We start from the raw sequence: 82882 nt of genomic DNA on the forward strand, positions 1-82882 counted from the left end.
TACTAATTGCCCGTGAGGCTTGACCATATAACACCCAAGCAATTTGACTACTCTAACGAGCATCAGATTGCGGTGTGTGAAGACGAAAATGAACCGAAAGTTCGACGTTCACAAAACACCGAAAGCTGTCACATACCCAATTTGCTGAAGCGAGGCCCAGGCCGCGACTCAGTACCCGAATTTCTTGACGACCATAGAGCATTGGAACCACCTGATCCCATCCCGAACTCAGTAGTGAAACGATGCATCGCCGATGGTAGTGTGGGGTTTCCCCATGTGAGAGTAGGTCATCGTCAAGATTAAATTCCAGAACCCCTGATTGCTAACGCAGTCAGGGGTTTTGTTTTGGGCGGTCGGAAAGTGCGCTGAGTGTGGCCTCCAGCGCTAAAGTCCAGCCTTTCTATGCAATGACCCTGCGCATGGCTATCATGCGTGCCTCATTGTAAGGCGATGCTTGCATGCTGACGTTGTTGAAACTTCTGAAAGATGGCCGATTCCATTCCGGAGAAGCACTGGGTGCCGCCCTCGGCGTCAGTCGCAGTGCTGTATGGAAGCAGCTGCAGCACCTGGAAGCAGAGTTGAATGTGCCAATTCATAAGGTGCGAGGCAAGGGGTATCAGCTGGCATCCCCATTGGTGTTCTTGAGTGCTGAAGAGATTTCGCGGAGTGCGCCATCGCTGAGATGGCCCGTTCATATCTCCGACTCCATTGACTCCACTAATGCTGAAGCTTTGCGGCTGGTAGACGCTGGATGCGCGGCGCCGTTCCTGGTGCTCGCGGAGCAGCAAACTGCGGGAAGAGGTAGGAGAGGGCGAAAGTGGGTCAGTCCGTTCGCGCAAAACGTTTATTACAGCCTCGTATTGCGTATTGAGGCGGGTCTGCGCCAACTGGAGGGACTAAGCCTGGTTGTGGGTTTGGCGGTCGTGCAGGCCTTGCGCGAGTCTGGTGTTCAGGGCCTGGCCTTGAAGTGGCCAAACGATGTTTTGGTAGGGCAGAAGAAAATTGCTGGAATTTTGCTGGAATTGGTAGGTGATCCCGCGGATATCTGCCACGTGGTCCTGGGAATAGGTATCAACGTGAATATGCAGAGGGCTGACGAGGTCGATCAACAATGGACCTCGGTGCAGCTTGAGACGGGGGTTCAGGTGGATCGCAACCTTCTGGTGTCGCAACTGGGGCGGCAGCTGCAAGGCTACCTTGAGCGGCATCGGGAAGGCGGTTTTGTCGCGCTTCAGGGAGAGTGGGAGCAAAATCACGCTTGGCAGGGCCGGCCGGTCTCCCTTATCGCGGGTGTCCACCAGGTCGATGGGGTTGTGCTGGGTGTAGATCGCCAAGGGGCATTGCGCTTGAGTGTTGATGGCGTTGAGAAAGTATACAGTGGTGGTGAGTTAAGCCTGAGGTTGCGTGATGATTCTTGAGCTCGACTGTGGGAATAGCTTTATCAAATGGCGTGTACTTGCTGATAGCCCCAGTGCCTCGTCGGAGGGGGTGGTTGGTTCGGACCTGGCTTTGATTGAAAGCCTGTTGGCCCTTCCTGGATTGTTGCTGACGCGCTGTCGCTTGGTGAGCGTTCGTGCGCTGGAAGAAACAAGCAAGTTGGTCGCGGCTCTGCATGAGGCGTTCGGTATTACTGTTTCGTGCGCTGCTCCCGCGCGTGAAATGGGCGGAGTGCGCAACGGTTACGAAGATTTCGAGCGTCTCGGCCTTGACCGCTGGTTGGCGATGCTAGGTGGATTCAAGCTCGCGCGAGGCGCTTGCCTGGTGCTTGATTTTGGTACGGCAGCCACAGCGGATTTCATTGCGGCCGATGGCGAGCACTTGGGCGGTTTCATTTGCCCGGGTATGCCTCTCATGCGCAACCAACTGCGCACTCACACGCGTAAAATACGCTACGACGACGCAGCTGCTGAAAGGGCGCTTGAGCGCCTCTCCCCTGGCCGTACGACCGTCGAGGCAGTGGAGCGCGGCTGCACACTGATGCTGAGAGGGTTTGTACTCACTCAGTTAGAGTTGGCGCGAAGCTACTGGGGTGATGACTTCATCGTGTTCCTGACTGGGGGGGACGCTGATTTAGTGGCTGATGCAGTGCCGCAGGCGCGGCTCGTGCCCGATCTGGTGTTTGTCGGTTTGGCGATGGCTTGTCCTTTGTCCTGAGGTGGTTATGCGTTGGTTGTTTTTGCTTTTACTTGTCCTCAACGCCTTCTATTACATTTGGCATCAGCAAGAAGCGCCGCTGCGCGCCAAGGATGTCACGCCTCTAAGCCTGTACAGGGGAGCGCAGCAGGATATTCGGCTTCTCAGCGAATCTTCTGATGCCGTGGTGCGCAGAGACCGCGTAAAAGCATCTGAAGCGCAAAATACTTGCTTGTACATCGGTGGTTTTGCGGATCAGCGTCAAGCACAGTCTGTTGAGCAGCGGCTCACAAGTCTGGATATAAAGGTCAAGCTTCTATTGCTCAATACTACAGACGCCTCCGGCTATTGGCTTCGAGTAGCCCCTGAAAGCCGACGCCTGGCTGACGATCTGCCCTTTGAAAACCTTGCTAAGGAATTCAATGAGTTAAAACATAAAATAATGTTGTGCGAAGGCGTTGCAACTCTCGAATAGTTTGCATAGAATGGCGCCCGCTTCGCAGTGAAGACCTTCTAGGCCTACAGTGTGAAGCGAAGGTCAATGCAGCTAACCTCATATTTTTAAATGAGAAAATGCTTGACAGAAGGTCGGCGTAATGTAAAATGCCGGCTCGCTTAGGAGGGGTTCCCGAGCGGCCAAAGGGATCAGACTGTAAATCTGACGTCTACGACTTCGAAGGTTCGAATCCTTCCCCCTCCACCATTTTTAGCGTGAGCTGCAAGCTCCGCGGGTATAGTTTAGTGGTAGAACCTCAGCCTTCCAAGCTGATGATGCGGGTTCGATTCCCGCTACCCGCTCCAAGTTTGCAGGTTGTGCAGGTGTTTTGCTCTTGTAGCTCAGTTGGTAGAGCACACCCTTGGTAAGGGTGAGGTCAGCGGTTCAAATCCGCTCAAGAGCTCCATATAACAAGGCAGATATGAAAATATCTGCCTTTGTTTTAACAGCCGCCTCGGCTTGAGGGTGTTGAGTCTGGCGTTATTGCCAGGTGATTTCAGGTCTAGTGGGGTTGGTTGTTGTAAAGTCTTTTTCGGGCCTGCATAATGGTCGGCCTGATTTTGTTTTAGGTCAGTAGCTCAATTGGCAGAGCGACGGTCTCCAAAACCGTAGGTTGGGGGTTCGATTCCCTCCTGACCTGCCAGATTCACGTGGTGTGTCTGGCTTTCTTTTCACAGGATCTTCATAGATGACTCCTAAGGCTGAAGCTCAAAGCTCTCGTTTCGATCTGGTCAAGTGGCTCGCTGTAGTCGCCTTGGTGGTCGTAGGCGTTGTTGGCAATCAGTACTACTCTGCTTCGCCGATCCTGTACCGCGTGCTCGCATTGCTTGCCCTAGCTGCTGTGGCTGCCTTTGTGGGCCTACAGACCGCCAAAGGCAAATCTTTCGCGATCCTGGTAAAGGAAGCTCGCACCGAAATTCGTAAAGTCGTTTGGCCGACTCGCCAAGAAACCACGCAGACCACGTTGATCGTTGTGGCTGTTGTTCTGGTTATGGCGTTGCTGTTGTGGGGTCTTGATTCCCTGCTCGGCTGGCTTGTTTCCTTGATTGTTGGCTAAGGGTGTCCCGTGGCTAAGCGTTGGTACGTTGTTCATGCTTACTCGGGTTACGAGAAGCATGTTATGCGCTCTTTGCTGGAGCGCGTAAAGCTGGCAGGCATGGAAGATGGCTTCGGCGAAATTCTGGTTCCCACTGAAGAAGTGGTTGAAATGCGGAATGGTCAGAAGCGCAAAAGCGAACGCAAGTTCTTCCCTGGCTATGTGCTGGTTCAGATGGACATGAATGAAGGTACTTGGCACTTGGTCAAGGACACTCCTCGTGTCATGGGTTTCATTGGCGGTACCGCTGATAAGCCTGCTCCTATCACCGACAAAGAGGCAGAAGCGATTCTGCGCCGCGTTGCTGATGGTAGCGACAAGCCTAAGCCGAAGACGCTTTTCGAGCCGGGTGAGGTTGTTCGTGTCACAGATGGTCCGTTTGCTGATTTCAACGGTACTGTCGAAGAAGTTAACTACGAAAAGAGCCGGATCCAAGTGGCAGTGCTCATTTTCGGTCGCTCTACTCCGGTAGAGCTGGAGTTCAGCCAGGTCGAGAAGGTCTAGCTGAGCAAGCATCCCAACCCCGCAGCCTTAGGCTGTGGGGTTTTGTCGTCACTGGGATAAACGCGCAAGTAACCGGGGAGCCTTTCGAGGCGTTTGAACCCGTAATTGGAGTGCCTCATGGCCAAGAAGATTACCGCTTACATCAAGCTGCAAGTGAAGGCCGCTCAGGCCAACCCTAGCCCACCCGTCGGTCCAGCTCTGGGTCAGCACGGCGTGAACATCATGGAATTCTGCAAGGCCTTCAACGCCCGTACTCAGGGTCTTGAGCCAGGTCTGCCGACTCCAGTGATCATCACTGTATACAGCGACCGTAGCTTCACTTTCGAAACCAAGTCGACTCCGGCTTCGGTTCTGTTGAAGAAAGCTGCTGGTCTGACTAGCGGTTCCGCTCGTCCTAACACCGTTAAGGTTGGCACCGTAACTCGTGCTCAGCTGGAAGAAATCGCGAAAACCAAAAACGCGGATCTGACTGCAGCTGATATGGATGCAGCCGTGCGTACCATCGCCGGTTCTGCTCGTAGCATGGGCCTTAACGTGGAGGGTGTGTAATGGCTAAGCTGACCAAGCGCCAAAAGGCTATCGCCGGCAAAATCGAAGCAGGCAAGGCCTACAATTTTGTAGACGCCGCTGCCCTGCTGACCGAGCTGTCGACTGTCAAGTTCAGCGAGTCTGTTGACGTTGCTGTAAACCTGGGTGTTGACCCACGTAAATCCGACCAGGTCGTTCGTAGCGCTACTGTGCTGCCACACGGTACTGGCAAGACTGTACGTGTAGCTGTCTTCACCCAAGGCCCAGCAGCTGAAGCTGCTCTGGCCGCTGGCGCTGACCGCGTTGGCATGGACGACCTGGCTGCCGAAATGAAAGGCGGCGACCTGAACTACGACGTAGTTATTGCATCCCCGGATGCAATGCGCGTTGTAGGTCAGTTGGGTCAGATCCTGGGTCCACGTGGTCTGATGCCTAACCCGAAAGTCGGTACCGTAACGCCAGACGTAGCCACCGCGGTTAAAAACGCCAAGGCTGGTCAGGTTCGTTATCGCACCGACAAAAACGGCATCATTCACACCTCCGTTGGCAAAGTCGGCTTCGATGCCGTCAAGCTGAAGGAAAACGTTGAAGCCCTGATCGCTGATCTGAAGCGTATCAAGCCAGCTTCTTCGAAAGGTATCTACGTCAAGCGCGTTACCCTGAGCACTACTATGGGCCCAGGTCTGGTCATCGACCAAGGCTCACTGGACGTATAAGACACAGATTGGTGCGAGCGATCGCGCCAATTGAAAAAAATTGGGGTCCCTGCCTGGCGGGGGCTATCCAAGACCGTAGGCGACGCAAGTCTTAAACCACAAGCCTACGCAGATGGTGCTCCCGGTTCCTTACCGAATCAGACACCAAAACGACATCCGGCTCCGGCCAGATGAAACGGTAACAAGCAGGAGTTAAACCCGTGGCAATTAATCTCGAAGACAAGAAGGCCATCGTCGCTGAAGTCAACGAGGCTGCCAAAGCTGCTCTGTCCGCTGTCGTGGCTGATGCCCGTGGTGTGACAGTAGGCGCTATGACCGGACTCCGTAAAGAGGCTCGTGAAGCTGGCGTATACGTACGTGTTGTACGTAACACCCTGCTCAAGCGCGCTGTTGCTGACACTGAATACAGTGTCCTCAACGACGTGTTCACCGGCCCGACTCTGATCGCGTTCTCCAAGGAACATCCAGGCGCTGCTGCCCGTTTGTTCAAGGAATTCGCCAAGAGTCAGGATAAGTTCGAGATCAAGGCAGCTGCGTTCGAGGGCAAGTTCCTCGCAGCTAACCAAATCGACGTACTGGCAACACTGCCGACCCGCGACGAAGCCATTTCGCAGCTGATGAGCGTGATTCAAGGCGCTACCAGCAAGCTGGCTCGTACTCTGGCCGCAGTTCGCGAGCAAAAAGAAGCTGCCGCAGCCTAAGGCTGAGCGACTTCTCTCGCGTATTTTTGTTTATTTCGATGGCCGAGTAGGCCGTCCCCCAATTCAGGAAATACAGCAATGTCTATCTCCCAAGACGATATCCTCAACGCCGTAGCTGAAATGTCGGTTCTGCAGGTTGTTGAGCTGATCAAAGCTTTCGAAGAAAAATTCGGCGTTTCCGCTGCCGCTGCTTCCGCTGGCCCAGCTGTTGCTGCTGTTGCTGCTGAAGAGCAAACCGAATTCAACGTCATGCTGGTAGAAGCTGGCGAGAAGAAAGTAAACGTGATCAAGGCAGTACGTGAACTGACCGGTCTGGGCCTGAAAGAAGCCAAGGCTGTAGTTGACGGCGCTCCTGCCCAGGTTCTGGAAGCAGTGTCGAAAGACGCCGCTGACAAAGCTAAAGCAGTGCTGGAAGAAGCAGGCGCTAAAGTCGAGCTGAAGTAAGCATCGACCTTGCGTCTCCAGCCCAAGCGTTAAGCTGAAGGCTGATGGCTGGTGGCTCTTGCCACCGGCCTTTTTCCGTTCTTGGCTGTCGACTCGGTCGCCGCCACTAACGCGCTGTAACCACCCGATGCGGTGGTGCAAACCATGGGGTTTGCAAGATTTTCTGGCTGCTCCCGTCGGAGGGGCCAAACAAGCAGGTGACCAAGCTGGGGAACGCTGATGGCTTACTCATATACTGAGAAAAAACGTATCCGCAAGGACTTTAGCAAGTTGCCGGACGTCATGGATGTCCCGTACCTTCTGGCTATCCAGCTGGATTCGTATCGTGAATTCTTGCAGGCGGGAGCGACCAAAGATCAGTTCCGCGACGTGGGCCTGCATGCGGCCTTCAAATCCGTTTTCCCGATCATCAGCTACTCCGGCAATGCTGCGCTGGAGTACGTCGGTTATCGCCTGGGCGAACCGGCATTTGATGTCAAAGAATGCGTGTTGCGCGGTGTTACGTACGCCGTACCTTTGCGGGTAAAAGTCCGTCTGATCATTTTCGACAAAGAATCGTCGAACAAAGCGATCAAGGACATCAAAGAGCAAGAAGTCTACATGGGCGAAATCCCATTGATGACTGAGAACGGTACCTTCGTAATCAATGGTACCGAGCGCGTTATCGTTTCCCAGCTGCACCGTTCTCCGGGCGTGTTCTTCGACCACGACCGCGGCAAGACGCACAGCTCCGGCAAGCTCCTGTACTCCGCGCGGATCATTCCGTACCGTGGTTCGTGGTTGGACTTCGAGTTCGACCCGAAAGACTGCGTGTTCGTGCGTATCGACCGTCGTCGCAAGCTGCCGGCCTCGGTACTGCTGCGCGCGCTCGGCTACACCACTGAGCAAGTGCTGGACGCTTTCTATACCACCAACGTGTTCAGCCTGAAGGATGAAACCCTCAAGCTGGAGCTGATCGCTTCGCGTCTGCGTGGTGAAATTGCCGTCCTGGACATCCAGGATGAAAAAGGCAAGGTCATTGTTGAAGCTGGCCGCCGTATCACTGCGCGCCACATCAACCAGATCGAAAAAGCCGGTATCAAAGAGCTGGAAGTGCCTCTGGACTACGTCCTGGGTCGTACTACCGCCAAGGTCATCGTTCACCCGGCTACAGGCGAAATCCTGGCTGAGTGCAACACCGAGCTGAACACCGAGATCCTGGCCAAAATCGCCAAGGCTCAGGTAGTTCGCATCGAGACCCTGTACACCAACGACATCGACTGCGGTCCGTTCATCTCCGACACGCTGAAGATCGACTCCACCAGCAACCAATTGGAAGCGCTGGTCGAGATCTATCGCATGATGCGTCCGGGCGAGCCACCAACCAAAGACGCTGCCGAGACCCTGTTCAACAACCTGTTCTTCAGCCCTGAGCGCTATGACCTGTCTGCGGTCGGCCGGATGAAGTTCAACCGTCGTATCGGTCGTACCGAGATCGAAGGTTCGGGCGTGCTGTGCAAGGAAGACATCGTCGCGGTACTGAAGACCCTGGTCGACATCCGTAACGGCAAAGGCATCGTCGATGACATCGACCACCTGGGTAACCGTCGTGTTCGCTGTGTAGGCGAAATGGCCGAGAACCAGTTCCGCGTTGGCCTGGTACGTGTTGAACGTGCGGTCAAAGAGCGTCTGTCGATGGCTGAAAGCGAAGGCCTGATGCCGCAAGACCTGATCAACGCCAAGCCAGTAGCTGCGGCGGTGAAAGAGTTCTTCGGTTCCAGCCAGCTGTCCCAGTTCATGGACCAGAACAACCCGCTCTCCGAGATCACCCACAAGCGCCGTGTCTCCGCACTGGGCCCGGGCGGTCTGACCCGTGAGCGTGCCGGCTTTGAAGTGCGGGACGTACACCCGACGCACTACGGCCGTGTTTGCCCGATCGAAACGCCGGAAGGTCCGAACATCGGTCTGATCAACTCCCTGGCCGCTTATGCGCGCACCAACCAATACGGCTTCCTCGAGAGCCCGTACCGTGTGGTGAAAGACGCTTTGGTCACCGACGAGATCGTTTTCCTGTCCGCCATCGAAGAAGCTGATCACGTGATCGCCCAGGCTTCGGCCACGATGAATGACAAGAAAGTCCTGGTCGACGAGCTGGTAGCTGTTCGTCACTTGAACGAGTTCACCGTCAAGGCGCCGGAAGACGTCACCTTGATGGACGTTTCGCCGAAGCAGGTAGTTTCGGTAGCAGCGTCGCTGATCCCGTTCCTGGAGCACGATGACGCCAACCGTGCGTTGATGGGTTCCAACATGCAGCGTCAAGCTGTACCGACCCTGCGCGCTGACAAGCCGCTGGTAGGTACCGGCATGGAGCGTAACGTAGCCCGTGACTCCGGCGTTTGCGTCGTGGCTCGCCGTGGCGGCGTAATCGACTCCGTTGATGCCAGCCGTATCGTGGTTCGTGTTGCCGATGACGAAGTTGAAACTGGCGAAGCCGGTGTCGACATCTACAACCTGACCAAATACACCCGCTCGAACCAGAACACCTGCATCAACCAGCGTCCGCTGGTGAGCAAGGGTGATCGCGTTCAGCGTAGCGACATCATGGCCGACGGCCCGTCCACCGACATGGGTGAACTGGCGCTTGGTCAGAACATGCGCATCGCGTTCATGGCATGGAACGGCTTCAACTTCGAAGACTCCATCTGCCTGTCCGAGCGTGTTGTTCAAGAAGACCGTTTCACCACGATCCACATTCAGGAACTGACCTGTGTGGCCCGTGACACCAAGCTTGGCCCAGAGGAAATCACTGCAGACATCCCGAACGTGGGTGAAGCTGCACTGAACAAGCTGGACGAAGCCGGTATCGTCTACGTAGGTGCTGAAGTAGGCGCAGGTGACATCCTGGTCGGTAAGGTCACTCCGAAAGGCGAGACCCAGCTGACTCCGGAAGAGAAGCTGCTGCGTGCCATCTTCGGTGAAAAAGCCAGCGACGTTAAAGACACCTCCCTGCGCGTACCTACCGGTACCAAAGGTACTGTCATCGACGTACAGGTCTTCACCCGTGACGGCGTCGAGCGTGATGCTCGTGCACTGTCCATCGAGAAGACCCAGCTCGACGAGATCCGCAAGGATCTGAACGAAGAGTTCCGTATCGTTGAAGGCGCGACTTTCGAACGTCTGCGTTCCGCCCTGGTAGGCCATAAGGCTGAAGGCGGCGCAGGTCTGAAGAAGGGGCAGGACATCACCGACGAAATCCTCGACGGTCTTGAGCACGGCCAGTGGTTCAAACTGCGTATGGCTGAAGATGCTCTGAACGAGCAGCTCGAGAAGGCCCAGGCCTACATCGTTGATCGCCGCCGTCTGCTGGACGACAAGTTCGAAGACAAGAAGCGCAAACTGCAGCAGGGCGATGACCTGGCTCCAGGCGTGCTGAAGATCGTCAAGGTTTACCTGGCAATCCGTCGCCGCATCCAGCCGGGCGACAAGATGGCCGGTCGTCACGGTAACAAAGGTGTGGTCTCCGTGATCATGCCGGTTGAAGACATGCCGCACGATGCCAATGGCACCCCGGTCGACGTCGTCCTCAACCCGTTGGGCGTACCTTCGCGTATGAACGTTGGTCAGATCCTTGAAACCCACCTGGGCCTCGCGGCCAAAGGGCTGGGCGAGAAGATCAACCGTATGATCGAGGAGCAGCGCAAGGTCGCCGACCTGCGTAAGTTCCTGCACGAGATCTACAACGAGATCGGCGGTCGCAACGAAGAGCTGGACACCTTCTCTGACCAGGAAATCCTGGATCTGGCGAAGAACCTGCGCGGCGGTGTTCCAATGGCTACCCCGGTGTTCGACGGTGCCAAGGAAAGCGAAATCAAGGCCATGCTCAAACTGGCGGATCTGCCAGAAAGCGGCCAGATGCAGCTGTTCGACGGCCGTACCGGCAACAAGTTCGAGCGTCCGGTTACTGTTGGCTACATGTACATGCTGAAGCTGAACCACTTGGTAGACGACAAGATGCACGCTCGTTCTACCGGTTCGTACAGCCTGGTTACCCAGCAGCCGCTGGGTGGTAAGGCTCAGTTCGGTGGTCAGCGTTTCGGGGAGATGGAGGTCTGGGCACTGGAAGCATACGGTGCTGCTTACACTCTGCAAGAAATGCTCACAGTGAAGTCGGACGATGTGAACGGTCGGACCAAGATGTACAAAAACATCGTGGACGGCGATCACCGTATGGAGCCGGGCATGCCCGAGTCCTTCAACGTGTTGATCAAAGAAATTCGTTCCCTCGGCATCGATATCGATCTGGAAACCGAATAACACGTGACGCGAATCGAGAGCGGGGCAGTGATGCCCGCTCTCTGCTCCGCCAGGAGGAAAGGCCTTGAAAGACCTACTGAATTTGCTGAAAAACCAGGGTCAAGTCGAAGAGTTCGACGCCATCCGTATTGGGTTGGCATCGCCTGAGATGATCCGTTCGTGGTCGTTCGGTGAAGTTAAAAAGCCGGAAACCATCAACTACCGTACGTTCAAACCTGAGCGTGACGGCCTGTTCTGCGCCAAGATCTTTGGCCCGGTAAAGGATTACGAGTGCCTGTGCGGTAAGTACAAGCGCTTGAAGCACCGTGGTGTGATCTGCGAGAAGTGCGGCGTTGAAGTTGCACTGGCCAAGGTTCGTCGTGAGCGCATGGCGCACATCGAACTGGCTTCGCCGGTTGCCCACATCTGGTTCCTGAAATCGCTGCCGTCCCGTATCGGCTTGCTGATGGACATGACCCTGCGTGATATCGAGCGCGTTCTCTACTTCGAGAGCTATGTCGTTATCGATCCAGGCATGACCACCCTTGAAAAAGGTCAGCTGCTGAACGACGAGCAGTACTTCGAAGCGCTGGAAGAATTCGGTGACGATTTCGATGCTCGCATGGGTGCCGAAGCTGTCCGCGAACTGCTGCACGCTATCGACCTGGAGCACGAGATTGGCCGTCTGCGTGAAGAAATTCCGCAAACCAACTCCGAAACCAAGATCAAGAAGCTGTCCAAGCGTCTGAAGTTGATGGAAGCCTTTCAGGGTTCCGGCAACTTGCCAGAGTGGATGGTGCTGACCGTTCTGCCGGTTCTGCCGCCTGACCTGCGTCCACTGGTACCGTTGGATGGTGGTCGTTTCGCGACTTCCGACCTCAACGACCTGTACCGTCGCGTGATCAACCGTAACAACCGCTTGAAGCGCCTGCTTGATCTGTCCGCTCCGGACATCATCGTGCGCAACGAAAAGCGTATGTTGCAAGAAGCTGTCGATGCCTTGCTCGACAACGGTCGCCGTGGCCGCGCTATCACCGGTTCCAACAAGCGTCCTCTGAAATCCCTGGCTGACATGATCAAGGGTAAGCAAGGTCGTTTCCGTCAGAACCTGCTCGGTAAGCGTGTTGACTACTCTGGTCGTTCGGTAATTACCGTAGGCCCGACCCTGCGTCTGCACCAGTGCGGTCTGCCTAAGAAGATGGCACTTGAGCTGTTCAAGCCATTCATCTTCGGCAAGCTGGAAATGCGCGGTCTCGCGACCACCATCAAAGCGGCCAAGAAAATGGTCGAGCGCGAACTGCCAGAGGTTTGGGACGTTCTCGCTGAGGTGATCCGCGAACACCCGGTTCTCCTCAACCGTGCACCGACCCTTCACCGTCTGGGTATCCAGGCGTTTGAACCGGTACTGATCGAAGGTAAGGCTATCCAGCTGCACCCGTTGGTCTGTGCTGCGTACAACGCCGACTTCGACGGCGACCAAATGGCCGTGCACGTACCGCTGACACTGGAAGCCCAGTTGGAAGCGCGTGCATTGATGATGTCGACCAACAACATTCTGTCGCCAGCCAACGGTGAGCCAATCATCGTTCCGTCGCAGGACGTTGTATTGGGTCTGTACTACATGACGCGTGAAGCGATCAACGCCAAGGGCGAAGGTCGTGTGTTCGCTGACCTGCAAGAAGTTGACCGTGTGTTCCGTGCCGGCGAAGCCGCATTGCACGCCAAGGTCAAAGTGCGGATCAACGAAACCGTCAACGACCGTGACGGCGGCAGCGTGACCAACACTCGTATCGTCGACACCACTGTCGGCCGTGCGCTGTTGTATCAAGTTGTGCCAAAAGGTCTGTCGTACGACGTCGTCAACCTGCCGATGAAGAAAAAGGCGATCTCCAAGTTGATCAACCAGTGCTACCGCGTGGTTGGTTTGAAAGAGACCGTGATCTTCGCTGACCAGTTGATGTATACCGGTTTTGCTTACTCGACCATTTCCGGCGTTTCCATCGGCGTTAACGACTTTGTTATCCCGGATGAAAAAGCCCGCATCATCGGCGCTGCCACCGAAGAAGTGAAAGAAATCGAAAGCCAGTACGCCTCCGGCCTGGTAACCCAGGGTGAGAAGTACAACAAGGTAATCGACCTTTGGTCCAAGGCGAACGATGAAGTTTCCAAGGCGATGATGGCCAACCTCTCGAAAGAGAAAGTCATCGACCGTCATGGCGACGAAGTTGACCAAGAGTCCTTCAACTCGATGTACATGATGGCCGACTCGGGCGCACGGGGTTCTGCTGCGCAGATCCGTCAGCTCGCCGGTATGCGTGGCCTGATGGCCAAGCCGGACGGTTCCATCATCGAAACGCCGATTACTGCGAACTTCCGTGAAGGTTTGAGCGTACTTCAGTACTTCATCTCGACTCACGGTGCTCGTAAGGGTCTTGCGGATACCGCGTTGAAAACCGCTAACTCCGGTTACCTGACTCGCCGTCTGGTAGACGTTGCACAAGATCTGGTTGTAACCGAGATCGATTGTGGTACCGAGCACGGCCTGCTGATGACGCCGCACATTGAAGGCGGTGACGTTGTAGAGCCGTTGGGTGAGCGCGTATTGGGTCGTGTTATTGCCCGTGACGTGTTCAAGCCAGGCACCGAGGAAGTTATCGTTCCTGCCGGCACCCTGGTAGACGAGAAGTGGGTCGAGTTCATCGAACTCAACAGCATCGACGAAGTGATCGTTCGCTCGCCGATCAGCTGCGAAACCCGCTACGGCATCTGCGCCAAGTGCTACGGCCGTGACTTGGCTCGTGGTCACCAGGTGAACATCGGTGAAGCGGTCGGCGTTATCGCTGCCCAGTCCATCGGTGAGCCGGGTACCCAGCTGACGATGCGTACGTTCCACATCGGTGGTGCGGCAAGCCGGACCTCCGCAGCCGACAGCGTTCAGGTGAAGAATGGCGGTACTGTCCGCCTGCACAACCTGAAGCACGTAGAGCGAGTGGATGGCCACCTGGTTGCCGTGTCCCGTTCCGGTGAGCTGGCAATCGCTGATGACTACGGTCGTGAGCGTGAGCGTTACAAGCTGCCGTACGGTGCTGTGATTTCGGTTAAAGAAGGTGACAAGGTCGACGCTGGCGCAATCGTGGCCAAGTGGGACCCGCACACTCACCCAATCGTTACCGAAATGAAAGGTACCGTGACCTACGTGGGCATGGAAGAAGGCATCACGATCAAGCGTCAGACTGACGAATTGACCGGTATGACCAACATTGAAGTACTCGACGCGAAAGATCGTCCAGCTGCCGGTAAAGACATCCGTCCTGCCGTGAAGATGGTCGATGACAACGGCAAGGACTTGTTGCTGCCAGGCACTGACGTAATCGCTCAGTACTTCCTGCCAGCCAACGCCCTGGTCGGTGTAGCGGATGGTGCGAAGATCGCGATCGGTGATGTTATCGCGCGTATCCCGCAAGAAACTTCGAAAACCCGTGACATCACCGGTGGTCTGCCGCGTGTTGCCGACTTGTTCGAAGCTCGTCGTCCGAAAGAAGCGTCGATTCTGGCTGAAGTCAGCGGCACCATCGCGTTCGGTAAAGAGACCAAGGGCAAGCGCCGTCTGGTCATTACTCCGAACGATGGTAGTGATCCGTATGAAGAGCTGATTCCGAAGTGGCGTCACCTGAACGTGTTCGAAGGCGAACAGGTAAACCGCGGCGAAGTTATCTCCGACGGCCCGAGCGATCCACACGACATCCTGCGTCTGCTGGGTGTGAGTGCGCTGGCCAAGTACATCGTTAACGAGATCCAGGACGTTTACCGCCTGCAAGGCGTGAAGATCAACGATAAGCACATCGAGACCATCCTGCGTCAGATGCTGCGTAAAGTTGAAATCGCTGAATCCGGCGATTCCAGTTTCATCAAGGGCGACCAGATGGAACTGACTCACGTGCTGGTGGAAAACGAGCGCTTGGCGACCGAAGACAAATTCGTGTCCAAGTTCACTCGCGTGCTACTGGGTATCACCAAGGCGTCGTTGTCGACTGAATCGTTCATCTCGGCGGCCTCCTTCCAGGAGACCACTCGCGTACTGACCGAAGCAGCGGTAACCGGCAAGCGCGATTACCTGCGCGGCCTGAAAGAAAACGTGGTTGTGGGTCGTCTGATCCCGGCCGGTACCGGTTTGGCTTACCACAGCGAGCGTAAACGCCGCCGTGATGCTGACAAGCCGTTGCGCGTAAGCGCCAGTGAAGTGGAAGCTGCACTGACCGAAGCGCTGAACTCCAGCGGTAACTGAGTTCTGCGATAAATAAGTCCGGGCCCTGGTAGCCCCCATTCGTCGGATCGAGGCAGTTTTGTCCCGGTTCGATGAGAGGGGATGTCGGGGCCTTGCCTTGACTGGGGGCAAGATCCTCTTTAGACTCTTGTACCCCTAAATTTGGCGGGAATTCGTTCCTGCCATTTTGCTTTTCTTGCAAGACAATAGCGTCGCAAGACAACAGTGGAGCTAGTAGATGGCAACTATCAACCAGCTGGTACGTCAGCCGCGTAAGCGTATCGTCGAGAAATCCGACGTGCCTGCGCTGCAGAACTGCCCGCAACGTCGTGGCGTATGCACTCGCGTGTATACCACCACGCCGAAAAAACCTAACTCGGCACTGCGTAAAGTATGCCGTGTGCGCCTGACCAACGGTTTCGAGGTTTCCTCGTACATCGGTGGTGAAGGTCACAACCTGCAAGAGCACAGCGTGGTACTGATCCGCGGCGGTCGTGTAAAAGACTTGCCAGGTGTTCGTTATCACACCGTTCGCGGCTCCTTGGATACTTCCGGCGTTAAAGGTCGTAACCAGGGTCGTTCGAAGTACGGTACCAAGAAGCCTAAGTAGTAGCGGCTTTTTGTAACACTGAATCATCTTATTTTCTGAGTCGATAAGAGTAAGGTCGGAGGCGTCCCGAAAGGGCACCGATTCCGAGCGAACCTGAAGACCGTTTGAGGGCTTATCCATGCCAAGAAGACGCGTAGCAGCCAAGCGCGAAGTGCTTGACGATCCAAAATACGGAAGCCAAATTCTGGCCAAGTTCATGAACCACGTGATGGAGAGCGGCAAGAAAGCCGTTGCCGAGCGTATCGTTTATGGCGCGCTGGAAAAGGTTAAAGAACGCAAGAACAGCGACCCCCTGGAAATCTTCGAGAAAGCTCTCGACGCCATCGCTCCGCTGGTCGAAGTGAAGTCGCGCCGTGTAGGCGGTGCTACTTACCAGGTTCCGGTTGAAGTTCGTCCGTCCCGTCGTAACGCTCTGGCAATGCGCTGGTTGGTAGACTTCGCCCGTAAGCGCGGCGAGAAGTCTATGGCTCTGCGTTTGGCCGGCGAGCTGTTGGACGCTGCTGAAGGTAAAGGTGCTGCTGTTAAGAAGCGTGAAGACGTGCACCGTATGGCTGAAGCTAACAAAGCTTTCTCGCACTACCGCTTCTAATCTTAGCTTCACTAATTTTGCGAGGGCTTTATGGCTCGTACTACTCCGATTAGCCGCTACCGTAACATCGGTATCGTTGCTCACGTGGATGCTGGTAAAACCACCACCACCGAGCGCGTACTGTTTTACACCGGCAAAAGTCACAAAATGGGCGAGGTGCATGACGGCGCCGCGACCACAGACTGGATGGTTCAGGAGCAGGAGCGTGGTATTACCATTACTTCTGCTGCTATTACCGCCTTCTGGAAAGGTTCCGAGAAGCAGTACAAAGACGAGCATCGCTTCAACGTAATCGATACCCCAGGCCACGTAGACTTCACCATTGAAGTTGAGCGTTCCCTGCGTGTACTCGACGGTGCTGTCGTTGTGTTCTGCGGTACTTCGGGTGTTGAGCCTCAGTCGGAAACCGTATGGCGTCAAGCCAACAAATACGGCGTTCCACGTCTTGTTTACGTAAACAAGATGGACCGTGCTGGCGCCAACTTCCTTCGCGTGATCGGTCAGATCAAACAGCGTCTGGGTCACACCCCGGTGCCAATCCAGTTGGCTATCGGTTCCGAAGACAACTTCCAGGGTCAGATCGATCTGATCAATATGGAAGCGGTTTACTGGAATGACTCCGACAAAGGCATGGTGCCTGTTCGCAAGCCTATCCCTGCAGAACTGCAGGAGCTGGCTGACGAGTGGCGCAACAACATGGTTGAGGCTGCGGCCGAAGCCAGCGAAGAGCTGATGAACAAGTACCTCGAGGGTGAAGAGCTCACCAACGTGGAAATCAAGGCTGCTCTGCGTCAGCGTACTATCGCTGGTGAGATCGTCTTGGCTGTTTGTGGTTCTTCCTTCAAGAACAAGGGTGTTCCCCTGGTTCTCGACGCTGTTATCGACTACCTGCCGGCTCCAACCGACATTCCTGCTATCAAGGGTACCAACCCTGATAACGAGGAAGAAGAAATGGAGCGTCATGCCGATGACAGCGAGCCGTTCTCGGCTCTGGCGTTCAAGATCGCAACCGACCCATTCGTGGGTACTTTGACCTTCGTCCGCGTTTACTCGGGCGTGTTGGCCTCCGGCGACGGCGTGATCAACTCGGTTAAAGGCAAGAAAGAGCGCGTGGGTCGTATGGTGCAAATGCACGCAAACGCCCGTGAAGAGATCAAGGAAGTACGCGCTGGTGACATCGCGGCCCTGATCGGCATGAAGGACGTCACCACGGGCGAGACTTTGTGCGACGCTGCCAAGCCAATCATCCTGGTTCGCATGGACTTCCCGGAGCCGGTTATTTCGGTTGCCGTAGAGCCTAAGACCAAGGATGACCAGGAAAAAATGGGTATCGCTCTGGGCAAGCTTGCTCAGGAAGATCCATCTTTCCGCGTCAAGACTGATGAAGAGACTGGTCAAACGATCATCTCCGGCATGGGCGAGCTGCACCTGGACATCCTGGTTGACCGGATGCGCCGTGAGTTCAACGTCGAAGCCAACATCGGTAAGCCTCAGGTTTCCTATCGTGAGCGCATCACGAAGAACTGTGAAATCGAAGGCAAGTTCGTTCGTCAGTCCGGCGGTCGTGGTCAGTTCGGTCACTGCTGGATCCGTTTTGCTCCTGCTGACGAAGGTCAGGAAGGTCTGCAATTCGTGAACGAAGTGGTAGGTGGTGTGGTTCCTAAGGAATACATCCCTGCTATCCAGAAGGGTATCGAAGAGCAGATGAAGAACGGTGTTGTTGCCGGCTATCCGCTGATCGGCCTGAAAGCAACCGTTTTTGACGGTTCTTACCACGACGTCGACTCCAACGAGATGGCGTTTAAGGTGGCTGCTTCCATGGCAACCAAGCAACTGGCCCAGAAGGGCGGTGGTGAGTTGCTTGAGCCAATCATGGCGGTAGAAGTTGTTACACCTGAAGACTATATGGGTGATGTCATGGGCGACCTTAACCGTCGTCGCGGCATGATCTTGGGTATGGAAGACACGGTTTCCGGCAAAGTGATTCGCGCCGAGGTTCCGTTGGGTGAGATGTTCGGTTACGCGACCGACGTTCGCTCCATGTCCCAGGGTCGCGCAAGCTACTCTATGGAATTCAAAAAATACAACACAGCTCCGGCGCACATCGCTGAAACTGTATCCAAAAAACAAGGCTGATTCAGTCCTTTAGGCAAGGAGTTAATTGTCGTGGCTAAAGAAAAATTTGATCGTTCCCTACCGCACGTAAACGTTGGCACCATCGGCCACGTTGACCACGGTAAAACCACTCTGACCGCTGCTCTGACTCGCGTCTGCTCCGAAGTTTTCGGTTCGGCTCGTGTTGACTTCGACAAGATCGACAGCGCACCAGAAGAAAAAGCTCGTGGTATCACCATCAACACCGCTCACGTTGAGTACAACTCGACTATTCGTCACTACGCTCACGTTGACTGCCCAGGTCACGCTGACTACGTGAAGAACATGATCACTGGTGCTGCCCAGATGGACGGCGCGATCCTGGTTTGCTCGGCCGCTGATGGTCCGATGCCACAAACCCGTGAACACATCCTGCTGTCCCGTCAGGTAGGCGTTCCGTACATCGTGGTTTTCCTGAACAAGGCTGACCTGGTAGACGACGCTGAGCTGCTGGAACTGGTTGAGATGGAAGTGCGCGATCTGCTGAGCACTTACGACTTCCCAGGTGACGACACTCCGATCATCATCGGTTCTGCTCGTATGGCTCTGGAAGGCAAAGACGACAACGAAATGGGCACCACTGCCGTTCGTAAACTGGTTGAGACTCTGGACAGCTACATCCCAGAACCAGTTCGTCTGACCGACAAGCCGTTCCTGATGCCAATCGAAGACGTATTCTCGATCTCCGGTCGCGGTACTGTTGTGACTGGTCGTATCGAGCGCGGTATCGTTCGCGTTCAAGATCCACTGGAAATCGTTGGTCTGCGTGACACTACCGTCACCACCTGCACCGGTGTTGAAATGTTCCGTAAGCTGCTCGACGAAGGTCGTGCTGGCGAGAACTGCGGCGTTCTGCTGCGTGGTACCAAGCGTGACGACGTTGAGCGTGGCCAGGTTCTGGTTAAACCAGGTTCGGTTAAGCCTCACACCAAGTTCACCGCAGAAGTTTACGTTCTGAGCAAGGAAGAAGGCGGTCGTCACACTCCGTTCTTCAAAGGCTACCGTCCACAGTTCTACTTCCGTACTACTGACGTGACCGGTAACTGCGAACTGCCAGAAGGCGTTGAAATGGTAATGCCAGGCGATAACATTCAAATGACTGTTACCCTGATCAAAACCATCGCAATGGAAGACGGTCTGCGCTTCGCTATCCGTGAAGGCGGCCGTACCGTTGGTGCTGGCGTTGTAGCTAAAATCATCGAGTAATTATCTCTTCTGAGATAGCTCGGTTTTTTTGAGAGGGCCCCCGCTTAGCGGGGGCCTTTTTTATTGGGTTGACACCCATCGGGGGCGTCTATAGAATTGCGCCTCCTTTTAACGGGCGCATTGCGCCCGGTGGGAATAGCAGCCGGAGTCTGAAATCCAATGCAAAATCAGCAAATCCGTATCAGGTTGAAGGCTTTTGACCATCGCCTGATCGACCAATCCACCCAGGAAATCGTGGAAACCGCGAAACGTACTGGTGCTCAAGTGCGTGGTCCAATTCCACTGCCTACCCGTAAAGAGCGGTTCACCGTTCTGGTCTCCCCGCACGTCAACAAAGACGCGCGTGACCAGTACGAGATCCGTACTCATAAGCGCGTACTGGACATCGTCCAGCCAACGGATAAAACCGTTGATGCACTTATGAAGCTCGATCTGGCGGCCGGTGTGGAAGTACAGATCAGCCTCGGCTAAGACTCGGGTCTTAGTCGTGTAACGCTCTGAAATGGGCGGCCATAGCGGGTGAAAGCCCCGTACACTCATGAGGTTTACAACATGACTATTGGTGTAGTCGGTCGTAAATGCGGTATGACCCGTATTTTCACCGAAGAAGGTGTCTCCATTCCGGTCACGGTCATTGAGATCGAGCCGAATCGCGTCACCCAGTTCAAAACTGAAGAAACCGATGGCTATCGTGCAGTGCAAGTCACTGTCGGCGAGCGTCGTGCTTCGCGTGTGACTGCTGCTCAAGCAGGCCACTTCGCTAAAGCAAACGTTGCAGCTGGTCGCACCGTTATGGAGTTCCGTCTTGAAGACGGCGACTACCAGGCTGGCGATCTGATCAACGCTGAAATCTTCGCTGCTGGTCAACTGGTTGATGTAACCGGTCAGTCCAAAGGTAAAGGCTTCCAGGGTACGATCAAGCGTTGGAATTTCCGTGGACAAGACAACACTCACGGTAACTCCGTTTCCCACCGCGTCCCGGGCTCTATTGGCCAGTGCCAGACTCCTGGTCGTGTATTCAAGGGCAAAAAAATGTCCGGTCATATGGGCGCTGAGCGCGTGACCGTGCAGTCCCTCGAAGTAGTGCGCGTCGACGCTGAACGCAATCTGTTGTTGGTCAAGGGTGCTGTTCCTGGCGCTACTGGCGGCAACCTGGTTGTACGTCCAGCGGCCAAGGCTCGCGGTTAAGGGGAAGCTGACATGCAATTAAATGTAAATGACGCTCAAGCGATCGAAGTTTCCGAACTGACATTTGGCGGCGAATTCAACGAGACGCTGGTTCACCAAGCAGTCGTGGCCTACATGGCCGGCGGCCGTCAAGGTAGCAAGCAGCAAAAGACCCGTTCCGACGTACGTGGTGGCGGTAAGCGCCCTTGGCGTCAGAAAGGTACTGGCCGTGCTCGTGCCGGTACTATCCGTAGCCCAATCTGGCGTGGCGGCGGTACCACTTTCGCAGCTCGTCCGCAGGATCACTCGCAGAAGCTCAACAAGAAGATGTACCGCGCAGCTCTGCGCTCCATCCTTGCTGAACTCGTGCGTACTGACCGTCTGGTCGTGGTTCAGGACTTCGCTGTTGAAAGCCCGAAAACCAAAGATCTGCTGGGCAAACTGAACAACATGAGCCTGACCGACGTTTTGATCGTGTCGGAAGCTGTTGATCAGAACCTGTACCTGGCTGCTCGCAACCTGCCACACGTTGATGTACGTGACGTGCAAGGTTCCGATCCAGTTAGTCTGATCGCATACGACAAGGTGTTGATCACCGTGTCGGCCGTGAAGAAATTCGAGGAGCTGCTGGGATGAACCAGGAACGCGTATTTAAAGTTCTGCTTGGCCCGCACGTTTCCGAAAAGGCTACGGTTCTGGCTGACAAGAAAGGCCAGTTCGTTTTCAAGGTTGCAACTGACGCAACCAAGCTGGAAATCAAGAAGGCCGTCGAAAGCCTGTTCAGCGTGAAAGTAGAGCGTGTTACTACCCTGAATGTTCTGGGTAAGAGCAAGCGCACTGCTCGCGGTCTGGGCAAGCGTAATGACTGGAAGAAGGCAGTTATCTCCCTTCAGCCAGGCCAAGATCTCGATTTCAGCAGCAGTGCTGAGTAAGGAAGGGGTGCATCATGGCAATCGTTAAATGCAAACCGACTTCCCCTGGCCGCCGTTTTGTGGTCAAGGTGGTCAACCAGGAGCTGCATAAAGGCGCTCCTCACGCACCGCTGCTCGAGAAAAAATCGAAGTCTGGTGGTCGTAACAACAATGGTCGCATTACCACTCGTCACATCGGTGGTGGCCATAAGCAGCATTATCGTCTGGTCGACTTCCGTCGCAACGACAAAGATGGCATCGCTGCCACTGTCGAGCGCATCGAATACGATCCAAACCGTACTGCTCACATCGCTCTGCTGTTGTACGCAGATGGCGAGCGTCGCTACATCATCGCCCCTAAAGGCGTGAGCGCTGGCGACCAGCTGATCGCAGGTGCCCTGGCGCCGATCAAGCCGGGCAACGCTCTGCAACTGCGCAACATTCCAGTTGGTAGCACCGTACACGGCATCGAATTGAAGCCAGGTAAAGGCGCGCAAATCGCTCGTTCCGCTGGTGCTTCGGCTCAGCTGATCGCTCGTGAAGGTGTCTACGTGACCCTGCGTCTGCGTTCTGGTGAGATGCGTAAAGTGCTGGCTGAATGCCGCGCGACCCTGGGCGAAGTCTCGAACTCCGAGCACAGCCTGCGTTCGCTGGGTAAAGCTGGTGCCAAACGCTGGCGTGGCGTTCGCCCAACCGTTCGTGGTGTTGCCATGAACCCGGTTGACCACCCACACGGTGGTGGTGAAGGTCGTACCTCTGGTGGTCGTCATCCGGTATCGCCATGGGGCTTCCCGACTAAGGGCGCGAAGACTCGTGGTAATAAGCGTACCGACAAAATGATCGTCCGTCGTCGCAAGTAAATAGAGGGATACGACAGTGCCACGTTCTCTGAAAAAAGGTCCTTTTATTGATCTTCACCTACTGAAGAAGATCGAAGTGGCGGCGGAAAAGAACGATCGCAAACCAGTTAAGACCTGGTCGCGTCGTTCGATGATCCTGCCACAAATGGTCGGTCTGACCATCGCTGTACACAACGGTCGCTTGCACGTCCCAGTTCTCGTGAACGAAGACATGGTCGGCCACAAACTAGGCGAGTTTGCCGGTACCCGCACTTATCGTGGGCACGTGGCAGACAAGAAAGCCAAGCGTTAAGGGGTAAGGAAATGGAAGTAGCCGCTAAGTTGTCGGGCGCTCGAATCTCCGCCCAGAAAGCCCGCTTGGTCGCCGACCAGATCCGCGGGAAGAAGGTGGGCGAAGCGCTCAACCTGTTGGCTTTCAGCAGTAAGAAAGCCGCCGAGATCATGAAGAAAGTGCTGGAGTCGGCCGTAGCCAACGCCGAGCATAACGAAGGCGCAGACGTTGATGACCTGAAGGTCAGCACCGTTTTCGTCAACGAAGGGCGTTCGCTGAAGCGCATCATGCCACGTGCCAAAGGCCGTGCTGATCGCATCGTCAAGCGGTCTTGCCATATCACTGTCAAGGTTGCTGACAAGTAACGGAGTCGAAGAGATGGGTCAGAAAGTACATCCCATTGGCATTCGCCTGGGAATCGTCAAGGAGCACACCTCCGTCTGGTACGCAGACGGTCGGACTTATGCGGACTACTTGTTCGCTGATCTGAAGGTGCGTGAGTATCTCCAAGACAAACTAAAAAGCGCGTCCGTAAGCCGTATCGATATCCATCGTCCGGCACAAACTGCACGTATCACCATCCACACCGCTCGTCCAGGTATCGTTATCGGGAAGAAAGGTGAAGATGTTGAGAAACTGCGTCAGGACCTGACCAAGCAAATGGGTGTGCCTGTGCACATCAATATCGAAGAGATCCGCAAGCCGGAGCTCGACGGTATGCTGGTTGCGCAGAGCGTAGCTCAGCAGCTGGAGCGTCGCGTAATGTTCCGTCGCGCTATGAAGCGCGCTGTACAGAACGCCATGCGCATTGGTGCCAAAGGCATCAAAATCCAAGTGAGCGGTCGTCTCGGCGGTGCTGAAATCGCACGTACTGAATGGTATCGCGAAGGTCGTGTGCCACTGCACACCCTGCGTGCCGACATCGACTATGCCAACTACGAAGCTCACACCACTTACGGTGTGATCGGTGTAAAGGTTTGGATCTTCAAAGGCGAAGTAATTGGTGGTCGCCAAGAAGAACTGAAACCACAAGCACCAGCGCCTCGTAAAAAAGCTGCTAAGTAAGGGGTACGCCAAATGTTGCAACCTAAGCGTACGAAGTTCCGCAAGCAGATGACAGGCCACAACCGTGGTCTGGCTCAGCGCGGTAGCAAAGTCAGCTTCGGCGAGTTCGCGCTGAAGTCTGTAGCTCGTGGTCGTCTCACCGCTCGTCAGATCGAGTCAGCGCGTCGTGCTCTGACCCGTCACGTAAAACGTGGCGGCAAGATCTGGATCCGTGTATTCCCGGACAAGCCGATCTCCAAAAAACCTCTCGAGGTTCGGATGGGTAAAGGTAAGGGTAACGTGGAGTACTGGGTAGCCCAGATTCAGCCAGGCAAAGTCCTGTATGAAATCGAGGGTGTTTCTGAAGAGCTGGCGCGTGAGGCTTTCGCCCTGGCTGCTGCAAAGCTGCCGCTCGCCACCTCCTTTGTTAAACGGACGGTGATGTGATGAAAGCGAATGAACTTCGTGAAAAATCCGCACAGCAGCTGAACGAGCAACTGCTCGGCCTGCTGCGCGACCAGTTCAATCTGCGTATGCAGAAAGCAACTGGCCAGTTGGGGCAGTCCCATCTGCTCTCGCAAGTTAAGCGTGACATCGCTCGCGTGAAGACTGTGCTCAACCAGCAGGCAGGTAAGTGATCATGGCTGAAGCCGAAAAAACTGTCCGTACGCTGACTGGCCGTGTTGTCAGCGACAAGATGGACAAAACCATCACCGTTCTGATCGAGCGTCGCGTTAAGCACCCGATCTACGGTAAATATGTTAAGCGTTCGACTAAGCTGCACGCGCACGACGAAACCAATCAGTGCCACATCGGCGACAAAGTCACTATTCGTGAAACTCGTCCGCTGGCCAAGACCAAGTCTTGGGCACTGGTTGATGTTCTCGAACGCGCTGTGGAAGTCTAAGGACTAGGGGTCGGAGAAATTATATGATTCAGACTCAATCCATGCTCGATGTGGCCGATAACAGCGGCGCTCGCCGTGTTATGTGCATCAAGGTGCTGGGTGGCTCCCATCGTCGTTACGCTGGTATCGGTGACATCATCAAAGTTACCGTGAAGGAAGCAATTCCTCGCGGTAAGGTGAAAAAAGGCCAAGTGATGACTGCTGTTGTAGTCCGCACTCGTCACGGCGTACGTCGTGCTGATGGCTCCATTATCCGCTTTGATGGCAACGCTGCTGTTCTTCTGAACAACAAGCAAGAGCCGATCGGCACCCGTATCTTTGGGCCAGTGACCCGTGAGCTTCGTACTGAGAAGTTCATGAAGATCGTCTCGCTCGCCCCAGAAGTGCTGTAAGGAGATCCGACATGCAAAAGATTCGTCGTGACGACGAGATCATCGTGATCGCCGGCAAAGACAAAGGTAAGCGCGGTAAGGTGCTTAAGGTTCTCGCTAATAACCGTCTGGTTATCGGTGGTCTGAACCTGGTCAAGCGTCATACCAAGCCTAACCCGATGTCGGGCGTGCAGGGCGGTATCGTCGAGAAAGAAGCTCCGCTGGACGCTTCTAACGTCGCCATCTTCAACGGCGAAACCAACAAGGCTGACCGCGTTGGTTTCAAAGTAGAAGACGGTAAGAAAATTCGTGTCTTCAAGTCGACCCAAAAAGCGGTTGATGCTTGAACACTGCTAGGTAGATTAGACCATGGCACGACTACAAGAGATTTACCGGAAGGAAATCGCCCCTAAGCTTAAGGAAGAACTTAAGCTTGGGAACGTGATGGAAGTTCCGCGCGTTACCAAAATCACCCTGAACATGGGTTTGGGCGAAGCGATCGGTGACAAAAAAGTCATCGAGCACGCTGTTGCTGACCTGGAAAAGATCACCGGCCAGAAAGTCGTTGTGACTTACGCTCGGAAATCCATCGCTGGCTTTAAAGTCCGTGAAGGTTGGCCGATCGGCGTCAAAGTGACCCTGCGCCGTGAGCGTATGTACGAATTCCTGGATCGTCTGCTGTCGATCTCCCTGCCTCGGGTTCGCGACTTCCGCGGCCTGAATGCCAAGTCCTTCGATGGTCGTGGTAACTACAGCATGGGCGTGAAAGAGCAGATCATCTTCCCGGAAATCGACTACGACAAGATCGATGCTCTCCGCGGTCTGGACATCACCCTGACCACCACTGCCAAGAACGATGATGAAGGTCGCGCCCTGTTGCGTGCTTTCAAATTCCCGTTCCGCAACTGATTGGAGTAGGACCATGGCCAAGATGAGCATGAAAAACCGCGAGCTGAAACGTCAGCTCACGGTTGCCAAGTACGCCAAGAAGCGTGCAGCACTGAAAGCAATCATCGTTGATCTGAACGCAAGTCCAGAAGCGCGTTGGGAAGCTACAGTTGCTCTGCAGAAGCAGCCACGTGATGCAAGCGCTTCGCGCATGCGTAACCGCTGCCGCCTGACTGGTCGTCCACACGGCGTTTACCGCAAGTTCGGCCTCGGCCGTAACAAACTGCGTGAAGCGGCAATGCGTGGTGACGTACCTGGTCTGGTTAAAGCCAGCTGGTAAGTACTTTCAACGTCCAGGTGGTCGATGTCGCAAGATACTGACCGCCGGTGACCTTGAATCTGGAACAAGCCCCTTTTGGGGCTTGTTTCATTTCTGGAGTGTGTCTAAAATACGCGGCTCGCCTGAGCCCGTGTGTTTTACCCGGAGATTCTCGGCGACATATGTAGCCGCAAGGCTAATTTTTTTGTATTAGGAGCGTCTAGCCCATGAGTATGCAGGACCCGTTAGCGGACATGCTAACTCGTATCCGTAATGCCCAGATGGCTGAAAAGTCCGTCGTAAGCATGCCATCTTCCAAGTTGAAGGTTGCTGTTGCCAAAGTCCTGAAAGACGAAGGCTACATTGCGGGTTATCAGATCAGCAGCGATGTAAAAGCACTGCTGTCCATCGAGCTGAAGTACTTCGAAGGCCGTTCGGTCATCGAGGAAGTGAAGCGCGTTAGCCGTCCAGGCCTGCGTCAGTACAAGTCCGCTGAAGATCTGCCGAAAGTTCGTGGCGGTCTGGGCGTGTCTATCGTCTCCACCAACAAAGGTGTGATGACGGATCGTGCTGCGCGCGCTGCCGGTGTCGGCGGCGAAGTTCTTTGCACTGTGTTCTAAGGGGGGATAAGCATGTCTCGCGTCGCTAAGAACCCCGTTAAGCTGCCAGCCGGTGTCGAAGTCAAATTCGCAGGCCAACAGCTTTCGGTGAAGGGTGCCAAGGGTACTCTTGAACTGAACATCCATTCGTCCGTTGAGATCGTTGAAGAAGCGGGTGAGCTGCGTTTTGCTGCTCGCAATGGCGATCAACAAACTCGCGCAATGGCCGGTACCACGCGTGCGTTGGTAAACAACATGGTCCAAGGCGTAAGCCAAGGCTTCGAGCGTAAGCTCCAGCTGGTCGGTGTTGGTTACAAAGCGCAAGCAAAAGGCACGGTTTTGAACCTGGCCCTTGGCTTCTCGCACCCTGTGGATTACGAACTGCCAGCGGGCATCACTGCTGAGACCCCTAGCCAGACCGATATCCTGATCAAGGGCATCGACAAGCAGCTGGTAGGTCAAGTGGCCGCTGAGATCCGCGACTTCCGTCCACCAGAGCCGTACAAAGGCAAAGGTGTGCGCTACGCGGACGAAGTCGTCCGTCGTAAAGAAGCCAAGAAGAAGTAGGGCATAGCAAATGACCGACAAAAAAGTTACTCGACTGCGTCGCGCTCGCAAAGCACGCCTGAAAATGCACGAACTCGAAGTCGTGCGTCTCTGCGTGTTCCGCTCGTCGCAGCACATCTACGCCCAGGTCATCTCGGCCGACGGCAACAAAGTCCTGGCAAGCGCCTCGACTTTGGATAAAGAACTGCGTGATGGTGCCACCGGCAACATCGACGCGGCCACAAAGGTTGGCCAGCTGGTCGCTACGCGTGCTAAGGCCGCTGGCGTCTCGCAAGTGGCTTTCGACCGCTCTGGCTTCAAGTACCACGGTCGCGTGAAAGCGCTGGCTGATGCTGCTCGTGAAGCTGGGCTGGAGTTCTAAGTTATGTCAAATAACGACCAAAAGCGCGACGAAGGCTACATTGAGAAGCTGGTTCAAGTTAACCGCGTAGCCAAAACCGTTAAAGGCGGCCGTATCTTCACTTTCACCGCGTTGACCGTGGTAGGTGATGGTAAAGGGCGTGTTGGCTTCGGCCGTGGCAAGTCACGTGAAGTGCCTGCTGCAATCCAGAAAGCAATGGAAGCTGCTCGTCGCAACATGATCCAAGTTGATCTGAACGGCACCACGCTGCAGTACGCAATGAAGTCCGCCCATGGCGCTTCGAAGGTGTACATGCAGCCTGCTTCTGAAGGTACCGGTATCATCGCTGGCGGCGCTATGCGTGCTGTCCTCGAAGTTGCTGGCGTTCAGAACGTTCTGGCCAAGTGCTACGGCTCGACTAACCCGGTAAACGTGGTTCACGCCACTTTCAAAGGTTTGAAAGCTATGCAATCTCCTGAGTCCATCGCTGCCAAGCGTGGTCTGACTGTCAAGGAGATCTTCTGATCATGGCTACCGTTAAAGTAACGCTGATCAAAAGCATGACCGGCCGTATCCCTAACCACAAACTGTGCGTTAAAGGTCTGGGTCTGCGTCGCATCGGTCACACTGTAGAAGTCCAGGATACTCCCGAGAATCGCGGGATGATCAACAAGGCTTACTACATGCTGCGTGTAGAGGGTTAATCGATGAAACTCAATGATCTGAGTCCAGCGCCGGGTTCCCGTCGCGAAAAGCATCGTCCGGGCCGTGGTATCGGTAGCGGTTTGGGTAAGACTGGTGGCCGTGGCCACAAAGGTCAAACCTCCCGCTCCGGTGGCACCATCGCTCCAGGCTTTGAAGGCGGTCAACAGCCGCTGCATCGTCGCCTGCCTAAGTTCGGTTTCGTATCCCTGAAAGCCATGGATCGCGCAGAAGTGCGTCTGTCCGAGCTGGCTAAAGTGGAAGGCGACATCGTTACTGTGCAGACCCTGAAAGATGCCAACGTGATCAACGTCAACGTACAGCGTGTGAAAATCATGCTGTCCGGTGAAGTGACTCGCGCTGTCACTATCGGCAAGGGAATCGGCGCCACCAAAGGTGCGCGTTCGGCTATCGAAGCAGCTGGCGGCAAGTTCGAGGAATAAATGGCTAAGCAAGGTGCTCTCTCAGCGCTCGGCAAAGGCGGTATGTCTGAACTTTGGGCTCGTCTGCGTTTTCTGTTCCTGGCGATTATCGTCTACCGAATAGGCGCACACATCCCGGTTCCAGGTATCAACCCGGACCGACTCGCAGACCTGTTTCGACAGAATGAGGGGACCATTCTTAGCTTGTTCAACATGTTTTCCGGCGGTGCGCTGGAGCGGATGAGCATCTTTGCACTGGGGATCATGCCGTACATCTCGGCATCGATCATCATGCAGCTGATGACCGCCGTCAGTCCGCAGCTGGAGCAGTTGAAGAAGGAAGGTGAAGCTGGCCGTCGCAAGATTAGCCAGTACACCCGCTACGGCACTGTCATCCTCGCCCTGGTTCAAGCTATCGGCATGTCCGTTGGCCTGGCCGGGCAGGGTGTTGCGTTCACTGGTGACTTTGGCTTCCATTTCGTCGCGGTATCCACGTTTGTGGCTGGTGCGATGTTCATGATGTGGCTGGGTGAGCAGATTACTGAGCGTGGTGTTGGCAACGGTATCTCGATGTTGATTTTCGCAGGTATCGTCGCCGGTCTTCCGAGAGCGATTGGGCAGTCTTTCGAGTCTGCACGTCAGGGTGATATCAATATCTTTGCCTTGGTTGCCATCGGTTTGCTGGCAGTAGCGATTATCGGTTTTGTGGTGTTCATTGAGCGTGGTCAGCGTCGTATTGCTGTTCACTACGCCAAGCGTCAGCAGGGCCGTAAGGTTTTTGCTGCGCAGACCAGCCACTTGCCGCTGAAAGTGAATATGGCCGGCGTTATTCCGGCAATTTTCGCGAGCAGCATTTTGCTGTTTCCGGCTTCGTTGGGTACCTGGTTTGGTCAGTCTGAAAATATGGGCTGGCTGCAGGACCTCTCTCAGTCGATCGCTCCTGGTCAGCCGTTGAATATTCTGCTGTTTAGTGCAGGGATTATTTTCTTCTGCTTCTTCTATACGGCGTTGATGTTCAATCCGAAAGACGTAGCGGAAAACCTGAAGAAGTCCGGTGCCTTTATTCCGGGCATCCGTCCAGGTGAGCAGTCTGCGCGCTACATTGATGGCGTTCTGACTCGTTTGACCCTGTTCGGTGCTCTATATATGACGGCCGTGTGCTTGTTGCCCCAGTTCCTGGTGGTTGCAGCAAACGTTCCGTTCTACCTTGGCGGGACCTCGTTGCTGATCGTGGTCGTGGTTGTGATGGACTTCATGTCCCAAGTACAATCGCACCTCGTTTCGCACCAGTACGAATCCCTGATGAAGAAAGCCAACCTGAAGGGCTACGGCAGCGGCATGTTGCGCTGAGTACCCCATAAGGTTCGAGGAGTTGGTGATGAAAGTTCGTGCATCGGTGAAAAAGCTGTGCCGTAACTGCAAGATTATTCGCCGCGAAGGTGTTGTTCGAGTAATTTGCAGCGCGGAACCGCGTCACAAACAGCGCCAAGGCTGAGTGTGATCCGCTTGAAGCCCGGCAGCTAGTGCGCTGCCGGGTTGATTATTTGTTATTACAGCGATATTATCTCGCGCCCTATTTCTTGGCTTCCGGGGCGTAGGTAGCTGTCAATTGGAGTCCCACTGAATGGCCCGTATTGCAGGCGTTAACATTCCAGATAACAAGCACACTGTTATCTCGCTGACCTACATCTATGGTGTTGGTCGCACTACTGCGCAGAAAATTTGCGCAGTCGCTGGTGTAAATCCAGCCGCTAAGATCAAGGATCTGAGCGACGAGCAGATTGAACAGCTGCGTGGCGAAGTGGCGAAGTTCACCACTGAAGGTGACCTGCGTCGCGAAATCAACATGAAAATCAAGCGTTTGATGGACCTCGGTTGCTATCGCGGTCTGCGTCATCGTCGTGGTCTTCCAGTACGCGGTCAGCGTACCAAGACTAACGCGCGTACCCGTAAAGGTCCGCGTAAGCCGATCCGCAAGTAATCGCCCCAGCGAATCGACAGGAAAATTATCATGGCAAAACCTGCTGCTCGTCCTCGTAAAAAAGTTAAAAAGACAGTGGTTGATGGCATCGCCCACATCCATGCTTCTTTTAACAACACCATCGTGACCATCACCGACCGTCAAGGTAACGCGCTTTCTTGGGCTACCTCCGGTGGTTCGGGTTTCCGCGGTTCCCGCAAGTCCACCCCGTTTGCTGCTCAAGTAGCTGCTGAACGTGCTGGTCAAGCTGCGCTGGAATACGGCCTGAAAAACCTCGACGTTAACGTCAAAGGTCCAGGTCCAGGTCGTGAGTCTGCTGTCCGTGCTTTGAACGGCTGTGGCTATAAGATCGCCAGCATCACCGACGTGACGCCAATCCCGCACAACGGGTGCCGTCCGCCGAAGAAGCGCCGCGTGTAATCCAGGAGATTGTAAAGAATGGCTCGTTACATTGGTCCAAAATGCAAACTCGCTCGTCGCGAAGGCACCGATCTCTTCCTGAAGAGCGGCGTGCGCGCGATCGAATCGAAGTGCAACATCGAAGCAGCACCTGGTATCCACGGCCAACGCCGCGGTCGCCAGTCCGACTACGGCACCCAACTGCGTGAAAAGCAGAAGGTCCGTCGTATCTACGGCGTTCTCGAGCGTCAGTTCAGCGGCTACTACAAAGAAGCTGCTGGCAAGAAAGGTGCAACCGGTGAAAACCTGCTGCAACTGCTCGAATGCCGTCTGGACAACGTTGTATACCGTATGGGCTTTGGTTCGACTCGTGCCGAATCCCGTCAGCTGGTATCGCACAAGTCGATCAGCGTTAACGGTCAGACCGTAAACGTTCCGTCCTACCAGGTTCGTGCTGGTGACGTGGTCGCAGTTCGCGAGAAAGCAAAAAACCAACTTCGCATTGTCCAAGCTCTCGATCTGTGTGCCCAACGTGGCCGCGTAGAATGGGTAGAAGTAGACACTGAGAAGAAGTCGGGCGTTTTCAAGAACGTTCCTGCTCGCAGTGATCTGTCCGCCGACATCAACGAAAGCCTGATTGTCGAGCTCTACTCCAAGTAAGGGCTAGAAAATAGGTGCATCCATGCAGATTTCGGTAAATGAGTTCCTGACACCCCGCCACATTGATGTGCAGGTTGTCAGTCCAACCCGCGCTAAGATCACTCTCGAGCCTCTCGAGCGTGGTTTTGGCCACACCCTGGGCAACGCGCTGCGCCGCATCCTGTTGTCCTCAATGCCCGGCTGTGCAGTAGTCGAGGCCGAGATTGACGGTGTGCTCCACGAGTACAGCGCCATCGAAGGTGTACAGGAAGACGTAATTGAAATCCTGTTGAACCTTAAAGGTCTGGCTATCAAGCTGCACGGCCGTGACGAAGTTACGCTGACCTTGTCGAAGAAGGGTTCGGGGGTGGTTACCGCTGCCGATATTCAGCTGGATCATGATGTCGAGATCGTTAACCCCGATCACGTAATCGCTAACCTGGCGTCTAACGGCGCTCTGAACATGAAGCTCACCGTAGCTCGTGGTCGTGGTTATGAACCGGCCGACTCGCGTCAGAGCGATGAAGACGAAAGCCGCAGCATTGGTCGCTTGCAGCTTGACTCTTCGTTCAGCCCGGTTCGCCGCATCGCATACGTGGTGGAAAACGCCCGTGTCGAGCAGCGTACTAACCTGGACAAGCTGGTTATTGATCTGGAAACCAACGGTACTCTGGATCCTGAAGAGGCTATCCGCCGCGCTGCAACCATCCTGCAACAGCAGTTGGCTGCGTTCGTCGACCTCAAGGGTGACAGCGAACCAGTGGTAATCGAGCAGGAAGACGAGATCGATCCGATCCTGCTTCGCCCGGTTGACGATCTGGAACTGACTGTACGTTCGGCTAACTGCCTTAAGGCGGAAAACATTTACTACATCGGCGACCTGATTCAGCGTACCGAAGTAGAACTGTTGAAGACTCCGAACCTGGGCAAGAAATCCTTGACTGAAATCAAGGACGTTCTGGCCTCCCGCGGTCTGTCCCTCGGCATGCGCCTCGACAACTGGCCGCCTGCAAGTCTTAAGAAGGACGACAAGGCGACTGCCTGATCGTCGTAATCACCGAACGTGAGTTTGGTAAGGAATGAACCATGCGTCATCGTAAAAGTGGTCGTCACCTGAGCCGTACCAGCTCGCACCGCAAGGCCATGTTCCAAAACATGGCGGTGTCGCTGTTCGAGCACGAGCTGATCAAAACTACACTGCCGAAAGCTAAAGAACTGCGTCGCGTTGCTGAGCCGCTGATTACTTTGGCCAAGACGGACAGCCTGGCTAACCGCCGTCTGGCTTTCGACCGTACTCGTTCGAAAGCTATCGTTGGTAAGCTCTTCAACGACCTGGGCAAGCGTTACGCTACCCGTGAGGGTGGCTACCTGCGCATCCTCAAGTGCGGTTTCCGCGCTGGCGACAACGCGCCTATGGCGTACGTCGAGTTGGTTGATCGTGCTACTGCTGGCGAAGCTGTAAGCGCCGAGTAAGACGACAAGCTGTAACGAAGAACCGGGCCTAGTGCCCGGTTTTTTGTGCGAGTAAGAAAAGCGCGATTTGTACAAGCTTCCGTCGATTGTGCTTGGCACTATGGCACGAGGGGAGTTTGGTAGTTATTTTCTATCGAAGCCTACAATTTAATGAATTTGTAGGCGTCATGTTGATGATCAATACTCCCTGCAAGCCGATTAGCCGGCAGTTCCAAGTCCGACCTGAGGGAAATTGAGCATGAGCCAGAATAAAATCCTTACGACCGCCAGCGGTGCTCCCGTTGCGGACAACCAGAATTCCCGTTCCGCAGGCCCGCGCGGCCCGTTGCTCCTCGACGATTTTCACCTGATTGAAAAGCTCGCTCACTTCAACCGTGAAAACATCCCTGAGCGCCGTGTACACGCCAAAGGCTCGGGTGCCTATGGCACTTTCACGGTCACCAAAGACATTACCCAATACACCAGTGCTAAGTTGTTCGAGTCCGTCGGCAAGCAGACGCCGACCTTCCTGCGCTTTTCTACGGTAGGTGGTGAGCGCGGTTCGGCTGATACCGAGCGCGACCCACGCGGCTTCGCCCTTAAGTTCTACACCGAAGAAGGCAACTGGGACATCGTGGGTAATAACACCCCTGTGTTCTTCATTCGCGATCCATTGAAGTTTCCTGACTTCATCCATACCCAGAAGCGCTTGCCGCAAAGCAACCTGAAAAGCGCGCAAATGATGTGGGACTTCTGGTCTCACTCCCCTGAGGCGTTGCACCAGGTCACCATTCTGTTTTCCGACCGTGGCATTCCCGATGGTTACCGCCATATGCACGGTTTTGGCAGCCACACCTATAGCCTGATCAACGCCAAGGGCGAGCGTCACTGGGTCAAGTGGCACTACAAAACCAAACAGGGCATCAAGAACCTGGCACCGGCCGAAGCTGCGCGTTTGGCCGGTACTGACCCTGATTACGCCCAGCGCGATCTCTTTGATGCGATCGAGCGCGGTGACTTCCCGAAATGGCGCGTGTGCATCCAGATCATGACCGAGGCCCAGGCCAACGCTCATTACGAGAATCCTTTCGATGTGACCAAAACCTGGTCGCAGAAGGAATTCCCTTTGATCGAAGTCGGCGAACTGGAGTTGAACCGCAACCCGCAGAACTACTTTGCTGAAGTGGAGCAAGCCGCATTCGGTCCGAGCAATATGGTTCCAGGCGTAGGCCTGTCGCCAGACCGCATGCTGCAAGGTCGTGTATTCGCCTACGCAGATGCCCACCGCTACCGCGTTGGTACCAATCACCAGCAACTGCCGGTGAACGCCCCACGTAGCCCAGTAAACAGCTACCAGCGTGATGGCTCGATGGCATTCGGCAGTAACGGTGGTGCGGCGCCTAATTACGAGCCGAACAGCTACGCCGATGCACCGAAGCAAGCGCCACAGTATGCAGAGCCTGCACTGGCACTTAATGGCGCGGCTGACCGCTACGATCACAGAGAGGACACTGATTACTACAGTCACGCAGGTGCGCTGTTCCGCCTGATGAGCGATGAGCAGAAAGCGTTGCTCACCAACAACATTGCCGGCGCAATGGGTGGCGTTTCCAGCGACGTGGTTCAGCGCCAGCTGCAACACTTCTACAAGGCTGATCCTGCTTATGGAGAAGCAATCGCAAAGGCGTTGGGTGTATCGCTTAGCTGACTCTAAACGATAAGCAGAACCGCCCTCATTTGGGCGGTTTTTGCGTTAAATCCGCTACTTTTCTCGGAAAATCTTCACTTTTCTGCCGTTGGTCCCGTGACCTTCGAGTCATCATGGTTCAAACTACAGACTTTCAAGCAGGGAGATGTAGGGCGATGCAAGGTCACCCCGACGTAATCGATTACCTCAACACGTTGCTGACGGGCGAACTGGCGGCTCGTGACCAATATTTCATCCATTCGCGCATGTACGAAGACTGGGGCTTTACCGAGCTCTACGAGCGTATCAACCACGAAATGGAAGAAGAGGCACAGCACGCCGACGCACTGATGCGCCGTATCCTCATGCTCGAAGGCACGCCGCGCATGCGTCCGGATGACCTGGATGTGGGCACCACGGTCCCTGACATGCTCGCCGCCGACCTGCGCCTCGAGTACAAGGTCCGTGCCGCGCTTTGCAAAGGCATCGAGCTCTGTGAACAGCACAGCGACTTTGTCACTCGGGAAATCCTGCGGGTGCAGTTGAATGATACCGAAGAAGATCACACCTACTGGCTGGAAAAGCAGTTGGGCCTGATCAAGTTGATTGGCCTGGAGAATTACCTGCAATCGCAGTTCTGATTCCCGGCAGCAAAAAGCCCCTGTCACTGCAAAGTGACAGGGGCTTTTCATTGGGCCCGAAAAAGTCAGGCCCGGTCGCGTTCCAACAGTGGTTTCAAGTAGTAACCGGTGTGTGACTGCGGCATTTCGGAAACCTGCTCCGGCGTACCTACGGCGATAATCTGACCGCCCTTGGAACCACCTTCCGGCCCCAGGTCTACCAGCCAGTCGGCCGTCTTGATCACATCAAGGTTGTGCTCGATCACCACCACGGTATTGCCGTGGTCGCGAAGGCGGTGCAGCACGTCCAACAGTTGCTGGATATCCGCGAAGTGCAGGCCGGTGGTCGGCTCATCAAGGATATACAAGGTCTTGCCGGTGTCGCGCTTGGACAGCTCACGAGACAACTTCACCCGTTGTGCTTCACCACCAGACAGCGTCGTAGCCGACTGCCCCAGCTTGATATATGAAAGGCCTACATCCATCAGGGTCTGTAGCTTGCGCGCCAGCGCCGGAACCGCGTCAAAGAACTCACGCGCTTCCTCGATGGTCATCTCGAGGGTTTCATGGATGCTCTTGCCTTTGTATTTGATCTCCAGCGTCTCGCGGTTATAGCGCTTGCTCTTGCACACATCGCACGGTACGTAGATGTCCGGCAGGAAGTGCATCTCCACCTTGATCAAGCCATCGCCCTGGCACGCTTCACAGCGGCCGCCCTTGACGTTGAACGAGAACCGGCCCGGTCCGTAGCCCCTTGAGCGTGATTCCGGAACGCCCGCAAACAGCTCACGAATCGGTGTGAACAGTCCGGTGTAGGTCGCCGGGTTGGAGCGCGGTGTACGGCCAATCGGGCTTTGGTCGATATCGACCACCTTATCCAGGTGTTCCAGGCCCTTGATGCTGTCATGGGCCGCCGCTTCCAGGGTGGTCGCGCCATTCAGGGCGGTGGCACTCAACGGGAACAGCGTGTTGTTGATCAGCGTCGACTTGCCCGAGCCGGAAACACCGGTCACGCAGGTCAGCAGGCCCAGTGGAATTTCCAGGTCGACATTGCGCAGGTTGTTGCCACGCGCGCCCTTGAGGTGCAGCGCCAGCTTTTTGTTGCGTGGCGTACGTTTGGCGGGTACTTCGATCTTCATGCGGCCGGACAGGTACTTGCCGGTCAGCGAGTCCGGGTGCGCCATGACTTCGGCAGGCGTGCCCTCTGCGACAATGTGCCCACCATGCACACCCGCGCCCGGGCCGATGTCGACCACGTAATCCGCCAGGCGAATCGCGTCTTCATCGTGTTCGACCACGATCACCGTGTTACCGATATCCCGCAGGTGTTTCAACGTACCCAGCAGGCGATCGTTGTCACGTTGATGCAAACCAATCGACGGCTCATCAAGGATGTACAGCACACCCACGAGGCCGGCACCAATCTGGCTGGCCAGGCGAATCCGTTGGGCTTCGCCGCCGGACAAGGTATCGGCGCTGCGATCCAGCGACAGGTAATCCAGGCCTACGTTGACCAGGAACTGCAGCCGCTCGCGAATCTCCTTGAGGATCTTGTCGGCGATCTCCCCACGGCGACCGGTCAGTTTGAGCACGCCAAAGTATTCGCAGGCATCACCGATCGGCAGGCTGGTCACCGCCGGCAAGGTCTTTTCGCCCACCCATACATGCCGCGCCTCACGACGCAGGCGCGTGCCGCGGCAATCCGGGCAAGGCTGGGTGCTGAGGAATTTCGCCAGCTCTTCGCGCACGCTGGCCGATTCAGTCTCGCGGTAGCGACGCTCAAGGTTCGGCACAATGCCTTCGAATGGGTGGGAGCGCTTGACGATATCGCCACGGTCGTTCAGGTACTTGAAGTCGACGTTCTGCGAGCCGCTACCATGCAGGATGACCTTCTGCTGGTCCGCCGGCAGTTGGTTGAAAGGCACTTCCAGGCTGAATTTATAGTGCGACGCCAACGACCCCAGCATCTGGAAGTAATAGACGTTGCGCCTATCCCAGCCGCGAATGGCCCCCTCCGCCAGCGTCAGGTCACCGTTGACCAGGCGCTTGATGTCGAAGAACTGCTTCACGCCCAGGCCATCACAAGTCGGGCAGGCGCCGGCCGGGTTGTTGAAGGAAAACAGCTTGGGTTCCAGCTCGCTGATGGCGTGGCCGCAGATCGGGCAGGCAAACCGGGCGGAGAAGATGATCTCTTCGCCTGGCTCGTCGTCCATCGGCGCCACCAGTGCAATACCGTCGGCCAGTTTCAATGCGGTTTCGAAGGATTCCGCCAGGCGCTGCTGCAGGTCGGCGCGCACCTTGAAGCGGTCGACCACGACATCGATCGAATGCTTCTTCTGCTTGTCGAGCTTCGGCGCTTCGTCCAGTTCATACAGCTTGCCGTTGATCCGCGCACGCACAAAACCTTGCGCACGCAGCTCTTCGAAAACGGAAAGATGTTCGCCCTTGCGCTCACGGATCACCGGTGCCAGCAGCATCAGCTTGGCACCTTCCGGCTGGGCCAGCACCAGGTCGACCATCTGGCTGACGGTCTGGGCTTCCAGGGGAATGTCGTGGTCCGGGCAACGCGGAATACCCACGCGTGCATACAGCAGGCGCAGGTAATCGTAGATTTCGGTAATGGTGCCCACGGTGGAACGCGGGTTATGGGAGGTCGACTTCTGCTCGATGGAAATGGCCGGCGACAGGCCTTCAATAGTGTCGACGTCGGGCTTTTCCATCATCGACAGGAACTGCCGGGCATAGGCCGACAGGGATTCCACATAGCGGCGCTGGCCTTCGGCATACAGCGTGTCGAACGCCAGCGACGATTTGCCGGACCCGGACAAGCCGGTGATGACGATCAGTTTGTCCCGGGGCAGGGTCAGGTCGATGTTCTTCAGGTTGTGGGTTCTAGCCCCACGAATCAGGATCTTGTCCAAGATGGCCTCGCACGGCGGGCGTAAATAATGCCGGAGTATACGGCTAAAGACTGGATGAATATACACTATCAAAAGGCCGCTTGCAGCCTTAGATGAAAGCTGCGCGGCAAAGCGCCGCATATACCCTCTCAATCGATGGGACTGGTAGAATCGCCGCCGGTTCACACGAGGTTTTTCCATGCACGATCCCCACAGCGAACGCATGAGTAGCGGCGAGACCCGAGCGGCAAGCGGTCTGGCCCTGGTGTTCGCCTTCCGTATGCTGGGCATGTTTATGGTGTTGCCGGTGCTGGCGACCTATGGAATGGATCTCGCAGGCGCAACCCCCGCGTTGATCGGCCTGGCGATTGGCGCCTATGGCCTGACCCAGGCGATTTTCCAGATCCCGTTCGGGATCATTTCCGACCGTATCGGTCGCCGCCCGGTGATCTACCTGGGGCTGATCGTGTTCGCCCTCGGCAGCGTGCTCGCGGCTCAATCCGATTCCATCTGGGGCGTGATCGCCGGGCGCATCCTGCAAGGCGCGGGCGCGATTTCCGCTGCGGTCATGGCGTTGCTGTCCGACCTGACCCGCGAACAACATCGCACCAAGGCCATGGCCATGATCGGCATGACCATCGGCCTGTCGTTTGCCGTGGCCATGGTGGTGGGGCCCTTGCTGACTCGCGCGTTTGGTTTGCACGGGCTGTTCCTGGCCACAGGCGGTATGGCACTGTTCGGCATCGTGATCGTGGCCTTCATGGTGCCGCGCTCCACTAGCACGTTGCAGCACCGTGAGTCAGGCGTCGCGCGCAAGGCCCTGTTGCCGACGCTCAAGCACCCGGACCTGCTGCGCCTGGATTTAGGTATCTTCGTATTACACGCCATGCTGATGTGCAGCTTTGTCGCCTTGCCTCTGGCCTTGGTAGAAAAAGCCGGCCTGCCCAAGGAGCAGCACTGGTGGGTCTACCTTACTGCGCTGCTGATTTCGTTCTTCGCCATGATCCCCTTCATCATCTACGGCGAAAAGAAACGCAAAATGAAACGAGTTTTGCTCGGCGCCGTCGCGACGCTGATGCTCACTGAGCTATTCTTCTGGCAGTTCGGCGACAGTCTGCGGGCGCTGGTAATCGGCACGGTGGTGTTCTTCACCGCGTTCAACCTGCTGGAGGCGTCGCTGCCTTCGCTGATCAGTAAAGTTTCACCGGCCGGCGGCAAAGGGACGGCGATGGGGGTGTATTCCACCAGCCAGTTCCTGGGTTCCGCACTGGGCGGCATCATGGGTGGCTGGATGTTCCAGCATGGCGGTTTGTCGGTTGTGTTCCTTGGATGCGCAGGTCTGGCTGCCCTCTGGCTGGCCTTTGCTGTTACCATGCGCGAACCTCCCTATGTGACGAGTCTGCGCTTGCCGTTATCGCCCGAAGCGATCCGCGAAGCCGGTCTGGTCGAGCGCCTTAAGGCCGTTACTGGGGTTACCGATGCCGTGGTTGTTGCTGAAGAAGCCGCCATCTACATCAAATTGGACACCGAATTATTGGATCGCGCGACGCTCGAGCAACTGGTCAACCCAGTGCCGACAGCGCGCCCAGCCTAGGAGAACGTTATGGCCCGTGGGGTTAACAAAGTCATATTGGTCGGTACGTGCGGCCAGGATCCCGAAGTTCGCTACTTGCCTAACGGTAACGCCGTGACCAACCTGAGTCTGGCGACCAGCGAACAGTGGACCGACAAGCAGACCGGCCAGAAGGTCGAGAAAACCGAATGGCACCGTGTGTCGATGTTCGGCAAGGTCGCAGAGATCGCCGGCGAGTACCTGCGCAAAGGTTCGCAGGTCTACATCGAAGGCAAGCTGCAGACCCGCGAGTGGGAAAAAGACGGCATCAAGCGTTACACCACTGAAATCGTGGTCGACATGCAAGGCACCATGCAACTGCTGGGCGGCCGTCCACAGGGCGACCAACAGGGCCAGGGCGGCATGTCCAACTCGGCTCCGCGTCCACAGCAGTCGCGCCCGCAGCCAAGCCAGCAGCCACAGCGTGAGTCGCGTCCAGCGCCACAACAGGCCGCGCCGCAACCGGCTCCGGATTTCGACAGCTTTGATGACGATATCCCGTTCTGAGGTTTAACACCCGGAACACACAGAACCCCCGCTGGCTCAGGCCTCGGGGGTTTTTTATCACCCGCGATCAGCTTCAGTCGAGGCGGCGGTGACAACCATCTCCTTGAACCGCTGCAGCATCGCCGAACCGTCATCGATCCGCGTCGCCAAATGCAACGGCGCCACCAGGCTGCGGCACTCCGTCAATTCCCGATAAACGATGCCATCCCCGCGCAAGCGCTGCATCGACGCCGGCACGATGGATACCCCAAGTCCAGCAGCCACCAGGCTTAGGGTCGCGGTCATGCGCGGAGCTTCCTGCACCACCTGCGGGCTGAACCCTGCTTCACGGCAGGCCACCAGAATTGCGTCGTACAAACCCAGCCCCACACGCCGGCGGTAGAGCACGAAGGACTCGGTCGCCAATGCCGACAAGGGCAGGGGAGATCCCGGATCGATTGCCAGAGGATGATCCGTGGGCAACGCCAGCAACATGGGCTCCACCAGGATCGGTTCGTCTTGCAGCGACTGGGTTGCGCTGAGGGGCGAGCGGATAAATGCTGCATCGAGCTTCTCATGGATCAACGCGTCCAGCAGTTCGCCGGTCCCGGCTTCCTCCAGCACCACCGTAACGCCGACAAAGGTTTCGCGAAACCGCCGTAATACACTCGGCACAAAGGGATGCAGCGCCGCCGAGCTGGTAAACCCGATCGCCAGGCGCCCACGCTCGCCCCGTGCGGCGCGGCGCACCACCTCTGCAATCCCATCTGCCTGGGCGAGAATCTCACGTGCTTCGTCCAGCAATGCGAGCCCGGCCGTCGTGGGCCGCACGCCACGGGGCAGGCGCTCCATCAAGACCACACCCAGTTCGGCCTCGAGGCTTTGCAGCATCCGCGTCAACGGCGGTTGCTGCATGCCCAGGCGTTCGGCGGCGCGGGTGATATAGCCTTCTTCGGCGATGGCCACAAAGGCCTTGAGTTGGCGAAGTTCCAGCATAGGGATACTTTTCAGGTATGGGAGTGCATCAATCCTGGCATTTGTTCTCATGACTCACAAGATTTAGGCTGTGGGCAACCTCAAGAAGAAGGAAAGCCGTGATGAACTGGTCAGCCAAGCAGTACACGATGTTCGAACAGCAGCGCACCCGCCCTGTCCGTGACCTGGTCGCGGCCATTCCGAACCTTGAAGTGCACAATGCCGTCGATTTGGGCTGCGGTCCCGGTAACTCGACTGAGGTGCTGGCCGAGCGTTTCCCGCAAGCGCACATCACCGGTATGGACAGTTCCGATGACATGCTGGTCGACGCCCGCAAACGGCTACCGACATTGAACTTCGAACTGGCGGATATCGGTGCCTGGAACCCTGTGTGCGCCTTCGATGTGATCCTGGCCAACGCGTCCCTGCAGTGGCTGCCGGACCACGCCACGCTGTACCCGCACCTGGTCCGCCAACTGACGCCCGGCGGTACGCTAGCGGTGCAAACCCCGGACAACCTCGACGAACCCGCCCACCACCTCGCCCGCGAAGTCGCGGCAGAGGGGCCATGGTCGGCAAAGATCGGTGCGGTCAAACACAACGAGCGCCACACGGCGAGCTACTACTACGAACTGCTGAGCAAACATTGCAGTACGGTCGATGTGTGGCGCACCACCTACCAGCACCCGTTGGCGAGCCACGCGGCAGTAGTGGAGTGGTTCAAGGCATCGGCGCTGAGGCCCTTCCTCGCGCCTTTGGCCGACAGCGAAAAAACCGCTTTCCTGCAGGAATACCAGGCGCGAATGACCCGTGCCTATCCGGCCCTGGCTGACGGCACTGTACTACTACCGTTTCCGCGCCTGTTCATCATCGCGACCCGCTGACGTCCAAAGGACAAGTGGCGGTCATGCCGCCGCTTGCGCCTTCAAATACTCATCCGCCGACACCATGCTCGCATACCCAAACGCCAGCGACGCCATGTAAGCCCCATGCACCTGCGCCGCCGGAATCACCTGCCCATTGAACTCCAGTTCCCGCGTGGCGCACGCGTCATGAATCACCGTGACCGTGTAGCCCAGGTCCGCCGCCGCCCGCACCACCGCGTCGATGCACATGTGGCTCATGCTGCCGACCACTACCAGGTCCGTGATGCTGCGCTGTTCCAACAGGGCTCGCAGGTTGGTCTCGCGGAACGCATTCACGAAATGCTTGAGCACCACCGGCTCGTTGCCCTCGTTCAACACTTTGCCATGCAGGTGCGCACCCTCGGAGCCGGTCGTGAAGAACGGTGCGTCATCGGAGGTGAACTCATGGCGCACATGAATCACCGCATCGCCCGCCTGGCGAAATGCTTGCAGCACCTGCGCGGCTTTGTCCGCTGCGGCGTCCACGCCGTCAAGTGGCCACTTGCCCTGGGGGAAGTAGTCGTTCTGGATATCGATTAGGATGAGCGCTTGCTTGGCCATGTGTGTTGCCTCGTGATGGGTTGATGGGGCCAGTATCTTAGCTGGCGCCCACACCTGGGATTGGCTGCACCGACAATAACAGGGGGAAAACTGACAATGGTCGTGGTTGAGCTGGGCGTGTTGATCTACCAGGGTGCGCAACTGGCCGCCGTGCACGGCTTGACTGACCTGTTTGGCGTGGCCAATCGCATCGCCGCCGAGCATCAATCCGCGCAGTTGCCATTGCTGCGGGTCAGCCATTGGCAGGTGGATAGCGCTGGCACACCGGTGCGTGTTTTCAGCAGCTATCCCGGTCCCGAGCAACCGATGATGGCGGTGCTGGTGCCGCCATCGATCGGCGAGTTTACAGAAGACCAGGCACACCCGGCGCTGCTGGAATGGATTCGCCAGCAACATGCGGCAGGCACGGTACTGGGCGGTGTGTGCATTGGCTCGATCATGTTGGCGCGCAGTGGGTTGCTCGACGGGCGCAGCGCCACCACCCATTGGTCCTCCGCCAAATCCTTCGCCAGCCGCTACCCGGCGGTGCGCCTGGAGGCCGACAAGCCGATCGTCGATGATGGCGACCTGATCACCACCGCCGGCTTGATGGCCTGGTCCGAACTCGGCCTGCGCCTGGTCGACCGTCTGATGGGCCCAAGCATCGCGGCCGATACCGCGCGTTTCCTGGTGATTGAGCACAGTGACAGCGCCAGCCAGTGCGGCAGCAACTTCGCGCCGATTCTTGGCCACGGTGACACAGCTATCCTCAAGGTTCAGCACTGGTTGCAGGCCAGCGGTGCGGTGGATGTTTCCCTGGCGGCAATGGCCCGGGAAGCCGGTTTGGAGGAGCGGACTTTCCTGCGGCGTTTTCGCAGCGCCACCGGTTTGAAACCCACCGAATACTGCCAGCACCTGCGTGTGGGCAAGGCGCGGCAGATGCTGGAATTCACCAACGGCACCATCGACCATATCGCGTGGACCGTGGGCTACCAGGACCCCAGCGCCTTTCGCGCCACCTTCAAGAAAATCACCGGCCTTGCGCCCAGCGATTACCGCAGCCGTTTTGGCGTGTGAATCGTGCAGAACGCCGCTGCGTTAACGCGGCGTCGTGCAGAATAAAACAGGCTAACTGCCATCGGTTTTTCCGTAACGGCTTGATTTGAAAAGCATCCTCCATGGAAGAGCCTTGGCCTGATCCCTGCAACCTTCTGCGTACACACATGGCGGGATGGCCAAGGGGGACGCATGACCCCGATTCAACGCAAGAAGCTGGTAGTTGCTCACTCCACGCGTGAGGGCGCGCCGCTGCATGAGGTCGAAACCAATCGTGCCTTGGCACGCTGGCTGGCGCAGATCCTCGGGCTCAAGTTCGGTGGAAGCTATGACGCTGATCTACACGCGGGGCGGGCGTTATACCTGCTGCCCACACAAACTCTGGTCGGTCCCGGCCAGGCGCGGGCACTGAATATCCAAGGTCCGGAGGATTTGTGGGGCGGTTATGTCGACCACGACTTCATCTGCACCAAGGCCATCAGTCATGGCTTGCTCAGCCCTGAAGCCAAAGCGCCCGAAGGGTGGTCGGGGTTGTTTGGCGAACGTGTGCGAAAAGTCGTGCTGGAGGGCTTGAGTGTCTTTGCGCTGGAGGACGCGCGGCCTGCCGCTGCAAGCTTGCTGTCCAGCGGCCCCATCCGCTTGAAACCCGTGCACGCCTGCGCGGGCAGAGGCCAGGAAGTTATCCACAGCCTGGATGAACTCGAAGCGGTGCTGGCGCGACCGGATGCCGCACAACTCTTCAGCCAAGGCGTGGTGCTGGAGCAAGACCTGCACAACGTGGTCACCCACAGTGTCGGCCAGAGTTTTATCGGCGATCACGTGTTCAGCTACTGCGGCGAGCAATACCTGACGAAAGATGGACAGGGCGAAGAGGTCTACGGCGGCTCCAACCTGTTGGTGGTGCCCGGTTACTACGCAGACCTGCTGCAACTCGAATTACCCGACGACGTTCGCGAGGCCATCGAGCAAGCCCAAGTCTTCGACGCGGCCGCCGATGAAGCCTATCCCGGCTTCTACGCATCACGGCGCAATTACGACATCGCCCAGGGCCTCGACAATAACGGCCAGCGTCGCAGCGGCGTGCTCGAACAATCCTGGCGCATGGGCGGGGCCAGCAGTGCCGAAGTCGCGGCCCTGCAAAGCTTTATCAACAATCCCGGCCTGCGTGCGATCCATGTGTCCTCCGTGGAAACCTACGTGGACCAGCCCTTGCCGGCTGATGCCATCGAGGTGTATCGCGGCCCGGCGGAAAACAGCGAGTTCCTTCTCAAGTACGTGACGGTTGAATCTTATGACGGCTAGAAGCGAAAGCATTGCGATCGATATCGACGACGAACAGATGAGCGGCACCTTCCTGAGCCCCAAATCCAAAGTACCTGGCGTGTTGTTTGTGCATGGTTGGGGCGGCAGCCAGGAGCGAGACCTTGAGCGCGCCAAAGGCATCGCCGGCTTGGGATGTGTATGCCTGACCTTCGACCTGCGCGGGCACGCTGGCACGGGTATTCCTTTGTCCCGCGTCACCCGCGAAGACAATCTGCGCGACCTGCTGGCGGCCTATGACCGACTGCTGGCTCACCCGGCCATCGACACCTCGGCGGTGGCGGTAGTGGGCACCAGTTACGGCGGCTACCTCGCGGCGATCCTCACCTCGCTGCGCCCGGTACGCTGGCTGGCGCTGCGCGTGCCAGCGCTGTACCGCGACCAGGAATGGCTCAAGCCCAAGCGTGACTTGGATAAGGCCGACCTGATGGATTACCGCAGCACCTTGGTCCACGCCGAAACCAATCGCGCCTTGCATGCGTGTTCGGCATTTACCGGGGATGTATTGATCGTCGAATCGGAAACCGATGACCACGTGCCCCACGCGACCATCATGAGCTACCGTGCGGCGTGCCAGCAGACCCATTCCCTGACCCATCGCATCATCGATGGCGCCGACCACTCCCTCAGCGATCCGGTGTCCCAACAGGCGTACACCTCAATCCTGGTGGATTGGATCACCGAGATGGTGGTGGGCGAACGGTTGAGCATCATCCAGTCCCAGTAAGGGTTCAGGCGGGTGTTTTCTTCACCCGCAACGCCTTGGCCTTGGCCTCCACACCGAGGTACATCACCAACGCGATCAGCAGCGGCAAGATGAAGTAAATCGCCCGATACGCGATCAATCCGGCGAGCAGACTGCCCCGCGACGCCTCATGCTGCAGCAGTGCAATAAACACCGCCTCCAGCACGCCCAGCCCGGCGGGAATATGGGTGAGCACCCCGGCAATCGCGCTGATCAGCAACACGCCCAACACCAGTGGATAGTCCAGCTTGGCCGGCAGCAGGGTGAAAATCACCGCCGCCATCAGCGACCAGTTCAACGCGCCGAGCAGCAACTGCAGGCACGCCATGCGCACTGACGGCAGGTTGATTTCCATGCCGCGAATCGTCCACGCGCGCTTCTTCGAAAACTGGCAGGCCACCAGATAGCCGAGGCTGGCCAGTACCAACAACGCGCCAATGCCCTGCAATGCCGTGGTGCTGACCTTCCACCCCGGCGGCATGGTCACCAGGCCGCTGCTGAACACCACCCCGGCAATCGCCATGTAGCCAAACCAATTGGTGGCCAGGCTCAGGCCGAGAATCTTGGCGATATTGCCGGTGCTCACGCCCAGGCGCGAATACAGGCGATAACGCATGGCGATGCCGCCCACCCACGCGCTCAGGTTGAGGTTGAAGGCGTAGCTGATGATGCCCACCGGCAGGATCTGCTTCCACACCAGGTTCTGGCGGATGTAGGTGCGGCCGATCAAGTCGAAGCTGGCGTACACCAGAAAGCTGCACAACGTCAGTGCCCCCGCGATCACCAGAGTGCGCACCTTGAAGTCACCCAGGGTCTGCAGCACTTCGCTCCAGTCGATACGCCGCGCCAGCAGAGTGAACAGCACGATCAGCACCAGGAAAAAGGCGATAGTCAGCGGTTTCTTCCAGCGTTTGAACCGGGATTCAGCGGTCATTGGCCTGGCTCTCGATGGGTTTCAATCGTGGCTTGTGCGCCGGCAGCCATCCCGTCAACGCTGGGAAGTGGCGCATCACATGAAATACCAGAAAGCCCACGGTCAATCGCCACAGCCACAAGCGCGGTTTGCGGTTTTCCGGCATGGTCTGGCAATGATTGTTGGCGAGTGTTTCCAGACGTTCGTATAAGTGTTGGTTGAAGGCTCGGTCGCGTATCAACACGTTGGCTTCCAGGTTCAGCGACAGGCTCAACGGGTCCAGGTTGCTCGACCCAACGGTGCTCCATTCGTCATCCACCAACGCGACTTTGCCGTGCAGGGGGCGCTGGCAATACTCGTGGATCACCACCCCGTCCTTGAGCAGATAGTCGTAGAGCATCCGCGCCGCCAACTTGGCCAGCAGCACATCGGGCTGGCCCTGCATGATCAATTGCACCCTCACGCCACGGCGCGCGGCGTTGCGGATTTCCCGCAGCAAGCGGTAGCCGGGGAAGAAATAGGCGTTGGCAATCACCGCACGTTTTTGCGCCTTGCTCAGTGCGTGGATGTACGCCTCTTCAATATCATCGCGATGTTGCACGTTGTCGCGGTAAATCAGCCGCACCAGGCCATCGCCCTGGTCGGTGGACCACAACGAAGGCCGCTGCTGGCGCCGCCGCCAGCCACGTCGCGCGCGGACTTGGCGACCACTTTGCGCCAGGGCAAAATGATGCAGGTCCGCCACCGCCGGGCCCACCACCCGCACTGCATAATCCTGCTTGGCTTCTGGACCGAAATCTCCTAAATGATCGGCGGAGAAATTGATCCCGCCAATAAACGCCACCTGCGCATCCACCACCACAATCTTGCGGTGCAGGCGACGAAACCAGTTGGTGCGAAAGCCCAGTGTCTTGGACGCCGGGTCAAACATCTGCACCGTCACCCCGGCGTCCGCCAGTTCACCGAGAAACGAGGGCGTCAGCTCGCCGCAACCAAAACCGTCCAGGCTTGCCACCACTTTCACTCCACGCTGCGCGGCCTCGATCAGGATGCCGTGCAGTTCATGACCCACCTTGTCTTCGAAGAGAATGAAGGTCTCCAGCAGAATCTCACGCTGCGCCGCGCGCAGGGCTTCGAACACCTTGGGAAAATACGCCTCGCCATTTTCCAGCAACTCGATCTGGTTGCCACTCTGCCAGCCATAATCCAGGTCGCGGGCCTTGGCTTCGTCCGGCGGCTGGTCGGTGGAGATATGTTCCACGGCCACGTTCATAGCTCGATCTCCACCGATAGCGGCACATGGTCGGAGAGGTGGGACCATGGCCGCGTCGTCAGCACCCTGGGGTTATGCACCTTCAGGTTGCGTACATAAATCCGGTCCAGCGGCAGCAATGGCAACCGCGCCGGGAAGGTGCGCGCGGGTTTGCCCATGGACTCGATAAACACTTCCTTCAAACCCGCCTTGCTCAGGTCGGCCTTCTGGCGCCAATCGTTGAAATCACCGGCCACCACTAACGGTGCATCGGCCGGGATTTCGCTGATGCGCTGCTCGATCAAGCGTAATTGCTGCTGGCGGTGCACTTCACGCAAACCCAGGTGGATGCAGATCGCATGGATCTCCTGGCCGGTGCCCGGCAAGCGCAGCACGCAATGCAGCAGGCCCCTGTTTTCATGGCCGCTTTGGGAGATATCGAGATTGTCGTAACGCACGATCTGGAACTTCGACAGCAACGCATTACCGTGGTCGCCATGGGGATAGACCGCGTTGCGACCGTAGGCGAATTGCGGCCAGATACTGTCGGCGAGGAACTCATACTGCGGCATGTTCGGCCAGTCACTGAAGCGCTGGGGGTGGCGCTCGTGGGTGCCGTGGATTTCCTGCAGGAACACCATGTCGGCGCCCACGCTGCGCACGGCTTCACGCAATTCGGGCAGGATGAAGCGTCGATTCAGTGCGGTGAAGCCCTTGTGGATATTGACCGTCAACACCGTGAAGCGAGTGATGGCGACGCTGGGGGTGATGGGCACCCAGTCGGGAATCGCAGCCATAGTTGCTCCTGTGAAAAAGTGGTGGGGCCTGGCCCTCGTTTATGGCTGACTGTGATTTTTGACGGAAAGTTTCCAGCGTCCTACAGACGGCATAAAGATGCCGCTGAAGGGGAACGATCAACGCGCAAACCCGTCAGTTCCTTACAGACCCTTCTGAAGGAGCTCGGTGTTTTGCTGAATCTCAAGACTGCATTACTGCTCGGCGCGCTGCTGTTTTGCGGCAGCGGTGCGCTGCAAGCGGCGGCCACCGCGCCGGAACCTGAAGCGCCGGCCAAGCCAGAGTTGCTAGTGGAAGGCGGCCTTCTCGGTGCGATCAGTTCCAGCATTGATGATGTGCAGCAAAAGCTGGACCTCAACCAGAACTTCATTGACGAATGGCGCCTGCGGGCCGACCGGGCTGCCAACGAAGTCGGTCGCCTGGTCAACCAGACCGCTGAGCGTTCGCCGTGGAGCGTGGCCGGGGACTTCCTGTTGCTGTCCGGTGTGTGGATCGGCGCCTTTACGCTGCTGACGTTACTGGGGCGCGTGATAGTGAGACGACTGGGGCAACGCACGTTTTTCGAACGGCGCAAACGCCTCCTAGCGGTGCTGGGCTATGTGGTGCCTTACACGATCCCGGCGCTGATATGCCTGCCCCTGACCTTGTATGTCAGCCATTTTCTGCCCACCTCCGTGGGGCGGGCGCTGGCGCTGTGTTTTGCCTATGCCACCAGCAGTGGCATCTTCTCCACGTCAATGCTGCTGTGTGTGATCGTCATGTTCAATGTCGGCCACAAGCGCCCGGCGGTGCAGATCATTCGCGGCTACTGCCCCAAGCCGCTGTTCCTCATCGGCTTTCTCGCCGCCCTCAGCGACGCCTTGACCAGTCCGCAGATCGCACGCCAACTGGGCGGCAATATCACCAGCAGCATTGCGGTATTCACCGGCCTGCTTGCGACAGTAATCTTTGGCGTATTAGTGGTTCGCCTGCGCCGTCCGGTCGCCCACCTGATCCGCAACCGGCCGTTGGCGCAGCGCATGAAACATCCGGCGCTCCAGCAATCTCTGCGGGTGTTTTCCGGGTTGTGGTACTGGCCGATCCTGTTGATGGTACTGGTCTCGGCAATCAACTTGATCGGTGCCGGCGACGATAATCAGAAGGCCCTGCGTTGCGCGTTGTTCACCACGATCCTGCTGATCGGCACGGTATTCCTCAGCACCGTGTTGCAACACCTGTTCAAATCCCGCAGCCAGGTGGCGATCCAGCGCAGCAGCGCCTACAAGGAACGTTTTCTCAGCCTGTTGCACGCGATCCTGCGCATCGCCATGGCCATTGCCTTTATTGAAATCCTCGGGCGGATCTGGGGCGTGTCCCTGTTCGAGTTCGCCCAGCGCAACTCGGTGGGCCGCGCGATCAGCGATTCGCTGAGCAGCATCGGCCTGATCCTGCTGATGACCTGGCTGTTCTGGGTGGTACTCGACACGGCGATCCAGGAAGCCTTGAAACCACCGGTCAACAAGCGCTCCAGTCGCCAACCGAGCACGCGGGTGAAAACCATCCTGCCGCTGCTGCGTAATGCGGTGAAGATCGTTCTGGTAGTGATCTGCGCGATCACCACCATGGCCAACCTCGGGATCAACGTCGCGCCGCTGCTGGCCGGTGCCGGGGTGGTCGGCCTGGCCATTGGTTTTGGTTCGCAACAACTGGTGCAGGATGTGATCACCGGCCTGTTCATCATTATCGAAGACACGCTGTCCATCGGCGACTGGGTGGTACTCGACTCCGGTCACGCCGGCACTGTCGAAGGCCTGACCATCCGCACCCTGCGCCTGCGCGACGGCAAGGGCTTTGTGCACTCGGTGCCGTTCGGGCAGATCAAGGCGGTCACCAACCAGTCGCGGCAATTTGCCTATGCGTTCTTCTCGGTACAGTTCACCTATGACACGGATGTGGACAAGGCGGTGGAACTGATCCGCGAGGCGGGCCAGTCGATCCGCGATGACGTGTTCCTCAAGTACAACCTGCAAGGCCCGCTGGAGGTGTTTGGCGTGGACAAGATGGACCTCAACGGCGTGGTACTCACGGCACAGTTCCGCACGGTGTCGGGTGGGCAATATGCGGTGAGCCGCGCGTTCAACCAGCGCCTGAAAAAGCTTGTGGATAACTGTGATCAGGTGCACTTCGCGCAGACTTATCCACAGCAGGTGTTGCTGCCCAAGCGTACGCCGCAGGTGGATGAGCCGGATGAAGACGTGCCCGCTTCGGTGGTGCTGACCGAGCAACCGCGAACGCAGTGACCCATATGGTAAGCAGGCTTGGCCAACGCGGGACAAGCCTGCTCACCACAACAGGTTCATCGTTTGATCAGTTTTTCTTGCAGCAGCGTGGTCTCGGGTAAACTCAGTTCCAGCAACATTTGTTGCGTGCCGCCGACCATTACCGCCGCCGGCAATCCATCCCGGTACACAATCCGATTACCGCTCACTGCCGGCACCTTGTTGCCGGGCAACAGTGTACCGACCAGGTTCAGCGGATCGGCCCCACACACTGCGATCAAACTCCCGTCATGGGGCCGCCGCCGTACTTCACGCAGCAACGGGATCGCCTCCGGCAGCGCAAACTGCTCACCTGCCAAACCACTGACAAACCGCCCGCCGCGAATTTCCCCGCGTGCTTCCAGCCGGTGAAACGTGCGCAGCAGCTCGCGCCAACTCGGCAGCCAATCTGCCTCACGCTCCAGCAAGCGCCAGAACACCACGCCATAGCGGCGCAGCAAGGTCATGGCGACATGCTCAAGTGCCTCGGCTGAATAGGGCCCGGCAGCCGTTGATGAACGTCGCACCAAGGCCCAGCGCCCGGCATCGTCCATGCCACCGACAAACGCGCCGCGCCCGCGTCGGCTGCTGCGCGCCTGGCGTTTGCTGGCGGGGGTGGTCAGGGCGCGCAGGCCGGCGAAGCTGTCGGCGTTCACCAGCCCTGCGCCGACCAACTCCTGCAACGTGGTTTCCAGCTCGCTGCGCAACAGATGGGCTTCGTGGGACAGCTCATCAAAAAACAGCGCGCCGTGATCACACAGGGCCTGATGCACTTTCTGCGCCTTGGGCGACAGGGTGGTGACATCGGTAACTTCGGTCAATCCGCTCCATAAGCCGACTTGGCTACGGGGCAGCAACACCACCGGCGTGCTGCGCAAGGCCATGGCGCTGGCCTTGTTGCTCAAGCGCAGCCACACCAGTTTGCCGCTGCGGCAGAGTTCGTCGAGCCATGTGGATGAATAATCCTTGAGGCGTGCGCTGAGCAGGTCGTTGTCCCAGGCGGACGTGGCGGCGGCATAGCCTTCAAACTGCCCGACGATTTGCGGCAGCATCGCGCTGCCCTGGCCACGGGTGCCGCCGGACAGGTGCTGCCAGTCGAACAGAAAACGCATGAAATCCTGTAATGCCACCGGTTCGATTTCCCGGCGCAGGCGCTTGACCGTGTAGCGATGAATGCGCGCCAGCAGGTGGCGTTCGCACCACTGCTCTTGTGTGGCCTCGGGGCTGAAATAGCCGCGTAACACATAGCCTTCCTGTTCCAGGCGGGCCAGTGCTTGAGTGACCTGCGTGACCGACAACGCCAGGGGCGCGGCGATCTCGATCAGGCTCACCGGGCCGAACCCACCGAGGCGCGCGCGCAACACTTCCGTCACGGCATCCTCGTAGGTCCACGACTCATCGAAGCCGGGCAGCAACGGCAAGTTGCTCGGATAGATCGCCTGCAGGCAACCCAGGCGCTCAACGGCGACCCACAGGTTGGTGTGTAAGTGAGTGTGCAACTGATAGGCGCGGCCAGCCTTGGCCAGGGCATGCAGCCATTGCGCCCATTGCGGCGTGACTTCGTTGGCGGCGATACACGCCAGGCTCATCAGCGCCTCATGCATTTCATCCGGCCCGTTGGGCGCCGGCCAGGCTTCTTCGCGCACGGCGGCGATGGCATCGGCGTCCAGCGCACCGAGGTCGTCGGTGCTTTGCGGGTCGCTCCAGCGTCGTGTGAGCACGGCCTGGGTGCGGCGTTCCTCCAGCGGCGCATCGTCGAGAAAAGTGTACGGACGGGCGCTGAGAATCTCCGCCGCCATGGGCGAGGGTGCCGGCAGGTCGCGGCTGACCAGGCGCACGTCGCCGCGCTCCATGCGCCGCAGCAGGGCCAGCCAGGCGTCGCAGTCCATGGCTTCATGCAGGCAGTCGTCGAGGGTTTGTTCCACTAACGGGTGCTCGGGCACGTCGCGCTCACCGGCGAGGTTTTCCAGGCAGGCAATCTGGTCCGGGAACACGCTGGCGATCAGGTCTTCGCTTTTCATGCGCTGGATCTGCGGCGCGACCTTGCGCCCACCGGCATAACGCGGCAACGCCAAGGCCACACCGGCATTCCAGCGCCAGCGCACGCCGAACAGCGGCGCATCCAGCACGGCCTGGATCAGGATATGTTCGGCGCTTTGGCTGTTGAGGTAGCGCCACACCTCATCCAGCTCGAAGCTGTGGCTGGTGGACAGTGACAGCACGATCGCATTTTCGCTGGCCGCCGCCTGCAACTCGAAGTTGAACGTGCGGCAAAACCGCTTGCGCAGGGCCAGGCCCCAGGCACGGTTGACGCGGCTGCCGAACGGCGTGTGGATGATCAATTGGGTGCCGCCGGACGCGTCGAAAAACCGCTCCATGATCAGCGTGTCCTGGGACGGCAATGCACTCAGGGCCAGGCGTGCGCGGGCGAGGTAGTCGAGGAGCTGTTCGGCGCTGGCGCGGTTCAGGCCGAGTTCGCCGGTCAGCCAGGCCTGTGCGGCTTGCAGGTCGCCGGGTGTGGCGCCGAGCAGCGTGTCCAGTTGACCTTGCAAACGCGCCACCGCCGCCGACAGCTCGTGACTGCGCCCAGGCGCTTCGCCTAGCCAGAAGGGGATGGTCGGCGGTTGACCATGGGCGTCCTCGACCCGCACTTTGCCGGCTTCGACCCGCAAGATCCGATAGGAGGAATTGCCAAGCTGGAAGATATCCCCGGCGATGCTTTCCACCGCAAAGTCTTCGTTGACGCTGCCGATGTTCAGGCTCTGGGGTTCGAGCAACACGCTGTAGTCGGCGTTGTCGGGGATGGTGCCGCCGCTGGTCACGGCGGTCAGCTTGGCGCCGCGCCGACCACGCAAGGTGCGGGTCAGGGCGTCGCGGTGCAGGTAGGCGCTGCGCATGCCCTGGCGACCGTTGTAGCCGTCGCAGAGCATCTGCAACAGTGCCTGGTAATGACGTTCGTCGAGTTCGGCGTAGGGCGCGGCGCGATGGATCATCTCCAGCAAGCCTTGCTCCGACCATTCACGGGCGCTGACTTCGGCGATGATTTGTTGGGCCAGCACGTCCAGTGGCGCCACCGGTATGTGCAGGGTGTCCAGTTCGCCTCGACGCACGCAGTCGAGCAGGGCGGCGCATTCGATCAGATCGTCGCGGGTGGTAGCGAACAGGCGCCCTTTGGGTGTGCCGCCAACCTGGTGACCGGAGCGGCCGACCCGTTGCAGAAAACCGTTGATGGAACCCGGCGAACCGATCTGGCACACCAGGTCCACATCGCCGATATCAATCCCCAGCTCCAGGGATGCCGTGGCGATCAGCACTTGCAGCTCGCCGCCCTTGAGGCGCTGCTCGGCATCCAGGCGCATCTCCTTGGCCAGGCTGCCGTGGTGGGCAGCCACCGCAGTTTTGCCCAGGCGCTCGCTCAAGTGCCGGGCCAGGCGTTCGGCCAGGCGTCGGGTGTTGACGAACACCAGAGTGGTGCGGTGCTCGCGCGCCAGTTCGGCGAGGCGGTCGTAGACCAGCTCCCACACGTCATTGGCCATCACCGCCGAGAGAGGCACGGGCGGCACCTCGATATCCAGATCACGTGGGCGGGCGTGGCCGATATCCACAATCGCGCAGTCCCGACCAGTGCCCACCAGGAACCGCGACACCGCGTCGATGGGCTTTTGCGTGGCCGACAAACCAATGCGCATCAGCGGCCCGGCGCACAAGCCTTGCAGGCGCTCCAGGCTCAGGGCGAGATGGCTGCCACGTTTGCCGGCGGCGATGGCGTGGATTTCATCGACGATCACCGTGCGTGTGCTGGCGAGCATCTGGCGACCGGAGTCCGAGCCCAGCAGCACGTAGAGCGATTCCGGGGTGGTCACCAGGATATGCGGCGGGCGCTTGCGCATCTGGGCGCGGTCTTTTTGTGGGGTGTCGCCCGTGCGCACGGCGGTGCGGATGATCAGCGGCGGCAGATCCAGGCGCTGCAAATGCTCGGTGATCCCGGCCAGCGGGTTTTGCAGGTTGATCTGTATATCATTGGACAGCGCCTTGAGCGGCGACACGTAGACCACCAGCGTCTCATCCGGCAGCTCACCGCCGTTGGCCAGGCCTTGGTGGACCAGGTCGTCCAGCACCGCCAGGAACGCGGTGAGGGTCTTGCCGGAGCCGGTGGGCGCGGCGATCAGGGTCGATTGGCGCTGGCGGATCAGCGGCCAGGCCTGGGCCTGGGCGCCGGTCACCGAGGGGAACGTGCTGCGCAACCAGGCGCTGACGGCGGGGTGGAAGCCGGTCAATGCGGTATCAGTGGATTCAGGAAGGCTCATGCAATGATTGATAGCCCCAGTTCCAACAAGTTGCAATGGCACAGTTAATCCGTGACGGTTGCGCGATGAACCCGCAAAATGCAACGATTCTGACCAATACCTGAATAACCTTCGTTCCAACAGACCGGGCCTGCTCAATCTATGCGAATGCGCCTTATGTTACTGGGCGGCGGGAATGCCCTCGGGCAGGCGCTGATTCGCCTCGGTGCAGAGGAAGACATCGGTTTCCTCGCACCCAAACCGCCCCAAGACGGCTGGGATGCCGCAAGCCTCACCCAATTGCTCGACGACACCCGTCCCGACGCGTTGATCAACCTCGCCTACTACTTCGACTGGTTCCAGGCCGAAGCGGTCAGCGAGCCCCGTCTGGCTGCCCAGGAGTTCGCCATCGAGCGCCTGGCCGAGCTGTGCCAGCACCACAGTATCACCCTGTTGCAGCCATCCAGCTACCGCGTGTTCGATGGCTCCCGCGCCACCGCCTACAGCGAAAAAGACGAGCCGGTGCCCCTGGGCCTGCGCGGCCAGGCGCTGTGGCGTATTGAACAGAGCGTGCGCGCCACCTGCCCGCAACATGTGTTATTGCGCTTTGGCTGGCTGCTGGATGACAGCGTCGACGGCACCCTCGGGCGCTTCCTGGCCCGGGCCGAGAAGCCGGATGAGTTGCTGATGGCGGACGACCGTCGCGGCAACCCGACACCGGTGGATGACGCGGCGCGGGTGATCATTTCGGTGCTCAAGCAACTCGATTGCGCGGCGCCGCTGTGGGGCACTTACCACTACGCCGGCCACGAGGCGACCACGCCGTTGGCGCTGGGCCAGGCGATCCTCACTGAAGCGCGCAACTACCACCCGCTGGCAATCGAATCCCCCACCGCCCAGGCCCACGCGGCCCGACCGGATGCGAGCGAAGAACCGCAACACGCGGTGCTCGCCTGCAAGAAAATCCTCCACACCTTCGGCATCAAGCCTCGGGCGTGGCGAGCGGGGTTACCGGCGTTGCTGGACCGGTTCTACCGCCATGGCTGACCCAACACAAAACCCAATGTGGGCATGAGCTAAATGTGGGAGGGGGCTTGCCCCCTCCCACATTGGTTTTTGTGTTGTTGGTCAGGTCGGTGTCAGAACTTGTAGCCGATACCCACCATGTAAACCATCGGGTCCACGTCCACATTGACCTTGGCGCGAGTGCCAGGGGCGACCGCGTTGTTTTCCACGGTGGCCTTGGTGCTGATGTCGATGTAGCGCGCCTGGGCGTTGATCATCCACTTGTCGTTGATCATGTAGTCGGCGCCGATCTGCGCGGCCCAGCCCCAGGAGTTCTCAGCCTTGAAGTTGCTGAAGCCTGCGCCTTGGGCACGGCTGCCGACGTGCTCGTCGTAGATCCAGGTGTAGTTGATACCGGCGCCCACGTACGGTTGGAAGGCCGACTTGTTGTCCAGCGGGTAGTACACGACGCTCAGGGTCGGCGGCAGGTGTTTCAGGGTGCCGAGCTTGCCGTTGGCGGCGCCGAGGGCGGTGCCCTTGATCTTCACGTCATGCTCGAACGGCGTGGCGGCCAGCAGTTCGATACCCACGTGATTGGTCAGCATGTAGGCGAAGTTCAGGCCCAACTGAGTGTCGCTGCTCATGGTCGCCTTGCCGCCCAGGTTGGCGCCGGCCAATGGGCCTTGGTCAACCTTGACGTGGCCGCTGTCGGCCTTCGGGTTCACGGTGATTGCACCAGCGCGAACCAGAATGTCGCCCGCTTCGTGAGCGTGTGCGACGGGGGCAACGAGGGCGAGCGCGAAGAGGGACGCGCCGAGCAGAGACTTGTTCATGGGAGCTCCAAAGGACGTTTAAAAGTTGTACGTCCAATGGTAAAGATCGTTCCGTTCGGTCTTTTGACTCAGCTCAATGAAAGGGCGATAAGCGTTATTCGGGCAATTCGTACATGTAAATCTTCTCGGCCTCCATCTGGTAACCGGCATCGGCCAGTTCGCTGGTGGACGGTTTGACCTGCATCGCGCCCTCGATCCAGTACGGCTGATACAGCTCATCGAGCTTCACGCCGATTTCGCTTTTGACATGCACGATCTGGTTCGACGGCGGCGGTGGCACATGGATGCACGCGCCGAAATACGGCACCAGCAAGAACTCGGTGGTGCGGCCGTTTTCGCTGACCTCCAGTGGCACGATGTAGCCGGGCAAGCGAATGTGCTGGCCATCAAGCGCTGGCACCACCGGTGCGTTGGGCAGGTCCTGCTTGGCTGCGGGTGCCGATTCCAGTGCATCCGCCATGCTGGAGAGATTGTGCAGTGGTTGCATGTTCGGCACTTCTGGCGGGGCATCCGGCGGTATCAGTTCCGACCACGTCAGTTCTTTGGGCTCGGCTGCCCAGGCGGGCAGGGCAAGCAGCAGCAACAGTGCGAACAGGACGCGACGCATCAAAGCCTTCCTCATAAACGTATGGACAGGCCATCGGCCAGGGATTGCCGATAGGCGCGCCACGCGGGCACGCTGCCCATCAACAGCGCGGCGCCCAGGATACCGGCGAGCAGCGTCCATTCATATTCGCTCGGCCACGACATCGGCAGGTCCAGGCCGTAGTTGGCCTGCAGATACCCGCGCGACGCGGCGATGCACACGTAGAGCAAACCAACGCCCGCCACCACGCCGGACAGCGCCAGGGCGAAGGCTTCGAAGATCAGCAGCGTCGCGATATGCCAGGGCCGTGCGCCCACCGAACGCAAGATCGCCATTTCGCGGCGGCGCTCGTTGAGACTGGTGAGGATCGCCGTGAGCATGCCGATCAGGCCGGTAAGCACCACGAACAGCGAGATCACGAACAGCGCTTTTTCGGCGGTGCCCATCATGCTCCACAACTCTTGCAGCGCCACGCCAGGCAGGATCGCCAGCATCGGCTCGCCACGGAATTCGTTGATCTCCCGTTGCAGGGCGAAGGTGGAAATCTTGTTGTTCAGGCCGAGCATGAACGCGGTGATGGCTTGGGGCGTGAGGTCCATATTGCGCGCCTGGTCGGCGCTGATGCGGCCTTTGCCCTGGGCCGGTACGCCGTTGTGCCAGTCGATATGGATCGCTTCCATGCCGCCGAGGCTGATGTGCAAGGTGCGGTCCACCGGGGTGCCGGTGCGCTTGAGAATGCCGACCACGGTGAAGGGCTTGTCGTCGTGCTTGACCAGGCTGACCACTGCCACGCCATGGGCCAGCACCAGTTTGTCGCCAAGTTTGTAGTGCAACGCGTCGGCGACTTCGGCGCCCAGCACCACTTCGAATGGGTCGGTGGCGAAGGCACGACCGCTGGCCAGTTCGAGGTTCTGCTTGCGCCCGTACTGGTAGTGCTCGAAGTAGGACTCGTTGGTGCCCATCACGCGGTAGCCGCGATGGGAGTCGCCGAGGGAAATCGGAATCGCCCATTTCACCTGTGGGCTGGCGGCGAAGTGTTCGAAGCTGTCCCAGCGGATGTTGTTGGTGGCGTTGCCGATGCGGAATACCGAGTACAGCAACAGGTTCACCGAACCGGAACGGGCGCCGACGATCAGGTCGGTGCCGCTGATGGTGCTGGCGAAACTGTTGCGTGCTTCGGTACGCACCCGCTCCACGGCGAGCAACAAACAGACTGACAGCGCGATGGCGAACGCGGTGAGGATCGCGGTAAAGCGGCGGTTAGCCAGGCTGGCCATGGCTAGACGGAACAGATACATCTCAAACCTCTGCGAGCGTGGCGGCGCGATTGAGTTCGGCCAGCGACAGGTTGCGGTCGAACAGCGGAGCCAGGCTCTGGTCATGGCTGACAAACAACAAGCTGGCCCCGGCCTCGCGGCATTCGGCGAACAACAACTGAATGAACGCTTCACGGGCGTCGTAATCCAGGGCCGAGGTGGGTTCGTCGGCGATCACCAGTTCCGGTTGGCCGATCAGTGCGCGGGCTGCGGCCACCCGTTGTTGTTGGCCGATGGACAGTGAATCGGCGCGACGTTCCAACAAGCCAGGATCTTTCAAGCCCAAGTGCGCCAGCAAGGTGGCGGCGGCCTGGTCGACACTGCCGTGACGCTGCTTCGCCCGTTGTGCACGCAGCTTGGAAAAGTGACAAGGCAACTCGACGTTCTCGCGCACCGACAGAAACGGCAGCAGGTTGAACTGCTGGAAGATGTAGCCCGTGTGGTCGACGCGGAAACGATCGCGGGCGCCCGCCGACAGTTCGGTCAGCTCCTGGCCGAGCAGGCGAATGCTGCCCCGGCTGGGTTTCTGCACACCGCCCAGCAACCCGAGCAGAGTGGTTTTACCGCTGCCGCTCGGGCCTTTGAGAAACAGGGTTTCCCCTGCTTCCAGGCGGAAGGCGGGGATGTCCAGCAACTGTGGGTGACCGGGCCAGTTGAAGCCCAGGTCGGACAGTTCTATTAACGCTTGGGTCATAGGAAATCAGTGGTCTGGTGTGATTTTGATGATGACGCCGATCAAGTGTGGGAGCTGGCTTGCCTGCGATGCAAACGACTCGGTCCATCAGTAACACCGTGTTGATGCTTTCGCAGGCAAGTCAGCTCCCACAGTGATTGGGTTTTCAAATCAGAATTTGAGGGTGGCTGCCTGGTTCGTCGCTTCAACACCTTGCTGGCCGCTCGGGCCGATCAGTTGTACCTGAATTTTCTGGGTGGCGGGGAAGGTCTTGAACACCTGGGTCAGGTCCAGATTGCTCAGCGCCGTCGGTGTGGCGCAGGTGAACTGATAGTGGGCGTGGATTTCGCTGTGGTCGTGATGATGTTCGTGGGCGGCCGCGCCTTTACCGTCGGTGGCGTGGTCGTCATCGTCGGCATGATCGGCTTCAGGTTTGTCGCCGAACAGCGGGCTGTTGAGTTCCTGGGTGCTGACCACGCAGCCGGCGCCCTTGGGCAGGCTGAACAGGGCCTGTGGGTTCTCCAGCTGTTTGCGTGCGGCAGCGACCTTGGCTTTGTCGGCTGGGGTAGTGGCCTGGTGTTCGAAGCCCACGAGGTTCATGGCCGGGCTGTCAAATTCCAACTCCAGTGCCTGCCCGTCGAGTACGGCGTTAAGGCGGCCAACGCCATGTTCATGGGCGCCGAGGCTGCCGTGTTCATGCTCGTGATCGTCGTGAGCGTGGGCGACAGCCAGTGGCAGCAGGGCAAACGGCAAAGCGAGCAGCAGACGACGCATGAGAGGGCTCCAGAACATGAAAGTTTTGTTATGTGATCTTATAACAATAATGCCGGGAGTTTGAACGCCCGCTTGGCGTTGCGCAAGTCGCGTGGGAGCATGCCTGTCAGAAAAATGCAGGAGTAAGGACGATGTTGCGAATTCGTGGAACGGTCGGCGATCTGCCGGTGGATTTGACCTTGGAACTCGACGAGGGCGACTGGGCTCGGTTGGGCGCACAGTTGCAGGCTGCCCCCGCGCCAACGGCGACACCCGTTGCGCCAGTCAAACAGACCGATGATCTGTGGCAGAGCGCCCAGGAACTATTGCGCAAAGCCGGGCAGCTCAGCGGGTTGGAGTTGTTGGATCAACTGGAAGGGTTGGCCGGCGATGCTGCGTCCGGCAAGCGCTTGCTGGTGCGCTTGCGGCACAGTGCCAATGTGAAAGTGGCCAGCGGCGCCGATACGCCGCTGTACAGCTGGGTCGGCGCCTAGTACAGCGCGGCGAACAATTTGCGGCGATACACGGTGACCAGTGGATGGTCATTGCCCAGCAGTTCGAACACCTGCAGCAACGTCTTGTGCGGCAAACCTTCGCTGTAGCTGCGATTGCGGATAAACAGCTTCAGCAAACCTTCCAACGCCGCGTCGTATTGCTGGCGTGCCAGTTGTTGAATCGCCAGTTGATAGGCCGCTTCATCGTCTTGCGGGTTTTGCGCCAGGCGGCTTTTCAGCTCGGCGGCGTCGGGCAGGTCGGCAGCCTGACGCAGGAAAGTGATCTGTGCCTTGGCCCCGGCGAGCGCGGCTTTGTGATCGTCGCTTTTCACGGCATCCAGCACGGTCTGAGCTTCACCCAATTCACCGCGTTCAGCCAGGCAGCGCGCGTAGAGGATCAGCGCGGCAGCGTTGGTGTTGTCCTCGCCCAACAGCGCGACCAGCAGCGCTTCGGCATCGCTGATACGCCCATCGGCAAACAGCGCTTGAGCCTGTTCCAGTGGGTCGGCCGCAGCCGGCGGTGGCATCTGCACATGCGGCTCCAGCATCGCCCGCACCGCCGATTCCGGCTGCGCCCCGGCAAACCCGTCCACCGGCTGGCCATCCTTGAACAACACCACGGTCGGCAGGCTGCGAATACCAAAGCGCGCAACGATATCCTGCTCGGCCTCGCAATCGACCTTGGCCAGCAGCAGTTCGCCCTGATAACTCTCGGCGATCTGTGCCAGCAACGGCATCAGCGCCTTGCACGGCGCACACCACTCGGCCCAGAAATCCACCAGTACGGGCTTGTGGAACGAATTCTCGATCACCGCCTGGTCGAAGGTGGCAGTGGTGACATCGAAGATATACGGCGTGGGCTCACTCATGGGGCGTCTCGAATAAAGCGGGAATGGGGGCAACTATAAGGGCTGGCGCGGTTGGCTGAAAGCGCAAGAATCTACAGTGGGCTGATTTGTCTGGGGGGCGCCGATACCCTTTGTTGTTTTGACATGGAGTCGGGCCCTCAGGATAACTGTCTGTGTTATGAAATTACGTAAAAATTTCACAATGTAGACATAGGATTTAGGTGCGTAAAAAAATTAACTATTTACCACGATGCTCGGGAATGTTTGCGGTTCTATAAGGCTTCGTCGGTTAATGAGTTAGTGTTTATGTTTACTAAATTATCTGCATTTGTTTTTGTGGGGCTCAGTTATATATCGCAGCCTGTCAACGCTGAAATTGATATTGGCAGAGGAGTCGAGAATTTTGCGCCCGGCAGAGTACTGAATAATCAAGATGGGCTCTATGACTATTGGAGCGGTGTTGGGCGAATTCAAAGTCCCACCCGATGTGTTGGGACGCTGCTGGATACTAGAGTTGATGGAGTCGCCAAAGGTCCTGCTTATGTTTTGACGAATGGGCACTGCGTCAGTTGGGACGGGGGCGAGATTCTAAGAAATACCGACTTTGAGGGGACCATACAGTTCAAATTTTTTACAGGTCAAGAAAGTACCGCGAAAGCCTACCCGTTCAAGAAAGTCAATTGGAGCAGCATGCGCGGTGTGGATCTGGCCATTCTGGAGTTGCAGGCAAGCCTTGCCTCGGTGATTGAAGACGGTGTTCAACCTCTTTTATTTGGGCAGCGTCCTGATGAAGGCACGGATATTCTGGTGGTTGGCAGTAAAGGCATTGACCCCCTGCAGGTGGCCGCTTGCCAGTTGGAAAGCTCACCAGAAGTGGTTGAGGGTGTTTGGGTATGGCGCCATACCATGAAAAATAAGTGTAAAGGTATCGGGCCTGGCAGTTCTGGCAGCCCGATTATTGAGCGCTCTACCAATAAAATAGTAGGGCTGTTAAACACGGAGTATGATTACGGGGCGTATCAGTGTGGTATACACATGCCCTGCCAGATCAAGGATGGAAAATTTTACACGGAGATAACCAATTACGGGATTTCGACGGACAGGATCGACCGTTGCTTTGTTGACGGTGTATTTTCCGAAGACCCGGCGCGATGTGTATTGTTTCCCGCTTATTCGATTGTTGGCGATGTAGCGCGCCAACAGCAATATTATCTTCCTGAAGATTTAACTACGGGCTCGCCTGCCGTCTATCCAAAATGGAATATGCGATTCACCCTTGATAAACCGTTTTATCGCTACAAGGTGACCAGGCGGCCGAGGACGTGTGAGGTGGTGCATGGTTATAGCGACATAATAGACAGTGCTAACGCTTATATTAATGATGAGATTGGGCCGCAGGTGGGCATCCATACACTGTGTGTTATTGGTGTGGATAGTCGAGAAAGCTTGCCTTTTCCCGGGGTGATGAGAAATGCGCTGAATGCAGTGGTTGAGTTGAAGGCTGCTGATAAGAACGTTGAACCTTTGGTGCGATTTCGGAGCAATTGGTTTGGTAGATATGCTGAGTTTCGTCGTGCCCCGCCTTCGCGTAATCAATTCTTTATGAAGTACGGTCAGCCCGCGCAAGTGGATTGCACGACTCAGGATGGCTATACAGAGGTGGAATTTAAAGAGGGGCAAGGCACTTCTGTCGTTAAACTTGAGCCCCGGCCTGGCCTTGTGTGTGTCTATAGCAAAGACATCCGAGGCACTTCTTCACCGGTTGAGACTTATCCTTAGGTCCCACGTGCAAAGGCACACCGGCCTACCGTGTTAACGCCGTGAATGGTACAGGCTCACCTTGCGAAACTCCCAAGGCTCGGCCAGGTCCGGCAGGGTCAGGGCATCGAGGATGCCCAGGCGCTGATAATCCGGGTGTTGGAAGTCGCGCACGCGCGAATCCGCCACCAGCGCTTCGCGGCCACGGGTCAGGAACTGATCCAGCAGCGGCAGGTTCGCGCGGTCGTAGAGCACGTCGGCCACCAGGATCAGGTCGAAGCGATCGGCTTCGGCGAAGAAATCCGCCGAATAACCCAGCTCTACGCCATTGAGTTCGGCATTCGCCCGGCAGGACGCCAGCGCCAGTGGGTCCAGGTCGCAGGCCACCACTTCCAGGGCGCCCGCCTTGACGGCGGCAATCCCGGCCACACCGGAGCCGGCGCCAAAGTCCAGCACACGTTTACCGGCGACCCATTCAGGGTTCGCCGCCAGATAGCGCGCCAAGGCCAAGCCACTGGCCCAGCAAAAACTCCAGTAGGGCGGTTCATGCAGGATGCGCCGGGTTTCTTCGGGGCTAAAGGCGCGGTCCATGTTGTCCGCATCCAGCAGCCACAACGACAACCCAGTGCCCGGCAGCGGGCAGGGCGCCAATTGCGCGTCGCCGATCAGTTCGCTGAGGGCGGCTTGCAGGCCAAGCGGTGGTGTCATGGGGCCTTGACGAGTTGCAGGGGGCCGGTGGTCTGGGTGATCGCCTGGGTGATGCGCACGGCGGGCAGGTGCAGGATCAACTGGCCGGACTGGCTGGCGCGACCGCGCAATTCAACCCGGGCACCAGCCGGGAACGCTTCAGGATTGAAGCGCAGGCGGAAGGCCAGGGGCTTGCCGTTGCCGGTCAGCACGCTGCTGGCCAGCAATTGTTGCGGGCGCGAGCGGTCGTCGATCACCAACAGCGCCATCTCCACTTCGGCACCGGCTGGAATGTTGGTCAGGCTGCCGCTGATTTCACGCTGATAGGCGGGCAGGGGGCCGAGGTCTTCAATGCCCGGGACTTTTTTCTCTTGCGCGGGCGTCGGTTGAGGCGTGGTCGGTTTGGGGGCTTCGCTGCTGCAGGCGACCAGGAAACTGAACAGGGTGAGCAAAACAAGTGGTCGTAACTGCATGTACGGCTCCAGAAAGGACAAAATCCGTGGCTTAAAAAATATGAAACATAATAGTCAGCCTATATACCGTAAAGGCTATGGCTTGTCTTGCCACGGGGATGCGCTACCATGGCCCTCCCTTTATTTGTTGCCTGCCTACCATGCACTGTCCCTTCTGCGGTGCCAACGACACCAAGGTCATTGACTCGCGTCTGGTCGCCGAGGGCGATCAAGTGCGTCGCCGGCGCGAATGCCTGGCCTGCGGTGAACGTTTCACCACCTTCGAAACCGCCGAACTGGTATTGCCGCGCCTGATCAAATCCGACGGCAGCCGCCAGCCTTTCGACGAAGAAAAACTGCGCGCCGGTATGCAGCGTGCCCTGGAAAAACGCCCGGTGAGTGTCGAGCGGCTGGAGGCGGCGCTGGTGCATATCAAGCACAAGCTGCGTGCGACCGGCGAGCGCGAGGTCAAGAGTCTGGTGGTAGGAGAGTTGGTGATGGGCGAGCTGCAAAAGCTCGACGAAGTCGCCTACATCCGTTTCGCCTCGGTGTATCGACGCTTCCAGGACCTCAATGAGTTCCGCGAAGAGATCGACCGCCTGGCCCGGGAGCCTGCCCAAGAATGAACCCACCGTCTGCCGAACAAGCGGTGCTCGACGCCCATTACATGGCCCGCGCCTTGGAACTCGCGCGCAAAGGCTTGTACACCACCCATCCCAATCCGCGTGTAGGTTGTGTGATCGTGCGCGATGGGCAGGTTGTCGGCGAAGGCTGGCATGAGCGCACCGGCGAACCCCATGCCGAACCCAACGCCCTGCGTGCCGCCGGTGACAAGGCCCGTGGCGCCACGGTGTACGTGACCCTCGAGCCGTGCAGCCACCATGGGCGTACGCCGCCTTGCGCCGATGCCCTGGTCACGGCCGGTGTCGCCCGTGTCGTGGCCGGCATGCAGGACCCTAACCCCGAAGTGGCCGGGCGCGGCATGCAGCGTCTGGCGCAAGCCGGGATCGAGGTCTTGAGTGGCGTGCTGGAAGCCCAGGCCCGCGCGTTGAATCCGGGATTCCTCAAGCGCATGGAGCACGGCCTGCCCTTCGTGCGGGTCAAGCTGGCGATGAGCCTGGACGGCCGCACTGCCATGGCCAGCGGCGAAAGCCAATGGATCACCGGCCCTGCGGCCCGCGCCGCCGTGCAGCGCCTGCGTGCCGAGGCCAGTGTGGTGCTGACCGGCGCCGACACGGTGTTGGCCGACGGCGCCCGCCTGACCGTGCGCGCCGCCGAACTCGGCCTGGACGAAGCCACCACTGCGCTGGCCATGTCGCGCCCGCCGTTGCGCGTGCTGATCGATGGCCGTTTGCGCGTGCCGCTCAACGCACCGTTCTTCAAGGCCGGGCCGGCGCTGGTCATCACCTGCGTGACCCCGGAAAACCAGTTTCCCCGTGGCCCCGAGTGCCTGGTGGTGCCCGGCGTTGACGGCCAGGTCGACCTGCGTTCGGCGCTGGTCGCCTTGGCCGCCCGTGGCGTCAACGAAGTGTTGGTGGAGGCAGGCCCAAGCCTGGCGGGCGCCTTTGCCCAGCAAGGCCTGGTGGATGAGTACGTGATATTCGTCGCCGGCAAGTTCCTGGGCTCCGCTGCCCGGCCTTTGCTGGACTGGCCGCTTGAGAAACTGGCCGATGCCCCCCAACTCAAGATCACTGAAATGCGCGCTGTAGGCGACGACTGGCGAGTCACTGCCATCCCGCTTCCACCCGCGAGCGTATAATTCTGACCGGGCGCTCAAGTGCCCGTCCCGTTTTCCAGGAGAAGGCCATGTTCACCGGCATTATCGAATCCATCGGCAGCATCCGCGCCATGACCCCCAAAGGCGGCGACGTGCGCCTGCTGGTTGAAACCGGCAAGCTGGACCTGGGCGACGTCAAGCTGGGCGACAGCATCGCCGTCAGCGGCGTGTGCCTCACCGTCATCGACCTGCCGGGCAACGGCTTTGCCGCCGATGTCAGCCGGGAAACCCTGGACTGCACCGCGATGAACGACCTCAAGGCCGGCAGCCCGGTGAACCTGGAAAAAGCCCTGACCCCGACCACCCGCCTCGGCGGTCACCTGGTCAGCGGCCACGTCGACGGCGTCGGCGAAGTGGTAGCGCGCAGCGAAAACGCGCGTGCCGTGGAATTCCGCATCCGCGCGCCCAAAGAGCTGGCCAAGTACATCGCCCACAAAGGCTCGATCACCGTCGATGGCACGAGCCTCACCGTGAACGCCGTGAACGGCGCCGAATTTGAACTGACCATCATTCCCCACACCCTCAGCGAAACCATCATGGCGTCTTACCAGCCAGGTCGCCGGGTGAACCTGGAAGTGGACTTGCTTGCCCGTTACCTGGAGCGCCTGTTGTTGGGCGAAAAGGCCGCAGAGCCTGCAACCGGGAACATCACCGAAAGTTTTCTGGCCGCTAACGGCTACCTGAAATCCTGACCAAGGGGGTGCCGCGTGGCGCTCAATAGCATCGAAGAACTGGTTGAAGACATCCGCCAAGGCAAGATGGTCATCCTGATGGATGACGAAGACCGCGAGAACGAAGGCGACATCATCATGGCCGCCGAGGCCTGCAAGCCTGAGCACATCAACTTCATGGCCAAGTACGCCCGTGGATTGATCTGCATGCCCATGAGCCGCGAGCGCTGCGAGTTGCTCAAGTTGCCGCTGATGGCGCCGCGCAATGGCTCGGGTTTTGGCACCAAGTTCACTGTATCGATCGAGGCCACTACCGGCGTCACCACCGGCATTTCCGCCGCCGACCGCGCCCGCACCGTGCAAGCCGCTGCTGCCAAGGACGCCAAGGCCGAAGACATCGTCAGCCCCGGCCACATCTTCCCGCTGATGGCCCAGCCGGGTGGCACCCTGGCCCGTGCCGGCCACACCGAAGCCGCCTGCGACCTGGCGCGCATGGCCGGTTTCGAGCCCTGCGGCGTGATCTGCGAAGTGATGAACGACGACGGCACCATGGCCCGTCGTGCTGAACTCGAAGCCTTTGCCGCCGAACACAACATCAAGGTGGGCACCATTGCCGACCTGATTCACTACCGCATGATCCACGAACGTACCGTTCAGCGGATTGCCGAGCAGCCACTGGACAGCGAACTGGGCCAATTCAATTTGGTGACCTACCGTGATTCCGTGGAAGGCGACGTGCACATGGCGTTGACCCTGGGCACCATTTGCGCCGAAGAGCCGACCCTGGTGCGTGTGCACAACATGGACCCATTGCGCGACCTGCTGATGGTCAAGCAACCGGGTCGCTGGAGCCTGCGCGCTGCCATGGCTGCGGTCTCCGAGGCCGGCAGCGGTGTGGTGCTGCTGCTCGGTCACCCGCTGGATGGCGATGTGCTGCTGGCGCATATCCGCGAAACGGCGGACCACACGCCGGTGAAAAAACCGACCACCTACAGCATCGTCGGGGCCGGTTCGCAGATCCTGCGTGACCTGGGCGTGCGCAAAATGCGCCTGATGAGCGCACCGATGAAATTTAATGCGATATCCGGTTTCGACCTGGAAGTAGTAGAATACGTGCCCTCCGAATAAAGGCCGGCGATTTTCGCCCCTTGTTCGCGGTTCAAATATCACTAAGGGACGCGTCATACACGCGTCCCGGCTCTTTAAGAGATTTGTCGAATGACCCTGAAGACCATCGAAGGTACCTTCATCGCCCCCAAAGGCCGCTATGCCCTGGTGGTTGGCCGCTTCAACAGCTTCGTGGTTGAAAGCCTGGTAAGCGGTGCCGTTGACGCCCTGGTTCGCCACGGTGTGAGCGAAAGCGACATCACCATCATCCGTGCCCCTGGCGCCTTCGAAATTCCACTGGTTGCGCAGAAAGTTGCTCAACAGGGTGAATACGCGGCGATCATCGCCTTGGGCGCGGTCATTCGTGGCGGCACGCCGCACTTCGAATACGTGGCTGGCGAATGCACCAAGGGCCTGGCCCAGGTGTCCATGGAGTTCGGCGTACCGGTTGCGTTCGGCGTGCTGACCGTGGATTCCATCGAGCAAGCCATCGAGCGTTCCGGCACCAAGGCCGGCAACAAAGGCGCTGAAGCTGCCCTGTCCGCCCTGGAAATGGTCAGCCTGCTGTCGCAGTTGGAGGCCAAGTGATTTCCGACGAGAGCGACAACTTCAACCCGCGCGAGCCACGTCCAGCCGATGCTGGCAAGCCTTCGAAGAACGAGAAGCGTCGCGCTGCTCGTCAGTTGGCGACCCAGGCGCTGTATCAGCGTCACCTGGCGGGCGCGTCGTTGAACGAGATCGAAGCACAGTTTCGCGTCGACAACGATTTCACCTTTGCCGACCTGCCGTATTTCCACGACATCCTGCACGGTGTGCACGCGCACCTGACCGAGATCGACACCGCCCTGGCGCCTTGCCTGGACCTGACCATCGAAGAGCTGGACCCGGTTGAGCTGTGCGTGATGCGCCTGTCGGCCTGGGAGCTGCTGTATCGCGTCGACGTGCCGTACCGCGTGGTGATCAACGAAGGTATCGAACTGGCGAAAGTCTACGGTTCGACCGACGGTCACAAGTTCGTCAACGGCGTGCTCGACAAGCTGGCCCCGCGCCTGCGTGAAGCCGAAGTGAAGGCGTACAAGCGCTGAATCGCGCTTGAAACCTGAATGGGCGAGTTTGAGTTGATCCGCAACTACTTCGCCGCCGCGCCTTGTGCGCAGGGCGGCGAAGGCATTGCCCTGGGTATCGGCGATGACTGCGCCTTGCTGGCACTTCCCGCTGGGGAGCAGTTGGCAATCTCCACCGATACCTTGGTCGCCGGGGTGCATTTTGCCGACCCCTGTGACCCGTTCCTGCTGGGCCAGCGCTCGTTGGCCGTGGCGGTGAGCGATCTGGCGGCGATGGGCGCCACCCCCCTCGCATTTACCCTTGCCCTGACCACACCAACCGTCGATGCCGATTGGCTGCAACGCTATGCCCAGGGGTTGAACCTCATGGCGCAAAACTGTGGCGTGGGTCTGGTGGGCGGCGATACCACCCGTGGCCCCCTGAGTTTGACGCTGACCGTGTTCGGTCGCGTGCCGGCCGGGCAAGCCTTGACCCGCAGCGGTGCGCAGCCGGGTGACCTGCTGTGTGTCGGCGGCGAGCTGGGCAATGCCGCCGGCGCCTTGCCGTTGGTATTGGGCCAGCGCAGCGCCGACGCAGCCATCGCCGAGCCCTTGCTCGCTCATTACTGGTCGCCGCAACCGCAGTTGGCCCTGGGTCTGGCGCTGCGTGGCAAGGCTACGTCTGCGATGGATATTTCCGACGGGCTCCTGGCCGATTGCGGGCATATCGCGATGGCGTCAAAGGTCAGCCTGTTGATCGAACGCGAGCGGTTGCCAATGTCCCAGGCACTGTTGGCGTTTGTCGGCGATGATGACGCGCGCGTGGCAGCCCTGAGTGGGGGCGACGACTATGTGCTGGCGTTCACCCTGCCACCTGTCGAACTGGCACCGTTGCTGGCCGATGGCTGGCCGATCCATGTGATCGGCCAGGTCGAAGCGGGGCAGGGCGTCACGTTGCTCGATGGCAGCGGGCAGGACATCACCCCGGCCATCCGTGGTTATCAGCATTTTCGCGAGACACCCTGAATCGGCAAGCTGCGCTACCCTGTGTAGCGTTATCACGCATGCAAGGCCCTGTAGGAGGTCGTCACCATGGATGTGCGCCGTTGGCTGCTGATCGTACTGTGTGTCTTCACAGCGGTGGTCCAGGCGCAGGAGGTGCCCGGCAAGGTCATGCTGGCGAGTGAGGAATGGAGCGACTACACCAACAAAGACGGCACGGGCCTGGCCTGGGACGTACTGCGTCAGGTCTTCGAGCCGGCCGGCATCAACTTGCAGACCCGTTCCGTGCCCTACACGCGCTCGGTCGGCCTGGCCCAGCGCGGCGAGGTGGATGGTTGGGTCGGTTCCTACCGCGATGAAGCCGAAGGTGTGTTGTACCCCCACTGGAACTTCGATTCCGACCACATCTACGCCCTGGGGCTGGCCAGCACACCGACGCCCACCATCGCCACGCTGGGTAACTACCGCCTGGCCTGGGTGCGCGGCTACAAGTACGAGGAGTACTTGCCCAATGTGCGCCGTTTCAACCAGGTCGAGCGTCGCGATGGCATTTTGGCAATGCTGCTACACGGCCGTGCGGACTTCTACATTGATGCGTTGGCCGAGGCCAAGTACGTGCTCAGTCAGGCGGATGATCCCTCGAAGTTCACGCTGACGCCGATTGCCGAACTGCCGTTGTACATCGGGTTTGCCGATAACGAGCAGGGCCGGGGCTTGATGGCTGTCTTTGACCAGCGCATGGCGGCCCTGGTGAAAAGCGGTGAGTTAAAGCCGATATTCGAGCGCTGGAAACAACCCTATCCGTTCTGACGTGCATAGAACCAGGTCGAAGGCCAATCGAACCTATTGATCTTTATCAGCGATAATTCAGCTTAAGCGTCTGTAGGAACCTGCTGTTACAATGGCCGCCTCTGTAAAAACTGAAATCAGGAGCACACGGTGCCCGTCGTTTTCGTCGCCGCTTCCAAGCTGCCTACCCCTTTTGCCACGTTCACCATGAACGGCTTTCTCGAAGAAGCCACCGGGCGCGAGCACGTCGTGCTCAGCCTGGGCGATATCGCCGATGGCGCACCGGTGCTTGGCCGGGTGCACTCCGAATGCCTGACCGGTGATGCGTTGTTCAGCCAGCGTTGCGACTGTGGTTCGCAACTGGAGGCCGCCATGCGCGCGATCGCCCGTGAAGGCCGTGGTGTGCTGTTGTACCTGCGCCAGGAAGGCCGTGGCATTGGCCTGATGAACAAGATCCGCGCCTACGAGCTGCAAGATGGCGGCGCCGATACCGTCGAGGCCAACGAGCGCCTGGGCTTTGCCGCCGATCAGCGTGACTACGCGATCTGCCTGCCGATGCTCGAGCACCTGGGCGTCAAATCCCTGCGCCTGATGACCAATAACCCGCGCAAGGTCAAAGCCTTGACCGAGATGGGCATCACTGTGGCCGAGCGTGTGCCGCTGCACACCGGGCACAACCCGCACAACAAACTCTACCTGGCCACCAAGGCCAGCAAGCTTGACCATATGATGGGCAACGAGCACCAGGGCGAGGTCGACCGCGCGTGACCCGAGGCCAGGTGAAACGGCGACTGTCCTTCAATTGGTGGCAGTACCTGGCCCTGGCGCTGCTCCCCCTGTTTGTGCTCAACCTGGTGTTCGGCCAGGCCGAATCCCTGCTGCCGGTGCTGGCCATGCCGTTCTTCATTGCCGGCGTGGCCTCGATGTTCCTCAGCCTGCGCTACTTCAACGGCTATAAACACGCGTTGATTGCCACCTCCAAAGCCCTCGATACCCCCGAAGAACCGGCTGCCTGGATCACCCTGGCGGCGCGTCGGCGCACGGCGTTGCTGGTTGCCGCCGTACCGGCCTGGGTCGGTGCGTTGTCGGTCTTCGTCGGGTTGGAAGCGGTGCCACTGTTTCTGTTGGCGCTGTCGACCGTGGTGCTGTTCTACCTCTACCGCATTCCCCGTCAACTGGGATGATTCGCCACTGGCTGGCCGTGTTGCTGGTATTCAGTGCCCAGGCGCTGGCGGCCGAGCGAGTGGTGAGCCTGGCGCCGTCCCTGTCTGAAATCGTGGTCGAACTGGGCGCAGCCGATGTGCTGGTGGGCGTGCTCGACGGCGGCGAACGCCCGGCGGCCTTGGCGCAGGTGCCGTCAGTGGGGCATTACGGTCAGATGGACATGGAGCGCCTGCTCAGCCTCAAGCCCGACCTGATCCTGCTCTGGCCCGGCAGCGTCGGCCCGGCCCAGCGTGAGCAATTGCAGCGCCTGAATATCCCGGTGTACGTCGCCGAACCCCATAGCCTTGAACAGCTCACCACCCAGGTCCAGGCTATTGCCGAGCAATTGGGTCGCGCTGACGCGGGTCGACAGTTGGCCGCGCAGTTGCGCCAACGCCTGGCCGAGCTGCGACAGCGCTATCAGCGCGCCGAGCCATTGCGCGTGTTTTACCAGGTATGGAATAAGCCGCTGTACACCGTGGGTGGCGGGCAGATCATCAGCGATGCGTTAAAGGTATGCGGCGCGCGCAATGTGTTTGATGACCTCAAGCTGCCGGCCCCGCAGGTGAGCATTGAGTCGGTGTTGCAGCGTGATCCCGAGATGATTCTGGTGGGCGACCAGGCGCAGAAGGAGGCCTGGAAGGTCTGGCCGACGATGGCTGAGCGGGTGCGACGGGTGCCGGATAAAGGCCTGGAGCGGCCCAGCGGGCAGATGCTGGAAGCCGTAGCCCGATTGTGTGAGGTAATCGCGCCCCGCTAGAGGTCCGGCGTCCAGGTCACGCCAACCATCAGCGCCCGGCCTTCTTCCCGGTAGCCATATTGCTGGCCTTGGTACTGATACAGCGCCCGGCTGTAGGCCTTGTCCAGCAAGTTATCGAGCTTCATGCTCAGCGTGACTTCACGGTTCAGCGTCCAACTGGCGCGCAGCCCGAGCAATCCATAGCCAGCCAACGGTTGCTGGTTCTTCGCGTCGTCGTAGCTGCTGCTGACCGCTTGCCAGCTGGCGCCGACGCCGAATTGGTCGAATTGGCGATCCAGGTCCAGGCTCACGGTGCGCCTGGCGCGACGCGCCAGCGTATGTCCGGAATCGCGGTCTCGTGGATCAATCAGTGCCAGTCCCAGGCTGCCTTGCCAGCCGAACAGCTCTTGCTTGAGCGCGGCTTCGAAGCCGTTGATGCGCGCCGAACTGACGTTTTGCGGGCCGTCGCTGCCGAACACGATCGCATCCTGGATATCGGTACGGTACAGCGAAGCTTCCAGGCGGCTGGTGTCGCTGAGTTGGCTACGCCATTGCAGTTCGTAGCTTTTCGAGGTTTCGGGCTTCAGGTTTGGGTTGCTGTTCTTGAAGCCGTACTCGTCCGGGTAATACAGGTCATTGAACGTCGGGGCGCGGAAGCCCTCGCTGTAGCTCAGCAGCAGGTCGTTGTCCGGGTTGACTGGCAACGTGAGCGTGCCGCTCCAGCTGTTCTGCCCGCCAAACTGCTGGTTTTGGTCACGCCGCAGCCCCAGCTCGGTGGAAAACCATTCGCCATGGAAGCGATGCTGCACAAAGGCTGCGCGGTTCCAGCGACTGTTTTCGGTGAGGGTGGTGGAGCCGTGGAAGCGGTCCTCGTACCAGTCGCCGCCGAGAATCAGGCTGTTCTGCTCATTCAGCGTCAGGTCGTTCTGCCAGTTGACCGAGTCGCGGTAAGTGTTGAACACACTGAAGTCATCACTGAGGGTGTCGCGCTTGGTGTCGCGGTTCTCGCTATGGCCCAGTTCCAGGCGCGATTGCCAGCGCTCGTTGAGCGTGGCGTCGACATAGCCGCTGGCGCTGCTCACGGTGTAGTCGGTGTAGGGCTTTTGCCCCACCGTTTGCCCGGTGGCGACGTCGTAGCGGCCAAAGCTGTTGTCGTACTCCGACTTGCCGCGGTTATCCAACAGGTTGAACCCCGCCTCCAGCGCATTGCTGAAGGAATGGCTGAGGTTCAGGCTGAGGGACTGGTTGCGGTAGGCGTCATGATCGCCATCGCTGGGGAATGAGGTGTGCGTCGAGTTGATGCCGGCGGTCTCATCCAGGCTCGCGCCGAGGTTGAAGCGCGTGTATTCATCGCCACCGGACAGGCCGAGGCTGCGCTCCCAGGTCTTGTTGCTGCCAAACCCGAGCTTCAGACGCGGTTGCAGGCCTTGCCCGGCATTGCGCCGGGTAAACACCTGGATCACCCCGCCAATCGCATCGCTGCCGTAGATTACCGAACGTGAACCGCGCAGCACTTCCACCCGTTCGATCTGGTCGACGTTCAGGTATTGCAAGCCGCTGTCGCCGGAGGTGCTATTGGCAATGCGCTGGCCGTCCACCAACACCAGGCTTTGTGCGGATTTGGTGCCACGGATATAGACCCCGGGCAAGCTGCCACGGCCACCGGTGGGCGCTATTTGCACGCCGGGCACACGGCTGAGCAGGTCAGTGAGGCTGGTGGGTTGCAGGCGGTCGATGTCGTCGCGGGTGAATACGGTGTTGGCGGCGCTGCTGTCGTTGCGCGCCTGGACCTGGCGGTTGGCGCTGATGACCACGTTGGGGAGCTTCAGCGCGTCGTCGCGGGTGTCGGCTAGCAATTCCGAAGAGGGCAGGAGCAGCAGGGGCAGGGCGAGGCGAAGGCGATTCATGGGCTGTCCATAGCATTTGAAGGTGATGCAAATCAAATGTGGGAGGGGGCTTGCCCCCGATAGCGTCGTGTCAGTCAGCAAAATTTTGGCTGATCCACCGCTATCGGGGGCAAGCCCCCTCCCACCTTTTGATCCGGTTTCTACCGGCCGATCAACGCCATGCGCTCACGCACCGACGCCTCGATACCGGCCTCGTCCAACCCACACTCGGCCAGCATCTGCGCCGGCTTGGCGTGTTCGACATACACATCCGGCAAGCCCAGGTGCAGCACCGACTTGAGGATATTCTCCCGCGCCAGGAACTCGCTGACCGCCGCACCGGCGCCACCCATTATTGCGTTTTCTTCGACGGTCACCAGCAGCTCATGGTTGCCGGCAATCTCGTGTACCAAGGCTTCGTCCAATGGTTTGACGAAACGCATGTCGACCACGGTGGCGTCGATCTTCTCGGCGACTTTCAGCGCTTCGGCCAATTGCACGCCGAACACCAGGAAAGCGGTCTTGCTGCCTTGGCGACGCACGATGCCCTTGCCGATCTCGATAGGCTCCAGGTCCTTTTCGATCACCGCATTCGGGCCATTGCCGCGCGGGTAACGTACGGCGGCCGGGCCGTTATACAGGTGGCCGGTGCTGAGCATCTTGCGCAGTTCGTTTTCATCACTTGGCGTCATCACCAGCATGCCGGGGATGCAACGCAGGTAGGACAGGTCGAAGCTGCCGGCGTGGGTCGGGCCGTCTTCGCCCACCAGGCCGGCGCGGTCGATGGCGAACAGTACGTCGAGGTTCTGCACTGCCACGTCATGCACCAACTGGTCGTAGCCACGCTGCAGGAACGTGGAGTAGATCGCCACTACTGGCTTGGCGCCTTCGCAGGCCATGCCGGCGGCAAACGTGACCGCGTGCTGCTCGGCAATTGCCACGTCGAAGTAGCGCAGCGGGAAACGCTCGCTGAACGCCACCAGGTCGGAGCCTTCCTTCATCGCCGGGGTAATGCCCACCAGGCGCGGATCGGCGGCGGCCATGTCGCACAGCCATTCGCCGAACACACCGGAGTACTTCGGCCCGCTAGCCTTTTTCGGCGCGGCGGCAGGAGCGTCCAGGGGTTCCAGCTTGGTGATGGCGTGATAGCCAATCGGGTCGACTTCCGCCGGGGCGAAGCCTTTGCCTTTCTTGGTGACGATATGCAGGAACTGCGGGCCCTTGAGGTCACGCATGTTGCGCAGCGTGGCGATCAGGGTCGGCAGGTCGTGGCCATCGATGGGGCCGATGTAATTCCAGCCCAACTCTTCGAACAGCGTGCCGGGCACCAGCATGCCTTTGGCATACTCTTCGGTGCGCCGGGCAATTTCCCACGCGCCGGGCAGGCGCGAGAGCACCTTCTTGCTGCCTTCGCGCATGCTCGCGTACGTGCGGCTGGAAAGGATCTTGGCCAGGTAATTGGACAGGCCACCGACGTTGCGCGAGATCGACATATCGTTGTCGTTGAGGATCACCAGCATATTGGCGTCCACTTCCGGTGCATGGTTGAGCGCTTCGAACGCCATGCCAGCGGTCAGCGCGCCATCACCGATCACCGCGATCGCCTTGCGGTCGCTGCCTTGCAGGCGGGCGGCAATCGCCATGCCCAGCGCGGCACTGATGGAGGTGCTGGAGTGGCCGACGCCAAAGGTGTCGTACTCGCTCTCGGCGCGGCGCGGGAAGGCGGCAATGCCGTCCTTCTGGCGCAGGGTGCCCATTTGCTCGCGGCGGCCCGTGAGGATTTTATGCGGGTACGCCTGATGGCCCACGTCCCACACCAGCCGGTCGTCCGGGGTGTCGAACACGTAATGCAGGGCGATGGTCAGCTCGATGACGCCCAGGCCGGCACCAAAATGCCCACCGGTCTGGCCGACCGTGTAGAGCAATTCCAGGCGCAACTCATCGGCCAGGGTTTCCAGCTCGGCTTCACCGAGTCGACGCAGGCCGGCCGGCGTGACAGCACGGTCGAGCAGGGGCGTGGACGGGCGCTTGCGGGGAATCTCTTGAAACGTCGTGGGCATCAGGCGAATCGTTATAGGTATAGAAGAGGCGGCAGTTTACCTCAAGCATCGCAAACTGCCCACGCGGAGCGCCGAACTTGGCCGATATGCGGCCGCAAAGGCCGCCGTTATCAGTGCCGACGTTCGACGATATACCGCGCCAGGTCACGCAGTGGCTCGGCCGCCGCGTCGAAAGGTCGCAGGGCATCCAGGGCCTGGTCGCGCAGTTCCAGGGCATAGGCCTTGGCGGCTTGCAGCCCGAGCAGCGCAGGATAAGTCGGTTTGTCCCGAGCGATATCGGCGCCCTGGCGTTTGCCCAGGGTGGCGGTGTCACTTTCTACGTCGAGAATGTCGTCCTGCACCTGGAATGCCAGGCCAATGGCCCGCGCGTAGGTCTTCAGCGCGGCCAACTGAGCGGCTTCGGCCCGCCCACTGGCAAGTGCTCCCAGGTGTACGGCAGCTTCGATCAGGGCACCGGTCTTGTGGCGGTGCATGTATTCCAGCGCCTGTTGATCAAGCTTCCGGCCGACCGAGCCGAGGTCGATGGCCTGGCCGCCGACCATGCCGGCCGGGCCTGCCGCCATCGCCAGGGCGGTGACCATGCGCAAGCGGATCTCGGCATTCACGCTGCTCAATGCCGGGTCCAGCAGTGCGCTGAACGCCAGGCTTTGCAGGCCATCACCGGCGAGGATCGCGCAGGCTTCATCGAAGGCTTTGTGGGTGGTGGGCTGGCCGCGACGCAAATCGTCGTCGTCCATCGCCGGCAAATCGTCATGCACCAGGGAGTAGGCGTGGATCAACTCCACCGCACAGGCCGCGCCGTTGGCCTGTTCGGCGTCTGCGCCCAAGGCTTCGCACGCTGCATAGGCCAGCAACGGACGCACGCGCTTGCCGCCATTCATCACGCTGTAGCGCATGGCTTCATAAAGACGCTTGAGTTCGGGGCTTGGCGCAACAAACAAGGGTTCCAACGCCGCATTGACCCGGGCTTGGCTACTGGCCTGATACGCGTCGATCATTCGGGCTGTTCCGCATCGAAAGGTTCTTCGGCCAACTCCCCGTCACGTTCCAGCAACACCTGCACCTTCTGCTCCGCCTGCGCCAGCGCGCTCTGGCAGTCACGGGTCAGGCCGATGCCTTGCTCAAACGCCGTCAGCGAGTCTTCCAGCGACAACTCGCCGTTCTCCAGCCGCTCGACCAGGGTTTGCAGGTCGGCGAGGGATTGTTCGAAATCGAGTGCAACTTTTTTGCGGGCCATGGCGGCTATTCCGGTAGACGGTAAACCGGCGGGACACTAGCAGACATGGGGATTCTGGGCAAATGAGCGGGGGAGGGTGTTCAGGCGGTGAGCCGAATAAGCGCCCTATTCGGCTCATCAAATGAGCCGTATACCCATTTTATTCGGCTCACCGCCGGTCAGGATCTTTGCGCCATTGACGAGCATTGTTCTTGTGATGTTTTCAACTGTGCTTCAAATGTCTGCAATCCCACGTGCATTTCCTGTAGCGCGGCAATTTTCAGGGCTAGTTCCTGCTTCTTGTCTGCGATTGCCTGGTCCGCCCGCTCCCAGGGCAATACATCGCCTACGTGACCTGCAAGAATCTCCTGCAACTCCTTGAGCTTGAACCCCAATTGCTGCGCGCACTTGATAAACATCAACAGCTCAACGTTCTGCGCCGAATAGACCCGGTATTGGCCCTGACGCCGCGGTTCTGGCAGCAGTCCGATCGCCTCATAGTGACGAATCGCCTTGATGGTCGTGCCCGACAACTGCGCGGCTTTGCCGATGTACATGAAAACTCCTTTTTTCCGTTAAAGCGCCGGCCTGTTTCAGCCATGTATCCCGCTGCGCCGCAGTGGAGCCCAGCACCGGCCCGAACAGCAGCGTGTTTGCAGTCTTGACACCACAAAGCCCCAGCGTGGTCTTGCGCATCTGGTGAATGCCCGGCATGCGATAGAACCAACGGTAATACCATGGCGGCGTGTCCAGGGTCACCAGTAGATGTGCCGTTCGGCCGTGGAGCAGTTTGTCAGGAAAAGCCTTGCCCGCTCGGTATTTAAAGGCAAAACCGGGTAGGAAGATTCGGTCGATAAAGCCCTTCATCAACGCCGGGATGCCACCCCACCAGATCGGGAAAACAAATGTCAGGTGAGTGGCCCAGAGGATGTCGGATTGCGCGCTGAGCAGGTCGGGCTCCAGCGGCTGAATCTGGGTGTAACCGTGATGAAGGACGGGGTCGAAAGCCAGGTCGCCCAAGCGTACGACACGTACTTCATGGCCGGCGGTTTTTGCCGCCTGGATGTAGGTATCGGCCAGGGCTGAACAAAAGCTGGAGGCGGAAGGATGGCCGAGGATCACCAGGGTACGCGGGGTCATGGGGAGGTCCTGAACAGGGTGTTCCAGGGTAAAGGCTGCTGTATAGGGGAGAGTCAAGTCAGTAGTCCGCAATGGCCAGCAGGACGTTTCTGTGGTTATTGAAGGGGCCTTCCTGGAACGACCTTCGCCCCTTGTGACCGTCAATGCGCCTGACTAGCCTGCCTCAAAACTCCAGAGTGACATGGCATGAGCGAACCCTGTATCGGCTTGACCGCACCACCAGCGGGCTACAGTGACTGGCTGACCGACCTGAAAGGCCGTATTCATGCGGCGCAACAGCGCGCAACACTGGCGGTGAATCGGGAATTGGTGTTGCTCTATTGGCAGATTGGCCACGACATTTTGACCCGCCAGGCGGAGCAGGGTTGGGGCAGCAAAGTCATTGATCGACTTGCCCAGGATCTGCGTGCGGCCTTTCCCCGAATGAAGGGTTTTTAGCCGCGTAATCTCAAGTACATGCGTGCTTTTGCCGAGGCGTGGTCAGATGCTGAATTTGTGCAACAGGCTGCTGCACAATTGCCTTGGGGCCACAATGTGGTGTTGCTCGATAAACTCCCCGGCCCCGAAACCCGCCGCTGGTACATAGCCCAGGCGATAGAGAACAACTGGTCGCGTAACTCGCTGGTGATGCACATCGAAAACCGCTTGTTGGAGCGCAGTGGCAAGGCGGTCAGCAACTTCGAGACCCACCTGCCCAAACCGCAATCCGACCTGGCGCGTGAGTCGCTGAAAGACCCTTACCGATTTGACTTCCTCAGCCTGGCCCTGGACGCGCAGGAGCGCGACATAGAAAACGCCTTGATCAAGCACGTCACCGACTTTTTGTTGGAGCTGGGCGCCGGTTTCGCCTTTGTCGGCCAGCAAGTACTGTTGGATGTCGGAGGCGATGAGTTCTTTGTCGACCTGCTGTTCTATCACGTGAAGCTACGCTGCTACGTGGTCATCGAACTGAAAGCCGGCAAGTTCAAACCCGAGCATCTGGGGAAACTCAGCTTTTATCTGGCTGCCGTCGATGCCCAGCTTAAACATCCACAAGACGGGCCCACCATCGGCCTGCTGTTGTGCAAGAGCAAGAACGAAGTCGTCGCCGAATATGCGTTGCGCGATAACAATCGACCGATTGGTGTAGCGGAATATCAACTGGTTGAGTCGTTGCCCGCAGAGCTGCGAACCAGCCTGCCAAGCATCGAGCAGATCGAGCGGGAACTGGCGGGTTAAAACCGACTGATAGCCTCAAAAGCCCGGCGGAATATACCCCGGTACAAATGGCACATTCAGGCACTTGCCATGCAGGATCCGGCCATCCTCAATCCTGAACAGCACGATCTTCTTCGTCTTATCCACCGTGGCTTCCAGCTTGCAATCCGAACTGTGCCCGACCTGCTGGTAATACTCGGTGTACACCATCCCGTTCCCGGTGTGATTCATTGAAGTCCCGGCGGCTTCAGTGGTCGTCCATGAGGAGGATTTGTGCCAGGTCATCACCACCTGTGTGTCGCCATTGGGCGCATTCTGCTTCTTCATCGAGTCGGGCTTGCCGAACAAATCCAACGCCTCTTGCACGTCCCGGCCTTCCCAGCGCGATTGTGCAATAAGGTGGCACCCGTTGATAAACAGCACGGCGGGCAACCAAAGCCCAGCCAGCAACAGCCTTGTCCATTTAGGCATGGTGAATCCTTCTTGTAGGTGAGTGTTGCTCAGCGCTTGTTGCCCAGCATGTCGTCAAGGTCATCGATCATCTGGCTCTTCTCCTGAGTCGGCCCCAATTGCTGGAACATGGCCTTGGTGGTCTGGATCATCTGCAGGTGGGTCATCTTGCCCATGGCGATGGTGTCCTTGCTCTTGCCCGGTTCGCAGACATACGCGAGCGTGCGGTCGAGCCAGAACTCCTTCGGCGTCTGCCACGTGTTGGAGACCTTCAAGTGCGTAAGGGTGTAGGAAAATGGCGCAACCGACTGCCCGTTAAGAAAGCGCAGCTTGCGCGTGGAGCACTGCACTTCGATGTTGTACACATCGATCATGGGCTTGCCCGGTTCTTCATACACCACCGTGACGGCCACCAGTTTTGCGCCCTTGTTGTGGTTCGACGGCACCACCGAAGTGCGATCGGCCACATACATCACGTTTTTATGGGCCCGACCGCTGCCGTAGATGATCGACCAGTCGCCGATCGGTGTTTCTTCATCGGCCAATACCGGCGGTGTGCTGGTCAGCAAAATGGGCAACAGTGCCAGGTAGCGCCCGATTTTGGTTAAGGTATTCAATAGCGTCCTTCCTTGAGACTCGAAATAAGCGAAGGACTTTAGTGGTGAGGCGGTGCCGTCTCAATTAGGGCGAGTGTGCTAATGGCGCATTGCTAGTTAACCAAAAAAGCCTGCGTTTCAAGGCAGGCTTAGTGTGTGCAGCGGTTGAATTAGTCCTTACGCGCCGTCAACGCCGCATACCCATTCATCAAGTTGCGATAGTTAGGGATGCGCTGGGACAACAGGTTCCCCAGGCCTTCGATATCGTTGCGCCAGTCGCGATGCAGCTCACACGCCACCGAGAACCAGTTCATCAACTGCGCACCCGCTTGCGTCATCCGGCTCCACGCCGCCTGCTGCACCGTGGTATTGAACGTGCCCGACGCATCGGTCACCACAAACACCTCAAACCCTTCCGCCAGCGCCGACAGGGTTGGGAACGCTACGCACACATCGGTGACCACGCCGGCAATGATGATCTGCTTGCGACCGGTGGCCTTGATTGCCTTGACGAAGTCTTCGTTATCCCACGCATTGATCTGACCAGGGCGGGCGATGTAGGGCGCGTCCGGGAACATCTCTTTCAGTTCCGGCACCAGCGGGCCATTGGGGCCTTGCTCGAAGCTGGTGGTGAGGATGGTCGGCAGGTTGAAGAACTTG

At 58.6% G+C, this 82882-nt stretch carries 90 protein-coding genes, 4 tRNA genes, 1 rRNA gene and 1 pseudogene; 72 read left to right on the forward strand and 24 right to left on the reverse strand.

The window, feature by feature from the left end:
* Positions 1 to 183: 183 nt before the first annotated feature.
* The 50 genes from rrf to bfr all read left to right on the forward strand — a co-directional run bounded on the left by rrf (position 184) and on the right by bfr (position 35880).
* Positions 184 to 299 (forward strand): 5S ribosomal RNA (gene rrf, locus BM017_RS27490).
* Between the two features lie 159 nt (positions 300 to 458).
* Positions 459 to 1418: a bifunctional biotin--[acetyl-CoA-carboxylase] ligase/biotin operon repressor BirA gene (gene birA / locus BM017_RS27495; RefSeq protein WP_092250503.1), complete on the forward strand. Its 960-nt coding sequence runs from the start codon at positions 459 to 461 to the stop codon at positions 1416 to 1418.
* Positions 1408 to 2154 carry a pantothenate kinase gene (locus BM017_RS27500; protein WP_092250506.1) on the forward strand — a complete coding sequence of 249 codons (747 nt, stop codon included), beginning with the start codon at positions 1408 to 1410 and terminating at the stop codon, positions 2152 to 2154. Before birA ends, BM017_RS27500 begins: the two co-directional genes overlap by 11 nt.
* A 7-nt stretch (positions 2155 to 2161) precedes the next feature.
* The gene (locus BM017_RS27505; protein ID WP_092250509.1) at positions 2162 to 2608 is read left to right on the forward strand and encodes a hypothetical protein; all 447 of its coding nucleotides are present in this window, start codon (positions 2162 to 2164) and stop codon (positions 2606 to 2608) included.
* 143 nt (positions 2609 to 2751) lie between these two features.
* A tRNA-Tyr gene (locus BM017_RS27510) sits at positions 2752 to 2836 on the forward strand.
* A gap of 24 nt (positions 2837 to 2860) precedes the next feature.
* Positions 2861 to 2934: transfer RNA gene (locus tag BM017_RS27515), tRNA-Gly, on the forward strand.
* A 25-nt stretch (positions 2935 to 2959) separates the two neighbouring features.
* Positions 2960 to 3035, forward strand: a tRNA-Thr gene (locus BM017_RS27520).
* A gap of 161 nt (positions 3036 to 3196) precedes the next feature.
* Positions 3197 to 3272 (forward strand) — tRNA-Trp (locus BM017_RS27525).
* A 45-nt stretch (positions 3273 to 3317) separates the two neighbouring features.
* Positions 3318 to 3686, forward strand: a complete 369-nt coding sequence (gene secE, locus BM017_RS27530; RefSeq protein ID WP_071489830.1) for a preprotein translocase subunit SecE — start codon at positions 3318 to 3320, stop codon at positions 3684 to 3686.
* Between the two features lie 9 nt (positions 3687 to 3695).
* Positions 3696 to 4229: a transcription termination/antitermination protein NusG gene (gene nusG / locus BM017_RS27535; RefSeq protein WP_003176436.1), complete on the forward strand. Its 534-nt coding sequence runs from the start codon at positions 3696 to 3698 to the stop codon at positions 4227 to 4229.
* Between the two features lie 117 nt (positions 4230 to 4346).
* Positions 4347 to 4778, forward strand: coding sequence for a 50S ribosomal protein L11 (gene rplK / locus BM017_RS27540; RefSeq protein ID WP_003176435.1), 432 nt, complete (start codon positions 4347 to 4349; stop codon positions 4776 to 4778).
* Positions 4778 to 5473 carry a 50S ribosomal protein L1 gene (rplA, locus tag BM017_RS27545; RefSeq protein ID WP_003232403.1) on the forward strand — a complete coding sequence of 232 codons (696 nt, stop codon included), beginning with the start codon at positions 4778 to 4780 and terminating at the stop codon, positions 5471 to 5473. Before rplK ends, rplA begins: the two co-directional genes overlap by 1 nt.
* Positions 5474 to 5673: 200 nt before the next feature.
* Positions 5674 to 6174, forward strand: a complete 501-nt coding sequence (gene rplJ / locus BM017_RS27550; RefSeq protein ID WP_016969477.1) for a 50S ribosomal protein L10 — start codon at positions 5674 to 5676, stop codon at positions 6172 to 6174.
* A 78-nt stretch (positions 6175 to 6252) separates the two neighbouring features.
* The gene (gene rplL / locus BM017_RS27555; RefSeq protein ID WP_071489831.1) at positions 6253 to 6618 is read left to right on the forward strand and encodes a 50S ribosomal protein L7/L12; all 366 of its coding nucleotides are present in this window, start codon (positions 6253 to 6255) and stop codon (positions 6616 to 6618) included.
* A gap of 219 nt (positions 6619 to 6837) precedes the next feature.
* Positions 6838 to 10911 carry a DNA-directed RNA polymerase subunit beta gene (gene rpoB, locus BM017_RS27560; protein WP_010206926.1) on the forward strand — a complete coding sequence of 1358 codons (4074 nt, stop codon included), beginning with the start codon at positions 6838 to 6840 and terminating at the stop codon, positions 10909 to 10911.
* 64 nt (positions 10912 to 10975) lie between these two features.
* Positions 10976 to 15175, forward strand: a complete 4200-nt coding sequence (rpoC, locus tag BM017_RS27565) for a DNA-directed RNA polymerase subunit beta' (protein ID WP_071489832.1) — start codon at positions 10976 to 10978, stop codon at positions 15173 to 15175.
* Between the two features lie 217 nt (positions 15176 to 15392).
* Positions 15393 to 15764 carry a 30S ribosomal protein S12 gene (rpsL, locus tag BM017_RS27570; protein ID WP_002555494.1) on the forward strand — a complete coding sequence of 124 codons (372 nt, stop codon included), beginning with the start codon at positions 15393 to 15395 and terminating at the stop codon, positions 15762 to 15764.
* 118 nt (positions 15765 to 15882) lie between these two features.
* The gene (gene rpsG, locus BM017_RS27575; RefSeq protein WP_002555493.1) at positions 15883 to 16353 is read left to right on the forward strand and encodes a 30S ribosomal protein S7; all 471 of its coding nucleotides are present in this window, start codon (positions 15883 to 15885) and stop codon (positions 16351 to 16353) included.
* A gap of 30 nt (positions 16354 to 16383) precedes the next feature.
* Positions 16384 to 18489: an elongation factor G gene (fusA, locus tag BM017_RS27580; protein WP_010206921.1), complete on the forward strand. Its 2106-nt coding sequence runs from the start codon at positions 16384 to 16386 to the stop codon at positions 18487 to 18489.
* Positions 18490 to 18519: 30 nt separating this feature from the next.
* Positions 18520 to 19713 (forward strand): elongation factor Tu, encoded by a 1194-nt coding sequence (gene tuf, locus BM017_RS27585; protein ID WP_010206920.1) that lies wholly within the window; start codon positions 18520 to 18522, stop codon positions 19711 to 19713.
* Positions 19714 to 19872: 159 nt separating this feature from the next.
* Positions 19873 to 20184: a 30S ribosomal protein S10 gene (rpsJ, locus tag BM017_RS27590; protein ID WP_003186070.1), complete on the forward strand. Its 312-nt coding sequence runs from the start codon at positions 19873 to 19875 to the stop codon at positions 20182 to 20184.
* An 81-nt stretch (positions 20185 to 20265) separates the two neighbouring features.
* The gene (gene rplC / locus BM017_RS27595; protein ID WP_003194649.1) at positions 20266 to 20901 is read left to right on the forward strand and encodes a 50S ribosomal protein L3; all 636 of its coding nucleotides are present in this window, start codon (positions 20266 to 20268) and stop codon (positions 20899 to 20901) included.
* A 12-nt stretch (positions 20902 to 20913) separates the two neighbouring features.
* On the forward strand, positions 20914 to 21516 hold the full coding sequence (gene rplD, locus BM017_RS27600; RefSeq protein WP_003176424.1) for a 50S ribosomal protein L4: 603 nt from the start codon (positions 20914 to 20916) through the stop codon (positions 21514 to 21516).
* Positions 21513 to 21812, forward strand: coding sequence for a 50S ribosomal protein L23 (gene rplW, locus BM017_RS27605; protein WP_002555488.1), 300 nt, complete (start codon positions 21513 to 21515; stop codon positions 21810 to 21812). The genes rplD and rplW overlap by 4 nt, the downstream gene beginning before the upstream one ends.
* A gap of 14 nt (positions 21813 to 21826) precedes the next feature.
* On the forward strand, positions 21827 to 22651 hold the full coding sequence (rplB, locus tag BM017_RS27610; protein ID WP_003186055.1) for a 50S ribosomal protein L2: 825 nt from the start codon (positions 21827 to 21829) through the stop codon (positions 22649 to 22651).
* A 16-nt stretch (positions 22652 to 22667) separates the two neighbouring features.
* Complete coding sequence (gene rpsS / locus BM017_RS27615; RefSeq protein ID WP_003232420.1) at positions 22668 to 22943, forward strand: 30S ribosomal protein S19; 276 nt, start codon at positions 22668 to 22670, stop codon at positions 22941 to 22943.
* 11 nt (positions 22944 to 22954) lie between these two features.
* Positions 22955 to 23287, forward strand: coding sequence for a 50S ribosomal protein L22 (gene rplV, locus BM017_RS27620; protein ID WP_003103908.1), 333 nt, complete (start codon positions 22955 to 22957; stop codon positions 23285 to 23287).
* A 13-nt stretch (positions 23288 to 23300) separates the two neighbouring features.
* Positions 23301 to 23987 (forward strand): 30S ribosomal protein S3, encoded by a 687-nt coding sequence (gene rpsC / locus BM017_RS27625; protein WP_003176422.1) that lies wholly within the window; start codon positions 23301 to 23303, stop codon positions 23985 to 23987.
* 12 nt (positions 23988 to 23999) lie between these two features.
* Positions 24000 to 24413, forward strand: coding sequence for a 50S ribosomal protein L16 (gene rplP / locus BM017_RS27630; protein WP_003176421.1), 414 nt, complete (start codon positions 24000 to 24002; stop codon positions 24411 to 24413).
* Positions 24413 to 24604 carry a 50S ribosomal protein L29 gene (gene rpmC / locus BM017_RS27635; RefSeq protein ID WP_002555481.1) on the forward strand — a complete coding sequence of 64 codons (192 nt, stop codon included), beginning with the start codon at positions 24413 to 24415 and terminating at the stop codon, positions 24602 to 24604. Before rplP ends, rpmC begins: the two co-directional genes overlap by 1 nt.
* A gap of 2 nt (positions 24605 to 24606) precedes the next feature.
* A complete protein-coding gene (gene rpsQ / locus BM017_RS27640; protein WP_003176419.1) occupies positions 24607 to 24873 on the forward strand; it encodes a 30S ribosomal protein S17 in 267 nt (88 codons plus the stop codon).
* A gap of 23 nt (positions 24874 to 24896) precedes the next feature.
* Entirely contained in the window at positions 24897 to 25265 is a 369-nt protein-coding gene (gene rplN / locus BM017_RS27645) for a 50S ribosomal protein L14 (protein ID WP_002555479.1), read from the forward strand.
* Positions 25266 to 25276: 11 nt separating this feature from the next.
* Positions 25277 to 25591, forward strand: a complete 315-nt coding sequence (gene rplX / locus BM017_RS27650; protein WP_003176416.1) for a 50S ribosomal protein L24 — start codon at positions 25277 to 25279, stop codon at positions 25589 to 25591.
* A 22-nt stretch (positions 25592 to 25613) separates the two neighbouring features.
* Positions 25614 to 26153, forward strand: a complete 540-nt coding sequence (gene rplE / locus BM017_RS27655; RefSeq protein WP_003194642.1) for a 50S ribosomal protein L5 — start codon at positions 25614 to 25616, stop codon at positions 26151 to 26153.
* 13 nt (positions 26154 to 26166) lie between these two features.
* Positions 26167 to 26472, forward strand: coding sequence for a 30S ribosomal protein S14 (gene rpsN, locus BM017_RS27660; RefSeq protein WP_003176414.1), 306 nt, complete (start codon positions 26167 to 26169; stop codon positions 26470 to 26472).
* Positions 26473 to 26678: 206 nt separating this feature from the next.
* A complete protein-coding gene (rpsH, locus tag BM017_RS27665; RefSeq protein ID WP_010206883.1) occupies positions 26679 to 27071 on the forward strand; it encodes a 30S ribosomal protein S8 in 393 nt (130 codons plus the stop codon).
* A gap of 12 nt (positions 27072 to 27083) precedes the next feature.
* Entirely contained in the window at positions 27084 to 27617 is a 534-nt protein-coding gene (gene rplF / locus BM017_RS27670; RefSeq protein ID WP_003194640.1) for a 50S ribosomal protein L6, read from the forward strand.
* Between the two features lie 10 nt (positions 27618 to 27627).
* Positions 27628 to 27978 carry a 50S ribosomal protein L18 gene (rplR, locus tag BM017_RS27675; RefSeq protein ID WP_003186037.1) on the forward strand — a complete coding sequence of 117 codons (351 nt, stop codon included), beginning with the start codon at positions 27628 to 27630 and terminating at the stop codon, positions 27976 to 27978.
* Positions 27979 to 27981: 3 nt separating this feature from the next.
* Positions 27982 to 28482 (forward strand): 30S ribosomal protein S5, encoded by a 501-nt coding sequence (gene rpsE, locus BM017_RS27680; RefSeq protein WP_003176409.1) that lies wholly within the window; start codon positions 27982 to 27984, stop codon positions 28480 to 28482.
* Between the two features lie 2 nt (positions 28483 to 28484).
* Entirely contained in the window at positions 28485 to 28661 is a 177-nt protein-coding gene (rpmD, locus tag BM017_RS27685) for a 50S ribosomal protein L30 (protein ID WP_003176408.1), read from the forward strand.
* A 3-nt stretch (positions 28662 to 28664) separates the two neighbouring features.
* Entirely contained in the window at positions 28665 to 29102 is a 438-nt protein-coding gene (gene rplO, locus BM017_RS27690) for a 50S ribosomal protein L15 (RefSeq protein WP_003176407.1), read from the forward strand.
* The gene (gene secY / locus BM017_RS27695) at positions 29103 to 30431 is read left to right on the forward strand and encodes a preprotein translocase subunit SecY (protein ID WP_003176406.1); all 1329 of its coding nucleotides are present in this window, start codon (positions 29103 to 29105) and stop codon (positions 30429 to 30431) included. It abuts the gene before it with no gap.
* A 28-nt stretch (positions 30432 to 30459) separates the two neighbouring features.
* Positions 30460 to 30576 (forward strand): 50S ribosomal protein L36, encoded by a 117-nt coding sequence (gene rpmJ, locus BM017_RS27700; protein ID WP_002555468.1) that lies wholly within the window; start codon positions 30460 to 30462, stop codon positions 30574 to 30576.
* A gap of 129 nt (positions 30577 to 30705) precedes the next feature.
* A complete protein-coding gene (gene rpsM, locus BM017_RS27705; RefSeq protein ID WP_003194635.1) occupies positions 30706 to 31062 on the forward strand; it encodes a 30S ribosomal protein S13 in 357 nt (118 codons plus the stop codon).
* A gap of 30 nt (positions 31063 to 31092) precedes the next feature.
* Complete coding sequence (rpsK, locus tag BM017_RS27710; RefSeq protein ID WP_002555466.1) at positions 31093 to 31482, forward strand: 30S ribosomal protein S11; 390 nt, start codon at positions 31093 to 31095, stop codon at positions 31480 to 31482.
* A gap of 18 nt (positions 31483 to 31500) precedes the next feature.
* Positions 31501 to 32121 (forward strand): 30S ribosomal protein S4, encoded by a 621-nt coding sequence (rpsD, locus tag BM017_RS27715; RefSeq protein ID WP_003176404.1) that lies wholly within the window; start codon positions 31501 to 31503, stop codon positions 32119 to 32121.
* 22 nt (positions 32122 to 32143) lie between these two features.
* Complete coding sequence (gene rpoA, locus BM017_RS27720) at positions 32144 to 33145, forward strand: DNA-directed RNA polymerase subunit alpha (protein ID WP_003176403.1); 1002 nt, start codon at positions 32144 to 32146, stop codon at positions 33143 to 33145.
* A 41-nt stretch (positions 33146 to 33186) separates the two neighbouring features.
* Positions 33187 to 33573, forward strand: coding sequence for a 50S ribosomal protein L17 (gene rplQ, locus BM017_RS27725; protein ID WP_003176402.1), 387 nt, complete (start codon positions 33187 to 33189; stop codon positions 33571 to 33573).
* Positions 33574 to 33811: 238 nt separating this feature from the next.
* Entirely contained in the window at positions 33812 to 35260 is a 1449-nt protein-coding gene (locus tag BM017_RS27730; protein WP_092250512.1) for a catalase, read from the forward strand.
* Between the two features lie 155 nt (positions 35261 to 35415).
* The gene (gene bfr, locus BM017_RS27735; RefSeq protein ID WP_033900044.1) at positions 35416 to 35880 is read left to right on the forward strand and encodes a bacterioferritin; all 465 of its coding nucleotides are present in this window, start codon (positions 35416 to 35418) and stop codon (positions 35878 to 35880) included.
* Positions 35881 to 35945: 65 nt separating this feature from the next.
* Here the strand turns inward: bfr and uvrA are convergent, their stop codons facing one another.
* The gene (uvrA, locus tag BM017_RS27740) at positions 35946 to 38780 is read right to left on the reverse strand and encodes an excinuclease ABC subunit UvrA (protein WP_092250515.1); all 2835 of its coding nucleotides are present in this window, start codon (positions 38778 to 38780) and stop codon (positions 35946 to 35948) included.
* Between the two features lie 178 nt (positions 38781 to 38958).
* Between uvrA and BM017_RS27745 the strand changes: the two genes are divergently transcribed.
* Positions 38959 to 40353, forward strand: a complete 1395-nt coding sequence (locus BM017_RS27745; protein ID WP_092250518.1) for an MFS transporter — start codon at positions 38959 to 38961, stop codon at positions 40351 to 40353.
* Between the two features lie 9 nt (positions 40354 to 40362).
* On the forward strand, positions 40363 to 40878 hold the full coding sequence (locus tag BM017_RS27750; protein WP_003232445.1) for a single-stranded DNA-binding protein: 516 nt from the start codon (positions 40363 to 40365) through the stop codon (positions 40876 to 40878).
* A 57-nt stretch (positions 40879 to 40935) separates the two neighbouring features.
* Here BM017_RS27750 and BM017_RS27755 read toward each other — a convergent pair whose 3' ends face one another.
* Complete coding sequence (locus BM017_RS27755; protein ID WP_170856130.1) at positions 40936 to 41853, reverse strand: LysR family transcriptional regulator; 918 nt, start codon at positions 41851 to 41853, stop codon at positions 40936 to 40938.
* A 101-nt stretch (positions 41854 to 41954) separates the two neighbouring features.
* Between BM017_RS27755 and tam the strand changes: the two genes are divergently transcribed.
* Complete coding sequence (gene tam / locus BM017_RS27760; RefSeq protein ID WP_092250523.1) at positions 41955 to 42716, forward strand: trans-aconitate 2-methyltransferase; 762 nt, start codon at positions 41955 to 41957, stop codon at positions 42714 to 42716.
* Positions 42717 to 42737: 21 nt separating this feature from the next.
* Here the strand turns inward: tam and BM017_RS27765 are convergent, their stop codons facing one another.
* Entirely contained in the window at positions 42738 to 43298 is a 561-nt protein-coding gene (locus BM017_RS27765) for a cysteine hydrolase family protein (RefSeq protein WP_092250526.1), read from the reverse strand.
* A 96-nt stretch (positions 43299 to 43394) separates the two neighbouring features.
* Here BM017_RS27765 and BM017_RS27770 point away from each other — a divergent pair, with 96 nt between their 5' ends.
* The 3 genes from BM017_RS27770 (at position 43395) to BM017_RS27780 (ending at position 46380) form a co-directional block, all read left to right on the forward strand.
* Positions 43395 to 44354 (forward strand): GlxA family transcriptional regulator, encoded by a 960-nt coding sequence (locus BM017_RS27770; RefSeq protein WP_092250529.1) that lies wholly within the window; start codon positions 43395 to 43397, stop codon positions 44352 to 44354.
* A gap of 171 nt (positions 44355 to 44525) precedes the next feature.
* On the forward strand, positions 44526 to 45635 hold the full coding sequence (locus BM017_RS27775) for a DUF3182 family protein (RefSeq protein ID WP_092250532.1): 1110 nt from the start codon (positions 44526 to 44528) through the stop codon (positions 45633 to 45635).
* Complete coding sequence (locus tag BM017_RS27780; RefSeq protein ID WP_092250535.1) at positions 45625 to 46380, forward strand: alpha/beta hydrolase family protein; 756 nt, start codon at positions 45625 to 45627, stop codon at positions 46378 to 46380. The genes BM017_RS27775 and BM017_RS27780 overlap by 11 nt, the downstream gene beginning before the upstream one ends.
* Before the next feature lie 4 nt (positions 46381 to 46384).
* On the opposite strand, the gene BM017_RS27785 is transcribed toward BM017_RS27780, so the two are convergent.
* The 3 genes from BM017_RS27785 to BM017_RS27795 are packed head-to-tail and all read right to left on the reverse strand — an operon-like array spanning position 46385 to position 49360.
* Positions 46385 to 47332, reverse strand: a complete 948-nt coding sequence (locus BM017_RS27785) for a lysylphosphatidylglycerol synthase domain-containing protein (RefSeq protein ID WP_071489843.1) — start codon at positions 47330 to 47332, stop codon at positions 46385 to 46387.
* Positions 47322 to 48584: a cardiolipin synthase ClsB gene (clsB, locus tag BM017_RS27790; RefSeq protein WP_092250538.1), complete on the reverse strand. Its 1263-nt coding sequence runs from the start codon at positions 48582 to 48584 to the stop codon at positions 47322 to 47324. Before clsB ends, BM017_RS27785 begins: the two co-directional genes overlap by 11 nt.
* Positions 48581 to 49360, reverse strand: coding sequence for an endonuclease/exonuclease/phosphatase family protein (locus BM017_RS27795; RefSeq protein ID WP_071489845.1), 780 nt, complete (start codon positions 49358 to 49360; stop codon positions 48581 to 48583). Before BM017_RS27795 ends, clsB begins: the two co-directional genes overlap by 4 nt.
* A 171-nt stretch (positions 49361 to 49531) precedes the next feature.
* Here BM017_RS27795 and BM017_RS27800 point away from each other — a divergent pair, with 171 nt between their 5' ends.
* A complete protein-coding gene (locus BM017_RS27800; protein ID WP_092250541.1) occupies positions 49532 to 51637 on the forward strand; it encodes a mechanosensitive ion channel family protein in 2106 nt (701 codons plus the stop codon).
* 56 nt (positions 51638 to 51693) lie between these two features.
* On the opposite strand, the gene BM017_RS27805 is transcribed toward BM017_RS27800, so the two are convergent.
* Positions 51694 to 55962, reverse strand: coding sequence for a DEAD/DEAH box helicase (locus BM017_RS27805; protein ID WP_092250544.1), 4269 nt, complete (start codon positions 55960 to 55962; stop codon positions 51694 to 51696).
* A 141-nt stretch (positions 55963 to 56103) separates the two neighbouring features.
* Here BM017_RS27805 and BM017_RS27810 point away from each other — a divergent pair, with 141 nt between their 5' ends.
* The gene (locus BM017_RS27810; RefSeq protein WP_083351508.1) at positions 56104 to 56988 is read left to right on the forward strand and encodes a sugar nucleotide-binding protein; all 885 of its coding nucleotides are present in this window, start codon (positions 56104 to 56106) and stop codon (positions 56986 to 56988) included.
* A 92-nt stretch (positions 56989 to 57080) separates the two neighbouring features.
* Here BM017_RS27810 and BM017_RS27815 read toward each other — a convergent pair whose 3' ends face one another.
* From BM017_RS27815 to BM017_RS27835, 5 genes are all read right to left on the reverse strand, one after another.
* Positions 57081 to 57779 carry an OmpW/AlkL family protein gene (locus BM017_RS27815; protein WP_071489849.1) on the reverse strand — a complete coding sequence of 233 codons (699 nt, stop codon included), beginning with the start codon at positions 57777 to 57779 and terminating at the stop codon, positions 57081 to 57083.
* A 94-nt stretch (positions 57780 to 57873) separates the two neighbouring features.
* Entirely contained in the window at positions 57874 to 58386 is a 513-nt protein-coding gene (locus tag BM017_RS27820) for a DUF3299 domain-containing protein (protein WP_071493720.1), read from the reverse strand.
* Between the two features lie 11 nt (positions 58387 to 58397).
* A complete protein-coding gene (locus BM017_RS27825; RefSeq protein WP_092250547.1) occupies positions 58398 to 59663 on the reverse strand; it encodes an ABC transporter permease in 1266 nt (421 codons plus the stop codon).
* A gap of 1 nt (position 59664) precedes the next feature.
* A complete protein-coding gene (locus BM017_RS27830) occupies positions 59665 to 60375 on the reverse strand; it encodes an ABC transporter ATP-binding protein (RefSeq protein ID WP_092250550.1) in 711 nt (236 codons plus the stop codon).
* A gap of 150 nt (positions 60376 to 60525) precedes the next feature.
* Entirely contained in the window at positions 60526 to 61128 is a 603-nt protein-coding gene (locus tag BM017_RS27835; RefSeq protein WP_092250553.1) for a DUF2796 domain-containing protein, read from the reverse strand.
* Positions 61129 to 61259: 131 nt separating this feature from the next.
* Between BM017_RS27835 and BM017_RS27840 the strand changes: the two genes are divergently transcribed.
* The gene (locus BM017_RS27840) at positions 61260 to 61601 is read left to right on the forward strand and encodes a hypothetical protein (RefSeq protein ID WP_092250554.1); all 342 of its coding nucleotides are present in this window, start codon (positions 61260 to 61262) and stop codon (positions 61599 to 61601) included.
* On the opposite strand, the gene trxA is transcribed toward BM017_RS27840, so the two are convergent.
* Positions 61598 to 62470: a thioredoxin gene (gene trxA / locus BM017_RS27845; RefSeq protein ID WP_092250557.1), complete on the reverse strand. Its 873-nt coding sequence runs from the start codon at positions 62468 to 62470 to the stop codon at positions 61598 to 61600. The genes BM017_RS27840 and trxA overlap by 4 nt on opposite strands.
* Positions 62471 to 62755: 285 nt before the next feature.
* Here trxA and BM017_RS27850 point away from each other — a divergent pair, with 285 nt between their 5' ends.
* The gene (locus BM017_RS27850; protein WP_092250560.1) at positions 62756 to 64228 is read left to right on the forward strand and encodes a trypsin-like serine peptidase; all 1473 of its coding nucleotides are present in this window, start codon (positions 62756 to 62758) and stop codon (positions 64226 to 64228) included.
* Between the two features lie 33 nt (positions 64229 to 64261).
* Here BM017_RS27850 and BM017_RS27855 read toward each other — a convergent pair whose 3' ends face one another.
* Complete coding sequence (locus BM017_RS27855) at positions 64262 to 64915, reverse strand: class I SAM-dependent methyltransferase (protein WP_092250563.1); 654 nt, start codon at positions 64913 to 64915, stop codon at positions 64262 to 64264.
* Complete coding sequence (locus BM017_RS27860; RefSeq protein WP_058424585.1) at positions 64912 to 65367, reverse strand: YbaY family lipoprotein; 456 nt, start codon at positions 65365 to 65367, stop codon at positions 64912 to 64914. Before BM017_RS27860 ends, BM017_RS27855 begins: the two co-directional genes overlap by 4 nt.
* Positions 65368 to 65507: 140 nt before the next feature.
* On the opposite strand from BM017_RS27860, the gene nrdR reads away from it, so the two are divergent.
* The 11 genes from nrdR (at position 65508) to BM017_RS27915 (ending at position 73698) form a co-directional block, all read left to right on the forward strand.
* Positions 65508 to 65972 carry a transcriptional regulator NrdR gene (nrdR, locus tag BM017_RS27865; RefSeq protein WP_092250566.1) on the forward strand — a complete coding sequence of 155 codons (465 nt, stop codon included), beginning with the start codon at positions 65508 to 65510 and terminating at the stop codon, positions 65970 to 65972.
* Positions 65969 to 67105 carry a bifunctional diaminohydroxyphosphoribosylaminopyrimidine deaminase/5-amino-6-(5-phosphoribosylamino)uracil reductase RibD gene (gene ribD, locus BM017_RS27870; protein ID WP_071489858.1) on the forward strand — a complete coding sequence of 379 codons (1137 nt, stop codon included), beginning with the start codon at positions 65969 to 65971 and terminating at the stop codon, positions 67103 to 67105. Before nrdR ends, ribD begins: the two co-directional genes overlap by 4 nt.
* Before the next feature lie 47 nt (positions 67106 to 67152).
* Positions 67153 to 67815 carry a riboflavin synthase gene (locus BM017_RS27875; protein WP_071489859.1) on the forward strand — a complete coding sequence of 221 codons (663 nt, stop codon included), beginning with the start codon at positions 67153 to 67155 and terminating at the stop codon, positions 67813 to 67815.
* Between the two features lie 15 nt (positions 67816 to 67830).
* The gene (gene ribBA, locus BM017_RS27880; protein WP_092250569.1) at positions 67831 to 68922 is read left to right on the forward strand and encodes a bifunctional 3,4-dihydroxy-2-butanone-4-phosphate synthase/GTP cyclohydrolase II; all 1092 of its coding nucleotides are present in this window, start codon (positions 67831 to 67833) and stop codon (positions 68920 to 68922) included.
* A 90-nt stretch (positions 68923 to 69012) separates the two neighbouring features.
* Positions 69013 to 69489 carry a 6,7-dimethyl-8-ribityllumazine synthase gene (ribE, locus tag BM017_RS27885; protein WP_003176356.1) on the forward strand — a complete coding sequence of 159 codons (477 nt, stop codon included), beginning with the start codon at positions 69013 to 69015 and terminating at the stop codon, positions 69487 to 69489.
* A complete protein-coding gene (gene nusB, locus BM017_RS27890) occupies positions 69486 to 69986 on the forward strand; it encodes a transcription antitermination factor NusB (RefSeq protein WP_010206836.1) in 501 nt (166 codons plus the stop codon). The genes ribE and nusB overlap by 4 nt, the downstream gene beginning before the upstream one ends.
* Before the next feature lie 18 nt (positions 69987 to 70004).
* Complete coding sequence (thiL, locus tag BM017_RS27895; RefSeq protein WP_092250572.1) at positions 70005 to 70970, forward strand: thiamine-phosphate kinase; 966 nt, start codon at positions 70005 to 70007, stop codon at positions 70968 to 70970.
* 66 nt (positions 70971 to 71036) lie between these two features.
* Positions 71037 to 71756, forward strand: a complete 720-nt coding sequence (locus BM017_RS27900; RefSeq protein ID WP_092250575.1) for a substrate-binding periplasmic protein — start codon at positions 71037 to 71039, stop codon at positions 71754 to 71756.
* Positions 71757 to 71885: 129 nt separating this feature from the next.
* Positions 71886 to 72503, forward strand: coding sequence for a GTP cyclohydrolase II (gene ribA, locus BM017_RS27905; protein ID WP_016978544.1), 618 nt, complete (start codon positions 71886 to 71888; stop codon positions 72501 to 72503).
* Positions 72500 to 72919, forward strand: a complete 420-nt coding sequence (locus tag BM017_RS27910; RefSeq protein ID WP_092250578.1) for a nuclear FMR1 interacting 1 family protein — start codon at positions 72500 to 72502, stop codon at positions 72917 to 72919. The genes ribA and BM017_RS27910 overlap by 4 nt, the downstream gene beginning before the upstream one ends.
* Positions 72916 to 73698: a cobalamin-binding protein gene (locus BM017_RS27915; protein WP_092250581.1), complete on the forward strand. Its 783-nt coding sequence runs from the start codon at positions 72916 to 72918 to the stop codon at positions 73696 to 73698. The genes BM017_RS27910 and BM017_RS27915 overlap by 4 nt, the downstream gene beginning before the upstream one ends.
* On the opposite strand, the gene BM017_RS27920 is transcribed toward BM017_RS27915, so the two are convergent.
* The 6 genes from BM017_RS27920 to BM017_RS27945 all read right to left on the reverse strand — a co-directional run bounded on the left by BM017_RS27920 (position 73695) and on the right by BM017_RS27945 (position 79979).
* On the reverse strand, positions 73695 to 75584 hold the full coding sequence (locus BM017_RS27920; RefSeq protein WP_092250584.1) for a TonB-dependent receptor domain-containing protein: 1890 nt from the start codon (positions 75582 to 75584) through the stop codon (positions 73695 to 73697). The two genes, BM017_RS27915 and BM017_RS27920, sit on opposite strands and share 4 nt — an antisense overlap.
* Positions 75585 to 75724: 140 nt before the next feature.
* Positions 75725 to 77623, reverse strand: coding sequence for a 1-deoxy-D-xylulose-5-phosphate synthase (gene dxs, locus BM017_RS27925; RefSeq protein ID WP_092250587.1), 1899 nt, complete (start codon positions 77621 to 77623; stop codon positions 75725 to 75727).
* Positions 77624 to 77733: 110 nt separating this feature from the next.
* Entirely contained in the window at positions 77734 to 78621 is an 888-nt protein-coding gene (gene ispA / locus BM017_RS27930; protein ID WP_092250590.1) for a (2E,6E)-farnesyl diphosphate synthase, read from the reverse strand.
* Positions 78618 to 78860 carry an exodeoxyribonuclease VII small subunit gene (locus BM017_RS27935; RefSeq protein WP_003176346.1) on the reverse strand — a complete coding sequence of 81 codons (243 nt, stop codon included), beginning with the start codon at positions 78858 to 78860 and terminating at the stop codon, positions 78618 to 78620. Before BM017_RS27935 ends, ispA begins: the two co-directional genes overlap by 4 nt.
* 158 nt (positions 78861 to 79018) lie before the next feature.
* The gene (locus tag BM017_RS27940; RefSeq protein ID WP_071489868.1) at positions 79019 to 79396 is read right to left on the reverse strand and encodes a MerR family transcriptional regulator; all 378 of its coding nucleotides are present in this window, start codon (positions 79394 to 79396) and stop codon (positions 79019 to 79021) included.
* Complete coding sequence (locus tag BM017_RS27945) at positions 79335 to 79979, reverse strand: NAD(P)H-dependent oxidoreductase (RefSeq protein WP_092250593.1); 645 nt, start codon at positions 79977 to 79979, stop codon at positions 79335 to 79337. Before BM017_RS27945 ends, BM017_RS27940 begins: the two co-directional genes overlap by 62 nt.
* A gap of 186 nt (positions 79980 to 80165) precedes the next feature.
* Here BM017_RS27945 and BM017_RS27950 point away from each other — a divergent pair.
* Positions 80166 to 81197: pseudogene (locus BM017_RS27950) on the forward strand (YhcG family protein).
* Between the two features lie 15 nt (positions 81198 to 81212).
* On the opposite strand, the gene BM017_RS27955 reads toward BM017_RS27950, so the two are convergent.
* The 3 genes from BM017_RS27955 to ycaC all read right to left on the reverse strand — a co-directional run.
* Positions 81213 to 81647 carry a hypothetical protein gene (locus BM017_RS27955; protein ID WP_071489871.1) on the reverse strand — a complete coding sequence of 145 codons (435 nt, stop codon included), beginning with the start codon at positions 81645 to 81647 and terminating at the stop codon, positions 81213 to 81215.
* 29 nt (positions 81648 to 81676) lie between these two features.
* Positions 81677 to 82243, reverse strand: a complete 567-nt coding sequence (locus BM017_RS27960; RefSeq protein WP_092250596.1) for a hypothetical protein — start codon at positions 82241 to 82243, stop codon at positions 81677 to 81679.
* Positions 82244 to 82392: 149 nt separating this feature from the next.
* Positions 82393 to 82882: isochorismate family cysteine hydrolase YcaC (ycaC, locus tag BM017_RS27965; RefSeq protein WP_092250599.1), on the reverse strand; the 490-nt coding region annotated here is incomplete at its 5' end.

The organism is Pseudomonas sp. NFPP04, assembly GCF_900113815.1.
In the GTDB taxonomy this organism is placed as follows: domain Bacteria; phylum Pseudomonadota; class Gammaproteobacteria; order Pseudomonadales; family Pseudomonadaceae; genus Aquipseudomonas; species Aquipseudomonas extremorientalis.

What these genes read in the sequence shown, in the direction of transcription:
- BM017_RS27805 (WP_092250544.1), bottom strand. Translation starts at nt 55,962, where the DNA reads ATGAGCCTTCCTGAATCCACTGATACCGCATTGACCGGCTTCCACCCC.
- BM017_RS27920 (WP_092250584.1), bottom strand. Translation starts at nt 75,584, where the DNA reads ATGAATCGCCTTCGCCTCGCCCTGCCCCTGCTGCTCCTGCCCTCTTCG.
- BM017_RS27785 (WP_071489843.1), bottom strand. Translation starts at nt 47,332, where the DNA reads ATGACCGCTGAATCCCGGTTCAAACGCTGGAAGAAACCGCTGACTATC.
- rplW (WP_002555488.1), top strand. Translation starts at nt 21,513, where the DNA reads ATGAACCAGGAACGCGTATTTAAAGTTCTGCTTGGCCCGCACGTTTCC.
- BM017_RS27505 (WP_092250509.1), top strand. Translation starts at nt 2,162, where the DNA reads ATGCGTTGGTTGTTTTTGCTTTTACTTGTCCTCAACGCCTTCTATTAC.
- rplQ (WP_003176402.1), top strand. Translation starts at nt 33,187, where the DNA reads ATGCGTCATCGTAAAAGTGGTCGTCACCTGAGCCGTACCAGCTCGCAC.
- secY (WP_003176406.1), top strand. Translation starts at nt 29,103, where the DNA reads ATGGCTAAGCAAGGTGCTCTCTCAGCGCTCGGCAAAGGCGGTATGTCT.
- rpsG (WP_002555493.1), top strand. Translation starts at nt 15,883, where the DNA reads ATGCCAAGAAGACGCGTAGCAGCCAAGCGCGAAGTGCTTGACGATCCA.
- rplV (WP_003103908.1), top strand. Translation starts at nt 22,955, where the DNA reads ATGGAAGTAGCCGCTAAGTTGTCGGGCGCTCGAATCTCCGCCCAGAAA.
- BM017_RS27755 (WP_170856130.1), bottom strand. Translation starts at nt 41,853, where the DNA reads ATGCTGGAACTTCGCCAACTCAAGGCCTTTGTGGCCATCGCCGAAGAA.
- rpsM (WP_003194635.1), top strand. Translation starts at nt 30,706, where the DNA reads ATGGCCCGTATTGCAGGCGTTAACATTCCAGATAACAAGCACACTGTT.
- rpsJ (WP_003186070.1), top strand. Translation starts at nt 19,873, where the DNA reads ATGCAAAATCAGCAAATCCGTATCAGGTTGAAGGCTTTTGACCATCGC.
- BM017_RS27825 (WP_092250547.1), bottom strand. Translation starts at nt 59,663, where the DNA reads ATGTATCTGTTCCGTCTAGCCATGGCCAGCCTGGCTAACCGCCGCTTT.
- rpsN (WP_003176414.1), top strand. Translation starts at nt 26,167, where the DNA reads ATGGCCAAGATGAGCATGAAAAACCGCGAGCTGAAACGTCAGCTCACG.
- BM017_RS27830 (WP_092250550.1), bottom strand. Translation starts at nt 60,375, where the DNA reads ATGACCCAAGCGTTAATAGAACTGTCCGACCTGGGCTTCAACTGGCCC.
- BM017_RS27765 (WP_092250526.1), bottom strand. Translation starts at nt 43,298, where the DNA reads ATGGCCAAGCAAGCGCTCATCCTAATCGATATCCAGAACGACTACTTC.
- rpsH (WP_010206883.1), top strand. Translation starts at nt 26,679, where the DNA reads ATGAGTATGCAGGACCCGTTAGCGGACATGCTAACTCGTATCCGTAAT.
- rpsE (WP_003176409.1), top strand. Translation starts at nt 27,982, where the DNA reads ATGTCAAATAACGACCAAAAGCGCGACGAAGGCTACATTGAGAAGCTG.
- rplR (WP_003186037.1), top strand. Translation starts at nt 27,628, where the DNA reads ATGACCGACAAAAAAGTTACTCGACTGCGTCGCGCTCGCAAAGCACGC.
- BM017_RS27770 (WP_092250529.1), top strand. Translation starts at nt 43,395, where the DNA reads ATGGTCGTGGTTGAGCTGGGCGTGTTGATCTACCAGGGTGCGCAACTG.
- rplA (WP_003232403.1), top strand. Translation starts at nt 4,778, where the DNA reads ATGGCTAAGCTGACCAAGCGCCAAAAGGCTATCGCCGGCAAAATCGAA.
- rpsL (WP_002555494.1), top strand. Translation starts at nt 15,393, where the DNA reads ATGGCAACTATCAACCAGCTGGTACGTCAGCCGCGTAAGCGTATCGTC.
- BM017_RS27915 (WP_092250581.1), top strand. Translation starts at nt 72,916, where the DNA reads ATGATTCGCCACTGGCTGGCCGTGTTGCTGGTATTCAGTGCCCAGGCG.
- rpoB (WP_010206926.1), top strand. Translation starts at nt 6,838, where the DNA reads ATGGCTTACTCATATACTGAGAAAAAACGTATCCGCAAGGACTTTAGC.
- BM017_RS27935 (WP_003176346.1), bottom strand. Translation starts at nt 78,860, where the DNA reads ATGGCCCGCAAAAAAGTTGCACTCGATTTCGAACAATCCCTCGCCGAC.
- thiL (WP_092250572.1), top strand. Translation starts at nt 70,005, where the DNA reads ATGGGCGAGTTTGAGTTGATCCGCAACTACTTCGCCGCCGCGCCTTGT.
- rpmD (WP_003176408.1), top strand. Translation starts at nt 28,485, where the DNA reads ATGGCTACCGTTAAAGTAACGCTGATCAAAAGCATGACCGGCCGTATC.
- BM017_RS27500 (WP_092250506.1), top strand. Translation starts at nt 1,408, where the DNA reads ATGATTCTTGAGCTCGACTGTGGGAATAGCTTTATCAAATGGCGTGTA.
- rplK (WP_003176435.1), top strand. Translation starts at nt 4,347, where the DNA reads ATGGCCAAGAAGATTACCGCTTACATCAAGCTGCAAGTGAAGGCCGCT.
- bfr (WP_033900044.1), top strand. Translation starts at nt 35,416, where the DNA reads ATGCAAGGTCACCCCGACGTAATCGATTACCTCAACACGTTGCTGACG.
- BM017_RS27835 (WP_092250553.1), bottom strand. Translation starts at nt 61,128, where the DNA reads ATGCGTCGTCTGCTGCTCGCTTTGCCGTTTGCCCTGCTGCCACTGGCT.
- BM017_RS27855 (WP_092250563.1), bottom strand. Translation starts at nt 64,915, where the DNA reads ATGACACCACCGCTTGGCCTGCAAGCCGCCCTCAGCGAACTGATCGGC.
- BM017_RS27940 (WP_071489868.1), bottom strand. Translation starts at nt 79,396, where the DNA reads ATGTACATCGGCAAAGCCGCGCAGTTGTCGGGCACGACCATCAAGGCG.
- BM017_RS27815 (WP_071489849.1), bottom strand. Translation starts at nt 57,779, where the DNA reads ATGAACAAGTCTCTGCTCGGCGCGTCCCTCTTCGCGCTCGCCCTCGTT.
- BM017_RS27945 (WP_092250593.1), bottom strand. Translation starts at nt 79,979, where the DNA reads ATGACCCCGCGTACCCTGGTGATCCTCGGCCATCCTTCCGCCTCCAGC.
- BM017_RS27840 (WP_092250554.1), top strand. Translation starts at nt 61,260, where the DNA reads ATGTTGCGAATTCGTGGAACGGTCGGCGATCTGCCGGTGGATTTGACC.
- rpmJ (WP_002555468.1), top strand. Translation starts at nt 30,460, where the DNA reads ATGAAAGTTCGTGCATCGGTGAAAAAGCTGTGCCGTAACTGCAAGATT.
- rpsC (WP_003176422.1), top strand. Translation starts at nt 23,301, where the DNA reads ATGGGTCAGAAAGTACATCCCATTGGCATTCGCCTGGGAATCGTCAAG.
- rpsD (WP_003176404.1), top strand. Translation starts at nt 31,501, where the DNA reads ATGGCTCGTTACATTGGTCCAAAATGCAAACTCGCTCGTCGCGAAGGC.
- rpsQ (WP_003176419.1), top strand. Translation starts at nt 24,607, where the DNA reads ATGGCTGAAGCCGAAAAAACTGTCCGTACGCTGACTGGCCGTGTTGTC.
- BM017_RS27750 (WP_003232445.1), top strand. Translation starts at nt 40,363, where the DNA reads ATGGCCCGTGGGGTTAACAAAGTCATATTGGTCGGTACGTGCGGCCAG.
- BM017_RS27730 (WP_092250512.1), top strand. Translation starts at nt 33,812, where the DNA reads ATGAGCCAGAATAAAATCCTTACGACCGCCAGCGGTGCTCCCGTTGCG.
- secE (WP_071489830.1), top strand. Translation starts at nt 3,318, where the DNA reads ATGACTCCTAAGGCTGAAGCTCAAAGCTCTCGTTTCGATCTGGTCAAG.
- trxA (WP_092250557.1), bottom strand. Translation starts at nt 62,470, where the DNA reads ATGAGTGAGCCCACGCCGTATATCTTCGATGTCACCACTGCCACCTTC.
- BM017_RS27745 (WP_092250518.1), top strand. Translation starts at nt 38,959, where the DNA reads ATGCACGATCCCCACAGCGAACGCATGAGTAGCGGCGAGACCCGAGCG.
- tam (WP_092250523.1), top strand. Translation starts at nt 41,955, where the DNA reads ATGAACTGGTCAGCCAAGCAGTACACGATGTTCGAACAGCAGCGCACC.
- rplX (WP_003176416.1), top strand. Translation starts at nt 25,277, where the DNA reads ATGCAAAAGATTCGTCGTGACGACGAGATCATCGTGATCGCCGGCAAA.
- rpmC (WP_002555481.1), top strand. Translation starts at nt 24,413, where the DNA reads ATGAAAGCGAATGAACTTCGTGAAAAATCCGCACAGCAGCTGAACGAG.
- BM017_RS27820 (WP_071493720.1), bottom strand. Translation starts at nt 58,386, where the DNA reads ATGCGTCGCGTCCTGTTCGCACTGTTGCTGCTGCTTGCCCTGCCCGCC.
- rplC (WP_003194649.1), top strand. Translation starts at nt 20,266, where the DNA reads ATGACTATTGGTGTAGTCGGTCGTAAATGCGGTATGACCCGTATTTTC.
- BM017_RS27955 (WP_071489871.1), bottom strand. Translation starts at nt 81,647, where the DNA reads ATGCCTAAATGGACAAGGCTGTTGCTGGCTGGGCTTTGGTTGCCCGCC.
- nrdR (WP_092250566.1), top strand. Translation starts at nt 65,508, where the DNA reads ATGCACTGTCCCTTCTGCGGTGCCAACGACACCAAGGTCATTGACTCG.
- BM017_RS27775 (WP_092250532.1), top strand. Translation starts at nt 44,526, where the DNA reads ATGACCCCGATTCAACGCAAGAAGCTGGTAGTTGCTCACTCCACGCGT.
- rplP (WP_003176421.1), top strand. Translation starts at nt 24,000, where the DNA reads ATGTTGCAACCTAAGCGTACGAAGTTCCGCAAGCAGATGACAGGCCAC.
- rplL (WP_071489831.1), top strand. Translation starts at nt 6,253, where the DNA reads ATGTCTATCTCCCAAGACGATATCCTCAACGCCGTAGCTGAAATGTCG.
- rpsK (WP_002555466.1), top strand. Translation starts at nt 31,093, where the DNA reads ATGGCAAAACCTGCTGCTCGTCCTCGTAAAAAAGTTAAAAAGACAGTG.
- BM017_RS27850 (WP_092250560.1), top strand. Translation starts at nt 62,756, where the DNA reads ATGTTTACTAAATTATCTGCATTTGTTTTTGTGGGGCTCAGTTATATA.
- rpoA (WP_003176403.1), top strand. Translation starts at nt 32,144, where the DNA reads ATGCAGATTTCGGTAAATGAGTTCCTGACACCCCGCCACATTGATGTG.
- ribE (WP_003176356.1), top strand. Translation starts at nt 69,013, where the DNA reads ATGACCCTGAAGACCATCGAAGGTACCTTCATCGCCCCCAAAGGCCGC.
- BM017_RS27875 (WP_071489859.1), top strand. Translation starts at nt 67,153, where the DNA reads ATGTTCACCGGCATTATCGAATCCATCGGCAGCATCCGCGCCATGACC.
- BM017_RS27810 (WP_083351508.1), top strand. Translation starts at nt 56,104, where the DNA reads ATGCGAATGCGCCTTATGTTACTGGGCGGCGGGAATGCCCTCGGGCAG.
- BM017_RS27860 (WP_058424585.1), bottom strand. Translation starts at nt 65,367, where the DNA reads ATGCAGTTACGACCACTTGTTTTGCTCACCCTGTTCAGTTTCCTGGTC.
- rplN (WP_002555479.1), top strand. Translation starts at nt 24,897, where the DNA reads ATGATTCAGACTCAATCCATGCTCGATGTGGCCGATAACAGCGGCGCT.
- rplB (WP_003186055.1), top strand. Translation starts at nt 21,827, where the DNA reads ATGGCAATCGTTAAATGCAAACCGACTTCCCCTGGCCGCCGTTTTGTG.
- BM017_RS27900 (WP_092250575.1), top strand. Translation starts at nt 71,037, where the DNA reads ATGGATGTGCGCCGTTGGCTGCTGATCGTACTGTGTGTCTTCACAGCG.
- rplO (WP_003176407.1), top strand. Translation starts at nt 28,665, where the DNA reads ATGAAACTCAATGATCTGAGTCCAGCGCCGGGTTCCCGTCGCGAAAAG.
- birA (WP_092250503.1), top strand. Translation starts at nt 459, where the DNA reads ATGCTGACGTTGTTGAAACTTCTGAAAGATGGCCGATTCCATTCCGGA.
- BM017_RS27795 (WP_071489845.1), bottom strand. Translation starts at nt 49,360, where the DNA reads ATGGCTGCGATTCCCGACTGGGTGCCCATCACCCCCAGCGTCGCCATC.
- ribD (WP_071489858.1), top strand. Translation starts at nt 65,969, where the DNA reads ATGAACCCACCGTCTGCCGAACAAGCGGTGCTCGACGCCCATTACATG.
- fusA (WP_010206921.1), top strand. Translation starts at nt 16,384, where the DNA reads ATGGCTCGTACTACTCCGATTAGCCGCTACCGTAACATCGGTATCGTT.
- rplE (WP_003194642.1), top strand. Translation starts at nt 25,614, where the DNA reads ATGGCACGACTACAAGAGATTTACCGGAAGGAAATCGCCCCTAAGCTT.
- ispA (WP_092250590.1), bottom strand. Translation starts at nt 78,621, where the DNA reads ATGATCGACGCGTATCAGGCCAGTAGCCAAGCCCGGGTCAATGCGGCG.
- BM017_RS27780 (WP_092250535.1), top strand. Translation starts at nt 45,625, where the DNA reads ATGACGGCTAGAAGCGAAAGCATTGCGATCGATATCGACGACGAACAG.
- rplD (WP_003176424.1), top strand. Translation starts at nt 20,914, where the DNA reads ATGCAATTAAATGTAAATGACGCTCAAGCGATCGAAGTTTCCGAACTG.
- rplF (WP_003194640.1), top strand. Translation starts at nt 27,084, where the DNA reads ATGTCTCGCGTCGCTAAGAACCCCGTTAAGCTGCCAGCCGGTGTCGAA.
- dxs (WP_092250587.1), bottom strand. Translation starts at nt 77,623, where the DNA reads ATGCCCACGACGTTTCAAGAGATTCCCCGCAAGCGCCCGTCCACGCCC.
- clsB (WP_092250538.1), bottom strand. Translation starts at nt 48,584, where the DNA reads ATGAACGTGGCCGTGGAACATATCTCCACCGACCAGCCGCCGGACGAA.